At 67.2% G+C, this 115052-nt stretch carries 101 protein-coding genes (1 of these 101 running past the window's edge); 69 read left to right on the top strand and 32 right to left on the bottom strand.

Annotation, left to right across the window (positions count from 1 at the left end):
* The 5 genes in view from VIF40_RS06800 to VIF40_RS06780 are tightly spaced (at most 39 nt apart) and all read left to right on the top strand, a layout consistent with a single transcriptional unit that may run on beyond the window.
* Positions 1-703: the 3' portion of an ABC transporter ATP-binding protein gene (locus tag VIF40_RS06800; RefSeq protein ID WP_331936769.1), read on the top strand. 62 nt of this gene lie to the left of the window's left edge; only the last 703 of its 765 coding nucleotides appear in the window; the start codon falls outside the window, past its left edge; its stop codon occupies positions 701-703.
* 39 nt (positions 704-742) lie between these two features.
* Complete coding sequence (locus VIF40_RS06795) at positions 743-1957, top strand: NAD(P)/FAD-dependent oxidoreductase (protein ID WP_331936768.1); 1215 nt, start codon at positions 743-745, stop codon at positions 1955-1957.
* Between the two features lie 2 nt (positions 1958-1959).
* Positions 1960-3714, top strand: coding sequence for a NirA family protein (locus VIF40_RS06790; RefSeq protein WP_331936846.1), 1755 nt, complete (start codon positions 1960-1962; stop codon positions 3712-3714).
* Entirely contained in the window at positions 3711-5333 is a 1623-nt protein-coding gene (locus VIF40_RS06785; RefSeq protein WP_331936767.1) for a sulfite reductase subunit alpha, read from the top strand. Before VIF40_RS06790 ends, VIF40_RS06785 begins: the two co-directional genes overlap by 4 nt.
* Positions 5333-8026 (top strand): molybdopterin-dependent oxidoreductase, encoded by a 2694-nt coding sequence (locus tag VIF40_RS06780; RefSeq protein ID WP_331936766.1) that lies wholly within the window; start codon positions 5333-5335, stop codon positions 8024-8026. Before VIF40_RS06785 ends, VIF40_RS06780 begins: the two co-directional genes overlap by 1 nt.
* A 13-nt stretch (positions 8027-8039) precedes the next feature.
* On the opposite strand, the gene VIF40_RS06775 is transcribed toward VIF40_RS06780, so the two are convergent.
* Both VIF40_RS06775 and gap read right to left on the bottom strand, forming a co-directional pair.
* On the bottom strand, positions 8040-9233 hold the full coding sequence (locus VIF40_RS06775) for a phosphoglycerate kinase (RefSeq protein WP_331936765.1): 1194 nt from the start codon (positions 9231-9233) through the stop codon (positions 8040-8042).
* 36 nt (positions 9234-9269) lie between these two features.
* Positions 9270-10277, bottom strand: a complete 1008-nt coding sequence (gene gap, locus VIF40_RS06770) for a type I glyceraldehyde-3-phosphate dehydrogenase (RefSeq protein WP_331936764.1) — start codon at positions 10275-10277, stop codon at positions 9270-9272.
* Between the two features lie 358 nt (positions 10278-10635).
* Here gap and VIF40_RS06765 point away from each other — a divergent pair, with 358 nt between their 5' ends.
* Positions 10636-10932, top strand: a complete 297-nt coding sequence (locus VIF40_RS06765) for a DUF4164 family protein (protein ID WP_331936763.1) — start codon at positions 10636-10638, stop codon at positions 10930-10932.
* Between the two features lie 9 nt (positions 10933-10941).
* On the top strand, positions 10942-11325 hold the full coding sequence (locus VIF40_RS06760) for a cell division protein ZapA (protein ID WP_331936762.1): 384 nt from the start codon (positions 10942-10944) through the stop codon (positions 11323-11325).
* Between the two features lie 24 nt (positions 11326-11349).
* Here VIF40_RS06760 and VIF40_RS06755 read toward each other — a convergent pair whose 3' ends face one another.
* Positions 11350-11862, bottom strand: coding sequence for a hypothetical protein (locus VIF40_RS06755; RefSeq protein ID WP_331936761.1), 513 nt, complete (start codon positions 11860-11862; stop codon positions 11350-11352).
* Between the two features lie 541 nt (positions 11863-12403).
* Here VIF40_RS06755 and VIF40_RS06750 point away from each other — a divergent pair.
* The 5 genes from VIF40_RS06750 to VIF40_RS06730 all read left to right on the top strand — a co-directional run bounded on the left by VIF40_RS06750 (position 12404) and on the right by VIF40_RS06730 (position 18897).
* The gene (locus VIF40_RS06750) at positions 12404-14224 is read left to right on the top strand and encodes a putative bifunctional diguanylate cyclase/phosphodiesterase (RefSeq protein WP_331936760.1); all 1821 of its coding nucleotides are present in this window, start codon (positions 12404-12406) and stop codon (positions 14222-14224) included.
* A gap of 235 nt (positions 14225-14459) precedes the next feature.
* On the top strand, positions 14460-16547 hold the full coding sequence (locus VIF40_RS06745; protein ID WP_331936759.1) for a diguanylate cyclase: 2088 nt from the start codon (positions 14460-14462) through the stop codon (positions 16545-16547).
* Between the two features lie 401 nt (positions 16548-16948).
* Entirely contained in the window at positions 16949-17596 is a 648-nt protein-coding gene (locus VIF40_RS06740; protein WP_331936758.1) for a MotA/TolQ/ExbB proton channel family protein, read from the top strand.
* Positions 17597-18046, top strand: a complete 450-nt coding sequence (locus VIF40_RS06735) for a biopolymer transporter ExbD (protein WP_331936757.1) — start codon at positions 17597-17599, stop codon at positions 18044-18046.
* Positions 18043-18897: a TonB family protein gene (locus VIF40_RS06730; RefSeq protein WP_331936756.1), complete on the top strand. Its 855-nt coding sequence runs from the start codon at positions 18043-18045 to the stop codon at positions 18895-18897. The genes VIF40_RS06735 and VIF40_RS06730 overlap by 4 nt, the downstream gene beginning before the upstream one ends.
* A 364-nt stretch (positions 18898-19261) precedes the next feature.
* Here VIF40_RS06730 and VIF40_RS06725 read toward each other — a convergent pair whose 3' ends face one another.
* Complete coding sequence (locus VIF40_RS06725) at positions 19262-19948, bottom strand: hypothetical protein (RefSeq protein ID WP_331936755.1); 687 nt, start codon at positions 19946-19948, stop codon at positions 19262-19264.
* Positions 19949-20111: 163 nt separating this feature from the next.
* Between VIF40_RS06725 and VIF40_RS06720 the strand changes: the two genes are divergently transcribed.
* The 3 genes from VIF40_RS06720 to VIF40_RS06710 all read left to right on the top strand — a co-directional run bounded on the left by VIF40_RS06720 (position 20112) and on the right by VIF40_RS06710 (position 21850).
* Positions 20112-21008 carry a radical SAM protein gene (locus VIF40_RS06720; protein WP_331936754.1) on the top strand — a complete coding sequence of 299 codons (897 nt, stop codon included), beginning with the start codon at positions 20112-20114 and terminating at the stop codon, positions 21006-21008.
* Between the two features lie 132 nt (positions 21009-21140).
* Positions 21141-21335 (top strand): hypothetical protein, encoded by a 195-nt coding sequence (locus VIF40_RS06715; protein ID WP_331936753.1) that lies wholly within the window; start codon positions 21141-21143, stop codon positions 21333-21335.
* 77 nt (positions 21336-21412) lie between these two features.
* Entirely contained in the window at positions 21413-21850 is a 438-nt protein-coding gene (locus VIF40_RS06710; protein WP_331936752.1) for a VOC family protein, read from the top strand.
* An 85-nt stretch (positions 21851-21935) separates the two neighbouring features.
* Here VIF40_RS06710 and VIF40_RS06705 read toward each other — a convergent pair whose 3' ends face one another.
* On the bottom strand, positions 21936-22205 hold the full coding sequence (locus VIF40_RS06705) for a hypothetical protein (RefSeq protein WP_331936751.1): 270 nt from the start codon (positions 22203-22205) through the stop codon (positions 21936-21938).
* 406 nt (positions 22206-22611) lie between these two features.
* On the opposite strand from VIF40_RS06705, the gene VIF40_RS06700 reads away from it, so the two are divergent.
* Both VIF40_RS06700 and VIF40_RS06695 read left to right on the top strand, forming a co-directional pair.
* Positions 22612-23052 (top strand): hypothetical protein, encoded by a 441-nt coding sequence (locus tag VIF40_RS06700; protein WP_331936750.1) that lies wholly within the window; start codon positions 22612-22614, stop codon positions 23050-23052.
* Positions 23053-23182: 130 nt separating this feature from the next.
* Entirely contained in the window at positions 23183-23824 is a 642-nt protein-coding gene (locus VIF40_RS06695) for a DedA family protein (protein WP_331936749.1), read from the top strand.
* Between the two features lie 2 nt (positions 23825-23826).
* Here the strand turns inward: VIF40_RS06695 and VIF40_RS06690 are convergent, their stop codons facing one another.
* Positions 23827-24723 carry a bifunctional helix-turn-helix domain-containing protein/methylated-DNA--[protein]-cysteine S-methyltransferase gene (locus VIF40_RS06690; RefSeq protein ID WP_331936748.1) on the bottom strand — a complete coding sequence of 299 codons (897 nt, stop codon included), beginning with the start codon at positions 24721-24723 and terminating at the stop codon, positions 23827-23829.
* 47 nt (positions 24724-24770) lie between these two features.
* Positions 24771-25268 (bottom strand): DUF2244 domain-containing protein, encoded by a 498-nt coding sequence (locus VIF40_RS06685; RefSeq protein WP_331936747.1) that lies wholly within the window; start codon positions 25266-25268, stop codon positions 24771-24773.
* A gap of 44 nt (positions 25269-25312) precedes the next feature.
* Here VIF40_RS06685 and nth point away from each other — a divergent pair, with 44 nt between their 5' ends.
* The 4 genes from nth (at position 25313) to VIF40_RS06665 (ending at position 29744) form a co-directional block, all read left to right on the top strand.
* Complete coding sequence (nth, locus tag VIF40_RS06680) at positions 25313-26038, top strand: endonuclease III (RefSeq protein WP_331936746.1); 726 nt, start codon at positions 25313-25315, stop codon at positions 26036-26038.
* Positions 26039-26572: 534 nt separating this feature from the next.
* Positions 26573-27265 carry a glutathione S-transferase family protein gene (locus tag VIF40_RS06675; protein ID WP_331936745.1) on the top strand — a complete coding sequence of 231 codons (693 nt, stop codon included), beginning with the start codon at positions 26573-26575 and terminating at the stop codon, positions 27263-27265.
* Positions 27163-28392: a tRNA epoxyqueuosine(34) reductase QueG gene (gene queG / locus VIF40_RS06670; RefSeq protein ID WP_331936744.1), complete on the top strand. Its 1230-nt coding sequence runs from the start codon at positions 27163-27165 to the stop codon at positions 28390-28392. The genes VIF40_RS06675 and queG overlap by 103 nt, the downstream gene beginning before the upstream one ends.
* 119 nt (positions 28393-28511) lie before the next feature.
* Positions 28512-29744: a hypothetical protein gene (locus VIF40_RS06665; protein ID WP_331936743.1), complete on the top strand. Its 1233-nt coding sequence runs from the start codon at positions 28512-28514 to the stop codon at positions 29742-29744.
* 30 nt (positions 29745-29774) lie between these two features.
* On the opposite strand, the gene VIF40_RS06660 is transcribed toward VIF40_RS06665, so the two are convergent.
* The 3 genes from VIF40_RS06660 to VIF40_RS06650 form a co-directional block, all read right to left on the bottom strand.
* Complete coding sequence (locus VIF40_RS06660; protein ID WP_331936742.1) at positions 29775-30110, bottom strand: hypothetical protein; 336 nt, start codon at positions 30108-30110, stop codon at positions 29775-29777.
* 162 nt (positions 30111-30272) lie between these two features.
* The gene (locus VIF40_RS06655) at positions 30273-30599 is read right to left on the bottom strand and encodes a hypothetical protein (protein WP_331936741.1); all 327 of its coding nucleotides are present in this window, start codon (positions 30597-30599) and stop codon (positions 30273-30275) included.
* Between the two features lie 160 nt (positions 30600-30759).
* Positions 30760-33462, bottom strand: a complete 2703-nt coding sequence (locus VIF40_RS06650; RefSeq protein ID WP_331936740.1) for a sensor histidine kinase KdpD — start codon at positions 33460-33462, stop codon at positions 30760-30762.
* 220 nt (positions 33463-33682) lie between these two features.
* On the opposite strand from VIF40_RS06650, the gene VIF40_RS06645 reads away from it, so the two are divergent.
* The 9 genes from VIF40_RS06645 to VIF40_RS06610 all read left to right on the top strand — a co-directional run bounded on the left by VIF40_RS06645 (position 33683) and on the right by VIF40_RS06610 (position 43885).
* Entirely contained in the window at positions 33683-33907 is a 225-nt protein-coding gene (locus VIF40_RS06645) for a hypothetical protein (RefSeq protein ID WP_331936739.1), read from the top strand.
* Positions 33908-34068: 161 nt separating this feature from the next.
* Positions 34069-34155 (top strand): K(+)-transporting ATPase subunit F, encoded by an 87-nt coding sequence (gene kdpF / locus VIF40_RS21420; RefSeq protein WP_414684766.1) that lies wholly within the window; start codon positions 34069-34071, stop codon positions 34153-34155.
* Between the two features lie 21 nt (positions 34156-34176).
* Complete coding sequence (gene kdpA, locus VIF40_RS06640; protein WP_331936738.1) at positions 34177-35886, top strand: potassium-transporting ATPase subunit KdpA; 1710 nt, start codon at positions 34177-34179, stop codon at positions 35884-35886.
* Positions 35887-35900: 14 nt separating this feature from the next.
* Complete coding sequence (gene kdpB, locus VIF40_RS06635) at positions 35901-38012, top strand: potassium-transporting ATPase subunit KdpB (RefSeq protein ID WP_331936737.1); 2112 nt, start codon at positions 35901-35903, stop codon at positions 38010-38012.
* An 11-nt stretch (positions 38013-38023) separates the two neighbouring features.
* Positions 38024-38641, top strand: coding sequence for a potassium-transporting ATPase subunit KdpC (kdpC, locus tag VIF40_RS06630; RefSeq protein WP_331936736.1), 618 nt, complete (start codon positions 38024-38026; stop codon positions 38639-38641).
* Between the two features lie 67 nt (positions 38642-38708).
* Positions 38709-39983 (top strand): phosphoribosylamine--glycine ligase, encoded by a 1275-nt coding sequence (gene purD / locus VIF40_RS06625; protein ID WP_331936735.1) that lies wholly within the window; start codon positions 38709-38711, stop codon positions 39981-39983.
* A gap of 92 nt (positions 39984-40075) precedes the next feature.
* A complete protein-coding gene (locus VIF40_RS06620) occupies positions 40076-40885 on the top strand; it encodes a class I SAM-dependent methyltransferase (RefSeq protein WP_331936734.1) in 810 nt (269 codons plus the stop codon).
* Between the two features lie 306 nt (positions 40886-41191).
* On the top strand, positions 41192-41512 hold the full coding sequence (locus tag VIF40_RS06615; RefSeq protein ID WP_331936733.1) for a hypothetical protein: 321 nt from the start codon (positions 41192-41194) through the stop codon (positions 41510-41512).
* 78 nt (positions 41513-41590) lie between these two features.
* A complete protein-coding gene (locus VIF40_RS06610) occupies positions 41591-43885 on the top strand; it encodes a TonB-dependent receptor (RefSeq protein WP_331936732.1) in 2295 nt (764 codons plus the stop codon).
* A 79-nt stretch (positions 43886-43964) separates the two neighbouring features.
* Here the strand turns inward: VIF40_RS06610 and VIF40_RS06605 are convergent, their stop codons facing one another.
* Positions 43965-44753 carry an NAD(P)H-dependent oxidoreductase gene (locus VIF40_RS06605; RefSeq protein WP_331936731.1) on the bottom strand — a complete coding sequence of 263 codons (789 nt, stop codon included), beginning with the start codon at positions 44751-44753 and terminating at the stop codon, positions 43965-43967.
* Between the two features lie 113 nt (positions 44754-44866).
* Between VIF40_RS06605 and VIF40_RS06600 the strand changes: the two genes are divergently transcribed.
* From VIF40_RS06600 to VIF40_RS06575, 6 genes are all read left to right on the top strand, one after another.
* Entirely contained in the window at positions 44867-45853 is a 987-nt protein-coding gene (locus tag VIF40_RS06600; RefSeq protein ID WP_331936730.1) for a LysR family transcriptional regulator, read from the top strand.
* 336 nt (positions 45854-46189) lie between these two features.
* Positions 46190-47182 (top strand): TonB family protein, encoded by a 993-nt coding sequence (locus tag VIF40_RS06595; RefSeq protein WP_331936729.1) that lies wholly within the window; start codon positions 46190-46192, stop codon positions 47180-47182.
* Positions 47183-47243: 61 nt separating this feature from the next.
* The gene (locus VIF40_RS06590; protein WP_331936845.1) at positions 47244-47900 is read left to right on the top strand and encodes an ABC transporter ATP-binding protein; all 657 of its coding nucleotides are present in this window, start codon (positions 47244-47246) and stop codon (positions 47898-47900) included.
* Positions 47897-50377 (top strand): ABC transporter permease, encoded by a 2481-nt coding sequence (locus VIF40_RS06585; protein ID WP_331936728.1) that lies wholly within the window; start codon positions 47897-47899, stop codon positions 50375-50377. The genes VIF40_RS06590 and VIF40_RS06585 overlap by 4 nt, the downstream gene beginning before the upstream one ends.
* Positions 50367-51437 (top strand): lipocalin-like domain-containing protein, encoded by a 1071-nt coding sequence (locus tag VIF40_RS06580; protein WP_331936727.1) that lies wholly within the window; start codon positions 50367-50369, stop codon positions 51435-51437. Before VIF40_RS06585 ends, VIF40_RS06580 begins: the two co-directional genes overlap by 11 nt.
* Positions 51438-51568: 131 nt before the next feature.
* Positions 51569-52573 carry a hypothetical protein gene (locus VIF40_RS06575; RefSeq protein ID WP_331936726.1) on the top strand — a complete coding sequence of 335 codons (1005 nt, stop codon included), beginning with the start codon at positions 51569-51571 and terminating at the stop codon, positions 52571-52573.
* 83 nt (positions 52574-52656) lie between these two features.
* Here VIF40_RS06575 and VIF40_RS06570 read toward each other — a convergent pair whose 3' ends face one another.
* The 4 genes from VIF40_RS06570 to VIF40_RS06555 form a co-directional block, all read right to left on the bottom strand.
* Positions 52657-53775: an aromatic ring-hydroxylating dioxygenase subunit alpha gene (locus VIF40_RS06570; RefSeq protein ID WP_331936725.1), complete on the bottom strand. Its 1119-nt coding sequence runs from the start codon at positions 53773-53775 to the stop codon at positions 52657-52659.
* 119 nt (positions 53776-53894) lie between these two features.
* Positions 53895-56192 (bottom strand): transglycosylase domain-containing protein, encoded by a 2298-nt coding sequence (locus VIF40_RS06565; protein WP_331936724.1) that lies wholly within the window; start codon positions 56190-56192, stop codon positions 53895-53897.
* Between the two features lie 62 nt (positions 56193-56254).
* A complete protein-coding gene (locus tag VIF40_RS06560) occupies positions 56255-62215 on the bottom strand; it encodes an alpha-2-macroglobulin (RefSeq protein ID WP_331936723.1) in 5961 nt (1986 codons plus the stop codon).
* A gap of 65 nt (positions 62216-62280) precedes the next feature.
* On the bottom strand, positions 62281-67488 hold the full coding sequence (locus VIF40_RS06555) for a hypothetical protein (protein WP_331936722.1): 5208 nt from the start codon (positions 67486-67488) through the stop codon (positions 62281-62283).
* Between the two features lie 353 nt (positions 67489-67841).
* Between VIF40_RS06555 and VIF40_RS06550 the strand changes: the two genes are divergently transcribed.
* The 3 genes from VIF40_RS06550 (at position 67842) to VIF40_RS06540 (ending at position 71577) form a co-directional block, all read left to right on the top strand.
* On the top strand, positions 67842-68231 hold the full coding sequence (locus VIF40_RS06550) for a hypothetical protein (protein WP_331936721.1): 390 nt from the start codon (positions 67842-67844) through the stop codon (positions 68229-68231).
* 161 nt (positions 68232-68392) lie between these two features.
* Positions 68393-68893: an SH3 domain-containing protein gene (locus VIF40_RS06545; RefSeq protein ID WP_331936720.1), complete on the top strand. Its 501-nt coding sequence runs from the start codon at positions 68393-68395 to the stop codon at positions 68891-68893.
* A gap of 212 nt (positions 68894-69105) precedes the next feature.
* Positions 69106-71577, top strand: a complete 2472-nt coding sequence (locus tag VIF40_RS06540; RefSeq protein WP_331936719.1) for a TIGR02302 family protein — start codon at positions 69106-69108, stop codon at positions 71575-71577.
* Positions 71578-71957: 380 nt separating this feature from the next.
* On the opposite strand, the gene VIF40_RS06535 is transcribed toward VIF40_RS06540, so the two are convergent.
* The 3 genes from VIF40_RS06535 to VIF40_RS06525 form a co-directional block, all read right to left on the bottom strand.
* A complete protein-coding gene (locus VIF40_RS06535) occupies positions 71958-72794 on the bottom strand; it encodes a TauD/TfdA family dioxygenase (protein ID WP_331936718.1) in 837 nt (278 codons plus the stop codon).
* Between the two features lie 124 nt (positions 72795-72918).
* On the bottom strand, positions 72919-73596 hold the full coding sequence (locus VIF40_RS06530; protein ID WP_331936717.1) for a DUF3313 domain-containing protein: 678 nt from the start codon (positions 73594-73596) through the stop codon (positions 72919-72921).
* A 364-nt stretch (positions 73597-73960) separates the two neighbouring features.
* Positions 73961-74632 (bottom strand): outer membrane protein, encoded by a 672-nt coding sequence (locus VIF40_RS06525; protein WP_331936716.1) that lies wholly within the window; start codon positions 74630-74632, stop codon positions 73961-73963.
* 172 nt (positions 74633-74804) lie between these two features.
* Here VIF40_RS06525 and VIF40_RS06520 point away from each other — a divergent pair, with 172 nt between their 5' ends.
* The 3 genes from VIF40_RS06520 (at position 74805) to VIF40_RS06510 (ending at position 76711) form a co-directional block, all read left to right on the top strand.
* Positions 74805-75491, top strand: coding sequence for a TetR family transcriptional regulator (locus tag VIF40_RS06520; protein ID WP_331936715.1), 687 nt, complete (start codon positions 74805-74807; stop codon positions 75489-75491).
* Between the two features lie 423 nt (positions 75492-75914).
* Entirely contained in the window at positions 75915-76106 is a 192-nt protein-coding gene (locus VIF40_RS06515; RefSeq protein WP_331936714.1) for a twin transmembrane helix small protein, read from the top strand.
* 26 nt (positions 76107-76132) lie between these two features.
* Positions 76133-76711 carry a cob(I)yrinic acid a,c-diamide adenosyltransferase gene (locus tag VIF40_RS06510; RefSeq protein ID WP_331936713.1) on the top strand — a complete coding sequence of 193 codons (579 nt, stop codon included), beginning with the start codon at positions 76133-76135 and terminating at the stop codon, positions 76709-76711.
* A 4-nt stretch (positions 76712-76715) separates the two neighbouring features.
* On the opposite strand, the gene VIF40_RS06505 is transcribed toward VIF40_RS06510, so the two are convergent.
* Positions 76716-77255, bottom strand: a complete 540-nt coding sequence (locus VIF40_RS06505) for a thiol-disulfide isomerase (RefSeq protein ID WP_331936712.1) — start codon at positions 77253-77255, stop codon at positions 76716-76718.
* Between the two features lie 156 nt (positions 77256-77411).
* Here VIF40_RS06505 and VIF40_RS06500 point away from each other — a divergent pair, with 156 nt between their 5' ends.
* From VIF40_RS06500 to VIF40_RS06475, 6 genes are all read left to right on the top strand, one after another.
* Positions 77412-78815 carry a cation diffusion facilitator family transporter gene (locus VIF40_RS06500; RefSeq protein ID WP_331936711.1) on the top strand — a complete coding sequence of 468 codons (1404 nt, stop codon included), beginning with the start codon at positions 77412-77414 and terminating at the stop codon, positions 78813-78815.
* A gap of 103 nt (positions 78816-78918) precedes the next feature.
* Positions 78919-79584 carry a hypothetical protein gene (locus VIF40_RS06495; RefSeq protein WP_331936710.1) on the top strand — a complete coding sequence of 222 codons (666 nt, stop codon included), beginning with the start codon at positions 78919-78921 and terminating at the stop codon, positions 79582-79584.
* A gap of 43 nt (positions 79585-79627) precedes the next feature.
* Positions 79628-80611, top strand: a complete 984-nt coding sequence (locus VIF40_RS06490) for a hypothetical protein (protein WP_331936709.1) — start codon at positions 79628-79630, stop codon at positions 80609-80611.
* 9 nt (positions 80612-80620) lie between these two features.
* Positions 80621-82252 (top strand): hypothetical protein, encoded by a 1632-nt coding sequence (locus VIF40_RS06485; protein WP_331936708.1) that lies wholly within the window; start codon positions 80621-80623, stop codon positions 82250-82252.
* A 23-nt stretch (positions 82253-82275) separates the two neighbouring features.
* A complete protein-coding gene (locus tag VIF40_RS06480) occupies positions 82276-83631 on the top strand; it encodes a cytochrome P450 (protein WP_331936707.1) in 1356 nt (451 codons plus the stop codon).
* Positions 83632-83683: 52 nt separating this feature from the next.
* Positions 83684-83932, top strand: coding sequence for an exodeoxyribonuclease VII small subunit (locus VIF40_RS06475; protein ID WP_331936706.1), 249 nt, complete (start codon positions 83684-83686; stop codon positions 83930-83932).
* Between the two features lie 69 nt (positions 83933-84001).
* Here the strand turns inward: VIF40_RS06475 and VIF40_RS06470 are convergent, their stop codons facing one another.
* From VIF40_RS06470 to VIF40_RS06460, 3 genes are all read right to left on the bottom strand, one after another.
* Positions 84002-85279: an efflux RND transporter periplasmic adaptor subunit gene (locus tag VIF40_RS06470; protein ID WP_331936705.1), complete on the bottom strand. Its 1278-nt coding sequence runs from the start codon at positions 85277-85279 to the stop codon at positions 84002-84004.
* A complete protein-coding gene (locus tag VIF40_RS06465) occupies positions 85276-88464 on the bottom strand; it encodes an efflux RND transporter permease subunit (RefSeq protein WP_331936704.1) in 3189 nt (1062 codons plus the stop codon). The genes VIF40_RS06470 and VIF40_RS06465 overlap by 4 nt, the downstream gene beginning before the upstream one ends.
* Positions 88465-88547: 83 nt before the next feature.
* Complete coding sequence (locus VIF40_RS06460) at positions 88548-89024, bottom strand: MarR family transcriptional regulator (protein ID WP_331936703.1); 477 nt, start codon at positions 89022-89024, stop codon at positions 88548-88550.
* A 219-nt stretch (positions 89025-89243) separates the two neighbouring features.
* On the opposite strand from VIF40_RS06460, the gene VIF40_RS06455 reads away from it, so the two are divergent.
* The gene (locus VIF40_RS06455) at positions 89244-89489 is read left to right on the top strand and encodes a hypothetical protein (RefSeq protein WP_331936702.1); all 246 of its coding nucleotides are present in this window, start codon (positions 89244-89246) and stop codon (positions 89487-89489) included.
* 9 nt (positions 89490-89498) lie between these two features.
* Here VIF40_RS06455 and VIF40_RS06450 read toward each other — a convergent pair whose 3' ends face one another.
* Complete coding sequence (locus VIF40_RS06450; RefSeq protein WP_331936701.1) at positions 89499-89804, bottom strand: hypothetical protein; 306 nt, start codon at positions 89802-89804, stop codon at positions 89499-89501.
* Positions 89805-90088: 284 nt separating this feature from the next.
* Between VIF40_RS06450 and VIF40_RS06445 the strand changes: the two genes are divergently transcribed.
* The 3 genes from VIF40_RS06445 to rpsD all read left to right on the top strand — a co-directional run bounded on the left by VIF40_RS06445 (position 90089) and on the right by rpsD (position 92379).
* Entirely contained in the window at positions 90089-90925 is an 837-nt protein-coding gene (locus VIF40_RS06445) for a hypothetical protein (RefSeq protein ID WP_331936700.1), read from the top strand.
* Between the two features lie 139 nt (positions 90926-91064).
* Positions 91065-91436, top strand: a complete 372-nt coding sequence (locus VIF40_RS06440; RefSeq protein WP_024878549.1) for a hypothetical protein — start codon at positions 91065-91067, stop codon at positions 91434-91436.
* A 325-nt stretch (positions 91437-91761) separates the two neighbouring features.
* Complete coding sequence (rpsD, locus tag VIF40_RS06435; RefSeq protein ID WP_331936699.1) at positions 91762-92379, top strand: 30S ribosomal protein S4; 618 nt, start codon at positions 91762-91764, stop codon at positions 92377-92379.
* A 57-nt stretch (positions 92380-92436) separates the two neighbouring features.
* On the opposite strand, the gene VIF40_RS06430 is transcribed toward rpsD, so the two are convergent.
* From VIF40_RS06430 to VIF40_RS06420, 3 genes are all read right to left on the bottom strand, one after another.
* On the bottom strand, positions 92437-93318 hold the full coding sequence (locus VIF40_RS06430) for an elongation factor G (protein ID WP_331936698.1): 882 nt from the start codon (positions 93316-93318) through the stop codon (positions 92437-92439).
* Positions 93319-93416: 98 nt separating this feature from the next.
* Entirely contained in the window at positions 93417-94169 is a 753-nt protein-coding gene (locus VIF40_RS06425; protein ID WP_331936697.1) for a hypothetical protein, read from the bottom strand.
* Positions 94170-94212: 43 nt separating this feature from the next.
* Positions 94213-94584, bottom strand: coding sequence for a Rieske (2Fe-2S) protein (locus VIF40_RS06420; protein ID WP_331936696.1), 372 nt, complete (start codon positions 94582-94584; stop codon positions 94213-94215).
* A 303-nt stretch (positions 94585-94887) separates the two neighbouring features.
* Here VIF40_RS06420 and VIF40_RS06415 point away from each other — a divergent pair, with 303 nt between their 5' ends.
* The 3 genes from VIF40_RS06415 to VIF40_RS06405 all read left to right on the top strand — a co-directional run bounded on the left by VIF40_RS06415 (position 94888) and on the right by VIF40_RS06405 (position 97947).
* Entirely contained in the window at positions 94888-95184 is a 297-nt protein-coding gene (locus VIF40_RS06415; protein ID WP_331936695.1) for a helix-turn-helix transcriptional regulator, read from the top strand.
* 86 nt (positions 95185-95270) lie between these two features.
* The gene (shc, locus tag VIF40_RS06410; protein WP_331936694.1) at positions 95271-97229 is read left to right on the top strand and encodes a squalene--hopene cyclase; all 1959 of its coding nucleotides are present in this window, start codon (positions 95271-95273) and stop codon (positions 97227-97229) included.
* 7 nt (positions 97230-97236) lie between these two features.
* A complete protein-coding gene (locus tag VIF40_RS06405) occupies positions 97237-97947 on the top strand; it encodes a phosphorylase (RefSeq protein WP_331936693.1) in 711 nt (236 codons plus the stop codon).
* Here the strand turns inward: VIF40_RS06405 and hpnH are convergent.
* The gene (gene hpnH, locus VIF40_RS06400; RefSeq protein WP_331936692.1) at positions 97888-99039 is read right to left on the bottom strand and encodes an adenosyl-hopene transferase HpnH; all 1152 of its coding nucleotides are present in this window, start codon (positions 99037-99039) and stop codon (positions 97888-97890) included. The genes VIF40_RS06405 and hpnH overlap by 60 nt on opposite strands.
* Before the next feature lie 227 nt (positions 99040-99266).
* Between hpnH and VIF40_RS06395 the strand changes: the two genes are divergently transcribed.
* Positions 99267-99905, top strand: coding sequence for a phosphoribosylanthranilate isomerase (locus VIF40_RS06395; protein WP_331936691.1), 639 nt, complete (start codon positions 99267-99269; stop codon positions 99903-99905).
* 48 nt (positions 99906-99953) lie between these two features.
* On the opposite strand, the gene VIF40_RS06390 is transcribed toward VIF40_RS06395, so the two are convergent.
* Together VIF40_RS06390 and VIF40_RS06385 are read right to left on the bottom strand one after the other, a co-directional pair.
* Positions 99954-100361 (bottom strand): type II toxin-antitoxin system HicB family antitoxin, encoded by a 408-nt coding sequence (locus tag VIF40_RS06390; RefSeq protein ID WP_331936690.1) that lies wholly within the window; start codon positions 100359-100361, stop codon positions 99954-99956.
* Positions 100358-100561, bottom strand: a complete 204-nt coding sequence (locus tag VIF40_RS06385) for a type II toxin-antitoxin system HicA family toxin (RefSeq protein ID WP_331936689.1) — start codon at positions 100559-100561, stop codon at positions 100358-100360. Before VIF40_RS06385 ends, VIF40_RS06390 begins: the two co-directional genes overlap by 4 nt.
* A 167-nt stretch (positions 100562-100728) precedes the next feature.
* On the opposite strand from VIF40_RS06385, the gene trpB reads away from it, so the two are divergent.
* The 6 genes from trpB (at position 100729) to VIF40_RS06355 (ending at position 105763) form a co-directional block, all read left to right on the top strand.
* Entirely contained in the window at positions 100729-101976 is a 1248-nt protein-coding gene (gene trpB, locus VIF40_RS06380) for a tryptophan synthase subunit beta (RefSeq protein ID WP_331936688.1), read from the top strand.
* Between the two features lie 118 nt (positions 101977-102094).
* On the top strand, positions 102095-102286 hold the full coding sequence (locus tag VIF40_RS06375; RefSeq protein WP_331936687.1) for an antitoxin: 192 nt from the start codon (positions 102095-102097) through the stop codon (positions 102284-102286).
* Positions 102286-102618: a type II toxin-antitoxin system PemK/MazF family toxin gene (locus tag VIF40_RS06370; protein WP_331936686.1), complete on the top strand. Its 333-nt coding sequence runs from the start codon at positions 102286-102288 to the stop codon at positions 102616-102618. Before VIF40_RS06375 ends, VIF40_RS06370 begins: the two co-directional genes overlap by 1 nt.
* 67 nt (positions 102619-102685) lie before the next feature.
* On the top strand, positions 102686-103582 hold the full coding sequence (gene trpA, locus VIF40_RS06365; protein WP_331936844.1) for a tryptophan synthase subunit alpha: 897 nt from the start codon (positions 102686-102688) through the stop codon (positions 103580-103582).
* Positions 103579-104439: an acetyl-CoA carboxylase, carboxyltransferase subunit beta gene (accD, locus tag VIF40_RS06360; RefSeq protein WP_331936685.1), complete on the top strand. Its 861-nt coding sequence runs from the start codon at positions 103579-103581 to the stop codon at positions 104437-104439. Before trpA ends, accD begins: the two co-directional genes overlap by 4 nt.
* Positions 104440-104458: 19 nt before the next feature.
* Positions 104459-105763 carry a folylpolyglutamate synthase/dihydrofolate synthase family protein gene (locus VIF40_RS06355; protein ID WP_331936684.1) on the top strand — a complete coding sequence of 435 codons (1305 nt, stop codon included), beginning with the start codon at positions 104459-104461 and terminating at the stop codon, positions 105761-105763.
* Position 105764: 1 nt separating this feature from the next.
* Here the strand turns inward: VIF40_RS06355 and VIF40_RS06350 are convergent, their stop codons facing one another.
* Complete coding sequence (locus VIF40_RS06350; RefSeq protein ID WP_331936683.1) at positions 105765-106448, bottom strand: type 1 glutamine amidotransferase domain-containing protein; 684 nt, start codon at positions 106446-106448, stop codon at positions 105765-105767.
* 162 nt (positions 106449-106610) lie between these two features.
* Here VIF40_RS06350 and VIF40_RS06345 point away from each other — a divergent pair, with 162 nt between their 5' ends.
* From VIF40_RS06345 to VIF40_RS06315, 7 genes are all read left to right on the top strand, one after another.
* Entirely contained in the window at positions 106611-107828 is a 1218-nt protein-coding gene (locus VIF40_RS06345; RefSeq protein WP_331936682.1) for a (5-formylfuran-3-yl)methyl phosphate synthase, read from the top strand.
* Positions 107806-108639, top strand: coding sequence for an aspartate kinase (locus VIF40_RS06340; protein ID WP_331936681.1), 834 nt, complete (start codon positions 107806-107808; stop codon positions 108637-108639). Before VIF40_RS06345 ends, VIF40_RS06340 begins: the two co-directional genes overlap by 23 nt.
* Positions 108636-109205 carry a flavoprotein gene (locus VIF40_RS06335; RefSeq protein ID WP_331936680.1) on the top strand — a complete coding sequence of 190 codons (570 nt, stop codon included), beginning with the start codon at positions 108636-108638 and terminating at the stop codon, positions 109203-109205. The genes VIF40_RS06340 and VIF40_RS06335 overlap by 4 nt, the downstream gene beginning before the upstream one ends.
* Complete coding sequence (locus VIF40_RS06330; protein ID WP_331936679.1) at positions 109198-110592, top strand: DUF6513 domain-containing protein; 1395 nt, start codon at positions 109198-109200, stop codon at positions 110590-110592. The genes VIF40_RS06335 and VIF40_RS06330 overlap by 8 nt, the downstream gene beginning before the upstream one ends.
* A 20-nt stretch (positions 110593-110612) precedes the next feature.
* A complete protein-coding gene (locus VIF40_RS06325; RefSeq protein ID WP_331936678.1) occupies positions 110613-111182 on the top strand; it encodes a DUF447 domain-containing protein in 570 nt (189 codons plus the stop codon).
* Between the two features lie 72 nt (positions 111183-111254).
* On the top strand, positions 111255-111821 hold the full coding sequence (locus VIF40_RS06320; RefSeq protein WP_331936677.1) for a DUF4337 family protein: 567 nt from the start codon (positions 111255-111257) through the stop codon (positions 111819-111821).
* A gap of 203 nt (positions 111822-112024) precedes the next feature.
* Positions 112025-113614 (top strand): ATP-binding protein, encoded by a 1590-nt coding sequence (locus tag VIF40_RS06315; RefSeq protein ID WP_331936676.1) that lies wholly within the window; start codon positions 112025-112027, stop codon positions 113612-113614.
* A 45-nt stretch (positions 113615-113659) separates the two neighbouring features.
* Here VIF40_RS06315 and VIF40_RS06310 read toward each other — a convergent pair whose 3' ends face one another.
* On the bottom strand, positions 113660-114700 hold the full coding sequence (locus tag VIF40_RS06310) for a hydantoinase/oxoprolinase family protein (protein ID WP_331936675.1): 1041 nt from the start codon (positions 114698-114700) through the stop codon (positions 113660-113662).
* A 99-nt stretch (positions 114701-114799) separates the two neighbouring features.
* Positions 114800-115052 (bottom strand): formaldehyde-activating enzyme (locus VIF40_RS06305; protein WP_331936674.1); only part of this gene is annotated, 253 nt, incomplete at its 5' end.

Below are 115052 nucleotides of genomic sequence, written 5' to 3'. Positions count from 1 at the left end.
AGTGCTCGAAGCCGTCGACCTCTCGGTCGAGAAGAGCCAATATGTCTCGATCATCGGCCATTCCGGCTGCGGCAAATCCACTCTGCTCAACATCGTCGCCGGTCTCGTGAGCGCCAGCCTCGGCGGCGTCGTGCTGGAAAACCGGCAGGTCGACACGCCCGGGCCGGATCGCGCCGTCGTCTTCCAGAATCATTCGCTGCTGCCCTGGCTCTCCGTCTATGACAATGTGCGCCTCGGCGTCGACAAGGTCTTCGCGGGAAAGAAGAGCCGCGCCGAGCGCCATGATTGGACCATGCGCAATCTCGATCTCGTGCAAATGACGCATGCGAGGGACAAACGTCCGAGCGAGATTTCCGGCGGCATGAAGCAGCGCGTCGGCATCGCCCGCGCGCTCGCCATGGAGCCGAAGGTGCTTCTGCTCGACGAGCCCTTCGGCGCGCTCGACGCGCTCACGCGCGCGCATTTGCAGGATCAGGTGATGGAGCTGCATCGCACGCTCGGCAATACGGTGATGATGATCACCCATGATGTCGACGAGGCCGTGCTGCTCTCCGATCGCATCGTCATGATGACCAACGGCCCTTGCGCCACGATCGGCGAGACATTGGACGTCGCGCTGCCGCGCCCGCGCAACCGGCTGGAGCTCGCCGCCGATCCCGTCTATCTCGACTGCCGGCGCCGCGTGCTGCAATTCCTCTATTAGCGTCATCACTATGTCGAAGCGGCTTGAGGCGTCGGCGCGATGAGCGAGCCCCTCGTCATCATCGGCAATGGCATGGCCGCCGCGCGCCTCGTCGACGAATTGTCGAAGCGCGCTCTCGGCCGCTACGCCATCGCCGTCATCGGCGAGGAGCCGCGCCTCGCCTATAATCGCGTGCTGCTCTCGTCCGTGCTCGCGGGCGAAACGGAGATGGCCGATATCGAGCTGAAGCCCGCGAGCTGGTGGCGCGACCGCGGCGTCACGCTTCTCTATGGCCACAAGGCGCGCGCCATCGACCTCGGGGCGAGGCGCGTGTCGCTCGAAAGCGGCGAGGAGATCGCCTTCTCCAAGCTCGTTTTCGCCACTGGCTCGCGCGCGCTGCGTCTGGCGCTGCCCGGCGCCGAGCTTCCCGGCGTTTGCGTGTTTCGCGACGGCGCCGACGTCGACGCGCTGAAACGCGCGGCCGCGCAGCGTAAGAGGATCGTCGTCATCGGCGGCGGCCTGCTCGGTCTCGAAGCCGCCTATGGTCTCGCCAAATCGGGCGCCGTCGTCACGCTCGCCCATGTCACCGATCGACTGATGGAGCGACAGCTCGACACGCCGGCCGCGGCGCTGCTGAAGCGACTCATCGAGAGCAAGGGAATAGACGTGCTGCTAGAGGCGAACGCCGTCCGCATTCTCGGCGAGGAGCGTGTTCGCGGCGTCGAATTCGCCGACGGACGCAGCATCGAGACAGAGGCGGTCGTCTTCGCGGCCGGCATCGCGCCCAATAAGGAGCTCGCGCGAGATGCGGGCGTCGAGGCGCAGAGAGGCGTCGTCGTGAACGATCACTTGGAGACAAATATCGACGACGTGTACGCGCTCGGCGAATGCGCCCAGCACAGAGGCGCCTGCTACGGCCTCGTCGAGCCCGCCTATGAGCAGGCGCGCGTCCTCGCCGCGCGCCTCTGCGGCAAAGACGACGCCTATGCGGGCAGCGTGGTTTCCACCAATCTGAAAGTGTCGGGCGTCAATGTCTTTTCCGCCGGCGATTTTTTAGGGAGCAACGGCGGCGAGACGATCTCCTGGCGAGACCAGGGCCTCGGCCTCTACAAAAAGCTCGTCATCGACAACGGCCGCCTCGTCGGCGCCGTTCTCGTCGGCGACACCAGCGCGGCCTTGTGGTGCTCGGAGCTCATTCGATCGGGCGCCGATATCGGAGAATCGCGGGACTCGCTGATCTTCGGCCGCGCGCTCGGCGATAGAAGGGCGGCATGACCATGGCCGGCGATTTCACAGCGGAGCAAAAGCGCTATCTCGAAGGCTTCGCCTCCGGCTTTCAGGCCTCGCGCGCCCTGCGCGTTCCGACGCCGACAAAAGACACGCCGATCGGCCCGGACGCCAGTCATCTCGAGGCGCAGGATCGCGCCGTCGCGGGCGGCGGCGCGCTCGATGAACAGGAAAGAATCAAGCGCGAGCAGCATCCGTTCGACGCCTATGCGCGGCTCGTCGCGCAGGCGGCGCGCAATGAAGCGCCGAAACCCGCCGATAATTTTCGTTGGCGCTATCATGGGCTGTTCTATGTCGCGCCGACGCAATCCTCCTATATGTGTCGCCTGCGAATTCCCAACGGCATTCTCACCCATTGGCAATTCGCCGGCATCGCCGATCTCGCCGATCGTCACGGCGGCGGCTATCTGCATGTCACCACGCGCGCCAATCTACAGATTCGCGAGATCGAGCCGCGGAGCGCCGTCGCCTTGATCGAGGGCGTGCAGAGCCTCGGATTGTGGACACGCGGCGCCGGCGCCGACAATATTCGCAACATCACCGGAACGCCGACCGCCGGAATCGATCCTAATGAGCTCATCGACACGCGTCCGCTGGCGCGCGCGTTGCATTTTCACATTCTCAACGATCGCTCGCTCTCCGGCCTGCCGCGCAAGTTCAACATCGCTTTCGACGGCGCCGGCCGCATCGCCGTGCTCGAGGACACCAATGACGTCGCCTTTCAGGCGATCGAGATCGTCGACGGTCATGGCCTCGAGCCGGGCGTCTATTTCCGTCTCGCGCTCGGCGGAATCACAGGCCACAAGGATCTCGCGCGCGACACCGGCGTCATCGTTCCGCCGGACGAGGCCGTCGCGGTCGCCGACGCAATCTTGCGCGTCTTCATCGAGACCGGCGATCGCACCGATCGCGCGCAGGCGCGATTGAAATATGTGCTCGACCGGCTCGGCCTCGACGATTTCCTGACGCGCGTCGAAGAAAAGCTCGGCCGCGCCTTGCTGCGCGCGCCCGCGGACGCCATCGCTCCGCGTCTCGGCTTCGACAGGCTCGCGCATATCGGCGTTCACCCGCAAAGGCAGGCGCAGAAAAGCTGGCTCGGCGTGGCGTTGACGCTCGGACGACTGACGAGCGACGCGGCTCGCGGCCTCGCCGAGATCGCGCGCGCCTTCGGCGATGGCGACATACGGCTCACCGTTTGGCAGAATCTGCTGATCTCCGGCGTTCCGGACGCGCGCGTCGACGAAGCGCTCGCGCAGATCGAAGCGCTCGGCCTTTCGACGAAAGCGTCGCCGATTCGCGCCGGACTCGTCGCCTGCACCGGCAATGTCGGCTGCCGCTTCGCCGCCGCCGACACCAAGACGCACGCCGCCGAGATCGCCGCCCATTGCGAGGAGAAAATCGCGATGGACACGCCGATCAACCTGCATGTGACCGGCTGCCGCCACTCCTGCGCGCAGCATTACATCGGCGACATCGGCCTCGTCGGCGCGCGCGTCCCGATCAATGACGAGGGCGACACGGTCGAAGGCTATCACATGGTCGTCGGCGGCGGCTTCGGCGCGGAGGGCGCGATCGCGCGCGACTTATTCGAGAATGTCGCGGCGAAAGATGCGCCGCGCAAGGTCGAGAGCCTGTTGCGCGCCTATCTCGCGCATCGCGCGACGGCCGACGAAAGCTTTGCCGCCTTCACGCGCCGCCACGACGCCGACGCGTTGAAGCGGCTGATCGCGGAGTGCGAGGAATGACGAAGATCACGCAGCCGCAGAGGCTCGAGCTCATCCCCCCTTCGGCGCCATTTTCCGAAGAGCAGCGCGCCTGGCTCAATGGATTTTTCGCCGGACTCATGTCCATGGACGATGCCGGCGTCGTCGCTCTGTCGCCGGCCGAGAATGCGGCGATCGTCGGCAATGAGGACGATGGAGCCGCGCCTTGGCATGATCCGAGCTTGCAATTGCCAGAGCGCATGACGCTCGCGCAGGCGCGGCCATTGCGACGGCGCATGATGGCCGCCATGGCGCAGCAGGATTGCGGCCAGTGCGGCTATGATTGCCACAATTATGCGGAGGCGCTGTTCGCGCGCAAGGAGGCGCGCCTCAATCTCTGCGCGCCCGGCGGCAAGGACACCGCGCGCATGTTGAAGACGCTCGTGGACGAACGCGACGCTGCATCGACCGAGGATGCGGGCCCGAAGGCTCGCGCTCCGGAGCCGGAATTGGACCGCGAGCCTTCGGGCTCGCATCCGGCTCCGGCGCTCGGCCGCTCGCGCGACAATCCGGTCGAAGCTCACTTTTTGTCGCGCCGACGACTGAACAAGCCCGCGTCGGAAAAAGAAAGCTGGCATATCGAATTCGATCTTTCGGCCAGCGGTCTCGATTACGCCGTCGGCGATTCTCTCGGCGTGCTCGCGCAGAATGATCTCGGCCTCGTCGATCAGATCATCGCCGTGATCGGCGCCGCGCCGCTCGCGCCGGTGAAGGGCAAAACCTTGCGAGAAGCGCTGCGCGACGATTGCGCGCTCGCGCCTGCGCCGGATCGGCTCTTCGAGCTCATCTCATTTCTCACCGGCGGCGAGACGCGCGCCAAGGCGCGCGCGCTGGCGCAGGGCGAAGATCCGGACAAGGACGCCGCCGATCTCGACGTGCTGGCGGCGCTGATGAAGTTTCCGGGCGTGCGGCCGCATGCGGAAGCCTTCGTCGAGGCGCTCGAGCCTTTGCAGCCGCGTCTCTATTCCATCTCCTCCTCGCCGAAGACGGCGCCCGGACGCGTGTCGCTCACGGTCGACGCCGTGCGCTATGTGATCGGCAAGCGCAAGCGCAATGGCGTCGCCTCCACCTTTCTCGCGGACCGCATCGAGAGCGGCGCCTCGGCGAGGGTCTATGTGCAGGCGTCGCACGGCTTCTCGCTGCCGCGAGATCCGCAGACGCCGATCATCATGATCGGCCCGGGCACCGGCGTCGCGCCGTTTCGCGCCTTTCTGCAAGAGCGCGCAGCGATCGGCGCGAGCGGCCGCAATTGGCTGTTCTTCGGCCATCAGCGCAGCGATTGCGATTTCTTCTATGCGGATGAATTCAACGCGATGAAATCCTGTGGCTTGCTCACGCGCCTGTCGCTCGCCTGGTCGCGCGACGGCGCCGAGAAATTCTATGTGCAGGATCGCATGCGCGAGGTCGGCCGCGATCTCTTCGCCTGGCTCGCCGAGGGCGCGCATATCTATGTCTGCGGCGACGCCAAGCGCATGGCCAAGGATGTCGAACGGGCGCTCGTCGACATTGTCGCGCAATATGGCGCGCGCGCCACCGACGAAGCCGTCGCCTTCGTCGCGGAATTGAAGAAGAACGGCCGCTATCGACAGGACGTCTATTGATGCAGAGAGTCGATCCGCGCAGCGTCGCCGTCGCGACTTCCTGTCCCTATTGCGGCGTCGGCTGCGGCGTTCTGGCGACAGCGGACGGGCGCGGCGGCGCGACAATCGTCGGCGACGCGAGTCATCCGGCGAACTTCGGACGGCTGTGCTCCAAAGGCTCGGCCTTGGAGGAGACGCTGTCGCTGCAAGGGCGATTGCTGCATCCGATGCTCCGCTCCGGCGCCGAGCTGCGCCGCGCGCGCTGGGACGAGGCGCTCGGCCATGTCGCGCAGGGCTTTCAGCGCGTGATCGACACGCATGGGCCGCAGGCGGTCGCCTTCTATCTCTCCGGCCAATTGCTGACCGAGGATTATTACGCGGCCAACAAGCTCATCAAGGGCTTCATCGGCTCGCCCAATGTCGACACCAATTCGAGGCTCTGCATGGCGTCGACGGTCGCCGGCCACAAGCGCGCCTTCGGCGCCGATGTCGTGCCGGGATGCTATGAGGATCTCGACTGCGCCGATCTCATCGTGCTCGTCGGCTCCAATGCGGCCTGGTGCCATCCGATCTTGTTCCAGCGCATCTTGCGCAACAAGCAGGAGCGCGGCGCGAAGCTCGTCGTCATCGATCCGCGTCGCACGACGACGGCGGAAGACGCCGATCTGTTTCTGCCGATCGCGCCGGGCGGCGATGTCGCGCTGTTTTGCGGCTTGCTCACCCATCTCGTCGCCAATGGCGCGACCTGCGACGATTATATCGCGCGGCACACCGAGGGATTCGCGCAAGCGCTCGCCGCCGCGCGCGCGATCGCGCCGACCATCGCCGCGACAGCCGCCGCCGCCGGCCTGCGCGAGGTGGATGTCGCCTCCTTCTTCGCGCTGTTCACGGCGACGCCGAAGGTCGTCACCGCCTTTTCGCAAGGCGTCAATCAATCGGCGCAGGGAACCGACAAGGTCGACGCCATCGTCAATTGCCATCTCGCGACCGGACGCATCGGCGCGCCGGGCGCCGGGCCTTTCTCGCTGACGGGACAGCCCAACGCCATGGGCGGACGCGAGGTCGGCGGCCTCGCCAATCAGCTCGCAGCGCATATGGGCTTTTCCGACGCCGAGGTCGATCGCGTGCGGCGCTTCTGGAACGCGCCGCGCATCGCGACGCGCGAAGGCTTCAAGGCGGTGCAGATGTTCGAAGCCATCGCCAGCGGCGAGATCAAGGCGCTGTGGGTGATGGGGACGAATCCGGCGGTTTCGCTTCCGCAGGCCAACGACGCGCGCGCGGCGCTGGCCAAGCTCGATCTCTTCGTCGTCTCGGACAATGTCCTTTCGAACGACACGATCGCCGCCGGCGCGCATGTGCTGCTGCCGGCGCAGGCCTGGGGCGAGAAATCGGGCACGATCACCAATTCGGAGCGACGCATCTCGCGCCAGCGCGCCTTTTTGCCGTCGCCCGGCGAGGCGGAGCCGGACTGGCGCATCGTCGGCGCGCTGGCGGCGCGCATGGGCTTCGGCGACGCCTTCCGCTTTCGCACGGCCGCGGATGTGTTTCGCGAGCATGCGGCGCTCTCGGCTTTCGAGAATGACGGCGCCCGCAGCTTCGACATCGGCGGGCTCGCGGCGCTCTCCGACGACGCCTATGACGCGCTGCGCCCGACGCTCTGGCCGATCCGCGCCGGCGAGACCAAAGGACGCGAGCGCTTTTTCGCCGAGGGTGGATATTTCACGACAGACGGCAAGGCGCGCTTCGTCGCGCCGGAGCCGCCGGCGCTGCACGCCGCGACCTCTGCGGCCTTTCCCTTTCGCCTCAACACGGGGCGCATTCGCGACCAATGGCACACGATGACGCGCACGGGGAAAAGCCCTCGCCTCGCGCGTCATTCGCCCTCCCCTTTCGTCGAGATTCACCCGGCCGACGCCGCGCCGCTCGGCCTCGTCGACGGCGGCTTCGCACGCGTCTCCACGCGCCACGGCGAATGTGTGCTCATGGTGGTCGTCACCGATCGGCAGCGACGCGGACTGTTGTTCGCGCCGATTCACTGGAGCGACGAGACATCGTCCTTCGCGCGCGTCGGCGGGCTCGTCACGGCGATCACCGATGCGCATTCGGGACAGCCGGAGGCGAAGGCGACGCCGGCGCGCATCGATGCGGTCGCGTTCAAATCGCGCGGCTTCCTGCTCTCGCGCGCGCCGCTTCGACCAGCGTTCGCCGAGCTCGGAACCAAGATCGCGCTCGCCGACGGCCATGGCCTTTTATTCGCCTCGGACGCCGCGCTCGACCTGTGGCGAGACTATGTGGCCGCGCTCGGCGATGCGGCCGATGCGGCCGATGCGGCCGATTATCTCGACGAGGCGCGCGGCGTCTATCGCGCGGCGCGCTTTCGCGCGCAACGCGTCGATCTGTGTCTGTTCGTCGGGAGGCAGGACGCGCGCGCGGCATTCGAGGTTGCGACAGCGCTCTTCGAGAAGGAGCGGCTCACTGACGAGCAGCGCAAGGCGCTGCTGTCGGGACGCGCGGCCGATGGCGCGCAGGAGGATGGCGCGATCGTCTGCGCCTGCTTCGGGGTCGGCGCCAAGACGATCGACCGCACGATCGCGCAAGGCGCGCGCAGCGTCGCCGAGATCGGCGCGAGGCTGCGCGCCGGCACGAATTGCGGCTCCTGCATTCCGGAACTCAAGCGCGCCATCGCGGCGGCGCGCGCCTGCTGCGCGGAATAGGACGGCGACAGCGCTACTTCAGCAGCGCGGCGACGCCGGGCAGCTGCTTGCCCTCGAGCCATTCGAGAAAGGCGCCGCCCGCGGTCGAGAGATAGCTGAACTCCTGCGCCACATGGGCCTGATTGAGCGCCGCGACCGTATCGCCGCCGCCGGCGACGGAGAGCAGCTCGCCTTCCACCGTCAGCCGCGCCGCCGTTTGCGCGACGGCGTTGGTGCCCTCGTCGAAGGGCGGCAGCTCGAAAGCGCCGAGCGGACCGTTCCAGACCAGCGTTTTGCTCCTCGCGAGCAGGCTCTCGATATGGGCGATGCTCTTCGGCCCGACATCGAGGATCATGTCGCTCTCGCCGACATGCTCGATCGCGACGATATGCGAGGGCGCATGAGCCTCGAATTTCTGCGCCACCGTCGCGTCGATCGGCAGCACGATCTCGCATTTCGATGTTTGCGCCTCGGCGAGAATGGCGCGCGCCTTGTCGAGCAGCTCGTGCTCGCAGAGCGATTTGCCGACCGGCTTGCCCTGCGCGGCGAGAAAAGTATTGGCCATGCCGCCGCCGATGACGAGACTATCGACCTTGCGGATCAGATTGCCGAGCAGCTCCAATTTGGTGGAGATTTTCGCGCCGCCGACGATCGCCATGACCGGATGCGCCGGATGCTCCAGCGCCTCGGAGAGCGCCTGCAGCTCGGCCTGCATGGTGCGGCCGGCATAGGCGGGCAGAAGATGCGCGAGCGCTTCCGTCGAGGCATGAGCGCGATGCGCGGCCGAGAAGGCGTCGTTCACATAGACGTCGCCGAGCGCGGCGAGCGCGGCGGCGAAAGCGGGGTCGTTCTTCTCCTCGCCCTTGTGAAAGCGCGTGTTCTCGAGCAGCAGAATGTCGCCATTCTTCATCCGCGCTATGGCTGCGAGCGCGACGTCGCCGACGCAATCCTCGGCGAAGTCGATCTTGCGCTTGGCGGTCTCCTCGATCGCGGCGACGACGGGACGAAGCGAATCCTCATCCTTGCGCTCGCCCTTGGGGCGGCCGAAATGGGCGAGAAGGATCACCTTGCCGCCCTTTTTCGAAATCTCCTCGATCGTCGGCAGCACGCGCTCGATGCGCGTCCTGTCGGTGACGACGCCATTCTCGGTCGGCACATTGAGGTCCACGCGCAGCAGAACGCGCTTGCCCTCGAGGTCGGCGGAATCGAGCGTGTCGAATGACGGCATGACTGGTGTCCCGATGAACGAGGAAAAACGAATTGGTCAGATGAGCTTGCCGATCGTCGCGGCGACATCCGTCATGCGGCCGGAGAAGCCCCATTCATTGTCGTACCAGGACAGGATGCGCACCAGCTCGCCCTCGATCACCTTGGTCTGATCGAGATGGAACACGGACGAGCGCGGGTCGTGGTTGAAATCGATCGAGACATTCTTGTCGTCGGTGTAGCCGAGAATGCCCTTCAGCGGCCCGTCGGCGGCGGCGGCGATGGCGGCGTTGATCTCCTCCTTGCTCGTCTTGCGCCCCGGCACGAATTTGAGATCGACGGCCGAGACATTGGGCGTCGGCACGCGGATCGCGGCGCCGTCGAGCTTGCCTTTCAGCTCCGGCAGCACGAGCCCCACGGCCTTGGCCGCGCCGGTCGACGTCGGGATCATGGACAACGCCGCGGCGCGGCCGCGATAGAGGTCCTTGTGATACGTATCCAGCGTCGGCTGGTCGCCCGTGTAGGAGTGGATCGTCGTCATGAAGCCGCGCTCAATGCCGACCGCCTCATTCAGCACTTTGGCGACGGGGGCGAGGCAATTGGTGGTGCAGGAGGCGTTGGAGACGACGAGATCGTCTCTCGTGATCTTGTCCTGATTGACGCCATAGACGACGGTGATATCGGCGCCCTCGGACGGGGCGGAGACCAGCACGCGCTTGGCGCCGGCGTCGAGCAGCGCCTTCGCCTTGTCGCGCGCGGTGAAGAGCCCCGTGCATTCGAGCGCTATGTCGATCCCGAGCGCCCGATAGGGAAGCTCGGCGGGATTGCGGATCGCCGTGACCGCGATCGCGCCGAAGCCCACGTCGATCGAATCGCCGTCGACCTTCACCTCGCGCGGAAAACGGCCATGCACGGAATCGAAGCGCAGGAGATGGGCGTTGGTCTCGACCGAGCCGAGATCGTTGATCGTCACCACCTCGAGGTCGGTGCGGCCGGTCTCGACGATATAGCGAAGAATATTGCGTCCGATGCGTCCGAACCCGTTGATCGCCACTCTCACGGCCATAGCGGTGCTCCTTCCCGTCTGCTCGCTCGTCTGCTCGCCCGGGCAGGCGATAGGCGGCCGGCAAATCGCCCCGAAGCGGGGCTTTGCCTAATTTGCCGCCGATTCGGCGCCTATTCCGGCGGCGAGCGCCTGCTCGAATGAGCGGCTTGATAACAGGTCGCGTCCCCCTGTCAACGCGGCCCGCGGTCGCCTCTCGGGCGGCTTTTCATTCGGAGCGCGTTCTGATCGCCAGAACGGCTCCATCCGGCGGAAAGCGCCCCGGCGCAACCCCGCCGCGCGGGTTGGGATTTGCCCGATTCGTGCTAGGAGAAGGCGATTCGCAAGGGGTGTATCTAATCGTGATCGGCCCGGTTTCCATATGACGCAAGTCCCGCACAGGCTCGACGAGGCGATGCAACGACTTTCCGCCGCGCTGGAGCGGCTGGAGGCGACCGTCACGCGCCGCATCGAGGCCGAGCTGTCGCACGCCGACCTCGAGGAGGAGCTCGCCGTCATGCAGGACGACCGCAGCCGGCTGGGTCTCGAGCTCGACGCCGCCCTCGCCCAGACCAGCGCGCTGGAAAAGGCGCGCGACGAGGTGCTGACGCGTCTCGATCGCACGAGCCTCGGCATTCGCGCCGTGCTCGGCGACGACGACGACCGGACGCAGACGTAGAGGCGGCGAATGGCGCATGTGGTGGTGACGATCGCGGGCCGGACCTATCGCATGGCCTGCGAGGATGGCGAGGAAGCCCATCTCGACGAGCTCGCCAAGCTCGTCGAGGACAAGATCCTGTCATTGCGCGAGGGATTCGGCGATGTCGGCGAGCAGCGCATCACCGTGATGGCGGCGCTCACCCTCGCCGACGAGGCGTGGGTCGCGACGCGCAAGCTGGAGGCCGCGCAGGCGGAGCTCGCGGCGTTGCGGGAGAAAGAGGCCGCGGCGAGCGCGGCCGAAGCCGCTCTCGCAGAGACGATCGCCGCCGCGCTCGAGGATGCGACGACCAGAGTCGAGCGCCTCTCCCTCGAGCTGCAATCCGGCGGCGGCGAAACGCCCCCTGGTCTCTGACCGCGGACTATAGCGTCCCGGACTTCAGCGTCCCCATGCCTCGAACGTCGAATCGTGCTTGAGCTTCTCGAGGTCGTCGGCCTGCTGGGACAATTGAATATGCCGGCGCTCCGCCGCGTCGCGCTCCGCCCCATCCTTGAGAATGGCGATCTTGAGCTGCTCGGTCGCCTTGCGGGCGAGCGCGTTGATCCAGCGGTTGATATTGGTGACGACGAGATTCTTGCGCCCGAGCTCGGCGTCGCGCCCGGCCGTGTCGCTCTTCAATATATCGCGCTCCTTGACCGCCGCGGCGAGCTGCGCGTCGAGCTCGGCGATCTTGTCCGCCGCGGTGGTCGTGGCGCGGGCCTTCTCGATCGCCGCGATGCCGTCGTCCAGCCAGGAGATCTGCTGCGCGAGCACTCCGTCCTTGATCGGGCCCGTGACGTCGAAGGAATTGGGCAGCGGGAAAAAGGGGCTGATTTCCACCGCTCGCGCCGGAGCGGCGGCGAAGGGCGTCGCGATCATTACGGCCAGAGCCAATGTGGCGAATTTCGACATGTTTCTCTCCCATGCCGACGGGTCGTTGTCTCGTGACGGCGCCCCGTCTCCTGAAGGGCCTGCCGCCGCCCGCGGCTGCGCAAGACTGAGCCATCGACGCAGCCAAGGCAAGCCATGCCACGCCCGCTCGCCCGTCTCGCTGCTCCTCGCCGCTCCGTCTCCCGGCCCCGCCGCTCGGACTCGCGGCCGTTTTTCGCGGGCTCGCCGCCGCGAAACGCGAGCCGAGCTGTGGGGAACGCCGAAGCATCGGCGATCTTCTTGATCCAGCGACAAAATATTGCGCTCTAGCTGTGCGCTACACATCAGGATGCGGACATGCAATAATGCCCTTTGGTCGAAGCTGATGCTTTGCACGACAATCCGCCCCGACGGCGTCGGCGCGCTATTTTCATCCCGGCAACTGTCGTCGACTCGTTGCATTTCGAGGAGACGGCTTTCACTTCTTATAGATACGGTCGCGATGCGACGAAAAAGGACAAGATTGCTTCAAGGGTGAGGCCAAATGCTCGAACTCGACTGCGCGAATTGCTCGAACGTCACGATGCAGGGTCTTCGAGCGCTTCAACACAGCGTGCTCGAGAGCCTGGCGTGCGGCGCGCCCTTGCGCGAGGCGGCGAGCGAGCTCTGTCGGCGAGCCGAGCGGCTCGCGCCCGACGTCATCTGCTCCGTCCTGACTGTCGACCGTGAGGGGCGGCTGCATCCATTGGCGGGGCCGAGCCTGCCGGATCATTACTCGATGTCGCTCGACGGCATGCGCATGGGGCCGGACGCCGGCTCCTGCGGCGCCGCGGCCTATTTCGGCGAGCCTGTCGAGGTCACCGACATAGAGAATGATCCCCGCTGGGCCGATTTTCGCGCTCTGGCCCTTCCGCTCGGTCTGCGCGCCTGCTGGTCCTCGCCCATTCGCGCCGCCGACGATCGTGTCGTCGGCACTTTCGCCTTTTATTATCGGCGTTGCCGGGGAGCGAGCCCACTCGACCGCACGATCGTCGAGACCTGCGTGCATCTGTGCGCCATTGCGCTGGAGCAGGAGGAGCGCAAGGAGCGCATCCATCGGCTCGCCTATTTCGACGCCGTCACCGGCGTCGCCAACCGCGCCTCGATGGAGCAGCATGGAGAGACCACTGTCGCCGCCGCGGTCGCCAATGGCTTCGGCGCGGCGATCCATTGCATCGATCTCGACAATTTCAAGGAGATCAACGACACGCTCGGGCATAGGGCCGGCGACATTCTGCTCAAATCCGTCGCCGAGCGCATCTCCGCGATCGTGAACAAGGGCGACATCGTCGCCCGCATCGGCGGCGACGAATTCGCCGTGGTTCAGTCGCATGCCGCCTCGCTGGCGGATGTCGGCGGCTTCGCCACGCGGCTGATGGAGGCGATGGCCGCCCCTTTCGACCTCGAGGAGGCGATGGCGACGGTCGGCGTCAGCGTCGGCATCGCCAGGGCGCCGAAGGACGGCTATGATCTGCGCACGCTGATGCGCAAGGCGGACTTCGCCCTCTACGAGGCCAAGTCGAGCGGCCGCGGCCATTTTCGCTTCTTCGATCCGCAGATCGAGTCGCGCATCGCGGCCAATCGGCGCATCTGGCAGGATCTGAAGCAGGCCGTCGCCGGCGGCGAGTTCGAGCTGCATTTCCAGCCGATCGTCGCGCTCGACCGCACGCGCGTCTGCGGCTATGAAGCGCTGCTGCGATGGCGGCATCCGCGCGACGGCCTGCGGACCCCGGAGGACTTTCTTCCCGTCGCGACGAAGGCCGGCCTCTTATATGAAATCGGCGGCTGGATATTGAACGAGGCCTGCGCCTGCGCGGCCGCCCTGCCCCCGGACACGCGCATCTGCGTCAATGTCGCCCAAGTCCAATTGGAGAAGACCGGCTTCGCGGACGATGTCGCCGCGGCCCTCGCCGCCTCGAGAATGGACCCGAGCCGACTGGAGATCGAGATCGCCGGATCGGTCCGGCTCGCCGACAATGCGGAGATTCTGGGCTGTCTGACCGCGATACGGGCGCAGGGCGTCTCCATCGCGCTCGACGATTTCGGCGTCGGCGGCTCGGCTCTCGCGCATCTCGACGCGCTTCCGGTGGATCGCATCAAGATCGGCCGGCCCCTGGCGCAGGAGGCGCAGACCAGCCCGCGCGCCGCGACGATCGTGAAGACGATCATCGCGCTCGCGCATGAGATCGGGATCGCGACGACGGCGGAAGGCGTCGAGACCGACCCGCAGCTGAGCATGCTGCGTCAGTTCGGCTGCGACGAGATTCAGGGCTTCGTCATAAGCCCGCCGCGTCCGCTGAGCGCCTTTCTCGACGCAGCCGAAACAACCGACGGCGCCGCGCAACCGTCCTCGTCGCGCGCATGACCGTGGCGGCGGGTGGATTTTATGAAGCCGGCCCCCATCTTTCGATCAAAAGCCCCGCTCTCGCGCGACATTGCGAGCGCCGCGATATTCGGGCGCAGCAACCGCCGCCGCCACCGCGCGCGCTATATTGCGGCGAGAACGGCGCCCGAGAGACATTTTTGTTGCGACTGAAAAGATTTCCGGGACATTTCGGCAATCGCGCTTGCTCTGTCGGCGACGCGTCGGAGTTCGGGTAATGGGTGGTGATGGGCGCGGTTCGCGTTCCGAGGAGCCGGAAATCGTCGAGCCGGACGCTTTCGACGCCTCGATCCGGGCGGATCAGGCGCAAATGCTCGCCGAGGGTCAGCCGGTTCTGGTCTTCAATGCGGTGAACGCCGCAATCGTCGCTGGCATTTTTCGTGACTTCTACTCCCGCGCGCAAATCGCCGCCTGGCTTCTCGCCTTCGTCATCCTGGTGACGGCGCGCGTCATGCACGCCCGCCGCTTTCGCGCCGAGCAGGCGTCCCCGGAGGCGGTGCGGCGCTTCCTGTCGCTCTGGACGCTCGGCTCGACGCTCACGGGCTGCCTATGGGGCGTCGCTTCCTCGGTGCTGTGGCTGACGCCCGACCCGAGCTATCACGCTTTCGTCGTGTTCGCCGCCGGCGGCATGGCGGCCGGCGCGGTGCTCACCAATTCGTCCTATCTGCCGGCGATGTTCGGCTTCATCGCGCCCGATGTCCTGCCGCCGATCGTCGCCTTTTTCACGCGAGGGGAGCCGACCGCCGCGGCGATGGGAGCGCTGCTCTCGGCCTTCACCGCGGTGCTGATCATCCTCGGCCTGCGCGCCAATGGCTGGCTGACGTCCGTGTCGCGGCGTCGGCTCGCGCAGGAGGCGTTGACGACGGCGCTGCATCAGCGCAACGCGCTGCTTCACGCCGTTTCGACCGCGGCGACCGAGCTGACCAGCGCGACGCCTAGCGCGGCCGCTATTCCCGATCTGCTCGAATCCGTCGGCGAGGCGATCGACGCCGACCGCATTCTCGTCTTCGAATCCGGCTCGGCGCTGACGCGCCCGCCGGCGCTGCTGCATTTCTGGCAGCGGCCCGAGTCTCCGATCACGCTGGACGCGACATTTTTCGAAGCCGACAAGACGCGCAGCGCCTTTTTGTCCGATCCGCTGCTCGCCGCGCTGAAGCAGCGCCGGCCGGTGACGGCCGCGACGCGCCTGCTCGACCCCGGTCCCGCCAAGGACTTTCTCGAGCGCGTCGGCGCGCGCTCGGTGCTGTTCGCGCCCATCGTCGTCGACGACGCCTCCTGGGGATGGGTCGAGGTCGAAGACTGCCGGAGCGAGCGCCAGTGGAAAGCGGCGGAGATCGACGCGCTGCGAATACTCGGCGACATCATCGGCGGCTCGGTCGCGCGCCAGCGCTATGTCGACCGGCTCCGCGACGCCAATGAGGTGGTCGAGCGCAGCCCGACGCTGCTGTTTCGTCTGCGCATGGACGGGCGCCGGCCGCGCCTCGTCTATGTGTCCCACAATATCGCTCTGTTCGGCTACGATCCCTGGGAGCTGACCGACCCGGCGAGCAGCCTCGCCAATTGCGTTCATCCGGACGATCTCGACAGGGTCGGCGCGTCGCTGGCGCGCGCGGAGGCGGACGGACGGCGCGGCGGCATGGTGGAGTTCCGCTTTCGTCGGCGCGACGGCGGCTATCGATGGCTCGACGCCCGCTACGCCGCGCGTGACCGCTCGGGTCGATCGCAGCTGATCGAAGGCGTGGCGCTCGACGTGACCGAGCGCAAGGAGGTCGCCGACCAGATCGCGCTTCTCGCGCAGACCGACGCGCTGACCGGCCTCGCCAACCGTCGCAGCTTCATCGATGCGCTGCGCCGCGCCTTCGCCCTTGCCGAGGCCGGCGGCGAGTCCTTCGCGCTGCTCTACATCGACGTCGACCATTTCAAGGAGGTCAACGACCGGCTCGGCCATGCGAGCGGCGACGCGCTGCTGGAGACGCTCGCCGCGCGGCTGAAAGGCCATTGCCGCGCCGGCGACGTCGTCGCGCGGCTCGGCGGCGACGAATTCGCCATTCTCCAATCCAAAGCGCGCGACGAAGCGAGCGCCGCCGCGATGGCGGCGAAAATCTGCGCGCTCGCAGCCACTCCCTACGCTCTGCCCGGCGGCGAATTGCTGGCCACTGTCAGCGTCGGCGTCGCTCCTTTCGCATCGAAGATGGAGGGGCCGGACCCGATGCTGGCGCGCGCCGACCGCGCGCTCTATCGCGCCAAGCAGAGCGGCAGAAACCAATATCGCATCGTCGCCGATGCGGATGGGCCGGCGCCATAGGGCGGTGAGACATATAGGTCGCGCCTCGACCTCCTCTAACCGCTCCGCCATGGTTCACAGGCTGGAGCTCGGGTCGGGGAAATGGGGCCGGCGCGCCGCTACGGCCGCATGCAGCCGCAAACGACGACGAACGTCCAGATCGGCGCCGTCTACAAGACCGAGAAGCTGGCCGCGGACATCGCCGTCTATCAGATCAGCGCGAATAGCCGACCTACTCCTTCCAGGCCGGGCGGCTGCTCTACGGCGGACAGAAGGTCGATTTCTGAGTCTATTCAAAGGAATCCGCCCGGCGGCGCGCGCCGCCGGGCGTTTTGTAATCAAAGCGTCGCAAACGGGCGCCATGCGAGGCCCCGAGAGACGCGGCCCATGCATGTGAACCGGCCGCTCGAAGGATCGGGTCAATGGAAGCCATATCGATTTCGCCCATCGCTCTGTTCATGCAGGCGGGGGTCGTCGGCAAGATCGTGATGATCGCTCTCGGCGTCGCCTCGCTCTGGTGCTGGGCGATCATCATAGAAGTCGCGGTGCTGACCAACAGGCTGCGCAAGGCGATCGACGAGTCGCAGCGCGGCCGGCCTTCGCCGCTGCTGGCGCCGGTGATGGCGGAGGCGGCGCGCGCCGCCCGCGTCATGGTTCCCGGCGAGAGCGTCGGCGAGCGCCGCTCGCGCATCGTCGAGACCACGGGCCGCGCCGCCCGCAAGCTGCTCGTCGCCACAGAGGCGGGCCTGCCCAATCTCGCCGTCGTCTCCTCGGTCGCGCCCTTCGTCGGCCTGTTCGGCACCGTGTGGGGCATTATGACGAGCTTCGTCGGCATCGCCGACACGCAGGACACCAGCCTCGCCGTCGTCGCGCCGGGCATAGCCGAGGCGCTCGCCGCCACCGCCTTCGGCCTCGCCGCCGCCATTCCCGCGGCGATCGGCTTCAACCGCCTCGGCGGAGCGCTCGCTCATGCCGGCGAAGCGCTCAGCGACAATGTCGAGGAGCACGCCATCACGCTCGTCGGCGGCGTCGAAGGCGAGCCCCCGCGCAAAATGGCGGAGGCGGCCTAAATGGCATTTTCCGCCAAACGCGGCTCGGGCGGCTTCCAGCCCTTGTCCGAGATCAATGTCACGCCGCTCGTCGATGTGATGCTGGTGCTGCTCATCATCTTCATGGTCACCGCGCCGATGATGGCGCAAGGCATGAAGGTCGATCTGCCACAGGCGCGCGCCGCCAAGCCCGTCAATCAGAAAGAGCCCGTCGTCATCACCGTCGCCAAGGGCGGCAAGCTGATGCTCGGTCCCGACGAGATCCCGCTCGACCGCGTCGTCGAGGCCGTGCGCGCCAAGATCGGCGGCGATCTCTCCCATGTCATCCATCTGCGCGGCGACAAGGAATCCTCGCTCGGCGATCTCGTCGCGCTGATGGACGCGCTGTCCTCGAACGGCATGACGCATATCGCGATCCTGTCGATGCAGGCGAAGGGCGCGAAGGCCGCCGACAAGGGGATGGCGAGATGAGCGCCGCCTTCGAAGCCGGAGACTATCCGCTCTTGCGGCCGCGCTGGCTGCGGCCGGTGGCGGGCGGCGCCCCGCTCCTCGTCCATCTCGCGGCCTTCGGGGTTCTGGCGCTCACCGCGGCGGAGCCGCCGAGCGCGACCTCCGACAGTTTCGAAGTCGCCTATGTGCAGGACGGCGAGGCGGCGCGGCAGGCGAGCGCCGACACCGCCCCGGACGAGCTCTCCCACGCCGACGACAGCACGGTCGCTCAGGACGCCGCGGAGGCGCAAACGGCGGAAGCGCCGAAAACGCCCGCCCCCGACGCGCCGACGCCGCTCGCTCTCGCCGAGGCGAAGATTCAAGCGCCCGACGCGCTCGCCCTGCCGCTCGCCAAGCCGCGCGACGACGAGCCGAAGCCGACGCTCGACCAGCGTCCCGATCGCGAGAAGGCGAGCGAGCAGACGCCGCTCGAGCCGACCGCCGCCGAGGGCAAGGTCCAGCGACAGGCGACAGCGGCGGCCGAAGCCTCCGAGGCCTCCTCCTCCTCGGCCGATCAGATCGGCGCGACCGACGGGCGCAAGACGCAGAGCGGCGCGACAAGGGCCCGCTACGGCGCCAAGGTTCTGGCCGAGATTCATAAGCATATGTTCTATCCGCCGCAGGCGCGGCGCGGCGGCGCGAAGGGCGATGCGATCGTCGTCTTCACCGTCGGCTCCGACGGCCATATGGTCGAGCGGAAAATCGCCAAATCCGCCGGCGACGACGCGCTGGACCGGGCGGCGCTGGCCATGGTCGACGCGACCATCGCGCCGCCGCCGCCCGCCGGCCGCTTCTATGGCCGCACGACGATCAAATTCGACATCCGCCATTGAGGCGGCGGACGGCGAGGATATTTTACGTTCTCGCCGTCCTCGGGTTAGCCCATCTTATTCACGACGGTTTGGTTTGATGGCGACGCGCGTAGCTTCAGGCTCGGACGTGCGTAGGATTCGGGTGTTCAAGCCCACCCTTCGCACACAACGCGCCAGCCCCGCCCGCCATGACAGACGATAAACTCCTCCAAGCCTAATCTCCCAGACCGGGGGGCTCATTGTCGTTCACACGTTCCGCCCGCGACCGACGCCAAGAAAGCCAGCCGAAAGCCTATGGCGACCGCCAAGAGGGCCGCGGAGGCATCTGGGATTTGGGTGTTGGATCGCCGGATGGCCATCATTGCCGGCGCAAGATTTGTCGGCGCTATTCTCCCGGGCGCAGAAAGTCTTGGTAGCTCAGCATTCGAAACGGCTTCCCAATCTGGCCGAAACGTCGAGGAAGGGAGTTGCCCTTGGGCCTCATGCGAGCAAGCCAAGGCAAGATCATCGTTATGCCTTGCGTCACCGGATCCGTCGTCATCTCGATCTTGGCGCCGACCAGCCGAACGCCCGGTCCGAATTTCGCTGGCAAATCTTCCGGTTCTACCCTTTCGACCGTTTCCGGATCGGCGATGTCGCGGAAGCGGACCAGCATCGGCAAGCGCTCGAACGGCAGTTCGACAGGTGGCAGATCGCGCACTGCCTGCAGATCATTCATCGACCGCGCGGGCCGTCCATTCCATGCACAGAGGACGACGTCGAGAACAACGTATCGAGGGTAATGGCGGCACAAGTCGAGCGTCGCGAACAGGAGCCCGTGGGCGCCGAGATCGAGGACGAGGGCTTCGCCGCGCGCTTTTGCTTTGACTGGGCCGCCAGGATCGTCGGGGAGGAGCCAGTATAGCGACAGCTCGCGGTAATCGATTTGGACGACGCTGGTTCCAGAGACGAGGCGTCCATCGACTTCCGCCGTCAGTATCAAGCGATAACGGAACGAATCGCTGGGATCGAAACGACTCCATCCGAGGTAGCCGGCTACAATCAACAAAGCGAGAAAGACAAGCGTTCTCATATCGAAGTCTTCACTTCCTGCTCATTGCGGCGTATCCGGCGCGCGGGGCTTTGAGCGTTTCCAGCCGAAGTGGACGCCGGTTCGGCGTGGGAAACGCGTCAAAGCAAAAATCTAGCGTCTTTCCATGTTTCATTGAAACGTGGAAAGACGCTAGACTTGCGCGATGACCGACGCCCCCATCCGCTATGTCGAGCCCGTCTTTCGCCCGCCGAGCGAGGCGGAATCGCTGATCCTCCCGGTGACCGACGGCTGCTCGTGGAATCGCTGCGCCTTCTGCGAGATGTACACCGCGCCGCAGAAGCGCTTCCGCCCCCGCGACGAAGCGGAGGTGATGGCGAGCATAAAGCGCTGCGGCGAGCGCTACGGCGCCTCGATCGCCCGCGTGTTTCTGGCGGATGGCGACGCCATGACCTTGTCGACGCGCCGTCTCGCGGCCATTCTCGAGGCGATCCGCCGCGAGCTGCCGGGCGTGCGGCGCGTGTCGAGCTATTGCCTGCCGCGCAATGTGAGCCGCAAATCCGTCGCGGAGCTGCGCGCGCTCGCCGAGCTCGGCCTGTCGCTCGTCTATGTCGGCGCGGAATCGGGCGATGACGAGGTGCTCGCGCGGGTCGACAAGGGCGAGACCTTCGCCTCGACGCGAGAGGCGCTGGAGAAGCTCGGCGAGGCGGGGATCAAACGCTCCGTGATGATCCTCAACGGGCTCGGCGGGGCGTCGCTCAGCGAAGCGCACGCCGCCAATTCCGCCGCTCTCGTCAACGCCGCTCAGCCGGAGTTCCTGGCCACGCTGGTCGTGAGCTTCCCCGCGGGCGAGGCGCGGTTTCGCGACAAATTTCCCGATTTCGCGCCGCTCGACGTGCCCGGCCTGCTGCGCGAGATGGAAATTCTCCTCTCCCGGCTGGAATTGAAGAGAACCGTCTTCCGCAGCGACCACGCCTCCAATTGGCTGGTGCTGCGCGGCACGCTCGGCGCCGACAAGCCGCGCCTGCTCGAGCAATTGCGCGCCGCCATCGCCGCGCCGGAGGATGCGCCGCTGCGGCCGGCCTGGGCGCGCGGTCTCTGAAGCTTCGCAATATGCGCTGGCGCACAGCGGCCGCCGACGATCGCCGCCATGATGCGCGCGGTCGACCAGAATCGAGACGCGAAAGCCCTCGGCGCGGCGAGTCGCCCATCCGTCGAGAGGGAAAATGCGCGCATGATCAAGATCGAGCTCGAGCCGCAGATCGCGAAGGAGCTGCTGATCGTCCTGGAGCGCCGGCTGCTGACCATTCACGAGGTCGAGCAACGGCTGAAATCGGCTGAATTCGGCACGATCGAGCAGGAGAAGGAAGCGATCATTCCGATGATCATGGCGCTGGAGACCGCGCTGAATATCTTGCCTCATCAATAGAAGCGCGATCGGCGCGTGCGTCGGAGCGGCGGGGAGGCTATGCTCGCCGCCTCCCACCGCACGAAAGGCGCGCAACCATGCGATTTCTTCACACCATGATCCGCGTCGGCGATCTCGACGGCTCGCTGGACTTCTTCTGCGGCAAGCTCGGCCTCGTCGAGGTGCGCCGCACCGAGAGCGAGACGGGCCGCTACACGCTCGTCTATCTCGCCGCGCCGGACGATCTTCCGCAGGCGCAGGGCGGCGCGCCGCTCGTCGAGCTCACCTATAATTGGGACGAGCGCGACTATGCGGGCGGCCGCAATTTCGGCCATCTCGCCTTCGCCGTGGACGATATCTACGCCGTCTGCGCGCGTCTGCAGGCGGCGGGCGTCACCATCAACCGCCCGCCGCGGGACGGCTTTATGGCCTTCGTCCGCTCGCCCGATCAGATCTCGATCGAACTCTTGCAGAAGGGCGCGCCGCTGCCGCCGGCCGAGCCCTGGAGCTCCATGCCGAACACCGGCTCCTGGTGACGCGCGCGAGAAGCGCTGGGTGAATGCGCGAGAGGCGCGCGGCCGGCGATCCGGCCGCGTTCCGGCTCGTGCATGGCCCGAACGTTCAGTAATAGTAGCGACGCCGGCGCCAGTAGCGCGGCCGGTAATAGCGCCGCCAGGCGCGGCGGCGCCAGCGCGGCCGCCGCCAGACGCGGCGACGGTAATACCAATAGGTCTTTTCGACCCGCGCCTGCTCGAGATCCTCCGGCGTCGCCACAGCGGCCTCCGGAGCCGGTTCTAGCGCCCGTGGAGCATCGAGCGGCGCGACCGATGTCAGCGCCTGTGACGGACCGGCGGCGAGGACTGCCGCCGCGCCAGCGACAAAAAATTTCATGAAAGCGCGACGTTCCATCGACATTCCTCCATAAAAGCCGCGACGACCGGCGCGGGACGCGCCCTATATCCGCGACGACTCTCCTCATTAGAAATCGCGCCGCTTCGCCGGCCGGCAAGGCCTTCGCCGCCGAGCCTCGTTCGCGAGCCTCGCACCCAATGAAACCTTTTCACTTCTACGACGTTTTGCTTACGCGGCGCCGCGCAGGACCCCGGCGCGACCGAATAGATTCAAATGAAGTCCAGTTTTGCGACGACATAACGGCTTCCAAAGAATGCGAGGTTAGACTTTGAAAAATCTGGTCCGGCTTTTGCGTGTGCGGTTGGGGATATGCGCTGGAGCGGCGGCTCGAAGAGTGGAAGCCGACAATGCGAAGCGCCGCACGCAGCATATGGGAATTGGGAAAATGCATTCCAACGGGGCAGGAGAGTTTCGTTCGCAGGGCGGAGAAAAGGTCATGCTCGTCACCGATCTGATCCATTCATGCTCGAACGACCAGGTCGCGCAAGCCGCGACCTGCTGCATCGGAGGCGTTTTCGCCGAGAGAGTCCGCGCCGTGGCGCTGGAGAAGGGGATCAGCGAAGGGCGCTTCGTGGCCGTGGTGGTGCGCAATTTCGCATTGCGCGCCGACGAGACCGAGCGCGCCCTTCTCGCCAGCGAGATGAACGGCTCCGATCAGCCGATTCTGAGCGGGCTGCGCAGGGTCGTCGAGAAAGCCTTGGAGAGCGGCGCGCAATTCGCCGACGATGTGAAGGGCTATGGGCTGCCTTTCGTTCGGCGCGACGGCGACCTCTCCTTCGACGGGACGCCCCGCCTGCGGCGCGCCGTGGGCCTCGACGCACGCTGACGGTCTCACGCCCTATTGCCGGCCTCGCGCCCTCTGCCGGCCTCGCGCCTCTTGCCCGCCTCGCGCCTCTTGCCCGCGGCCGGTCCGGCGGCGACAATGCCGCCCTATGTCGGATCGGCCGGGGCGACGCATGATGGATGAAGCGACGATTGTCTCGATTCTGACGACCTATGGCTATTGGGCCATATTCTTCATCGTCGCGCTGGAGAGCTCCGGCATTCCCCTCCCCGGCGAGACGACGCTGGTCGGCGCGGCGATCTACGCCGGCCACTCGGGCAATATGGACATAGGGCTCGTCATAGCGGCGGCGGCGGCGGGCGCGATCCTCGGCGACAATATCGGCTTCTGGGTCGGTCGCGAGTTCGGCGTGAAGCTGCTGATGCGCTACGGCTCCCATATCGGCGTCGGGCCGCCGCAATTGCGGCTGGGGCAATATCTGTTCATGCGCTGGGGCGGCGCCATCGTGTTCTTCGGCCGCTTCATCGCGCTCCTGCGCATATTGGCGGCCGTGCTCGCCGGCGCCAATCGCTTCGATCCGCTGAAATTCCTGTTCTACAACGCCGCCGGCGGCATATGCTGGGCGCTGTCCTTCGGCCTCGGCGGCTATCTCTTCGGCGCCGCCATTCACAGGGTCGCCGGCCCCCTCGGCTGGATCGGCCTCGCCGGCGCGATCGTCGGCGCATTCGTGCTGTGGCGCTATTGGAAAATCCACGAGGAGCGGCTGACGAAGGAGGCCGAGGCGCATTTCGAACGCATCGACCGGCGCCCGTGACGCTATACCGCGAGACGCCCCGCCTCCCAGCCGATGATCGCCTGCTTTCGCGTGAGCCCCCAATGATAGCCGGTGAGCGCGCCGCTCGCGCCGAGCACGCGATGGCAGGGCACGACGAAGGACACGGGATTGCGCCCGACCGACGCGCCCACCGCCCGCGCCGCGCCGGGCTTGCCGAGCCGCCGGGCGATCGCGCCATAGGTGGTGGCCCGGTCCATGTCGATCGCGAGCAGCGCCTCCCAGACCGAGACGTCGAATTGCGAGCCGATCAGCACGAGCCGCAAGGGCCGGTCGGGCCGCCATTCCGCCGGATCGAAGGCGCGCCGCGCGAACGGCGCCGTCGCCGCGGCATCGAGCGAAAATCGAGCCTTCGGCCAGCGACGGCGTAGATCGTCGAGCGCCGCCTCACGCGCGCCGTCGACGAAGCCGAGCCCGGCGAGACCGCGCTCCGTCATGACCAGGATCGCCTCGCCGAAAGGCGAGGGGTGGAAGCCGTAGCGCATGTCGAGCCCTTCGCCGCCGCGCTTGAACTCGCCGGGCGTCAGCGCCTCATGGGTCACGAAGAGATCGTGCAGGCGCGAGGGGCCCGAGAGACCGAGCGAGAGCGAGGCGTCGAGCAGGCTCGTCTCGCCGCCCAGCAGAGCGCGCGCATGGCGCAGCGTCAGCGCCTCCAGGAAGGCCTTGGGCGAGAGCCCCGCCCAGCGCCGGAACAAGGCGCGCAAATGCGCTTCGGAAAGGCCAGCGGCCGCCGCCATTTCCTGGACCGAGGGCTGCCGTCGCCAATTCTCGCCGATGAAGCGGATCGTCTCCGCGACCTGCGCATAATCCTCCTGCGGCCATGTTTGCGCGGGAGGAGAGGTCGTGGCGGAAGGAGGGGCCATATCGGAGCGCAGCGTCATGCGCGCATCATGGCGCGCGCGGCCGGGCGCCGCCACCCGAAAACGCGTCAGGAGTAGAGCGGCCCGCGCTTGGCCTGCGCCAGCGCGCGGGAAAGCTCCTCGGCGAGCGCGGCCTTCTGCTCCGGCCCGAGAAAAGCGCCGATCTCGACACGCTCGCCGCGCGAGACGATGAGCACGCGCTGCATGCCGAACTCCTCGTCCTCCTCCGTCTCGAGCCGCAGCCAATAAGTGTCGAAGCGCCGCTCCCGCCGCGCGCCATAGGAACTCGCCGACACGATCGCCAGCTCGAAAGGGGTGAGGCGGAGGCTCTCGAACGCCCTGGCCGAGTGGAAGCTCACACGCAGCGCGACATAGAGCGCCAGCACGTCGAGCCCCATGAAGCCGACCACCGGCCAGGCGCCGAGAATATAGAAGGGAACCGACAGCACGCAGCTTCCCGCGCCGAACAGCAGGATGAACACATGCGCCTGTCGCCGCGTCATCGAGCGATGGGGGATGAGCCGCGTCTGATAGATGGTTTCCGCAGAAGGAGCGCTCGCCGTCACGCCGCCGCCTTTCGTTCTCCGAAACGTCGAGTTATAACGCGTTTATGCCGAACGAAAAGAGCCTGCTCGCCAAGGCGCGGCGCCCCGCACCGCCGCGCAGCCGCGAGGCCGCCCGTATCGCGGAGATTTTCGCGCGTCTCGAGGCCGCCGATCCGCATCCCAAAGGCGAGCTCGAGCATGTGAACGTCTTCACGCTGCTCGTCGCCGTCGTGCTGTCGGCGCAGGCCACCGACGTCGGCGTCAACAAGGCGACCCGGGCTCTGTTCGCGATCGCCGACACGCCGCAGAAGATGCTGGCGCTCGGCGAGGATGTCGTGCGCGATCATGTCAAGACGATCGGCCTCTTCCGCACCAAGGCGAAGAATGTCATCGCGCTCTGCGCACAGCTGATCGAGAAGCACGGCGGCGAGGTTCCCTGCGACCGCGAGGCCTTGCAGGCGCTGCCGGGCGTCGGCCGCAAGACCGCCAATGTCGTGCTCAACATCGCCTTTCATGTGCCGGTGATCGCGGTGGACACGCATATTTTCCGCGTCTCCAATCGCCTGCCGCTCGTCAAGGGCAAGACCGTCGAGCAGGTCGAGGACGGCCTAGAGAAGCGCGTTCCCGAGCGCTACAAGCTGCATGCGCATCACTGGCTGATCCTGCACGGGCGCTATGTGTGCAAGGCGCGCAAGCCGGAATGCGAGCGCTGCATCATCGCCGATCTCTGCCGCTTCGAGGGCAAGACCACCTTCGAGAGCAAGACGGACTTCGAGAGCAAGACGGGCTGACCGGGCAAGGCTATTTGAGCGCCTGTCACGCCTCGTCGATCGCGTCGGGCAGGGTTTTCTCGGACGAGGCGAGGACGTTCGGAACCGGCCATGCCGCGTGCTCGGAGCCGTCGATCGGAAAATTGCTCCGCGCCCGCGCACCTCGTCGAGACGCGCAATCTCGAAATCGAGCGATCCGTCATGTGCGCCAGCGCACGAATCCCGGGCCACGTTTCCGCTACACCGGCGGCATAGGGCAGCCGCGGGAAAGGGAGGAGATCATGCGCTCGGAATTCTCCACCCTCGGCGCGCCGTCCACGAATCAGAAACCAATCATTAACGCAGCCCATAAAAAAGGCGGGTGGCGGCCGGTTTCGCGGGCGCCCCTTCAGCTCGGCGCGAAGCGGATTATTTTCAACCAATTGGAGCAAAATTGCGCGGGTTCGGCGCCCGATCTCCGCGCTTGTCGCGCCGCGCGCGCCGACATATACGGACGGCTCCGCTTGCGCGCGGCCTGTCCCCGTCTCCGGCGTTTCGCCGTCACCTCACGGCTCCATGCCCACTCTTTATCATCATCCGCTCTGCCCCCATTCCCGCTTCGTGCGACTGATTCTCGCCGAATATGGGATCGAGACGACGCTGATCGAGGAGAGAGCGGCGGAACGGCGGCGCGAGTTTCTGATGCTCGACCCCGCCGGCCGGACGCCGCTGCTCGTCGACGACGACGGAAGCGTGATTGCGGGCGCGAGCGTCATCGTCGAATATCTCGAGGATTGCCTGCCGAGCGATTTCACCGGCCTGCGGCTGATGCCGCGCGGGCTGCGCGAGCGCGTCGAGACGCGCCGGCTGATCGATTGGTTCAACGTCAAATTCTTCGACGAGGTGACGAATTATCTGGTCACCGAAAAAGTCTACAAGCGCTTTCTCGCTCCCGAGATCGGCGGCGGCGCGCCGGACATGGACCTGCTGCGGGTCGCACGCGCCAATCTGCGTCCCCATATCCGCTATATCGGCTATCTGACCGAGGCGCGGCGCTGGCTGGCGGGCGAATCCCTGACCTATGCGGATTTCGCGGCGGCGGCCCATCTCTCCTGCGTCGACTATCTGGGCGACGTGCCATGGGACGAGGACGAGACGGTCAAGCATTGGTATCAGCGGATCAAATCGCGGCCGGCGTTCCGGCCCCTGCTGGCCGATCGCACGCCGGGCATGACGCCGGGGCCGGTCTACGCCGAGCTGGACTTCTGACCGTAGAGGAGGCGCTGCGCCGCCGCGCGCTGGAGCTCGGCTTCGATCTCTGCGCCATCACGGCCGCGCGCGCTCCGGCCGGGGCGCCCGCCCGCCTCGCCGAATGGCTCGCCGCCGGCGCCCATGGCGATATGGGCTGGATGGCCGAGACCGCCGATCGCCGCGCGTCGCCCGAAGCGCTGTGGCCGCAAGCCCGCTCGATCATCATGCTCGGCGTCGATTACGGCGCGCCGGGCGACCCGCTCGCGACGCTGGCCGAGCGCGACCGCGGCGCGATCTCGCTCTACGCCCGTCGGCGCGATTATCACGAGGTCGTCAAGGGCCGGCTGAAGCAGCTCGCCGGCTTTCTGCTGGCGCAGGCGGGCGGCGGCGCGGTGAAGGTGTTCGTCGACACGGCGCCGGTGATGGAGAAGCCACTGGCCCAGGCCGCCGGACTCGGCTGGCAGGGCAAGCACACCAATCTCGTCTCGCGGCGCTTCGGCTCCTGGCTGCTGCTCGGCGCGATCTTCACCGATCTGGCGCTGGAGCCCGACGCGCCCGAGCAGGACCATTGCGGCTCCTGCCGCAAATGCCTCGACATCTGCCCGACGAAGGCTTTTCCGGCGCCCTATCGGCTCGATGCGCGACGCTGCATCGCCTATCTCACCATCGAGCACAAAGGCCCGATTCCGCGCGAGTTTCGAGAAGCGATCGGCAATCGCGTGTTCGGCTGCGACGATTGTCTCGCCGTCTGCCCGTGGAACAAATTCGCGCAAGGCGCGCGCGACGCCAAGCTCGCGTTGCGCGAGGAGCTCTCCGCGCCCGCGCTCGCCGATCTCGCCGCGCTCGACGATCCGGGCTTTCGCGCAATGTTCGCGGGAACGCCGGTCAAGCGCCTCGGCCATGCCCGCTTTCGCCGCAATGTGGCGATCGCCATCGGCAATTCGAAACGTCCCGCGCTCGCCGCTGCGGTCGAGCCCTTGCTCGGCGATTCTTCGCCGCTGGCGCGCGGCGCGGCGGTGTGGGCGCTGGCGCGGCTCCTGCCCGCGGGAGATTTCGCCAAACTCGCCGGGAAGGTTCTCCCCAGCGAGACCGAGGCCGCCGTGCGCGAGGAGTGGGCAAAAGAGACACACCTCTCGAAAAAGTGACGCCGCGGCGCAGATTGCCGCGGCGCAACGCCGGCGCGTCCATGGATTCGCCGAACCACAAACAGTAGAGTTCTCCGCGCCGCCTTTCGGGCGCGCGCCTTACGCCGAACGCCGCCGCCATGTCCAATGTATCGCGACGCACAATTGACGATCCGGCTGCCGAGGCCGCGCGCCTCCTGGCGCGTCTCAGCATCATGCTGCTGTTCATCATCTCGCAGCTCGCGCCGATCCTGACGCAGCAGACGATCTATATTCTGCTGCCCATCGGCGCCGCTCTGCTGCTGCTCTCCGCCAGCCTCGCGCCGGGAACGCGGCGGTTGCGAGAGATCGCCGCGCTGGCGCTGACGCCGACGGCGCTGGCCGCTTTCTTCTTCGTCGGCTGGACGGGACTGTCGCTGGCCTGGACGCCCTTCAGCGCCGGACCGGCCGAGCGATTCGCCAAGAGCGCCGCCACGCTGGCGCTGGTCGCCGCGGCCTGCGCGCTGCTGCCGGCGCGCACCAAGACCTCCAATCTCAATCTACTGCCGATCGGCACCGGAGCCGCCGCCGCGGCGCTCGCGGCCGTCGCGCTGCTGTCGGCGGCCGGCGGCGATCAGCCGGTCGATCTCGACAGCGACGCCTTGCAACGCGCCGGCCTCGGCCTGGCGCTGGCGATCTGGCCGGCGCTCGGCGCGCTGGCGCTACGCGGCCGCTGGGTCTCGGCCTCCGTCGTCGCTCTCGTCAGCGTCTCGGCCTGCCTGCTGGCGCGCGCGCCCAATGTTTTGCCGGCGCTCATCGCCGGCGCGCTCGTGCTGGCGCTCTCCTTCGGCAAGGCGCGCCGCGCCGGCGCGCTGCTGGCGATCGTCTCGGCGGCTCTGATCCTGCTCGCGCCGCTGGCGCCGATGCTCGTGCATCTCGTCGCGCAAGAACGCCTGCCCGCCTTCGCCGCGCCGCTCGAGACCTGGGGGCGGATCATCGCCAATGACGGGCCGCGCCTGCTCATCGGCCATGGCTTCGGCGCGGCGACATTCGGCGTCGCCGGCCATTATCTCTATCCGGACACGCCGCGCAGCCTGCTGTTCCAGGTCTGGTTCGATCTCGGAATTCTCGGCGCGTTCGGCCTCGCGGCCATCGTCGCCCGCGCCTTCTATATCATCGGGCGGACGCGGCCGGTGCTCGCACCCTTTCTGCTCGGAGGATTGGCGACGGGGTTGACGATCTGCGTGCTGGGCCCGGCGGCCGAGCAGCTCTGGTGGCTGACGCTCGCCGGCCTCGACGCCATCGCCTTCGCGCTAGTGCTGAAAGGTCAGTTCCGCACGCGTCGTCCGCGCGTCGAGCCCAATTGGGGCATGGGCCGCATCGTCGTGCGCTGAGCCTGCGCCGCGCCGCTCACTGTTTTCCGCTCACTGCGGGCAGGCGATGCCGCGGGCCACGCTGACCTCGCCGTCGGAGCCTTCGATTCGCGTGACGGCCAGCACGCAATCCTCGTCGTCGGCGCCATAGGCGCGGCCGACCAGAATGGCCGGACCGGAGCCGAAAGGCCGCAACGCCGTCGCGCTGTCGCCGAAGGCTGCGCGCTCGATCGGAGCCGCGAGGACGGGAGCCGCGAGGATGGGCGCGTCCGAGCGCGCGCCCAGCGACGGCGTGGCCGCGAGCGCCGCGCCGAGGCCGACGGCGACGGTCACGCCGACGAGAGCGCGCGAATTGGAGATGAAGGAGAACTTACGCGATACGGCCATGATGCGACGCTCCCGGCGACGGGCCGACGGGAGCCAAGATCTCCCCGAACAAGCGACGGCCGCGCCTCTCATGGGCTGTAACGCGGCGACGTCGGTCAGGGTTGCAGGGACCGTAGAATCCGAAAGGCGAGGGAAGGCGAGACGCGACGCCTCGCCCCGCGCTCACTCGCAGACGCGAGTCGGGCGATAGCCGACGACGACGCCATATTCGTCGAACACCGGGCGACGCTCGCGCCAGCAACGATAGGGCGGCGGCGCTTCATAGACGGGCGCCGGATAATAGGCCGGGGCGCCATAATAGGGCGGCGGCGGCGGAACCGGACGCGCCGCGCTGCCGGCGAGCGCGCCGAGCGCGAAGCCGCCGATGCCCGCCGCAATGGCCGCGCCGGGATCGCTCGCGGCGGCCGGCGTGGCGGTCGCCAGAGGCGCGACGCCGAGGCCGAGCGCGACGAAAGCGCCCGCGATTTTCCGTGCCGAAATCTCCTTCATGACTCTCTCCATGACCCCCCGGGGGCTCTGCTCGGACGGCTTGTCCCCGAGTCGCGCCCTCTGCGCGCCGCGCGCGTCGATAAAAGCCAGAAAACGTAAATGAACGGCGAAAACGTGGCCGCGACGCTCACGCCAAATCGATTTTCGGCGAGTGATGCGTTCACGCCACAGCGTCGCGCCGCGGCTGCTCCGGCGCCGGGAAACGCAGCACGATGCGCGTGCCTTTGCGGCGGATCGCCGGGCTCTGCGCGACGATGGTTCCGCCCATCGCCTCGACCAGGCCACGGCAGATGGAGAGGCCGAGGCCGGTGCCCGCCTTGCGGCCGTCGACGCGGCCGCCGCGGTAGAATTTCTCGAAAATACGCTCGAGATCGCCCGGCTTCACGCCCGGCCCTTCATCGGTCACGGTGAGCAGCAGATCGCCGCCGTCGCGCCGCGCATAGACCGAGGCCTGGCCGCCGCCATATTTGTTCGCATTGTCGAGCAGATTGAACAAAACCTGCCCGAGCAGGCCGGCGTCGCCGCGGATCGCCGGCAAGTCCGGCGCGAGGCTCACCGCGACCTTCAGCTGCGGAAACTCCTTCCGGCTGCGCTCGACCGCGGCGCGCGCCGCCTCGCCGACGTCGACCAGCTCGCGACGCGGCGCCAGCGCGCCCGATTCGATGCGCGACATGTCCAGAAGATTGACGACGAAGCGCGACAGACGCGCCGCCTCCTCCTCGATCGAGGCGAGCAGATCGACACGATCCGCATCGGCGAGCCGGTCGCCGAGCTGCCGCAGGCTCGTCACCGCGCCGGTGATGGAGGCGAGCGGCGTGCGCAGATCATGCGAGAGCGAGGCGAGCAGCGTCGTGCGCAGCTTCTCGTTTTCCTCGAGCGCGGCCGCGCGCACCGATTCGCCGACGAGCAGCGAGCGGTCGACGGCGATCGCGGTCTGCTCGAGAATGGCGGTCAGCATTCTCTCGTTCTGCGCGGAGGGCGTCTCCTCCGCATTCTTCGGCTCGAGGCCGATCACCGCCACGACGCCGCGCGTCGTGGCGAGCGGACGAAACGCGAATCGTATGTTGGGCAGAGTGCCGCTGCGCAGTCCCGCGGGCTCGGCCCGCTCATAGGCCCAGCGCGCCGCGCCCGCCTCCTTGGCGTCCAATCGATCGATGGGCGGCCAGGCGGCGGAGATCGTCAATTCGCCCTCGTCGGGCACCAGCAGAATCACGCATTTCGCGTCGAGCGCCTTTTGCGCATGGACCGCCGCCGCCCAGAGAACCTCGTCGAGCGAGGCGGCGCTCGATAATTTGCGCGAGAATTCGAACAGCGATTGCGCCGCCTCCGCCCGCGCGCGCATCGCCCGCGATTGCTCGCGCACGCGGCCGGCGAGCGTGCCCGTCACAATGGCGACGAATGTATAGACGAGCAGCGACAGGAATTCGTGCGGCTGCGAAATGGTGAATTCGTAGCGTGGATCGACGAAGAAAAAATCGAAGGCGAAAAACGAGAGGGTCGCCGCCGCCACACCGGACCAGACGCCGGCCGCCAGCGCGCAGAACACGACCGAGGCGAGGAAAATCATCGCCAGATTGGGCAGGCTGAGCCACACGTCGAGCGGCCAGGCGACGAGAGCCGCGCAGGCGACGGACGCGAGCGTCGCGCCGAGCCCGCGCCAGAACGCGCGATGCGCGCGCTGCGGCGCCGGCCGGCGCGGCTCCTCCGCGGCTTGCTCGCGGCCCTCGGTGATGACCTGCACGGCGATGTCGTCGGAGCGCCGCACGATCTCGTCGGTCAGCGACTTGCGCCGCAGCCTGGCCAGAAGCCCCGCGCGGCTGCGGCCGACGACGATCTGCGTGATGTTCTCGCGCCGCGCGAATCGCAGCGCCTCCCCGGCGAGATCACGCCCGCCGATCCGCTCCACATCGCCGCCGAGACGCTCGGCGAGACGCAGCGCCTCGTCGATGCGACGCGCGCGCTCCGGGTCCTGCTCCTCCTCGCCGATGCGCTCGACATGCAGCGCGATCCAGGGCGCGTTGAGGCCGGTCGCGAGACGCGCGCCGGCGCGCACCACCGGCTCCGCCAGACTGTCGCCGCCGACGCAGACGAGCAGGCGCTCGGAGGTCGCCCAAGGGCCTTCGATCGCATTCTGCCGCAGATAATCGACCATCTGATCGTCGACGCGCTCGGCCGTGCGGCGCAGCGCCAGCTCGCGCAACGCGGTGAGATTGCGCGGCGTGAAGAAATGCTGCACGGCGCGACGCGCCATATCGGGCACATAGACCTTGCCCTCGCGCAGCCGCTGCAGCAGCTCGTCGGGCGTCACATCGACGAGCACGACCTCGGCCGCATCCTGCAGCACGCGATCGGGCACGGTCTCGCGCACCGCGACGCCGGTGATGCGCGAGACGATGTCGGCGAGACTCTCGAGATGCTGAATGTTGAGCGCTGTCCAGACATCGACGCCGGAATCGAGCAGCTCCTCCACATCCTGCCAGCGCTTCGGATGACGGCTGTCGGGCGCATTGCTGTGCGCCAGCTCGTCGACGACGATGAGCGCCGGATGGCGCGCCAGCGCGGCGTCCACGTCGAATTCCTCGAGCGTGCGGCCGCGATAGTCGATCTTGCGCCGCGGCAGCGCTTCGAGCCCCTCCACCAGCGCTTCCGTCTCGCCGCGCCCATGGGTCTCGACGAGGCCGATGACGACATCGACGCCGTCGGCCTTCAGCGCGCGGGCGCGGGCGAGCATGGCGTAGGTCTTGCCGACGCCGGGCGCCGCGCCGAGAAAGACGCGCAGCCTGCCGCGCTTCTCCCGATCCGCGAGCGCCAGCAGCGCATCCGGGTCTGGCCGGCGTTCGAAATCGCCTCCCGCCTCCGCCATCTCTCTCTACTCTCGCAATCTCTCGCCGCTCTCGCGACGCTCGTGGTCCGCCGACAGAAAATGCTCGGGACGCGCCGCGCGCGCAAGCGCATGGCGGTGAAAATCGCCGCCTTCGCCCGATCTTTATGAAGCCCTTATACGATCGGTCGAATCGCGAATGGCTCCTTTATGGCCGAGCGGCGCATTCTGCCGCCGTCGACCCTTTTGAGGAGTGGCGAGAATGTTCCAGATCATCAGCGCGGCGATCGCCGCTCTATCGCTCGTCGCGGCCTATGCCGCTGCTTGGCGCATCTATCGAACCGCGTGGAGCCGCAAGCTCACGACCGAGCGCGAAGGCGCAGGCGCGCTCCTCTTGCGCGCGCTTCTCCTGCGCTTGCGCCGTCGCCGCATGAAGATGCGCTACGCCGGCGCACGCCTGTCGAGCCGAAGTCTCGCAAAAGCCTGAAATCTCGCAAAAGCCTGAAGTCTCGCAAAAGCCTGAAGCGCATCCCTCTGTCACGGAGCCGACCCATGCTCGACCTCGTCTATCTTTGCCTCAGCGCCATCTTCTTTGCGCTGATGGGAGCCTATGCGCGTTTCTGCGGACGATTGTGAAAGGAGCAGCTCATGCTCGAACCCGTTCTCGGCTTGGGCGTCGCCGTCCTGCTCGGCGCCTATCTCGTCTACACGCTCCTTCATCCCGAAAAGTTCTGAGTTTTTACAAAGGACTCTGCAATGAACGCCATTGGACTGGCGCAAATCGCGATCGTGCTCGCCGCCGTTCTGGCCGCGGCGGTCCCGCTCGGCGCCTATGTCGCGCGCGTGCTCTCGGGCCAGCGCAATTTCCTCTCGCCGCTGCTCGCGCCGGTCGAGAGGCTTTTCTATAAATTATCGGGCGTCGATCCGACGCGCGAGCAGAGCTGGCTCTCTTACGCCATCGCCATGCTCGTCTTCAGCCTGGCCGGCTTCGTCTCGCTCTATGCGCTGCAACGATTCCAGCATCTGCTGCCGCTCGATCCGCAGGGATTCGATCCGGTCCCGCCCGATCTCGCCTTCAACACGTCGATCAGCTTCGTCACCAATACGAACTGGCAGAACTATGGCGGCGAGACGACGATGAGTCATCTCACGCAGATGCTCGGCCTCACCGTGCATAATTTCCTCTCCGCCGCCACCGGACTCGCCATGGCTTTCGCGCTGGCGCGGGGCTTCGCGCGCGCGCAATCGCCGACGATCGGCAATTTCTGGGTCGATCTCACGCGCTCGATTCTCTATGTGCTGCTGCCGCTCGCAATCATCCTCGCGCTCGCGCTCGCCGCGCTCGGCGTGCCGCAGACGCTCGCAGGCTCGCTGGAGGCGACGACGCTCGAGGGCGCAAAGCAGATCATCTCGATCGGCCCGGTCGCCAGCCAGGAGGCGATCAAGGAGCTCGGAACCAATGGCGGCGGCTTCTTCAACGCCAATTCCGCGCATCCGTACGAAAGCCCGGACGCCATCGCCAATTCTCTCGAGATATGGGCGCTGCTCGTCATTCCCTTCTCGCTCGCTTTCGCCTTCGGCCGCGTCGTCGGCGACATTCGTCAGGGACGCGCGATCGCCATCACGATGATGATCGTGCTCGTCGCCGGAATCGCCGTCGCCTATTGGGCGGAGGCCGGCGGCAATCCGCTGCTCACCGAGATCGGCGTCGATCCTTCGCCCGGCAATATGGAAGGCAAGGAGCTACGCTTCGGCGTCGCGACCAGCGCGCTCTTCGCCGCCGCGACGACCGGCACCAGCGCGGGCGCGGTCAATTCCATGCATGATTCCTTCATGCCGCTCGGCGGACTCGTGCCGCTCTTCAATATGCTGATGGGCTCGATCGCGCCCGGCGGCGTCGGCGCGGGACTCTATGGCTTCCTCGTGCTCGTCGTCGTCGCCGTCTTCGTCGCCGGCCTGATGGTCGGCCGCACGCCGGAATATCTCGGCAAGAAGATCGAGACGCGCGAGATGAAGCTCGCCATGCTCGCCGTGCTCGTCTATCCGCTCTGCGTGCTCGGCTTCTCCGCCGCTTCGGTGATGCTGAAGACAGCGCTCGACAGTCTCAACAACGCCGGCCCGCACGGGCTCTCGGAAATTCTCTACGCCTTCGCCTCGACGACCGACAATAATGGCTCGGCCTTCGCGGGGCTCTCCGGCAACACGCTCTGGTACAACACCACGCTCGGCCTCGCCATGGCGTTCGGCCGCTTCGCCTATGTGATTCCGGTGCTCGCCATCGCCGGCGCGCTCGCGCAGAAAAAGCGCGCGCCCACGTCGATCGGCGCCTTCCCGACGCATGGTCCGCTGTTCGTCGGATTGCTGATCGGCGTCATCGTCATCCTCTATCTGCTGCAATATTTCCCTGCGCTCGCGCTCGGCCCCATCGTCGAGCATTTCCTACTGCAGGCCGGCAAGCTCTTCTGAACGGAGTTCCCGCAATGTCTTCGAAAGTCTCCGCGCCCGGCCTGCTCGATCGGGCCATTCTGCGCCGCGCCGCGATCGACGCTTTCCGCAAGCTCGATCCGCGCAAGCTGGCGCGCAATCCGGTGATCTTCGTCACGGAAGTCGTCTCCGCCGTGGTGACGATTCTCTTCCTCCGCGATCTCGTCGCCGAGGACGGCGATTCGCTGTTCTCCGGTCAGATCGCCGCCTGGCTGTGGTTCACCGTGCTCTTCGCCAATTTCGCGGAAGCGGTGGCCGAAGGACGCGGCAAGGCGCAAGCCGACGCGCTGCGCCGCACGCGCAGCGACGCCAAGGCGAAGCTGCGCAAAGGCGGCGGCGTCGAGACGATCTCGGCGCTCGATTTGCGGATCGGCGACGTCGTGCGCGTCGAGGCGGGCGATCTCGTCCCCGGCGACGGCGAGGTGATCGCGGGCGTCGCCTCGGTCAATGAATCCGCCATCACCGGCGAATCCGCGCCGGTCATTCGCGAGGCCGGCGGCGACCGCTCGGCGGTCACCGGCGGCACGACCGTGCTCTCCGATTGGATCGAGGTGAAGATCACCGCGGCGCCGGGCTCGACCTTCATCGACCGCATGATCGCGCTCGTCGAAGGCGCCGAGCGGCAGAAGACGCCGAACGAGCTCGCGCTGTCGATCCTGCTGTCGGGGCTGACGATCATCTTCCTCATCGTCTGCGTGACGCTGTGGCCGCTCGCGCGCTATTCGGGAACCGTGCTGTCGCTCACCGTGCTCGCGGCGCTGCTCGTCTGCCTCATTCCGACGACGATCGGCGGCCTGTTGTCGGCGATCGGCATCGCCGGCATGGATCGGCTCATCCGCTTCAATGTCATCGCCACATCGGGACGCGCGGTGGAGGCGGCCGGCGATGTCGACACGCTGCTGCTCGACAAGACGGGGACCATCACCTTCGGCAATCGCATGGCGGATGAGCTCGTCGCCGTCGGCGGCGTCGACGAGCACGCGCTCGCCGAGGCGACGCTGCTGGCTTCGCTCGCCGACGAGACGCCGGAAGGCCGCTCCATCGTCGCGCTGGCGCGCAGCCGCTACGGCCTCGCGGCGCCGGAGCTCGGACACGACGCGCGCGTCGTGCCCTTCACCGCGCATACGCGCATGTCCGGCGTCGATCTGCCGGGCCGCTCGCTGCGCAAGGGCGCCGTCGACGCCATACTCGCTCAGACCGATGCGAGCGGCGAGCGCGACGCCCCCGCGGCCGCGCGCATGAGCGGCGCCGTCGCCGAGATTCTGGAGCGCGCGGGACATTCGCCGCTTCGCGCCCCCGAGGATTTCACCCGCGCGGTGGAGCGCATCTCGCGCGCCGGCGGCACGCCGCTCGCCGTCAGCGAGAATGGACGGCTGCTCGGCGTCGTGCATTTGAAGGACATCATCAAGCCCGACATAAAGGCGCGCTTCGCCGAGCTGCGCGCCATGGGCATAAAGACGGTGATGGTGACGGGCGACAATCCGGTCACCGCGGCGGCCATCGCCTCGGAGGCCGGCGTCGATGATTTCATCGCCCAGGCGACGCCCGAGGACAAGCTCACCTACATCCGCAAGGAGCAGCAGGGCGGCCGCCTCATCGCAATGTGCGGCGACGGCACCAATGACGCGCCGGCGCTGGCGCAGGCCGATGTCGGCGTCGCCATGCAGACCGGCACGCAGGCGGCGCGCGAGGCCGGCAACATGGTCGATCTCGACAGCGATCCGACCAAGCTCATCGAGATCGTCGCCATCGGCAAGCAGCTCTTGATGACGCGCGGCTCGCTGACGACCTTCTCCATCGCCAATGACGTCGCCAAATATTTCGCCATCATCCCGGCGCTGTTCGTCGTCACCTATCCAGAGCTCGGCGCGCTCAATGTGATGAGGCTCGCCTCGCCGCAATCGGCGATATTGTCGGCGGTCGTCTTCAACGCGCTGATCATCATCGCGCTCATTCCGCTCGCGCTGAAGGGCGTCGCCTATCGGCCGGTCGGCGCCGCGTCGCTGCTGCGGCGAAACCTGCTGATCTATGGGCTCGGCGGAGTCGTCGTTCCCTTCATCGGCATAAAGATCATCGACCTCGTCGTCACCGCTCTTCATCTCGTTTGAGGAAACCGTCCATGTCCTCGCATATTCGTCCGGCGATCGTGATGATCGTCCTCTTCACCCTGCTCACCGGCCTCGCCTATCCGCTGGCGATCACCGGCATAGCGCAGCTCGCCTTTCCGGAGCGGGCCAATGGCAGCCTCCTCGCGCGCGAGGGCGTCGTCGTCGGCTCCTCGCTGATCGGCCAGAGCTTCGCCTCCGACCGTTATTTCCACGGCCGCCCTTCGGCGACGACGGCGCCGGACCCCAATGATTCGAGCAAGACGATCGACGCGCCGTACAATGCGGCCAATTCCGGCGGCTCCAATCTCGGCCCGACGTCGAAAAAGCTGGTCGATCGCGTCGACGCCGCGATCGAGGCGGAATTCGCGGCGGGGCGCATCGATGTCGTCGCGGCCGACGCGGTCACGACCTCCGCCTCGGGGCTCGATCCGCATATCTCGCCGCGCTTCGCGCTGGCGCAAGCCGCGGCCGTGGCGGCGGCGCGCGACCTGCCGGAGGCGCGTGTGCGCGCGCTGGTCGAGACGCATGTCGAGCCGCGGCTCATGGGCTTCATCGGCGAGCCGCGGGTCAATGTGCTCGCGCTCAATCTGGCGCTGGACACGCTCGCGCGAGCGCAGGCGTCGCGGTGAGAGGCCCTTCCGTCCGGAGGCGCGAGGCCCTATTGAAGGAGCGACGTCACTTTATCCGGATCACGCGATGAATGTCCTCCTCATCGGCTCCGGCGGCCGCGAACATGCGATCGCCCGGGCTCTCTCGAAAAGCGCGCTTCTCTCGCGGCTCTACGCCGCGCCCGGCAATCCGGGCATGGCGGAGGTCGCGGAGCTCGTTCGTCTCGATGTTTCGGATCATGCGGCCGTCGTGCATTTCTGCGCGGAACAGGACATAGGGCTCGTCGTGATCGGGCCCGAGCAGCCGCTGGTCGAAGGCCTCGCCGATTCTCTGCGCGAGACGGGCGTCGCCGTGTTCGGCCCCTCCGCGGCCGCTGCGCGTCTCGAAGGCTCGAAGGGCTTCGTCAAGGACCTCTGCCGCGCGAATGCTATTCCCACCGCCGATTACGAGCGCTTCGACGACGAGCAGAAAGCGCTCGCCTATTTGCGCGACAAAGGCGCGCCGATCGTCGTGAAGGCCGACGGCCTCGCCGCCGGCAAGGGCGTCGTCGTCGCCGAGTCGCTCGAGGAGGCCGAGCGCGCGGTCGAATCCATGTTCTCCGGCGCCTTCGGCCAATCCGGCGCGGAGGTGGTGATCGAGGAAAAGCTCGAGGGCGAGGAGGCCTCCTTCTTCGTGCTCTGCGACGGGACGCACGCGCTGCCTTTCGCCTCCGCGCAGGATCATAAGCGCGCGGGCGACGGCGACACCGGGCCGAACACAGGGGGCATGGGCGCCTATTCGCCGGCGCCCTGCTTCACGGCGGAGATAGAGGCGCGCGTGATGGAGAAGATCGTCGCGCCGACGCTGCGCGCCATGCGCGCGATGGGCGCGCCCTTTCAAGGCGTGCTCTTCGTCGGGCTGATGCTGACGAAGGATGGTCCGAAGCTCATCGAATACAATGTGCGCTTCGGCGATCCGGAGACGCAGGTCATGCTGCCGCGCCTGGAGGACGATCTGCTCGCGCTGATGCTCGCCGCGGCGACGGGCGCGCTGCCGCAGACGCCGCCGCGCTTCTCGCCGCAAACCGCGCTCACCGTCGTGCTGGCGGCGAATGGCTATCCGGGAGCGCCATTGACGGGCACGGAAATAAGAGGCGTCGAGCGCGCCGCCGAAATCGCCGGCGTCGTCGTCACTCACGCCGGCACGCGGCGGGATGGCGACAAGCTCCTCGCCGCGGGCGGGCGCGTGCTGAATGTCACCGGACTCGGCGACACTGTGCGCGCGGCGCAGGCGCTCGCCTATCGCGGCGTCGACGCCATCGACTGGCCGCAGGGCTTTTGTCGCCGCGATATCGGTTGGCGCGCGATCGAGCGCGAGACATAGAGTCTTTTCGTTTTGACGCGGTTCCAACGCCGAATCGGCGTCTGGTTCCGCTGGAAGCGCTCGAGAACGAGCGCTCTGCATGAGGAGGCCGCATGGACAAGATCGCGCCCAATCTCACCGGCGTGCCGGAGACCATGTTGTGGACGCTGCACAATCGCGCCGGCGAAGCGTTGCGCGAGGACGGCCTGCTGCAGGATCGAAAGCTCGTCGAAATCTATCGCGCGCTCGATTACGATTATGAGGGGAGCTTCGGCAAGGCGCAGCCCTCGCACGCCAGCCGCGCCGTCGTCTTCGACGCCGAGATACGCGCCTTTTCGACCGCGCATCCGGACGGCGTGATCGTCAATCTCGGCGAAGGGCTGGAGACGCACCGGTTTCGCATCGACGACAATGGCCGAGCGCTGTGGATCACGGTGGATCTGCCGGAATCGATCGCCATACGCGAGCGCTTCATAAAGCCCGACGAGCGCCATCGCCATGTCGCGCTGAGCGCGCTCGACCGCCGCTGGTTCGACGAGGTTCCGCCCGGGCGCGCGGTCCTCGTCACGGCGCAGGGCCTGTTCATGTATCTCCCGCCCGAGGAGACCGCGTCGCTCCTGCACGATATGGCGCTGCGCTTTCCGAAAGCGCATCTGCTGTTCGACCATGTTCCGCGCTGGCTCTCGAAGGCGACTCTGAAAGGCCATAGGCTCACGCCGAATTTCACCATTCCGCCCATGCCCTGGGGAATCGACCACAGCGAGATCGAGCCGACGATGCGAAGCTGGGCGGCGATCGAGACGGTCGAGATATTGGATTACCGATTCTATCGCGGCTGGCGCGGGCTCGCGTTTCGATGGCTCTCACGATTCGCGTTCTGGCGCGAGCGCACGCCCGCGATCACGCGCGTGACCTTCGCCTGAAGAGACGCCGCGCCAATCGGCGAGAATGACGCAATTTGCTCGAACGCCATTTCAACGATCGAGACGGCCAGCCCAACGGCGCATGTCGATCGGAAAATGTTCGATCCGATCCGGGAGCATGAGCGTCGGCGCCAGCCTTGATCGCGCGCGCGTCGTCCCGGCTTGCGACCACCGCCTGAGACTTGACAGTTCCGGGCGGCTGCAGATTATGCGACTATGACGAAGCGGTCACAGCGATTCAGCGCGAAACGGCTCCCGACATTCGGGCGCGTCGTCGCGATTTTGTCCGTGCTTCTCGGACTCGCGATGAGCGTCGCGCCGGGCTTCGCTGCGCGCGCTGTCGCTGTCGACGAGGCTTCGGTCGTCGCGGCGACGCCGGAAATCTGCGCGCTCTCGCATCACGCCTCCGACACCGGCCATGGACACCAAGGCGTGGGCTGCTGCTGCCTGCAGGCGACATCGCGCCGCGATGCGACGCTCTTCATCGCGATCCTGCTCGGCGCCGTCGAATTCGCCGCGCCCGACACGCCCTCCGTCGCCATGCCTTGCGCCGACGCCGCGCGCCGCGCCGGAGTCGCTCTGCCGACGACGCCATGGCTCTCGCGCGCGCCGCCCTCTTTCTCCTGATCGGTCGACTGCGGCTCCGCCGCCCCGTCCTTTAGACCCGCGCGCGCTCGACGGCGCCGCGCCAGGAGAACAATCGTCATGACTCGCACCCTGCTTTCGCGCGGCGTCTCCGCCGGCGCGCTCCTCGTCGCATCGCTTTCCTCAGTCGCCGCGCAAGAGGCGCTTCCCTCCATCGACGTCGCCGGCGAAGGCGCCCCGCGCGGCGCGGAGCAAAACGCCTCCGCGCCGGGATTTTCTCCCGAGAAAAAAGCGCTTCCGGTCTATCGCGATCCGACCGGCCAGACCTTCACCACGGTGAAGAGCGAGGATTTCAAGACCTCGCCGCTCGTCACCATCGGCGATCTCGTCGAATATAGCCCCGGCGTCTCCTTCAAGCAGGGCAATGGCCCGCGCGACATGACGCTGTCGATTCGCGGCTCCGGCGCGCGCATCGGCGGCGCGATGCGCAATATCGTGCTGCTGGAGGACGGCTTCACCATGACGCAGCCGGACGGATTCTCGCGCACCGATTCGACCGATCCGCACGCCTATGCGGGCGTCGACGTCTATCGCGGCCCCTCTTCCGCTCTGTTCGGCAATTGGGCCAATGGCGGCGCCATCAATTTCCGCACCCGCACGGGCGCCGAGATCGACGGCGTGGAGACCGGCCACGAGGCCGGCAGCTTCGGCTATTTCACCAATTACACCGCGATCGGCAAGAAATACGGCGATTTCGACATCGCCGTCTTCGCCAGCGACGCGCGCGGCGAAGGCTCGACGACCCACACCGATTTCAACACACAGACCGTCAATCTGAAGGCGAGCTACGAGGCGACGCCGACCGATCGCTTCACCTTCAAATGGGTCCATAATCAGCTCTACGCCAATGTGCCGGCGCGCCTCTCGCTCAATCAATTCTACGTCAATCCCTATCAGCGCGGCTGCTACGGCCTGCCGACGCCTTCCACCATCGTCAGCCGCAGCCTCTGCGGCCAGACGGCGGTGTTTCTCAACGGAACCAATGGCGCGACGGCGCAAGTCTCCGCTCTGCAATCGGGCTGGCATCGCAACGACCGTCGCGACATGCTGGGCCTGCGCTGGGAGCACGACCTCGACGCGCAGACGACGCTGCGCACGCAATTCATCTATGACGACAAGGATTTCTATCAGCCGATCGACACGCCGGTCACCTATGGCGACGCGCCCTCGATCAACATCTCGACCGATCTCACAAATCACGGCGCGCTGCAGGGCCGCGAGCTCACCAGCAATTTCGGCGTCTGGTACAGTCACGCGCGCTTCACCACCTATTCACAAAATCTCCTCGGCTGGGGCAATGGCGATCTCGGGCCGCTGCTCACCAATAAGCAGGAGATCATGCATTCCAATCTCGGCGCGCGTTTCCGCGAGGAGCTGGAGCTCGCGCCGGATGTGACCGGCGTGATCGCTCTGGCGAGCGAGATGAGCAAGGTCGCGGCGCTGTCCTCGTCCGTCTCCTATCCCTCCGGCGCGCTGACCACCGTGCCGGCCAATCGCACCTTCTGGAATTTCGCGCCGGAAGCCTCGGTGACATGGCGTCCCGATCGCGAGTGGAAATTCTACGCCCGCGCCTCCAGCGGCTATGGGACGCCGCAATACGGCTTCCTCTTCGTCAATCAGCAAGGCCTCGACGGCAACAACACCAATCTCAAATCGCAACGCAACACGGGCTTCGACGCCGGCTTCGACTGGACGCCGACGGAGACGTTGAAAGTCACGCTCAACGGCTTCTACGAATGGTATCAGAACGAGATGCTGACGCAGTCGCCCGGCAACGGCCTCAAGAACTACACCTATAATGCGCCGGGGTCGGTGCATCGCGGCGCGGAATTCCTGCTCGACTGGCGGCCCTTCGACGGATGGCGGCTGCTCGCCAATTACGCCTATAATAATCAGATCTTCACGCAATTCACCGAGCAGCGCGGACCGACCTCCTATTTCGACCGCGCAGGCAACAAAATCCCCGGCGTCGCCCCGCATGAGCTGACGACGCGCATCGGCTATGACATTCCGCAGGGCGACTTCAAAGGCGTCGGCGCCTATTTGGAATATGTGCTGAAGAGCTCCTACTTCATCGACAATGGCAATCAGCTCACCATACCGGGCTATGGCCTCGTCAATCTCAATCTGCATTACGACCGCGACGTGTCGATCGGCTTCTTGAAGAACATTTCCGCCTTTATCGAGGTGCGCAATGTGTTCGACAGGACCTATGTCGCCTCTGCGACGGTGATCTCCAACTCGCTCGGCTCGGGCTTTCAGAACCCCGGCTTCGTGCTCTCGCAGAATTCCACCGGCTCGATCTATGCGGGCCAGCCGCGCGCCGTGCAGGCCGGCGTCAAGTTCAAATTCTAAAAAGCAGTCGAAGCGGCGGCGTGAGCGCTAGATCAGGCGCGCGCCGCCGCTCCGCGCGCGCATCATTCACACGCTGCGCTCATCCCCAATTCTCCTCGTCGACATGCGCCGACAATCCGACGAGGCTCGGCGCGACATCGTCTCTCAACCTGCGCCGATCGAGATAATCGCCGCCATTCTGCGATCGGAACGGAATGGGCGCGTCCTCGAAGAGACCTTCGACTCGACGCCGCCACGCCTGTTTCGCCATTTCGGCCTCCGCGGCGGTCGCGATATGGGCCGCGCCATAGACGACATGGGTCGGGAGCACGTCCATTCCCGGATAGAACAACGCGCCATGCGTCAGCGGAAACAGAATATGCTCTATCGGGCCATTGACGCCGCGCAATCCATAATCCGCCGCGGCGCCCCCGGCGCAAGCCGAGACGAGCGCTCTCTTGCCTTTCAGCGCGCCGTCGCCGTATCGGTGTCGGTTGCTTCCGTCCTTATAGCCATAGCCGAATCCAAACGCGTAGACGCGCTCGATCCAGCCTTTCAAAATCGCCGGCGCGCCGAACCACCAGAGCGGAAATTGCAGAATGACGGCGTCGGCGCGCTCGAGCTTTTCCTGCTCGGCGACGACATCGGCCGGCTGTCGCCCGGTCGAATAGGCGTGACCCGACTCCACAATGAACGACAGCCGATCCGGGTCGGCGCGGCTCGGAAAATCATCGGCGTCGAGCACGGCCTTCCAGCGCATGCCATAGAGGTCCGACAGCATGACCTCACAACCTCGCGCGCTCAGCGTCTCGACAGTGACGTCGACGAGCTGACGCGTCAGCGAGGTCGGTTCGGGATGGGCGAAAACGACGAGCGCCTTCTTGGTCATAGATTACGTCTCCACACGGCGGCGCGGTTTGTCGTCGCCGCCGTTCGGAGCCTGTTTTGAGCGATGGGAGGCCATATGTGAAATCGATTGTCATCTGAGCTATGATCCATAGAATGGATATCAGCCGCATCGACCTCAACCTGCTGGCGACGCTCGAAGTCCTGATTTCCGAGCGCAATGTGACCAAAGCGGCGGCGCGGCTCCATCTCAGCCAGCCGGCCGTCAGCGCCCAATTGAACCGTCTGCGGGACCTGTTCGGCGACCCGCTGCTCATTCCCGCGCATCGCGGAATGATCCCCACCGCCAAGGCTCTGGCGCTGATGGAGCCATTGCGCCAGTCGCTGGACCAATTGCGCGACACGCTGCAAAGCCACGACGATTTCTCGCCCGCGCGCGCCGAGCTGATCGTCGCCATCGCCTGCACCGACTATGTTCAGGCCGCCGTCGTCATGCCGCTCGTCCTCGCCTTACGGGAAAAGGCGCCTGGCGTGAGAGTGGCCGTTCGCAATTTGAATCCGGCGCTGTTGGATCAGCAGCTGGCGGCCGGCGACGTCGATCTGGCCATAGCGACGCCGACGCCCGACCAGCCGCATCTGAGAACCCGCCGCCTTTTCGACGAAACCTATGTGCTCATCGGCCGCCGCGATCATCCGGGTCTCGAAGCCGGCTTGACCGTCGAGCAATTCGTCGCATTGGAGCATGTGATCGTCTCGCCGTCGGGAGGCGGCTTCGCTTCGCCGATCGACGAGGCTCTGGCCGCGCTCGGACATAGGCGCAAAATCGTCATGTCGGCGGCGTCCTTCCTCTTCGTCCCGGAAATCGTGTCGATGAGCGACCTCGTGGCGCTCGCGCCGCGAAGACTCTTGCGCGGCCGACAAGACCGGCTGTCCTGCGTCGAGCTTGCGTGGCTCACGGAGCAATTCGCCATCGACCTGATCTGGCACGAGCGCAACAATAGTCATCCGGGTCAGCGCTGGATTCGCGAATTGATCGTCGAGCTGACCGCCCCGACAGAAAAAAAGGAGCCCCCGGCTCCGGCCCGGCCCTCTCGGCCCCGCAGGACGCCGCAACGGGCCGCGAGGACCGGGGTCGACCGGTAGGTCCGCCGCCATTTCGCCACACGAACGTCGGAAATACTCCCGAGATGACGGGCGCCCCGGCGCCGGCTATCGTTGTTGCGGCGCAACGAATCGCGCGCGCCGGGCCGGCCGTGGCGGCTCGAACGGGGGTTGAACCTTCGGCCGGTTTCGTGTGAATGCTCTCTCGTCTCTTGTGGATCGCCGGCTCGATGACGCGCAGTTTTTTCATCGTCGCGCCCGGCGCCGCCGGACCATCTCGCGGAACGGAGGCGGGCGGCGCGTCCATCCGGGTCGGATCGAACGCGCTTCTGTCGCCGTCGTTTTTCCGCAATGCGGCGTTCGAATGTCGCTTCTGACATGAGCTTGAGAGCAGACCCGGCCGAACGTCTGACAACGCCGCCCGAGCGCGAGGCGCCGGCGAAGCGCCGACTCGCGCCCATTATTCTTTCGGCGCTGGTTCACATTGTCGTTCTGGCCGCCTTTCTGCTCGAGCAATTGCTGCTCTCGAACGAAATTCCGACGCAGGAACAAGAGATTCCGCTGGAGGTGGTCGCCGAGGCGCCGCAGCCTCCGCCGCAGGAGCCGCCGCCGCCCGAGCCGGAGCCCGAGAAGGAGCAGCCCAAGCCCGAGGAGAAGCAGAAGCCCCCGCCGCCGCAAAAGCTCGTCGACGACGAGAAGCCGGCCTTCGACGCGCCACGCGCGCCGAATCAGGAGACGGCCGAGCGCGAGGCGCCCGATCAGCAGACCAAATCCGCCCGCCGCGACCCGCCCAATGAGCAGCACGCCGCCAAGCCGGCGACGGAAAAATCGGCCGATCCGCAGAAGCAGGAAGCGGCAAAGGCGAAGCCCGAGCCCGCGACGCCCAAGGCGGAGGAGGACAAGGCCGACGCCGAGATCGTCGAGCAGGCGCAGCCGCAATTGGAGGCGCGGCTCGACGACAAGCAGGGCGAGGTCGAGATCAAGGCCTCGCCGGAGCCCAAGCCGAAATCCATCGCCGATCAGCTCGCCTCGCTGGAGCCGTTGCCGGACTTCAAGCTCGGCGGCTCCTCCAAGACAGCGCCGGTCAGCGGCGGCACGGCGAAGACCACCTATCTCTCCGTGCTGTTCGGCCTCATCATGCGGCACATGAACATACCGCCGTCGCTGCGCAACAAGACGACGCCCAATCACGGCGTCGTCGTGTTCTTCATCGACGAGGGCGGGCATCTCACCCATCAGGCGGTCTATCGATCGAGCGGCTTTCCGGACCTCGACAACGCCGCGCTCTCCGCCGTGCGCCGCGCGGCGCCGTTTCCCGCGCCGCCCTATGGGCATCCACGCGGAATTCAGTTCCACTTCGATCCGAAATGAGGTCGTTTTGAGCGTAGCGTCGGCCGCGTGTGACGCGACAGAAATAGGCGCGCGATCGCCGCTGCTGCGCGTGACCAATCTTTCGAAGTCCTATCCCGGGCCGCAGGGGCCGCTGCCCGTCCTGCACGGCGTGGACCTCGCGCTCGCCGCCGGCGAGAGCCTCGCGCTGATGGGAGAATCAGGCAGCGGCAAGAGCACGCTGCTGCATCTCGTCGCCGGGCTCGACCATGCCGACAGCGGCGCCATCCATATCGACGATGTCGAGGTGACGAATCTCGACGACGACGGCCGCGCGGCGCTGCGCCGCAAGACGCTCGGCGTCGTGTTCCAGCAGTTCAATCTCGTGCCGAGCCTCACTGTCGGCGACAATCTCGCTCTGCAGGCGCGGCTCGCCGGCCGCTTCGACGAAAGCTGGCGCGACCAGCTCGCCGCCCGTCTCGGCCTTTCGGCGCTGCTCGATCGCTATCCCGAGCAAGTGTCGGGCGGCCAGCAGCAGCGCGTCGCCGTCGGCCGCGCGCTGGCGCCGCGCCCGCGTCTGCTGCTCGCCGACGAGCCGACCGGCAATCTCGACGAGGCCACCGGCGACGCCGTGCTCGATCTGCTGCTCGAGCTCGCCGCCACGGCGGGCGCGGCGGTGCTGATGGTCACCCATAGCGCGCGCCTCGCCGGCCGGCTGGACCGCCGCGCCACGCTCGCCGCCGGAAGGCTCGCGCCGTGAGGCAATTTCTCTATGCGCTGGCGACTCTCGCGAGCCATTGGCGGCGGCGCCCGGGGCAGTTCGCCGCGCTCTTCACCGGACTCGCCGTCGCCACAGCGCTGTGGAGCGGCGTCGCGGCGCTGAACGATCAGGCGCGCCGCAGCTATGACCACGCGGCCGGCGCGCTCGGCGTCGGCGCCGCGCCGAGCCTCGTCGCGGCGAGCGGCGGATTTTTTGCGCAGGACGCCTTCCTCGCGTTTCGACGCGCCGGCTGGAAGGTCTCCCCCGTGATCGAGGGACCGATCCGCCTCGGCGACAAGGCCTATCGCCTGCTCGGCGTCGAGCCGCTGACCCTGCCGAAGATCGCGCGCGACAAAATGCCGGAGGGCGAGACGCTCGACGATTTCCTCGGCCCGCCGGGCCGCGCGCTGGTCGCGCCGCAGACATTGCGCGCGCTCGGGCTGGCGGAGGGCGCGACGCCGGCGCTCGGCGATGCGGAGCATCTGCCGCCGCTCGCGATCGAAAAAGACCTCGCGCCGGGAACGATCGTCGTCGACATAGGCGTCGCGCAACGCCTGCTGCATCGACCCGGGCGCCTGTCGCGCCTCCTGCTCGCCGAGCAGCCGGCGCGAGATGCGCCGTCGCTCGAGACCATCGGCGGCGACGCCTTGCGCCGCGTCGAGGCGGATGACGCGCCGGAGCTCGCCAAGCTCACCGAGAGCTTTCATCTCAATCTCACCGCTTTCGGCCTATTGGCCTATGTGGTCGGGCTCTTCATCGCGCATGCGTCCTTCGGCCTCGCCTTCGAGCAGCGGCTGCCCATCATTCGCACCTTGCGCGCGATCGGCGTCTCGCTGCGCGCGCTGGCTTTCGCGCTGGTCGCGGAGCTGATGCTGCTCGCCACTCTCGCCGGCGCGGCGGGAATGGTCGGCGGCTATCTCATCGCCGCCGCTCTGCTGCCGGACATTGCCGCGAGCCTCGAGGGCCTCTATGGCGCCGAGCTCGACGGCGCCCTCGGCCTCACGCCCGGCTGGTGGGCGTCCGGCGTCGGCATGGCGCTCATCGGCGCGACCATCGCCGCGGCGAGCGGCCTCGTCAAAACGCTACGCCTGCCCGTGCTCGCCATCGCGCAGCCCTTCGCCTGGCGCGAGGCGCAGCGGCTTTGGCTGCTGCGCCAGGGGGCGCTCGCCGCTCTGGCGCTCGCCGGCGCGGCGGCCGCGCTGCTGTTCGGCGAGGGGCTCGAGGCGGGCTTCGTCTCCATGGCGGGACTGCTGCTCGGCGCGGCTCTCGCATTGCCGCTGCCGCTCGCCGCTGCGCTGCGGCTCGGCGAAAAGCGCGCGCGCGGCCCGCTCGCCAAATGGTTCTTCGCCGATGCGCTGCAGCAGCTTCCCGGCCTCTCGCTGGCGCTGATGGCGCTGCTGCTGGCGCTCTCGACCAATATCGGCGTCGGCTCGATGGTCGAGGGCTTTCGTCGCACTTTCGCGCAATGGCTCGATCAGCGCCTCGTCGCCGAAATCTATTTCGAGGCGTCGAGCGAAGCGCAGGCGCGCGCCATCGAGACATGGCTCGCCGCGCGCGAGGACGTCGCCGCTGTTCTGCCGCTGTGCAAGGCGAGAACGACTCTGCGCTCCTCACCCGTCGCAAGTTCTTGGCCCGTCGAGATCGTCGGCGCGCCGCCGCACGAAACCTTCAGCGCGCATTTTCCACTGCTCGAAGCGCGCGCCGACGCATGGGGGCGCGTCGCGCGCGGCGACGGCGCGCTGATCAGCGAGCAGCTCGCGCGGCGCCTTCGCCTCGCGCTCGGCTCGACGCTCGACATACCGACGCCGACAGGAAATTGGGGCGTCGAGATCGTCGGCGTCTATCCCGATTACGGCGCCGCCAAGGGCCAGATGCGCGTCGATCACGCGGCGCTCGCGGCGCGCTGGCCGGACGCCCGCCGGCTCGACTATATGCTGCGCGCGCGGCCCGAGGACGCGCCCGCCGTCATGCATGCATTGCAGACACAGTTCGGCGCCGGCGTCGCGCGCATCATCGATCAGGCGTCGCTGAAGCAGCGCTCGACGACGATATTCGAGCGCACCTTCGCCGTCACCGCGGCGCTCGACGCGCTGACGCTCGTCGTCTCCGCCATTGCGCTGTTCGCGAGCCTCACCACGCTCGCCGCCGCGCGCGTCGCGCAGCTCGCGCCGCTATGGGCGGTCGGCGTCTCGCGACGCAGCCTCTCCTGGCTCGAATTCGCGCGCGTCACCCTCTTCGCGGCGGCGACGGCGCTGGTCTCCGTGCCGCTCGGCCTCGCGCTCGCCTATGATCTCGTCGCCATCGTCAATGTGCGCGCCTTCGGTTGGCGCTTGCCCTTTCACGTCTTTCCGTCGCAATGGCTCGAAGTCTTCGCGCTGGCGCTGCTCACCGCGGCGCTCGCCTCGCTCATGCCCATTCGTCGCCTCGCGCGCGTCGCGCCGGCCTCGCTGCTCGCGGTCTTCGCCAATGAACGCTGAGCCTTCGCGCGCGCTGCTCGCGCCTCTGCTCCTCGCGCTGGCGCTCTGCGCCTCGGCGCCGGCGCGCGCGGCTGGTTTCGCCGGCCTCGGCGATGACGCGCTAGGCTTCGCCGAACCCACGCCGGGCCACGCCCTCGTGTTTCCGCGCGACCATGGCGCGCATCCGGAATTCCGCATCGAATGGTGGTATCTCACCGCCAATCTCACCGACGAATCCGGCAATGCCTATGGCGCGCAATGGACCTTGTTCCGCCATGCGCGCGCGCCGCGCGACGGCGACGGCTGGGACGATCCGCAAGCCTTCGTCGCCCATGCCGCCGTCACGACGCAGACGCTGCATCTCTTCGCCGAGACGCGCGCGCGCGGCGGCGTCGGACAGGCGGGCGTCGAGGCCGCGCCATTCCGCGCCTTTATCGACAATTGGTCCTTTTCCGCGACAGAGCCGAATCTCTCCGGCGGCGAGATCACCGCCGCAGCGCCACGCTTTCGCTACTCCCTCCGCCTTTCCGCGGAGAAGCCGCTCGCCTTGCATGGCGAAGCGGGCTACAGTCGCAAATCCGAGAGCGGACAGGCCTCCTATTATTACAGCCAGCCCTTCTTCTCCGTCGCCGGCGCGCTCGCCGTCGACGGCGTCGAGCGCAAGGTGACGGGCCGCGCCTGGATGGATCATGAATGGAGCAGCCGCCCGCTCGCCGCCGATCAGAAAGGCTGGGACTGGTTCTCGCTGCATCTCGACAATGGCGCCGAGCTGATGCTGTTTCGCCTGCGCAGCGACACATCGCTTCCCTTTCTCTCGGGAAGCTACATCGCCGCGGATGGCGCGACGCGAGCGCTCGCACGCGACGATATCGTCCTCGAGCCGCTGGAGCAGAGCCTCGTCTCCGGCCGCCTGCTGCCGATTCGCTGGCGCGTGCAGGTGAAGAGCCTTCGTCTCGACATAGACGCGAAGCCGCTCAATTCGCAGAGCTTCATGAGCACGGGCGTCGGCTATTTCGAAGGGCCTGTCTCCTTTGTCGGCTCGCAGAGCGGCAAGGGCTATCTCGAAATGACAGGATACTGAAGCGCGGCCTTTTTTCGCCGCCGAAGCTTGATCCGAATGTCATCGGCTCTATCCATAATCGGGTTGCATTCTTCTGACGCAACGCTCTCGCCGGCGCCCGCTCGGCGGCGCAGGCCAAGGGGATTTTTCGCATGTATCTGTCGCCGACATTTTTTCTCGATCTCGGCCTGCGCACCTTCACGCGCAATCCCTTCTTCAGCCGCGACCGTCTGACTCTCGACGAGGGCGAGAGCGATTTTCGCCTGCTCGAGGGACAGGAGGGACTCGTCGTCACGCTGGGGCCGAACACCGCCTTCTTCGATCGGCCCAATCGCTCCGTCTGCCGCTGGCCGGGCGTCAAGACCATCCCACGCCAGAGCCCGCACCAGATTCCGCGCCGGTCCTTCTTCGTCAACGAAGGCAGCGCCTTTCTGCAAATTTTCTGCGGCGGCGGCGATGTGCGGCTGAACCGCGTCACCTCGCTCGGCGAGCAGCGGCAGATTCTTCTCTCCGCCGGCGACGGCAATGTCGTCGAGAAGATCGATCTCGCCGAGCTCGCGCGCGAAGGCGCGCCGGCGCTGAAGCTTCTGCAGCCCGCCTATCTCTGCTCCTCGGCCGAGGTGGCGATCCGCTCGACGCCTTGCGACGCCGCGACGATGAGCTGGGCGCGCGCGCCCTATGTCTATCGCACGGAGACGCCGGACAGAACGGTGCGACAGGCGACCCTGTGCCTGTCCGGGCGCACGATGGTCTGGTGCGAGCGGCTCGCGCCCGGCGAGAGCCGTGATTTCGCGCTCGGCAATGTGATCGCCGCGACCGAGAATATCGACTCCAAGCTGCGGCCGACCAGCCAATGCCATCCCGACGACGAAGACCCGGCGCCGGCGCCGCTCGGCGACGCCCCGGCCGCCGGCGCGCCCCGGCCCGTGCGGACGCGGCTGCGCGAGTTCGCCGATGCGACGGGCATATTGTTCGAGTCGATGCGGGCGCGCGAGGGCTTCCTCGTCTGCGAATTGACCAATCGCTCCGCGCGGCCCGCCTATGTCTATGTGCAGCTCAACAAGGACGGATTTTATGGCGGCTCGGGCTTCGTCGGCCTGATGGTGAAGCTCGTCTCGGCCTTTTTCCGCTTGTCGCATCTGCCGCTGCGCTCGTGACGGCGCGGACGCTTCCAATCGCTCGGGCGAGGGATTCGCGGGTCGGGCGGTCGGCCTGAGGGGAACGACAGCGCCGCATGCGCTTATCCAAGCTCGAGCGGCAGGCCATTGTCGACGAGCACGCCGCGCAGGTCGAGGATCGCCGGAAAAATCTCCTGATTGCGGTCCTCGCCCTGCGCGTCGAAGGCCGCCTGCTCCAATTCGCAGATCCAGCGATCTTCCGCGAAAATGCCATTGGTGAACCAGACGATCGCCGGCCAGAAGAGATCGAGCAGGAACGGGCGCTTAGACGGCCGCCTGATCATGATCATGCCGAATGTGTGGTTGATCTTCTGCGCGCGATCGACGGGTATGTAGCAGTTCCACAGATCGAGCGCCGGCTCGCTGGCGCCGGCGGTCCAGAATTTCAGCGTCTGATACGGATAGTCGGTGCGGATCACCATTCGGTCGCCCGGCGGCGCGGCCAGCGCCTCCGGCGACAAGGGCGCGCGCTTGAAGCGCCATTTTCCGCGATTGAGAATGAAATTCTCGCCGAACGGCTGCCGACCGCTGACGCGCCGGAAGCTATAGGTCGCCTCCGCCCAGCCATCGCCCCTGCGGCTGCCGAGAAAATAGGTCTTCACCCCGCCCATCAGCCTGCGATGCAGGAATTGATGGTTCATATCCATCAGATTTTCGTGCATGAAACTATAGTGGCAATGGGCGCGGCGGCTCAGATAACGGATCTTGTAGCGTTTGTCCGTGGCCGAAGGGATATTCGGGAAGGACGCCAGCGGCGCGCGCGCGGGATCGCCGGGAAACACGAAGACGAGGCCATAGGCCTCCCGGCACGGATAGCTGCGCACGCCGGGGGCCGCGCGGCTGCAGTCCGCCGCATAGGGCAGAGAGACGCAGGCGCCGCTCGCATCATAGGCCCAGCCATGATAGCCGCAACGTATCCGGTCCTCCTCGACGACGCCCGCGCTCAGCGGCACTTGGCGATGCGCGCAACGATCCTCGAGCGCGAAGACGACGCCCTGCCGCCCGCGCGCCAGCACGATCGGCTCGCCAGCGAAAGAGCAGGAACGCGTCTTGCCCGCCCGCACCTCGTCGCTGCGGGCGACCGGATACCAGAAATTGGGGTCCAGCGCGGTCTTGCGAATGTCCCGACGCAGCGCGGTCCCGGACTCGCGCGCCGCCATCGCGGCAGTTTCGTCACCCATGCCCAATTCCATCACCGCAGGATCTTGCGCCCGAGGGACGCGTCGCTCGGCTCTTAATGAAAAACCCGGCCCGGGTAAATATCTGATCGAAAATCGAGAAAAGGTGGAGACGGCCAGCCTCACTCGATCGTCACCTCCACGACGCGCGAGGCGCCGGGCCGCAGCGGCAGACGCGCCTGAATATGATGCGTTCCCGGCTGCATGGGCCAGTAGACGGGCTTGTCGGCCTCCGCCAGCAGAAACGGCTTGCCGTCCACGACCCAGAGGATCTGCTCCACAGAGGCGGGCGCCGAGGCGCGCAGAGCGAGTCGGTTCAGCGCCGCCGGCTGCTCTGGATTGCGCCAAATATGGGTTTGATGCTCGGGCGTCGTGACGGCGAGCTCCACCGTCGCGTCGAGCGGCGCCGGCCGCGCCGGCCCGCCGATGGCGACGCGCATCGGCGGCGCGCCGCCCGGCTTCACCCATTCGACCAGCGTCTCGCCGCAGCTTCCGTCGCTGCGTCCGCCGGAAAGGCACATCTCCACCGGAACGCGGCCCAGCGGCGGCGGAAAGGAGTCCGGCTCGATCTCGCCGGGCCGCGCGCCATGAACGAGCGTCAGCGCCGCATGCGCGAGCCGCGCGCTGGAAGAGGCGCCGCTCAGCCGGTTCATCGGGCCGGCGTCGCCGCGACCGATCCATACGCCGACAATGGCCTTGCGCGAAAAGGCGATGGTCCAGGCGTCGCGATAGGATTGCGACGTGCCGGTCTTCACCGCCGCAGCGAACGGATATTCGAGCGGCCCGTAACGCGGGAAGCTCGGCAGACGCGCCAGCGGATCGGCGAGCATGGAGGTGACGAGCCGCGCCGTGTCGCTCGACATCACGCGAATGGAGCGGCGCCGCTGCTGCTCTTTGGCGAAGACGAGATCGGAGAGCACGCCATCCTCGGCGAGCGCGCCATAGGCCCGCATCAAATGCTCGAGCCGCGTCGGCAGCGCGCCGATCGCCATGGCGAGGCCGAAGGATTCCGCCGGCGCCTCGAGGTCGTGCAGGCCGAGATCGTGTAGAAATTGGAAATTGGCGTCGAGGCCGACGCGACGCATGAGATTGGTCGCCGGCACATTGCGCGAATTGGCGAGCGCCTGACGCGGCAGCATGGGACCGAGAAAGGCGCCATCGGCATTGTTGACGCCGGACGCGCCTTCCGGAACATCGACGACGACATCCGTCGCCTCCAGCGCGCCGCGCTCGAAAGCCAGCGCATAGACGAAAGGCTTCAGCGTCGAGCCCGGCGAACGCAGCGCGCGCGTGAAGTCGATCGCGCCATCGCGCCAATCGCGATAATCGGAGGAGCCGATATCCGCGAGCACCGCGCCCGTGCCGCGCTCGACGACCATCAGCGCGACCTGCCGCGCGCCGGCGGAACGCCAGAGCGAGAGATAGCGCCGCGCGAGCTGCGCGAGCCGCTCCTGAAGCGACAGATCGATGGTGGCCCCGATGCGCGGATCATGCGGCGACGCCGCCGCCACGAGGCCCTCGCGCGCGAGCCTCTCATAGCGCAGCGACAGATGCAGCGCCTCCGGCCGCCGCGCCGCGCCGATCGGCCGCAGCGTCGCCAGCTGCTTTTCCGCGAGGGCGATCTGCGCAGGCTCGACGAGATTTTCGCGCGCGAGATAAGTCAATGCACGCGCCGCGCGCGCGCGGGCGAGCGAGACGCCACGCTCGCGAAAGAGATTCATGCGGCCCGGCGATTGCGGAACCGCGGCGAGCAGCGCGATCTCGGCGAGCGAGAGGTCTTCGACCGGCTTGTCGAAATAAAAGCGCGCGGCATGGGCTATTCCATGGCTGCCATTGCCATAGGGCGCGAGGCGCAGATAATGCGCGAGAATGGCGTCATGGCCATGCCGCGCGACGAGCGCCTCCGCCGTCGCCGCCTCGATGATCTTCGCCGAAAGCCCGCGCGGCGCGGGATTTTGCATGCGCGCGATCTGCATGGCGATGGTCGAGGCGCCCTCGCGACGGCCACGCCCGGTGAGATTGCGCCAGGCCGCGCGCAGCACGGCGCGCGCATCGACGCCCCCATGCGCGGCGAAGCGGCGATCCTCGAGCGCCAGCGTCGCCAGCGCGACGCGCGGCGGAATCTCCCGCAGCGGCCAATAGCCGTATTCGATCCGCGCGGCGTCGCGCGCGCCGATCTGCGTGAGAAAGACGCCGTTGCGATCATAGACGATCGGCGTCGGCCGCGGCGCGATGAGAACGGCGCGGGAAAGGGCGGCTTGGGCGAGGAAGGCGCCGGGAAGCAGCGAAACGATGGTCAGCGCGACGATGACATACGAAATCTTTCCGAACGCACGTTCTTTCTCCCGCTCAGCGAGAGAAGGTGGCCCTCGCGTCAGCGAGTGTCGGATGAGGGCTCTGAGGATCCCGCGGATCCTCATCCGATCTCGCTTCGCGAGGCTGCCTTCTCCCGCACGCCGGAGAAGGAGATCGCGAACCTTCGTCATTTCGCGATCTCGACGCGCTTGCCGGCGCTCTGCGCTTGCAGGCCCTTCTTATACATCGTCTCGACGACGCCCGGCGGCTCGGTGAACACGCCCGCCGTCTGCGCCTTGGCGCGAAAGGCGAAGCGATAGCGTCCCTTCGGCAGTGAATCGTAAGCATAGAACACGCGATCGTCGCCGAAGGAGACGCTGGTCGGCGCGAGCGTCGGCGCGCTCGACGGCTGCGCCTCGGCGGGCGATGTCGCGAGATTGGGATTCAAAGGCTCGAAGCCGGCGGGCAACGGCAGCGAGATCGCCACATGCGTGCGATCCTGAGGATTGACCAGCTCCGCCGTCTCCTCGATCACATCACCCACGGCGAGCGTCACGACGCCGGTCTCCGCCGCGATCTTTTCCAGCGGCGCATCGGCCTTGCGCACGCGCGACATCTCGCGCGTCAGCGCGAAACCTTCGCTCACCGGCAAAGCCTTCGCGCCGCTCTCCTCGGGTTCATAGCGCGTCTCGACCAGCGCGACGATCGGCGCCGTTCCGCGATTGGCGATGGTCAGCGCCGAGGGCGCCTCGCTCGTCTTGCGCAGAACCGGATTATTCGCGTCGAGCGTCAGCGTCTGCGGGCCCGCGCCCTCCTGCGCGAGCGCGACGACCAGAGGCGATTGCGGACGCCGCCAGACTTCCGCCAATGCGTCGATCGCCGCGGCGGTGGCGTTGGTCGAGCCCCAGCCGTCGCCCTCGCCCAAGCGCAGCAGCGCCTCGCGCAGCAGTCCGGCGCGCGGGTCCGACGGCGATGCGACAGCGACTGCGCGCAGCATCTCCGCGAGCCCGCGCGTCTCGGATGGCAGGATCACCGGATTGCCGCCATCGGCCGCCTGGCCCGCATAATATTGCGCGCCATTGCGGGAGAGAATCTTCACGCGGCTCCACAGAGCGTCGAGCAAGGAATCGACGATGCGCCGATCGCCCGATTGCGCGCGCGCCGCGGCGCGAGTCAGCTCCGCCACGCTGGCGTTGGGCATGAAGTCCGCGTGACGCGAGAGCTCGGCGACATAGGATTCATCGAGCTTTCCGCCCTCGGCGAGCGCGATCAGCGCCTCGACGCGCTCGCGCAATTCCTCGCCGGAGAGCAGGCGCGGATAATCCGAGCGCAGCGACAGCTTCAACACATTGGCGAGACGATCGGCGAGCGGCTTGTCGATCGGCTCGCCGGCGCGCTCGGCGCTGGCGAGGAAGGAATAGGCCCAGGCCGTCAACGACACATTGCCGCGCGATCGCGGCCAGAAGGCGACGAGACCATCCGCGTCGACCGACTGATCGATCGCGCGAATCGTGTTGCGCACATCGCCGGAGAGGCGGCTGTCGAGCCCCGCCGCCGAGAGGATGGGCGTGAAATTCTTCAGCGCCAGCGCCGAGCGCGCCAGCGAGAGACGTTGCTCCGTGCAGCCATAGGGATATTCGACGAGCGCGTTCAGCCCCGCCACGAGCTTCACCAGCGCCGGATCGCCGGCCAGCGTCACATCACGGCGGAACGAGCCCGGCCGCGCCTCCTCCGCCGCTGCGGGAAGCGTCTTGGTCTCGCCCGGCGCGATCTCGACGATCTCGTAGCGCCGCACCGGCAAGCGGTCGGGCCTGATCGGCAATTCGATCTCCACCGCGTCGCGCGCGTGATCGGCGTCGCGCTCCACGCGGAAATTCAGCGTCACGCTCTCCTTGCCGGGCGCGGGCTCCGGCACGCTCGCCGCGACGTCTATGCGCGCCGGTCTGTTGGCGGTCCAGGCGAAAGCCTGCTGCGCATTGCTCGCGAGCGTCAGCCCTTGCGCGGCGATCGTCGCCTTGCCGCCGCCGCCGGGCCCCTCGACGACGCGCGCGACGACGGACACATCGAGCCTGTCGCCCGAGCGCAGGAAGCGCGGCAGCACGGGCTGCGCGACGAGCTCCTGACGAATGAGCATCTCGCCCGTCGCATAGCCGAAACGATCGGCGCCGCTCACCGCCTTGGCGCGCAGCTTGAAGACGGTGAGCGAGTCGGGCAGCTTCACCTTGATCTTGGCGAGCCCGTCGGCGCCCACTTTCACGCTCGGCAGATAGATCGGCACGGGCGTGAAATTCTTACGCACGCTGACATTGGTCTCCGCGCCCCATTCGTCGAGGCCGGCGTCGCCGCCGGGAATCTCCTCCAGCGGAATCTTGCCGAAGGCGAGATTGCGCGTGTCGCGCGCGGCGAGCCTGGTCTCGCGCTCGACGATGAAATCCGGCAGCGGATCGAGCGGCCGCTCCTTGGCGAGCGACAGCACCGCCTGATCGACCATCCAGAAGGTCGCTTCGCCGGCGAGCGGCTTGCCGAGATCATCGGACAGACGCAGCGTGACCTCGACCTCCTGCCCCGGTCGCGCCTTGGCGGGATAATCGAGCTTCGCCGTCACGATATTCTTGACCGGCGTCACCTCGATCCATTTCGTCGCGGCGATCGTCACCGGCTTGCCCTGGTCGATATTGGATGCCGCCGCCGGCGCGCTATCCTTCAAGCGGCCGCGCATGATGAGGAAATGCACGGCGAGCTTGGGCGTCTGCTCCTTGCGCAGATCGAGCGTGTAGCGCCCGAAGCCATTGGCGATGTCGATGAATTGATAATCGAACACGCCATTGGGCTGCTCGACGACGGCGAGCGCCCGCGCATTCTGGAACGGCGATTGGACGATGAGCGTCGCCGTCTCGCCCGGCGCATAGGATTGCTTGTCGGCCGTGATCGTCGCGGTCGAGGCCGGCGGACGCTGGAAAGTGACGGGCGTATTGCCGCCGACGAAGAAATCGACGCTCACCTGCTGGCGCCGGCCGATGCGGTCGTAAGCCTCCAATTGCACGACATAGACGCCGGCGTCGCGCGCCTCGAGCTCTATTCTCTGCGCCTCCTTCGCGCTCGTCAGCTTTCGCTCGAAGAGCGTCTCCTCGATCACCTGCGTCACATATTTCGCCGCGCCCTGCGCGAAATCGGAGGCCTGCAAGGTCGACGCCCAATTGCGCTTGATGAAGCGCAGCGTGACCGGCAATCCTTCCACCGCCTCGCCCTTGCCGTCGAGCGCGAGCAGCTCCGGCGTCACCACGCCGGGCCGCTCGACATAGCGCGGAACCTTCACGCCGAGCACGAAAGGCGGCACGGCGATCACATTCTGCACATTGCGCACGTCGATCCCGTCATCGCCCGTCACAGTGGCCTCGATCGAATAGCGGCGCGGCTGCGCGGTCGGCTCGATCGTCGTGTCGAAGGTCATGCGCGAGGCACCGCCGGCGTCGGTGCGCGCGTCGCGCTCCAGCACGGGCGAGGATTTGAACTTGCCTTCGCCGGAGAAGCGCGCATCGGTGGAGAACAAGAATCCTTCGCGTCCCGGCGGCTGGAAGACATGCGGGAATTGCACGGCGCGCCATTTCACCGGCCGTTCGGAGACGAGCCCGCCGGCGAAATAGCGCGCGACGAGATCGACATTGAACTCGCCGTCGAGCGGAACGATCTGCGGCGCGTTCAGCACGACCTCGAAGGTCGGCAGGCGATAGGCCTCCTTCTTGAACGGAAACTGTCCGCAGGAAACGGTCTGAGTCTCCCCCTCGGCTTCGGCGCCATCGCTCGGCGCGGCCGCGTCCTCGCTCTTGTCGTTCTTCTTCTCTTCGCTTTTCTTCTCTTCGCTCTTTTTGGGCTTCGCGCCATCGGGCTCGAAGCGCAGCGTATAGTCTCCCGTCGCCGGCGTCTGCGCATCGAATTTGTGATAGAAGCTACCCGAGGCGTCGAGCTTCACGGGAATGCGCCATTCCTGATTGCCGGGTCCGGCGACGACGAGCGTTCCGCCCGCCTTGCCGACGCTCAACGCGCCGTCGCGATAGGAGCGCACGAAACCCTTTATATGCACCGCCTCCTCGGGCCGATAGATCGGCCGTTCGGCGAAGACATGGCACAGAGCGCGCGGCTCTTCCTTGCGCGGCTCGCTGGGATTTGCGGTCCAGGCGAGCCAGGCGCCGTCGGGCTTCGTCCAATTCTCGCGCGCATATTCGGATGGCGCGTCATTGGCGTCGATCACGAGCGTGTCGAGACCTTTGCTCACGACGACGCGGCGCACATCGGCTTCCGCGCGCTTGCCGGGATCATAGGCGAAGAACCCGGAATTATCGGTGAGTCCATGCGCGAGCGTGACGAATTTATCGCCCTTCACGCCCTCGAGCCTCACCTCCGCGCCGGCGACCGGCTGCGCTGTGGAGAGCGATGTGACGGAAAAGCGCACACGCGCGCGCTCCTCTATCGCGCTGAGCGAGAGATCGGTCACTTGCGCACGCAGCCAATGGCGCTTCTTCTCGTCCACGGCGCGCAGGCCGATGAGATAGGTTCCCGCCTGTCCGGCGCCGGCGATCTTGGCGAATTCAGTCGAGAGATCGAGGCCGAACTTCGCGTCCGCGCCATTGCGGCGGATCGGCAGATCGAGAAGCGCCGACACGGCGGGCGAGCCGAGCGCCTTTATCCGCGCGACGATCGCCGCGGCCTCCGGCGCATCCGTCTCGCCCCAATGCGCCGGCTCATTGCCGGGCAGCGGCGGCGCGGCGGAATCCTCCGTCTCGACGCCGCTCTTGGGGAAGGGCCAGAAGTCGCGCGCCAGCGGATCGATCGCGTGGATGCGAATATCGGCGCGGTCATAGCCGCGGCCGCGCAACGGCAGCAATTGTGGGCCGAAGCGCTCGACCAATCCCTGCGCGGCGTCCCATGCGAGCGCCGGCCGGTCGCGATCGAAGGCGAAGCGCTGCGAGAAGCGCGAGGCGAGCGCGCGCTTGCGAATATCGCGCAGCGCGCCCGGCGCAACGCTCAGCTCGTAGACGCGATCGGAGAGAAACCGGCCGTAGACATTGAGCCGCTTGCGATCGATCTCGACCGCGAGATCGTCGACCGGCGGCGAGACGCGCAGCGCCTCTCGCGCGCGAAGAATGTCGATCTCGTCGGGCTGCTCGGTGAAGGTCAACGTCAAGCGGCGGCGATTGGCCGGCTGATAATTGGAGACGGGCGCGGATTCCTCCTCGCCCTCGGAGGCGGCGGCGGATGGCGCGACCGCATAGCCGAAGGCGCAACGCAGCACGCCATCCTGCTTGTCGTCGCTCCAGCCGCGGCCGCAGCTCGCCTCGGTGACGGAAAACGGCGCGGCCGAGCGCGCGCGCAATTCGAAAATCTCGTCGTCGAGGCCCGGCTCGTCGGCGAGCTTCAGGCGCAATATGGCGACGCGTCCGTCGCGGATCGTCTCGCGCAAGCGAATGGCGACGCTTTGCGCGGCGTTGCGATCGGCGCGCTCCAGCGGGCGAATATCATAATCCTTCGCGGTCAGAAGCTGTCCGCCGAGCGGCGCGATTCCCGGCGCCGGACGCAGCTCGATCGTCAGCAGGCGCGCGAGCGCGGCGATGTCGACGGGCTCCGGAAAGGTGAGCGTGATCTGCTCGAGATCGGCGATCGGATCGGCGCTCTCCGTGGGATTTGTCGAGGAGGGCGTCGGCAGCAGCGCGACCAGCCGCGTCGCGGCGGCGCCGGCGTCGATCTCGACGCGCTGCAGCGGCTTCCAAGCTTGCGCGGGACGAAATTGCAAGGCGCGCGCGCCGATCCAGCGCCATTCGCCGGCGGGCTCGCCGGTGAGCCTCACGAATTTCTCATGCGCGTCTTCCGGCCCGCCCGCCTTGGGGCCGACGTCGCGATCGAAGAAGACGGTGATGGGATCATAGCTTCGCAGAAATTTATCCGGCACGATTCGCGCGCCATCGGCGCGATGCAATCGATCGAAGGGCGCAGGCTCGGCGCGCAGCGGCGCGGAGACGGCGAGGCAGCCGACGAGCAGAACGGCGAGCCTCCACATCGTCGCGCGCCGCGCAGCGACCGCGCCTCGGGAGCGCGTCGCGACGCTCACGTCAGTGGCGGAGAGATCGGAAAAAAGACAAAGGATGCGTTTCATCGCCGAGCCTCGAATGGGACGAAGGGCGTTTGTCGAATGAGCGGAGCGGAGCGAGCCGAGCGTCGTCATCGGCCGCTCTTTCGTCCGGCCTTCTCGAGAAACTCCGCCACGACGTCCGGCGGCGGCCCGGAGGGCGGCGGCGCGAGGCCGCGCAGAGCGAGGCGCACGATCGTCGCCGGCGCGTCGGCGGGGGCGCGCGCCTCGACGAAATAGCGGCCGGGCTCGAGCCGGAGAATTTGCGCGGCGCCCTCGCCGAGCGTCTTGCCGGCGGCGTCGAAGAGCCGCAGCTCGGCGCGGTCCGGCTCGGCGCGCAGGCCGAGGCCGATCTCGCCGGCCTTCGTCACCTCGAAGGAGAACAGCGCGCCGCCCGCCGGTCCGAGCGCGACGAGATCATTGACGCCATCCTTCACCGGAATGACCGGCGTCGTCGCGATCGTCAGCGTTCCCGACAGCGCGCCGTCATGCGGCGAATAGATCTCGACCAGCGCGCGGCCCGGCGCCGCATAGCGATGCAGCTCCACGCCGGCGGGGAAGGTCGCGACCTCGCGCGCGCCATTCTGCGTGACGGCGACGATGGCCGGCGCGCTCGTGCGAATGTCGAGGACGACAGGCGCGCTCACATCGAGCGCGAAAGCCTGCGCCTCGCCGTCGAGAGTCGCGGCGAAGGGCGCCGTCGCCGCGCGCGGCGTGGACGCCGGCCAGGGCGATTTGCCGGCGCGCTCGAGCCAGGCGGCGACGAGGCCGGGCGCATGGGCGATCGTGACCTCGCCGGGCCCGCCGAGCAGCAGCGAGCGGCCGCGCAGCACGCGCCCATCGGCGCCGACGAAGACCGCCTCGCCGCCGGCGGCGACGAGCCGATCGCCCGGCTGCGCCTCGACGAGATGCGCGGTCTCGCCGGCGGCGCCATAGAAGCGCTTGACGGCCCTGCCCGCCGCGAGCGGCTCATAGCGCTCGGACGACGAGACGATGCGCGCGGGGCCGGGCTTATCGGTGAGATTGACGAGCCAGAGCGCGCGGGCGCCCTCGAAACGGCGCGACAGCGGGGCGCCGTCGGCGAAGGCGGCGAAGTGGCGCGCCTCCTCCGGCGCCGAGAAGGCGGCGAGGCCGCTCGAAAGATCGAGCGCCAGCGCGCCGGCGCCGTCGAAGGCGAGAGGCTGCGCGGAGAAGGGCGGGACAACGCCGGAATATAGCGCCCCGGCCCGGATGGGCGCCGCGAGGGCGACGTCGATCGCCTGCGCGACGAGGCGCAGCGGCTCCGCGCTCCCGGCGTTCCACAGGCGCGGCGGCTCCTTGCCGGCGAGCGCCAGCGCCGCGCCCGGCGCGACCGCGAAGCCGCGCCCGGCCGAGACGCCCGGCTGGCCGAAGGCCGAGCGCGCGAGCCACAGACGCGCCTTGCCGGCGGGCGGCGGCGCGGACGGCAGAATGGCGCGCTCGCCTTCGCCGAGGGCGAGCGACATTTCGGCGCCGTTCGGCGCGAAGGCCGCGACGCGCGCCTCGGCCGCGCAATCGCCCTGCGCGAGCAGCCACAATCGCTCCGATTGCGGAGCCAGCGCGCCGGCCGACGTCGGCGCGAGCAAATGCCCCGGCGAGGAGCCCGCGGCGAGCGACGCCGGCGCCGCGCCGATAGCGACGAGGGCCGAGGACGGCGCCGCGACGAGGCCGACGCAGAGCTTCGTCGCCAGCCCTTCGATCGGCTCCGCCTCCAGCGCTATGTCGCCGAAGCCGCGCGGCGCGCGCGAGAGACTGCGCGCGGCGATGGCGATGGGCGCATCGGCGCCGCCGATGGTCCAGACGGTCGCGCGCCATTCTCCGGCTGCGGCCGGCCAGGCGGCGACGGGAGAAAGCCCGCGCTCGCGCCCGACGACGCGCCAGCGTCCGTCGGCCTCGCGCGTCTCGATCGACAGCGCCGTCTCGCGCGTCGATCGCGCGGCGACGATCATCAGCCGCCCGTCCTGCGCGGCCGGCAGGGCGAGCGCATGCGCGCCGGCGCCGGAAACGGTTTTCACGCCGGCGAACGTCAGCTCCTCCCCCGGCGCCGAAGCCGGCAACGCGAGGCGAATCTCGACGCCCTCGGGCTCCGCATCCGCTTCTGCATTCGCCTCCGCTTCTGCATTCGCCTCCTGGGCGGCCGGCTCGCCTTCCGCGGCGGCGTTCTCGCTTTCGTTCTGGCTCTGCTCCTCGGTAGCGCGCGCAGGCTGCGGCGCGCCCTTCAGCGCGTCGAGCCGCAACCGATAGGCGCCCGCGGGCAGCCGCCGCGAGAGCGAGACATTCCAATCCTCGGCGCGCCCCTCGAGCCGCTCGACGACGACGCCGGCCTCATCCTCGAGCGCGCCGATCAGCTCCTCGTCGCCGAAGCTCGTCACATCGACGATGCGGTCCTGCGCGATGGCGAAGGGCAGCGTCGCGGGCAGCGCGACGAAGCGCGGCGCGCCCGGCTGCAATTGCGTCGAGGCGAGCGCGATGCGGTAGTCGAGCCGATCGTCATGGGCGAGGCTCCGCGCCTCGACGCGATAGGCGCCGGCGGCGAGCTTTACGGAAAGCTTTCGGCCCGCCGCGAATTTGCCGACGCTCTTGCCGGCCGCATCGAAAACCTCGGCGACCATGCCGTCGCCGATGTCGAGCGCGACATCGGAATCGCCGGCGAGCGCGAAGCGCCACACATCGGGCTCGCGCGGCGCGCCTTTGGCAACGGGCTCGCGCCATTGCAACGTCTGCGGCGCGTCGAAGGGCAGCGCATGCGGGCCATGGCCCTCGAGCGGCGCCGGCGTCGTGATTTTGCGCAGGCGCGCGACGAAACGGCCCTCGACATCCTCCGGCAGCACGACGAGGCGATAGGAGCCCTTCTCGAAGCGCCGCGACAGGCGCGTGAGCGGGCCGGGCGTGGTGAGCGGCCAGCCGTCGGCCTCCTCCAGCCGCGCGCGCCACGCCTTGCCGAGCCCCTTTCCTTGCTCCTTGCCGAGCCCCTTGCCCAGCCCTTGGAGATCGAGCCGATAGAGTCCGTCCTCGGGAATGTCGATCGGCACGACGGCGCCGCGGCCGACGTCGAGCGCGGCGCGCGCGGCGCCGTCGCCGACGATGGGCGCCGTCGTCGCCATCGCCACGCTCTTCACCGAGAGGCCGAGATGCCCGGCGGATTCGCGCGCGGTGACGGCGGCGCGATAGGCGCCGGCGCGCAAATAGCGCGTCACCAGCGCATTATGGCCCGGACCATTGTCCTCCTCCACGCCGAGACGCGGCGCGAGATCGGCGCCGAGCGCGAGGCGCGTCTGCAGCCGCCCCAAGGTCTCGACGCGATAGAGCCCGCCCTCGGCGACATCGAAACGAAACGTCCGCGTCTCGTCGCGGGAGAGATCGAACCAGGCGGGCCTGGCCGCGGAGATCGTCGCCGGCGGGCGCTCCTTCGCAGCCTCGGCGGCCCCCGGCTCGACGTCGCGCGCATAGACGAGGGCGAGCGCCCCCGGCTCCGCGCGCCCGTGCACGCGGATGGTGGCGAAGCGATTGTCGTTTTCGATTCTCTCCTCGGCGATCACGGCGGGGGCGCTCGCGCCTCTGTCGTCGACGACGAGAATCCTGCCGCCGCGCGGCGTGCGGACCGGCAGCAGATATTCCGTCGAGGCCGGCAGCCACAAAGGCGCCGCGCCCTTTTCGAGATCGGCCGGCAGCGCGATGACGCGCGGGCCGGTCAGCAGGCCCGGCGCCGAATTGGCGAGAATGAAGTGAGAGGCGCTGCGGTCGAGCTTTTGCTCGCCGAAGGAAATCACCGTGCGCGCCGGCGGCGGCGCAGGACGATCGGGCCTGAGGCCGGGAGGGCCGAGCGTCAGATCGACGATGCCGACGGCGCCCTCCAGCGGCTCGAGGGAGAGAGCATAGAAGCCGGCCTGAAGATCATAACGGCTCGGCAGGCGCCCGTCGGCGCGCGGCGCAAAGGCGCCGAAGGCCGGCTCGATGACGGCGCGGACCCGCGGCCCTCTCACATCGATCGCCACGACGCCGCTATCGCTCGCCTCGAAGAGCAGCGTGGTCGGCCCGCGCAGATTGAAGCGCCCGCGATAGGCGCGGCCGCCGCCGATCTTCGGCAGCTCGGCGGCGAGAACGCGCGTCTTGCCATTCTCCGTGCGCGCCAGCAGCGCGGTGGCCGGGACTTCGTCGGCGCCCTCGCCGGCCACGTCCAACGCCACGAGATTGGGCCCGTCCGTCTCGATCGACGCGCGGCTCGCCCGCCGCAACGCGCGCAAGGAAAACGCCTGCCCCTCGAGTCCGGACACTTCGATGCGCCCCGCATTCTTGCCGTCGCCGCCGAGCGACACGATGGCGACCGGCTCGCGGCTGGTCTTGTCGATCGAAGCGGAAGCCGACGCGCCCTCCCCGCGCCGCGCCTCGAGGCGGGTCGCGATGGGCTTGGGCAGCTCCAGGCGAAATGCATCATAGCTCGCCGGCGCCTCGAAGCGCGCCGAGCCGAAGGGACCGATGACGCCATTCGCGACGCCCGCGGCGAGCGAGGCGGGCTCGAGACCATGCAGCAGGAAAGGCTGCGCTGCGCCGCCCTCCGGCCAGACGATCGGCTCGCCGCCATAGGCGGTCGCGACATAGCGGCCGGGCTCGACCGCGCCTTCGAGCCGCAGCCGCGTCATCTGGCGGCCGGGCTTCGTCTCGATCGTCGCGCGCGCGGGCGCGAGATCGACGAGCTCGCCGCTCGCCTTCCACAAACGCAGATCGCGTAAGCCGCGACCCAGCGCCTCGACGGCGACGCGGCCCGAGGGGCCGACCTCGAGCGAATAGCTGCGCTGGGCGAAATCGCCGAGCTCGGCGGAAAATATCCTGGCGCCGGCGAGCGTCTCCCGCGCGCCCTGCTCCTGAAAGGCCTCCGCGGCGAGGCGCGCCTTGCCGGCCGCGCCCTTCGCGCCGAAGACGCGCAGCTTGTAGACGCCGGCGTCGAGCAGCAGATCGAGACGGCCGTCGCGCTGGCCCGCAACGCCGGAACTCTCGCCGGGGCCGGAGATCATATCGACGAGCCCAATGGCCACGCCCGAGGCGCTATGCGCGGAGATCGCGTAGCGGCCGGGCGCCGGGATCGTCAAAAGCGAGAAGCCGTCGCGATCGGCCGGCAGCTCGCTCGCCGAAAATCGGCCGGAGGCGGCGTGCTGCTCGACGCGCGCCTTGCCGGATGGCGCGGGCTCCGACGCCGCATAAGAAACGAATGCGCCGAGCGACAGGCAAGAAATCGCGAAAGCCGTCAACACTTTCACGAGCAGGACCCCGATCATGCGCAACATCTCACCCTCCGCCGCGACGCGCGAATGAAAAACTCGCGCTCGAGCTTATGCCGCCGCTTCTATTCGAGTCGAGCGAGACCCGGTGTCGAGCAAGGCCCGAAGTCGAGCCGAGCGCGTTCTCGCGGCTTGCGTTCGATGGGCCAAAGAAAGCGCGCTTTTTCGAGGCGCCGCCGTGCGTCGGCGCACAATGCGATCGGAATGTGTCGTTTCGCTAAGGAATCGCGCATGTCGCCGTTAACCTCGAGAGGACGTGAATTTGCGCTGCGCCCGTGTCGGCCGCCGGGCCGCGCGCTACTTGCGCCGACGTGAGGCATCATGATTGCCGAACGGCATGCCTATTACGGAGGTCTTGAATGAAATCGAAAATCGCATCCGTCCTCGCCGTCGCCGCCCTGCTCGGCTCGGTCGGCTCCGCCGCCGCCTTCCCGCGCGTCGTCACCGATCTCGCGGCCTTCCGCTCGGGTCCGGGCCTCGGCTTCCTGCCCATCCTCGCCGTTCCGCCGCAGACGGTGGTCGAGGTGCGCGGTCATATCGGCGGCTGGTCGCGTGTGTTCTACGCGGGCAAGATCGGCTTCATCGCCGATTCGCTGCTCGCCCGGCCGATCATCGTGCGTCCGGTCGTCACCTCGGTCGTCGTCGCTCCGGCTCCGGCGGTCGCGGTCACGCCGGTCGTCGCCGTCGCGCCCGCCCCGGTCGCCGCGCCCGTCGGCCTGATCACGGCGCCGCTGCGCATCTTCGAGTGATCGAAGCACGCGGCGAAAAACGAGGAGGCGCGCGGAGATTTTTTCCGCGCGTCCTCCGCTCCTCGGATTTTCATCGAAAAAACCGGCTCCCGCCGGCGCGAAAACCGGCATAGAGTTTTCAGATCGAATCTTTTTGGAAAGTTCATTTCGATCGAGGCTCCATGCGCGCTTTTTTCACGCCCCTTCTCTGCGCCCTTTCTCTCCTCGTCGGATCGTCGGCGCAGGGAAGGCCGGCGAATGGAAGGCCGGCGAACGGGCGGCCCGCGAAGGTGGACGAAGTCGTCAATCTGCGCTCCGGTCCGGGCCTGAACTACGCCCCGCTGCTCGCCATCCCGGCTCTCGCCGTCGTCGAGGTCGGCCCGTGCCGCTCCGCCTGGTGCCGCGTCGCCTATGCAGGGTCCGCCGGCTATGTGGCGCAGCCCGCGCTCGCCTTCATCGCGGCGCGCCCGGTGGAGACGCCGATCCTGCCGCCGCTCGGCGCCTATGTGTGGCGGCGCGAGATTCCGCCGCTCTATGATCCTTATGTTTCCGCCGGCCCCTGGTACACGGGCCCGTGGGAATATGAGGGAACGGGCGCCGCGCAATGGCGCTACGGCTTTCCCGGCGGACATGTGTCCTGGTATCGCAACGCGACCTGGCGGCCGGGATTCGGCTGGTTCTGACGCAGCGAGAATCATCGTCGCGAATGCGCCGTCTCGCCTGTCGATCTGCATGAGAAGCGTCCCGTCTCCCGAGCGACGCCGGCGCATTGACCTTCCGACCTGATTTCGCCGCAAGATTTTCGCAATCTGCCGGGAAAGGCGTAGTCTCTCTCGCTGGGCGAGGCTGCGCGCCCGAGCGCTCGCGCGCTAAATGTCCCGCGAGGAAAACCAAAATGACCGTCTGGCGCAAGAAAGACAGCGAAAACCGGAAAGACGCCTCGCCGACGCTGGAGCGGCTGGTGCGGCGCTCTCTGGCGGCGCTCGCGGTCGAGCGGCTGTCGCGCATCGTCGCCGGCCTCGCCACGCTCGTGCTCGTCTTCCTCGCGGCGTCCTTCTCGGGCCTGTGGCTGGAGGTCGGCGCGACCGGCCGCGCGCTCGGCGTCGGCGGCTTCGCGCTCGCGGCGCTGTGGATCGTCGGACGCGGCCTCGTCGCCGGGACGCCGCGGCGGCGGGAGGCCGTGGCGCGGCTCGACGCTTCCGCGGGCGCGCCGCATCGGCCGGCCGCCTCGCTCGAGGACACGCTCGCCGGCGACTTCCACGACGACGCGACGAGCGCGCTCTGGGCGCTGCATCGCAAGCGGCTCGAGCGAAAGCTGGCGACGATGGAGGTCGCGCCGCCGGACCCCGGCCTGCCGCAGCGCGACCCCTTCGCCCTGCGCGCCGCGGCGCTGGTCGCCGCCGTGGCCGCGGCTTTCGTCGCCGGGCCGGATCGCGGGACGCGGCTCCTCTCCGCTTTCGATTGGGAGAGCGGGCCCGGCTCCGCATCGGGCGCGCGGGTCGACGCCTGGTTCGATCCCCCGGCCTATACCGGCCGTCCGCCGATCGTGCTGCCGCAAAAGGCCGAGGGCCCCTGGGCGCAGGTTTCGGTTCCGGTGAACGCCACTCTCGTCGTGCGCAGCTTCGGCGCGCGCGGCGCCGCATCGGCGAGCGGCGGCCTCGCGCCGATCGAGGGCGGCAAGCAGCGGCAGCCGGGCGGCGAGGCCGAGGAGCGCTTCAAGCTCGTCGGCGACGCCGCGCTGGCGCTGCGCGGGGCCGGCGAGTTCCGCATAGAGGCGATCCCCGACCGCGCGCCGACGATCGAGATCACGCAGCCGCCGCGCAACAACGCCCGCGGCACCATGACGCTCGGCTACCGCACCGACGATGATTACGGCGTCGTCTCGGCGGAGGCGGTGGCGGCTCTGCCCGCGGGGGCGCGGCCGAGCCGCTCGCTCTACCCGCCGCCGCGGCTCCCCGCGCCCGCGCCGCCGACGCGCGGCGGCCTCGGCGAGACCAAGGCGACGCTCGACTTCTCCGATCACCCCTGGGCGGGGGCGCGCGTCACGCTGAGGCTGGTCGCCCATGACGAGGGCGGCAATGAGGGCTTCTCGGCGCCGCTCGACGTCACTTTGCCGGAGCGCCGCTTCACCAAGCCGCTCGCCCGCGCGCTCGCCGAGCAGCGCCGCAATCTGGCGCTCGACCCGGATCGTCACGCCCGCGTGCTGACGGCGCTCGAGGCGCTGTCGCTGGGCGCGGCGCTGTTCGAGACGCCATCCTCGCTCTATCTCGGCCTCGACGCCGCCAAGAGCCGGCTGGCGACGGCGCGCGACGACGCCGATCTGCGCGAGGTCGCCGATCTCATCTGGGCCATGGCGCTCTCGCTCGAGGAGGGCGACGTCTCGCAGGCCGAGCGTGATCTGCGCGCAGCGCAGAGGGATCTGCGCGAGGCGCTGGCGCGCGGCGCGAGCGAGGAGGAGATCGCCAAGCTCACGCAGGATCTGCGCGCGGCGCTGGAGAATTTCCTGAACGGGCTCGGCCAGAAGAACGGCAAGAACGCCGAGCGCTCCGCGCCGGAGCGCGGCGACCAGCGCGTGCTGACCGAGGACGATCTGCAATCCATGCTGAGCGAGATCGAGAAGGCCGAGCGCGCCGGAGATTTCGAGCAGGCGCAGAGAATGCTCGACGATCTGCAGGACGTGCTCGAGAATCTGCGCCCGGCGCAGGCCGGCCGCGCCGACCCCCGCGCGCGGGAAATGTCGCGCGCGCTGGAGGAGCTCGACAAGCTCACGCGCGAGGAGCAGCAATTGCGCGACGAGACCAATCGCGGCCAGCAGTCGGGCGGCCAACAATCCAGCGGCGAGCCGCGGCGCGGCGGCAAGGGCCAGTCCTCCGCCGCCGACGAGACCCGCGCGCGGCAGAAGGCGCTGCGCGATCGGCTGGAGCGCGAGCAGGATCGGCTGCGCCGCTCCGGCGAGGCCTCGCCCGATCTCGCCGACGCCGACAAGGCGATGAAGGAGGCCGAGAAGGCGCTCGGCCCCGGCGGCGAGGGAAGCCGCGCGGTGGACGCGCAGGGGCGCGCGCTGCAGGCGCTGCGACGCGGCGCGGACCAGCTCGCCTCGCGCATGCAGGGCGAAGGCGAAGAGGGCGAGGGCCGAGCCGGCCGCGCCGGGCGCCGCGCCGGCATGCGCCCCGGCGAGGGCGCCGATCCGCTGGGCCGCCCGACAGGACGCCAGCGCGGCCAGGAGGCCGGCGCCCACAGCGATCCGCTCGGCCTGCCGCCGGCGGTGCGCGCCCGCCGTGTGCAGGACGAGCTGCGCCGCCGCCTCGGCCAGCCCGAGCGCCCGACCGAGGAGCTGGATTATTTCGAGCGGCTGCTGCGGCGGTGAGAGGTTTCGCGTCGTCTCGAAGGGGACGTCGCGCGTCGCGGGCGCCGGGATGGAATGCGGCGCGTTTTCCGCAAACATGCGGGTGCGAGTCGCCGTAGCGAGCAATGGGAAAGTCGCGCCAAAAGGCGTCACTCGTCGGACGCGACGACGGGGTTCGCTTCTGGGTTTCGCGGACATTCAGAGCGGCGGCGAAGGATTGCAACTTCTTCGAGCCCCGTGCGGCGGCGCGGCGCATAGAAAATATAGCCAGAGGGGATCGTGTGCGGCGACCAACCACGTCCAGTGCGCGTCATTAGCTCGGCTTGGGTTGCCTGCATTCCAAAGCGGAGCGGACGGCGACGCCGATTGGACGCCTCCGACGCTCCAAGTCGACGTGCTCGTTAGTTCAAAGGCTCCTCGCCGGCGATGGTCGTTCGCGTCATCAGCCGGCCGCTCTCCGCGTCATAGGGCGTGACGCGATGCATGGTCCCGGTGTTGTCCCAGATGAGAAGATCGCCAAGGCTCCATTCGTGCCGATAGACGAATCGTGGCGATGTCGCCCATTCCGTGAGCTCGGCGAGAAGCGCGCCGCTTACATCGGGCGTCAGACCTTCGATATGCGAGGCCGTGCATCCGAGCGCGAGCGACTTGCGTCCTGATTTGTGGGTCCAGACCAGCGGATGGGTCTTTGGCGTATGACGTCGCCATCGGCGCAACTCGTCTTCCGTGGGCGTGGGGTTCACGAGACGCTGGGCCGCTTCGACGGTATGGACGACGCGGAGTCCTTCGATGGACGTCTTGACCGAGACTGGCAGCTCGTCCCAAGCCGCGTAGCAATTGCTGAATTCAGTCTGACCGCCGGTCGGCGACAAACGCTTCGCATTCAATATCGCCGCGCGCGCCGGAACATCGTCGCTCGCCCCGTCGAAATGCCAAAAGAACGATCCTCTCAAATATTCGGCCGCGAATGCGTCGACTTGTCTGTCGAGCGTGATCGGCAGAAGTCCGTCTCCGCGCAAGGGGACGATCTCGCCGAGCGTCCGGGAGAGCGCGAGGTGCTGCGCATCATCGATGTGCAGCCGAGGAAAGACGATCACGCCGCGTCGTTCCAGAATGTCACGAATCTCGGCCGCATATTCCCCGCGCGTCAGCGCCGCGACATCCATCTCGATCGAAGATCCGATGCGCGGCGTCAAATCGAACACTTCGAAGCCATGCCGAATGGTGATGGCGTTCATGCTCGCCTCCTCATGTATGTATCGAGCGCCCCCCGCCCGTGACATGGAAAGAAACTCGGCTCGCCGAAGACGATGTGAGCGCTCGGGCCGCGCTGTCTCGTCGCGACCCACAGCGGAAGCGGCGTCAGGACTTCGCCGGATGGGAAAGCTGCTCCAACAGGTCTTCAGCGCCTTTCTCTATCCCCGTCCGCGCGGCGGATAGCGCGCCGACGCTCGCCGGAATATTCAGCGGGCTGGGATATTGCTTGGCGACGAAGGCCGTGAGCAGTCGATTGTCGGAGGCGTCGCGTATCTCGACCGCATAGATTGCCGAGCCCGTCATCAGACCTTCGCCTCCGCGCACCGTCTGCACGCCATTATAGAGGCCGCCCGCGAGATCGAAGCGGGACAATGTGCTGAGGACGGGCGTGCTCGTCACAGCGCCGGTCAAAGTCAATTTCAGTCGCAGCGTATTCGCTCCTGGCCTGTCCGTGATATTGAAGCGGCTTTTGAGCTTTTCGGCGAATTCGCTCTGCATGTGCTCGACGAGCGAGGCCTTGTCCGCTTCGGCCATATCGCCGAACTGATGATCGGCGCCGCGATAGATCGCGACGGGATCGATGATGATTTTGTTGTACGCTCGCCAGTCGGTCACAGCGGCATAGCGAAATGGAATGCGCTTGGCGTCGTCTTGCCGATTTGGAGCCAAATGCGCCGAGGATGGGAGTCCGGAATAGGCGATGGGCTCCACGCTCGAACAAGCGCTCGCTCCGAGGCAGAGCAGCGCGACGGTCGGTCGAAGCGCTTTATCCAGTGCCGCCATAGTATGCTCCTTTGCGCCCGGCGCCGCGTAGTTGCGGCGCGGCGCCGTCTTCCGGGGTTGGATTTCGAGGTCTGCGGGAGCGCGCCCGAGTCGGAACCTCGCGATCCGAGACGCTCTCCGAATTTGAGCCCTGTGACGGCGCTGGAATAAACAAGAAGCTGCGACCGCCGAGCCAGCCGCGGTACGCGCGATCATCTTGCCGTATCAAGTCGAAGCTCACGATTGTATTCGGCATGGCGACAGCGAGCACGGCCTCATCGCAGGCGAGGACTTCGACTTCGAGCGCTTCGTCGGCCCGATCGGGGTCGAGAAGAAGGATGCGTCGCCTCACCGGCGTCCCCATCTCATTCCCGCCCTCGCGTCGTCACGGCTGCGCCGACGGCGAGAACAGATCGAAGTGATAGTTCACGCCGACTCGGATCGTGTGGAATCGGGCGTGCCGATCCGAGGCGTTGTTCCTGATGTCGCGAAAGATGTCCGTATAGAGATATTCGAGCTTCGCGGACCATTTAGGCGTGAAAGCCCATTCGACGCCGCCACCCGCGGTCCAGCCGACGCGCAACTTTCCGTCGCCGGCGATCTTCGGATCGCCGAAGGCCATGCCGCCGGTGCCGTAGATCAACAAGCGCGGCTCCGTGAGCGCGATGCCCACGCGTCCGCGCGCTGTTCCGAACCAAGGCAGCGTCGCGTCGCGATGATAGGGGCCGTCGTCTCGCGCCTTAAGGCTCGAGGCCTGGAGGTCATTTTCCGCGCCGATGACGAAGCGAGGCGACAATTGATAATTGAAGCCGATCTGCCCGCCGCCGCCGACGCCGCTCGGCGATTTGTCGCCGTACATATTCGCGCCTAAGCCCGCACCCACTGCAGCGCCGGCGTTCAGGCCGCCGTATAGACCTGTCCAGGTGAACGCCGGCGCCGGCGGCGCGAAAGCGATAGGCGGCTTCATATGCGGCAGATCGGCTGCCCGAGCCACGCTCGCGCTCGCCGCCATGACGAAAAGCGCCCGCGCCAAATGTGTGGAATATTTCTCGATCATGCTTTCGTTCCCCTGCGCTCGGGCGTCGTCCGAGGCGCCGAGGAGGAAAATACGCAAGATCGGCCTAATGTCAACATCGTTGACACAACTGTGTTGACACATGTGCCTTCCGGACCCATTTGACCCTCATCACAAGGCGAATAATCTGAGCGGAAACGGGAGGCGGATCGGTATGGCGACGCTGGCGGAGCTTCAGGAAAAACGTGGCGGAGAGATCACACGGCGGCGCATACTCGAAGCGGCGCGCGCGCGTTTCTCCACCGCCTCATACGAGGATGTGAAGCTGCGGGACATCGCCGCCGAGGTCGGAGTCGATGTGGCGCTGGTCCATCGCGCCTTCGGCTCCAAGGAGCAGCTCTTTTCAGCGGTTCTCTCGACCTCAAAGGAGGTCGAAACGCGGTCGACTCTCGATGCGAGTCGGCTGAGTGACGAATTCGCGAGCGGGTTTTTCGGCTCCGGCCAGAACGAGACGCTACAGATCGTCGTGCGCTCATTGACCAATCCGCAAGCGCGGGAAGTGTTGCGCGCCCGCAGCCTCACCGAGTTCATCAGCCCCGTCGCCGCCGCTCTCGCGGGGCCGTCGACGCTCGAACGCGCGACCTTGTTCAACGCCTGCCTGGTCGGAATGGCGATCTTTCGTGAAGTCTTGGGGGCGGACGCCTTGCAGGACGCCAATAGCGCCAGGACGCGGCCCTTGATCGAGAGGATTCTCGCAGCCTGCCTCGCCGAGGATGGCGCCGCCGAACCGAAAGAGGACGATCCAACAGGGGCCTCTCGTCGAACAAGGCGGACAAAAAAGGAGCCGGCGACTACGAAGGTGGTTAAACGACGCGCGCCGACGAAATCGCGCAAGGCCTGACCTCACCCGGGGCCAAGCCGTCACTAATCGAGATTCGCCGAACTGCAATACCGGAAAAACGTACGTTGCATCGGTCGGTGGCGGCGATGGCGCTCGGCTGTCTCACTAGATATAGGCGTGGCGCTAGTTATCATAGTCCGCGACTCGGCTGGAGCGTCGACAACGAGCGCAGATAATTACCGACCGTGCGCCGTCAGGGGAATGTCGGCTTCCGACGTACCCGGACGTCGTCCCTACGGACGAAAGGCGTCCGCAACGTGTCATATCTCCCCCTTCGCCCTCGGGAACGGTGAACTCGCGCTACGTCCAGACATTCACCGCGTCGCGCCGGCGTCGCCCCCGCGCCCGAGGCTTGCCCATCGCGCCACGCTCCATTAGTCATGAAACCGCAATAGAGCGAGCGCCTCCGGGAGGAGCGGGCCCATGATGTCCAGCTGGTCCAATATTTCCGTCCTGGGCGCGGTCGGCGCCGTCGCCTTGGTCGTCGTGCTCGGCCTCGGCAATGTGCTGCGCGGCGGCGACGGCAATCTCTCACAAAAGCTCATGCGCTGGCGCGTGGGCTTGCAATTCTGCGCTCTGCTGCTGATCCTGGCGATCCTCGCCTTTCGACACTAGAACCGCCACTACTGGAAGAGCCGCCGATGGTCCGTCTCGACAAGATCTACACGCGCGGCGGCGACGCCGGCGCCACCTCACTCGTCGGCGGCGAGCGCCGGCGCAAGGACGACCTGCGCGTCGAGGCCTATGGCGCGGTGGACGAGACCAATGCGACGATCGGCCTCGCGCGGCTCGCCACGGCCTCCGACGCCGCGCTCGACGCCATGCTGGCGCGCATACAGAACGACCTCTTCGACCTCGGCGCGGAATTGGCGACGCCGCTCAAGCCCGGCGAGACGCTGCCGGAGACCAGCCTCGCCATCGTGCAGTCGCAGGTCGATCGGCTGGAGCGCGAGATCGACGATCTCAACGCCTCGCTCGCGCCGCTCAAATCCTTCGTGCTGCCGGGCGGAACGCCGGCCGCCGCGCATCTCCATCTCGCCCGCACGGTGAGCCGCCGCGCCGAGCGGATAATGGTGGCGCTCGCCGCCGCGCCGGACGAGGCCGTCGGCGACACGGCGCTGCGCTATGTCAATCGCCTGTCGGATTTTCTCTTCGTCGCCGCGCGCTACGCCAACAGCGGCGCGGGAGACGTGCTGTGGGCGCCAGGCGCGACGCGCTGACGGCTCAGCGCCGGCCCTTGCCCTCGAGCCAGCGCGCGAGCTTCAGATCGTCCAGCGCGCCGATCTCCGTCATCAGGCCGCCATCGGCGGCGACGAGCGCGGTGAAGGGCATTTCGCCCTCCCAATGGCGGTCGACCTCGAAATAGAGCCGCTCGACGAAACGATCGGCAAAGGCGAAATTGGCGGCCTGCCGCAGCCCCGCCTTCTCCATGCGGGCTTCGGCGCGACGGCGGTCGCTCTCGGGATCGGCGTTGACGAAGACGAAATCGACGCCCGGCGTCTCACGGGCGAGCTTGCCCCAATCGGCGAGCTCGGCGACGCAGATCGCGCAGGTCACCGACCAGAAATGCACGATGAGCGGACGGCCCGCATGGGCCTTGCGGATGCTGTCGAAAGAGCCGCGCGAGAAGGGCGCGATCTCCTGAGCCGAAACAGCCTGAACCGCGGCTGCCTGAGCCGAGGCGGCCGGGCCCCAGAAGGCCGATCCGGCGAATTGCGCCGCGACGCAGGCGGCGAACAGCGCATCTCTCGTCCTCGCGCGCATTGATAGCTCCTGCTTCTGCCGCTCTTTTCCACCACATAGCGGAAATCGGCGGCGGTGGCGAGCGCCGCGGGCGCGGCCGGCCGATTGCTCCTGTCGCATTGTGTTGTTAAGGCTGGGATGAACGGCGCGCAGGGACGCCGACCAACCGACCGGCCCATGACCAAATCAGCCGATCTCTCGACCGACCAGGCGGCGCGCAAGGCTGCGGCCGCGAAGGCGTCGATCGCCGCCAGCGCGGTGCTGACGCTCGCCAAGCTCGCGGCGGGCCTCGCCTCCGGCTCGCTGGCGCTGATCTCGGAGGCCGGCCATTCGGCCGCCGACGTCGCCGCCACAGTGCTCACCTATGTCGCCGTGCGCCAGGCCGAGAAGCCGGCGGACGAGAAGCACCATTATGGCCACGGCAAGGTCGAATCGCTCGCCGCTCTGATCGAGACCGGGCTCTTGTTCGGCCTCGCGCTCGTCGTCGCCGGCCAGGCCGCGCAACGGCTCGGCGCCCCGGCCGTCGAGGTCGACGCCAGCTGGCCGGTCTTCGCCGTGCTCGGCCTGTCGATCGTCGTCGATTTCGTGCGCGCGCGGCGGCTGGACGCCGTCGCCAAGGAGACGCAGAGCGACGCGCTCGCCGCCGATGCGCTGCATTTCTCCAGCGACCTCGTCTCCTCGGCGCTGGTGATCATCGGCCTCGCCGCCACGCGCGCCGGCTTCGCGCAAGGCGACGCGCTGGCGGCCTTGGGCGTCGCGGCTTTCATCGCCATCGCGGGCTATCGGCTCGGCCGCCGCACGGTGGGGACGCTGCTCGACGCCGCGCCGCAGGAGCTGGTGCCGCAAATCCAGGAGATTTTGCGCGCCACGCCCGGCGTCATAGCAGTGGAGAGCCTGCGCCTGCGCACCGCCGGACCGAAGGTGATGGGCGAGGCCGTCATCGGCGTCGCGCGGACGCTGCCGCTGGAGCGCGCCGCCCGCATCAAGGAAGAGGCCAACGCCGCCGTCATGCGCGCGATTCCCGGCGCGCAGATCGCGCTCGCCACGCATCCGATCGCCGTCGACGACGAGACCGTGCTCGAGCGCATTCTGCTCGTCGCGGCGCGCCGCCGCATACAGGTGCATCACATCATCGCGCAATTGGTCGGCGAGCGCCTCTCCATCACCCTCGATCTCGAGCTCGACGGCGGCATGACGCATGGGCGCGCGCATGCGATCGCCTCCGATCTCGAGCAGGCGATCCGCGAGGAGTTCGGCGAGGCGATCGAGATCGACACGCATATCGAGCCCTCCGAGCCGCAGCTGCTGACCGGCCAGGACGCCGAGCCGCAGACGCGCCGCGCGATCGCCGACGCGCTGGCGCGTCACGCCGAGGCGGGCGGAAGCATCACCGACGTCCATGACGTTCGCGCGCGCGAGACGGCGGAGGGGCTCGTCGTCAATTATCATTGCTGCGTCGATCCGGAGCTTTCCGTCGACCTCACGCACGCCGCCGTCGACGAGGTGGAGCGCGCGATGCGCGGCGAATTTCCGAACATCCTGCGAATTGCGGGACATGCGGAAATAAACGACCATTCTTGAGCGCGCCGGGCGCCGTCGCGCAGCGCGCCGCGTATTGTCTTTTGAAGAGAATGCCGTTATCCGTAGCGCGGAATAATGGTATGAATTTTTCGAGGCCGCCATCATGTCGAACGTCACGGGCAAAGCCTATGGAATGAACGTCATTACGCCGATGAAACCCTGGCGGACTTGGTTCAATCGATTCAGCTTCATGATTTCCCGGTCGATTCCCTCCTCGCTCGGAGGACTGCTCGGCCTCTCCTTCATCCATTTCGCGCGCTGGGCCATCGTCAAGCGCGACCAATGGCCCGATCTCGGCCAGGGCAAGCAGAAGCTCTCCAACGACTATCTGCTGTTCTGCAGCAATTTCAACGGCACCTGGGATCAATATATCGACGCCTTCGCCGACGGCCTGCCCAACGGCCTCGATCTGCTCTGGTTCACGAGCACGAAATATCCGCATTCCGTGCCGATCACGCCGTTCAAGAATTACATTCGCAGCAATCAGATCGACACGAATTATTATTATAATTCCGTTCCCGGCGCCGCGCAGCCCGATGTGAAGGCCGCCCTGCGCGTGCGGCGCGCGCTGCTCGCTCTGCAGCAGAGCCACGCCTCCTCGACGCCGCAGCAGTTCCGCGAGCTCTATGTGCGCCAGCTCGTCGCGGTGCAGAACGACCTCGGCTACGAAGGCCATGCGCCCGTGGCCAGCAACGACACCGAGGACGCCGAGACGCATCGCGAGGATTATCTGGCCAACGCCGGCGCGCTGGCGCTGGCGCCGCGCTGACCCGTTTCATTCGACGACAGAATTCTCTCGAAAGAGGACATCCATGCCGACATTCGACAGCGGAGCCTATTTTCTCACGGCGCTCATTCCCATCGGCGTAACGCCCATCGCCGGCCAGGGCGGCTCGGCCTCGCCGACGCATGCGCTGCGCAAGCGGCTCTCGCTGCTGCCGCGCGGCGAGCACAGCCCCTTCGCGCGCAGCGCGCGCAATCATTTCGCCCGTTTCGTCGTCATCGACGACGTCGCCTACAATGGCCGCGAGCAGCCCAACACGCTGCTCGTCGCGGCCGGCCCGGCGTTGTCGATCGACCAGAAATACAAGGACATGCTCAATCCGGTGATCGCGCAGCCGCAAGATCACCTCTCCTGTCCCTTCCTGTTCTTCTCCTCGGATTTCGACGCGGCGAGCGGAGCCGATTCCGAACGCGACTCCTATCTTCGCGATCTGTGGACGCGGTCGGAGGCCGATCTGAAGGAGGTCTTCAAATATTGCCTCGGCTTCGAGGCGCGCGTGACCGACGCCGCGAGCTTCGCCAAATATATCGCCGACTGCCAGATCGAGACGACGATGCCGTTCCACGATTATTGGCTCGACGGCGTGCCGGCGGACAAGCTGCCGAATCTGTCGCTGCAAAAGCTCGGCCTCGCCGGGCTGGCGATATTGGCCGTGGTCGCGGGGCTGGTCTATTTCTGGCTGCTGCCGCATTTCCTGCAAGGCTTGCTCGGCGGACTGATCGCGCTCCTCGCCGGCGTCGCGGCCGCCGGAGCGGGGATCTTTTTCTATGTCCTCGACTTCGGCAAGAAGCCCTTCCCCGCGGCGCCGAGCTCCACTCTGCCGGATGTTCTGAAGGCGCTCTATCTGCGTCGCCAATTCACGCGCTTCGCCATCGACCGGCAATTCGACGCGGCGGGCTCCGACGAAGCCTCGGCGCAGAGCCTCTACGACTCGTTCAAATCTTTCATCGACGCCAGCAAGCCGGACGACGTCGCAGAGCCGACGCAAAAGGCCGGGGCCATCGGAATCTAGGGGCGGAAAATGTCAGTCGTTCTCGACCTCGCGGATATTCAAGGCAATATTCTGGAAGCCTATCCCAAGCAGGGCTATTTCAAGGGCCGCACCGTGCTGCTGACCATCGGCGGCGACGAGCGCAGGACTCCCGCCGCCAATGGCCGCCATTTCGTGACGGAGCTGCTTCCGCGCGTCACCTCGGCGCTGGACAGCAAAGGCTCCGGCGACGCGGCCGAGCCGCCGGCGATCACGGTCAATATCGCCTTCACCTTCTATGGCCTGCTCGCGCTCGGCGTGCCGACGCGCACGCTGCGCGGCCTGCCGGACGAATTCATCGACGGCATGGCCAAGCGCGCGCGCATGCTCGGCGACGATTTCTCCGGCCCGAAATGGCAGTCGAAATGGGACAAGGTCTGGCAGCCGGCGACGCCGGAGACCGCGGTCCATATCCTCATCGTCCTCAATCAGCATTATACGGCGACTCCCGCGGATCTCGACGCCGTGACCGAGTCGATCGTCGCTCTCGCCGCGCAACATCATGTGAGCGTCGTCGGCGGCCATAATCCGCCGGACGACCCGAGCCAACCGCTCTATCAGGACCTCACCGCTTTGTTCGACGCGCAGGGGCGGCCGACGCCGAAGGAGCATTTCGGCTTCTCCGACGGCATCAGCGATCCGGTGTTCGAGGGGCAATATGCGGCCGACAAGGAGCAGGCGGCGTCGATCGGCCAGGGCGCGGTCGACGGCAATGGCGTTTGGCGCGCGCTGGCGGCGGGCGAGTTTCTGCTCGGCTATCCGGACGAGGCGCAGGAGATTCCCGGCTCCGCCATGCCGCTCTCCTTCAGCCGCAACGGCACGTTCTTGGCCTATCGCAAATTGCACGAGAATGTCGCCTCCTGGCGCAAGTTCATCGACGATCAGGCCGAGAAATTCGCCACCGTACGCGGCATCGCCGATGTGAGCGTGGCGCGCGAGACTCTGGTCGCCAAAATGGCCGGCCGCTGGTCGGACGGCGTGCCGCTGGTCAAGGCGAAGGATTTCGCCGCCTGGCAGGCGTTCAACGAGCAATATCCGGAAGGCTCGGCCGCGCGCGAGCGCGAGCTCGTCGACTTCACCTATCGTGACGATCCCGACGGCGGCGCCTGCCCGATGACCTCGCATACGCGCCGCGTGAACACGCGCGACGCGCTCGACCCCTGGGTCGCCGCCGGCCAGCCAAAGCAGGCGGCGGGCTCTGTGCTCAACAATCGCCGCCGCATCCTGCGTCGCGGCCTGCCCTATGGCTCCTCCGGCCCCGACACGACCGACGCGGACGAGCATGGCATCGTCATGCTCGTCGTCTGCTCGAGCCTGGCGCGCCAGTTCGAATTCGTCCAGCAGCAATGGATTCATTACGGCGTCGACGCGCACGCCGGCAATGACACATGCCCCATCGTCGGCAATCATTCACAGGGCGCCGACACGCCGGACGATTATGCGCGCGATCGCAATGGGCCGAAGGCGAAATTCGTGGTGCCGTCCGACCCGGCGTCGGGCAAGCCGCCTTACATCGCCGAGGGTCTGCCGCAATTCGTGGAGACGCGCGGCGGCGACTATTTCTTCGTGCCGAGCCTCACTGCTCTGCGCATGATCGGCATGGGCACGGTCGATCCGACCTGAGCCCGGGAGCAGGATAGAAGACGATGACCTTGTTGAAGAATTTCTTCGCCGCTGCGCGCGCCTATGCGCTGACGCTCATCGACGCGGTCGTCGCCTTCTTCTCGCTGATCGCGGTGACGGCGCGCGCGCTCGCCACCGGCAAGGGAACGCTGAAGGAGCGTCTGGTCGGGGCGCTCACGCTGCCGAGCTCGCTGATCAAAATATCCGCCGTGTTCCGCGCCGTGCTGCCGAATTTCGTGATCGGCAAGCAGCTGATCACCAGCTACGAGAACAATGGCACCGCCTTCGTCCTGCGCGCCAGCGATGTGATCGAGGTGCTCGACCGCGAGGAGGATTTCGCGGTCGTCTACGAGCCGAAGATGCGCGCCATCACCAGCGGCCCCAATTTCTTCCTCGGCATGCAGAATACGGCGCAATATCAGCACGACACCTCGCTGATGAAGCTCGCCATGCGCCGCGACGACGTCGAGGCGGTGGTGACGCCGCTCGCCCGCGCCCGCGCCGAGGCCTATGCGAGCGCCTTTCCGACGCGCATCGACGTGCCGCAGGAGCTGACGCTGCGCGTTCCGGCCGCGATCGTCTCCGATTATTTCGGCGTGTCGGCGCAGGCCGAGACGGACGCCATCCAATGGGCGACCAATCTGTTCTGGTGGCTGTTCGTCGATCTGAAGGGCGATCCGGCGATCGAGACCAGAGCGCTGATGGCCGCCGCCGATCTGCGCGCCGCCATCGACGCGGCCATCGTCGCGCGCAAGGCCAGCGGCGAGACGAAGGACGATGTAATCGGCCGCGCGCTGGAGCTGCAGAAAGGCGCGCCGGAATTCGACGATCTCGCCATTCGCAATAATCTCATCGGCCTCGTCATCGGCGCGATCCCGACCATTTCCAAAGCCTCGGTTCAGGCGCTCGACCAATTGCTCGACCGGCCCGAGGCGCTGGCCGGCGCGCAGGCCGCGGCGCAGGCGGGCGACGAGGCGCTGCTCGGCGCCTATCTCTTCGAGGCGCTGCGCTTCAACCCGGTCAATCCGGTCATCTATCGCCGCGCCAATCGCACGACGGTGATCGCCGCCAACACCCTCCGCGCGCGCAAGATACCGGAGGGGGCCATGGTGCTGGCCGCCAATCTCTCGGCCATGTTCGATCCCCTGAAGATCGAGAAGCCGAACGAGTTCCGCGTCGACCGCCCCTGGGGCGAGTATATTTTATGGGGCTATGGCCTGCACACCTGCTTTGGCGCCTATATCAACCGCGCGGTGATTCCGGCCATTCTGCGCCCCGTGCTGGCGCGGCCGAATTTGCGCCGCGCGGCGGGCTCGGCCGGCCAAATCGACGGCGGCGGCACGCCCTTCCCGCAGCATTTCGTGGTAGAGAGCGACTGAGCCCCCGCCGCAGCTCTCCCGGCGGCGCCGCCTCGAGCCGAAGGGAAACCCATTGTCCGACGCCAATTCCGATATAGACGCGCTGCCCTTCGAAAAGGCGATCCAGGAGCTCGAGGAGATCGTCGGCAAGCTCGAGAAAGCCAGCGTCTCGCTCGATGATTCGGTGAAGCTCTATGAGCGCGGCGAGGCGCTGAAGAAACGCTGCGACGCGCTGCTGCGCGAGGCCGAGGCCCGCATCGAGAAGATCACGCTCGGCGCCGATGGCGCGCCCAAGGGAGCCGCGCCGCTCGACGTCGAGTGACGGGCCGCCCTTCGGGCTTTTTCCGCGCTCCCGCCTGACCGCGCGCCTCGCAGGCTCGCCGAGCCGGCCTCACTTGCGGATCGACACCTTGCGGCCGTCGCGAATGTCGACGGGCGGATCGAGCGCGATCGTCTCGTCGCCGGAAAGCCCCTGCTCCACATCGACATTGGCGCCGAAATCGCGGGCGATGGCGATCTTGGCGACGCGCACGACATCGTCCTTGTCGATCACCACGACGCGCGGCCCGTCGGCGCCGAAGAGAATCGACGGCGCCGGAATATTGACCAGCGGCCGCGGACGCGGAATTTCCAGCGCCACGCGCACGAACATTCCGGGCCGCAGCTCGCCGGTCGGATTGGGCACGTCCACCTCGGTGAGCAAGGTGCGCGAGGCCGAGGCGAGCGAGTTGGCGTTGCGCGCGACGCGCCCCTTGAAAGTCTTGCCGGGCATTTCCGGCGCCTGCACCTTGGATTCGAGCCCATCGACGAGGCCAGCCGCCTCCGATTGCGGCACCGACACCTGCACGCGCAGAATATCGTCGCGCGCCATGGAGAACAGCGGCGTGCCGCTATTGGCGTCGGCGCTGACGAGATCGCCGACCTCTATGTTGCGCGCCGTCACCACGCCCTTGAACGGCGCCGTCACATCCTTGAATCCGACGAGCTGCTTCAGCCGATCGACATTGGCCTGCGCCGCGGCGATATTGGCTATCGCCACCTCGACGCCGGCCTGCGCGGATTGGAGATTGGCGTTCTGCGTCTCGACATTGGCGGCGTTGATGTCGTTGTTCTGCTTGCTCTCGTAATTGTTTTTGACGAGCTGCGAGCTGCGGCCGAAGGTCAGCTTGGCGAGGTTCAGATTGGCCTTGGTCTGCTCCACCTGCGCCTTGGACTGCAAGAGCTGCGCCTTGTAGAGCGCGAGCTGCGCCTGCGCCTGCGCATATTGCTGGTCGAGATCGGGCGCGGAGATGCGGACCAGAAGATCGCCCTGCTTCACCTTGCTGCCGATATCGACGCGGCGCTCGGCGATATAGCCGGTCGCGCGCGCGAAGAGCCGCGCCTGCTCCCAGGCGAGCGTCTGGCCGGGCAGCTCTATGCGCACGGGGCCGGCGACTTTCGTGACCTTGGTCGCGCGCAGGCTGAGCGGCGCATTGGCCTGCTCCTGCTGAAAGCTTTGCGCGTCTTGCTCGCGCGCCGCATGGCGGCGCATGCCGATGAGCAGCACGATGGCGAGCAGAGCGAGGAGAAAAAGGAAGGGCAGCTTTCTCAGACGCGGCGGCGGCGCCTCGCGCACGCCGACGCCGGTCGAAGCGAATCCGCGTCCCTGCGGCTGCGACATTTCGGTCATAGATAATCCCTCAGAGGCTTCACATCCGCGCGCCGCAGGATCGAATAGAGGAAGGGCACGAAGAGCAGGGTCGAGCAGGTTCCGAAAGCGATGCCGCCCATCACCGCGCGCGCCAGCGCGGCGTTCTGCTCGGCGCCGTCGCCGAGCGCGAGCGACATCGGCAGCAGGCCGACGAACATCGCCGCCGCCGTCATGATGACGGGGCGTATGCGGGTCAGACCGGCCTCGATCGCCGCTTCCTCGGCGGAGACGCCCGTCGCCTCGCGATGCTCGCGCGCGAAGGTGACGAGCAGAATGGAATTGGCCGAGGCGACGCCGACCGACATGATGGCGCCCATCAGCGACGGAATGGAGAAGGTCGTGCCGGTGACGAACAGCGCGAAGACGATGCCGCAAAAGGCGATCGGCAGAGCGAGAATGACGACGAAGGGATCGCCCCAGCTCTGGAAGTTCACCACCATCAGCAGATAGACGAACACCATGGACGCGACGAGGCCGAGGCCGAGGCGCGCGAAAGCCTGATTCTTGCTCTCGATCTGGCCGCGGACGACGATGTAGTTGCCGGGCTTCAGCTCCGGCTCGATCTCGGCGATCGCCTTGCGCAAGTCGCGCTCGACGCCGCCGAGATCGCGATCCTGAACATTGGCGTAGACGTCATAGGTCGGCTGCGTGTTGGAATGGGTGGCGACGGTCTGCTCCGCGCCGCGCGTCCATTGCGCGACATTGGTCAACAGATCGACCTGCGCCGAGGCCCCGCCGGTCAGATCGGAGACCGGCGTGTTGGCGAAGGCGTTGAGCGAGGCGATGCGATATTCCGGCGTCTGCACCGCCACCTGATAGGGAATGCCGGAGACCGGATCCGACCAGAAATTAGGCGTCACCTGGAAGGACGAGCTCAGCGAGATGTTCACATTGTTGGCGATCTGCTGGACGCTGACGCCGAGCTGCTGACCCTTCCAGCGATCGATATCGACGAAGAACTCCGGCGCGTCGAGAATCTGATGAATATGCGCGTCGACGACGCCGCGCACTTGCTTGACGCGGTCGAGCAGCTTGCGCACGATGATCTTGTTGCCGGGCGCATCGCGGCCGACGACGCGCACCGCGATCGGCGCGGGCAGGCCGAAGTTCAGAATCTGCGTGATGATGTCGGCCGGCTGGAAATAGAAGATCGAATCGGGAAAGCGCTGCGGCAGCAGCTCGCGCAGCCGCCGCATATAGCCGGCCGTGGGCGCATGCCCATGAGCGAGCGAGATCATGATCTGCCCGTCATTGTAGCCGACCGTCGTGCCGTCCGAGAAGGCGAAGTTGTAGGTGATCTGCGGCAGGCCGATATTGTCGATGAGCAGCGCCAGATCATGCGGCGGGATCGCCTCGCGGATGACGCCCTCCACTTTCTGGAAGAGCCTCTCCGTCTCTTCTATGCGCAGGCCGGAGCGGCCGCGCACATGCAACGTCATCTGGCCCGCGTCGATCTGCGGATAATAATCCTCGCCGACCGACATGAACAAAAACGCCCCGAAGGCGAAGACGCCGCCGACGGCGGCCAGCGTGCGGCCCCTATGCCGCATCACCGCGGTCAGCAGCAGCGCATATTGGCCGCGCATCGCCTCGAAGCCGCGCTCGAAGCCGAGCTGAATGCGCGTCAATATCGCCGCAAATCCAGAGCCTCGCGCGTCGGTCTCGCGCTCGCCGGTCGCGTGATGCTCATGGACGAGCAGCTGGTCCATCAATATGGGCACCAGCGTTCGCGACAGGAAATAAGAGGTGAGCATGGCGAAGACGACGGCCAGCGCCTGCGGCACGAAGAGAAAGCGCGCGGCGTCGGTGAGGAACATCACCGAGACGAAGGCCGCGCAAATGGCGAGCGTCGAGATCAACGCCGGCTTGGCGATGCCGGCGGCGCCCTCCGCCACCGCATAGCGGAAATCCTTGCCTTCCTCGAACAGGCGATAGGTGTTCTCGATCGCCACAGTGGCGTCATCCACCAATATGCCGACCGCGAGCGCCATGCCGCCGAGCGTCATGATGTTGATCGTATGGCCGAGCGCGCTGAGGATCGCGAGCGAGGTCAGGATCGACAGCGGAATCGAGATGATGACGATCAGCGTCGAGCGCCACGAGCCGAGGAACAGCAGGATCATCAGCGCTGTGAGGCCGGCGGCGATGACGCCCTCGTGCAGCACGTCCGATATGGCGTTGGAGACGAAGACCGACTGATCGAACAATTCGGCGATATTCGTGTCCTTGGGGATCGCCTCGCGCAGCTTGGCGATGCCGGCCTTCACATTCTCGACGACATTGAGCGTCGAGGCGTTGCCGTTCTTCAATATGGTCAGCAGCACGGCGCGCGAGCCGTCGACGCGCACGATATTCTGCTGCGGCGGGCTGCCGTCGCGCACTTGCGCCACGTCGCGGATCAGCAGCGGCGCGCCATCGGCCACGCGGATCGGAATATTATTGAGCGTCGTCAGCGCGTCGGGCGTCGAATTGAGGCGCACGACATATTGCAGATCGCCGATTTTCACGAGACCCGACGGGACCACCAGATTGCCGGTGGTGACGGCGTTGACGACATCGAGCGGCGTCAGGCCGCGCGCCTGCAGCGTCGCCGTGTCGAGATCGACCATAATTTGGCGCTGCTTGCCGCCCCAGGGCGTCGGCAGCGTGACGCCGGGCGTCGTCGTCAGCTGCTGGCGGACGCGATAGAGGCCCATGTCGTAGAGCTGCTGCTCATTGAGGCTCTTGCTGGAGAGCGCCAGCTGAATGACCGGCACTTGCGAGGCCGAATAGCGGATGACGGTCGGCGGGTTGATGCCGGGCGGCATCAGCGCGCGGATGGAGTTCATCGCCGACACCACCTGGGCGATGGCCAGCTCTATGTTCACATCGGGCTGGAAATAGATTTTCTGCACGGCGACGCCTTGCAGCGTCTGGCTCTCCATGTTGCGAATGCCGTTAACATTGTTGCTCGTCGAAAGCTCGGCGTAGGTGGTGACGCGGCTCTCCATCTCGGCGGTGGAGAGGCCGGTATAGGTCCAGATGACCGTCACGACCGGAATGTCGACGTTCGGAAACACGTCCTTGGGCGTCGAGACGATCGCGGCGCCGCCGAGGAACGTCATCAGAATGGCCAGGACGTAGAACGTCAGCCGAAACTTGAGCGCATATTTGACGAGTTCCATGGACGCCTTCCACTCTCACTGCGATGCGGGCGCCGCCGTCCGCATCGCTCTCGCCTCGTTCCTGCGGATCGCCGCTCGGCCGCTCAGCCGCTCGCGCTCCTCGTCTTCGGCTTCTTGGCGGAACAGATCATCGTCTCGAGCAGATTGCCGCGCGCCGTCTCCAGCACACGCATCAATGTCGCCCGATCCTCGTCGCTGACGCCGGCCAGCGCCTCCTGGCGCGTCGCCTCGGAGATCGGGACGATGGCCTCGACGACGGGCCAGGCCGCATCGGTCAAAAACAGCAGCCAGACGCGCCGGTCGGTCTCATGGGGGCGGCGCTCGACCAAGCCCTGCGCCTGCAGCCGGTCCACCGTGCGGCCGAGCGTGATCGGCTCCAGATCGAGCATTTCGGCGAGGACGCACTGGCTGACGCCCTCATTGCGCGACAGATAAGCCAGGGCCTGCGTCTGCGCGCGCGTCAGGCCCAATTTGCGGGCATTCTGCTCGAAACGCTTGCGCATCAGCCGCGCCGCATCATGCAGCAGGAAGCAGAAAGTCGTCGGCGGCGGCGAAGGCATTAGGCGCGCTTTCTATAGCGGTGCTTTTGATGAGTGTGCTTATTAAATAGATGCGCCGCGCCGATTTCAAGCCCTCGCCCGAGCCGGCTCGCCCCGAAGCGGATTTGGAGCCCTATTTACGATGATTGCGGCGGCCGATTGCCGCGCAGCGCGCCGCGCCTAACTTGATTGTGGCAATTTCGCGCCACGCGGCGCGAAAGCAGGAAAGGGAGGACGGCGATGAGGCTGCTCTTGGGATGCGCATTCTTGCTGGTCTGCGCGGCGTCGGCCGAGGCCGCGCCTCACGGAACCGCCCGCCAGCGCTCGGCCTGCACCGACGACGCCTATAAATACTGCGAGCGCTATGTGCCCGACGCCGCCGCGGTGGAGAGCTGCCTCAAGGCCAATTTCAGCGGGCTCAGCCGCGCCTGCAAGGCGCAGATTCAGGGGGCCGCGGCCGCCCGCAAGCGCGGCCGCCGTCACTGACGCGGCGGCTCACATGCGCCGGGCGAAACGGCGGATGTCGACGCCGTTCTGAGCGAGCAGGTCGCGCAAGGCCGGCGGGAGATTCACCACGCGGGTGGCGGCGCCGTCATATTGGCAGGCGCTGCGCAGGCTGACGTAATGGCCGTAGATGCGATTGGTTTCCTGATCGCCGATGACCGAACGGGCCTCGCCCAGAAGATAACCGACTTGATCTTCACTGTATTGCGCCACCAATTGGCAGCCGACGGCGACCTTTTCGGCGTAGGCCGGAAAAGAGATCAAGGTCGCTACCGCCGCCGTTACGAGAATCTTCATGCGTTTTCCTCTGTGTTGCAGGACGACAGCGACGCCCTGTCGCGCGGATAGTCGTATCCGACCGCTTCTCTCTCCTAAGGTTTCTTGTCCGAAGTTTGTCTCGACCGCGCGGCGAGCGGCGCGCCGAGGCCGTCGCGACGCGACCCAGCGAAAACGCGACTATGTTCAACGGAATGTTTACGCTTAAAGCCAATGTTCAGGGGCAAATAGGCCGATCTCGGGGCGCGTTCGCCCGATCATAGTCGTCGAAGCCCGCGTAGAGTTCGGGCGGTTGGAGTAGCGTTATGAGTTTGTCGGTTTCCGGCGATGACCTCCCCTATGGCTCCGGCCCGCTGAGGGCCCGGCCGCTCGGCAATCTCGCCGCATCGCTGATGGGCGTCGCGGCGCTGTTGGTGCTGGCGGGATCGCTCGCTTTCGTCCGCGCGCCGCAGGAGGCCGCGACCGCAGTCGCTGTCGGCGCCGCCGCCCCGGCGGCCGCCGTCGCGCCGGCTTCCGCGCCTCTGGTCCGTCCCGAGCGCGTCGCCGCCTTCCGGCTCGAGGCGCCCGAGATCGACAAGGAGCCCAAATCCACCTTCGATCCGCTGCTTCCCTCGGGCGGCCGCCAGGAGGCGCACGCCTTCGGCGCCTTCGACAATGGCAGGCCCTATCTGCGGCTGGATATTTTGCAGCCGGCCGGCGAGAAGCTCGGCAATTCGGATTTCTTCCTCGATGTGGCGCGCCACGCCGCCCAGGCCGGCCTCTCCGTGGTGCGCATCGGCCAGCCGACGCCGCTGGTGACGCGCGCCGGCGCCTTCGAGGCCGCCGAGATCAAATTGTCGCTGCGTGAAGGCGGCGTCGCCGCCGCGGCGGCGGGCGAGCGCTCCTGCCTCGCCGTGCGGCTGGTCAACGCCAGCCTGTCGATGGAGATCGCCGGCATCGCCTGCGGCGTCGGGGCGAAGCCGATGGATCGCCGCGTCATGGGCTGCCTGCTCGACCGCGTCTATTATCTGCCCACCGGCGAGAATAAGGCGCTGGCTCGCGCCTTCCCCAAGACGGACGGGCCGGGCTGCCTCGCCGCCGCCCCCGCGAGCGACGCCGAGCCCACCAAGGCCGCCGCGAAAAAGCGCGCGGCGCGCCACTGAGCGCCATGCCTACCTAGGGGCGGTTCGGCGCTTTCGTCGGACCGCTTTCAGCTTTCATGAGGCGCCATTCGCGACCGCCGGTATCGCTCGGCGACGCGATTGGTTATGATCCTGTCGATATCGGAATCAGGAGATGAGGATGCGTCATTTCGTTAGTTTGTCGGCCGGACTCGCCTGCCTTCTCGCCCTCGCGACGGCGGGCGAGGCGCTCGCCAAAACGCATCGCTCCGCGCATCGTCATTTCATTCCCGCGGAGGGAATCGTCGTGGCGACCGGCCCCATCCCCTATGTGCGCCAGCCGCTCGTCGTTCCGCGCCGCAGCTGGCTCGATCCGGGCCCGGTCGTGCCGGTCGGCTCGACCAATCGCTACATGGTGGAGGCGACCTATTTCGCCTATCAGCCGATGGAGGACAATCAGCGCAGCTGGTTCATGCAGGAGACGCTGCCGAACCGCCGCCGCTTCGAGGTGCTGCCCTATCGCGACGGCATCGCGCCGATCTGGTGGCCCTGAGCGCCGCCGAGCGAGCGTTCATCGCTTCGCCATTCCCGGCCGGCCCGCATCCCGCGCGCCGGCCTTTTTCTTGACTTGCGCGTCGGCTGCGGATATTCACCCCCAGTCCGGCGCGGGGAAACCTTCGCCGGCCCGCACCCGTGGTCGTTCCTGGAACGGCCTGTCGGCCGGTTTCCGGCAGAGGAGGGCGCGTTCTTTTGACGCTAGAGGCAATGTCCTCGCAGCGCGGGAACGTGGTTCGGCGACGCTCGCCTCGACAGGGGCCGGCGCGACGTCCCGTCGTTGCCTCGCTATGCGAGGCAGCCACAGAAAAGGACGCCGGCAAGTGACGAAACGCGCCGAAGCCAAATATAAAATCGATCGCCGTCTCGGACAGAACATCTGGGGCCGCCCGAAGAGCCCGGTGAACCGTCGCGAATACGGCCCCGGCCAGCACGGCCAGCGCCGCAAGGGCAAGCCCTCGGACTTCGGCACGCAGCTCAAGGCCAAGCAGAAGCTCAAGGGCTATTACGGCAACATCTCCGAGAAGCAGTTCCGCAAATATTATGCGGAGGCGATCCGCATCAAAGGCGACTCGGGCGACAATCTGATCGGCCTGCTGGAGCGTCGTCTCGACGCCGTGGTCTATCGCGCCAAATTCGTGCCGACGGTCTTCGCCTCGCGCCAGTTCATCAACCACGGCCACATCAAGGTGAACGGCCGCCGGGTGAACATTCCGTCCTATCTGGTGAAGCCCGGCGACGTCGTCGAGGTGAAGGAAAGCTCCAGGCAGATCCTCATCGTGCTCGAGGCCGTCGGCCTCGCCGAGCGCGATGTGCCGGAATATTACGAGGTCGACCATCAGAAGATGACGGCCAAGCTCATGCGCGTGCCGCTTCCCTCCGAAGTGCCCTATCCGGTGCACATGGAGCCGAATCTGGTCATCGAGTTCTACTCGCGCTGATCGACCTTCGCCGGCCCGGAGCTTTCGGGCCGGCGTTTCCTCATTGTCAGGCTGCCGCTATTGTCTCACCGCGGCGCTGGACCGCGCGGCTGCCGCGGGCCGGAACGGCGTGTCATCCGTCGGCGCATAATGGCTGAAGCGCAAATTATAGCTGGCGCGCCCTTTGGTCAGGCTGCCGAGCGCCTCGCCATAGCCGAGCAATTCCGCGAGCGGCGCGGTCGCCGCGATCCGCGTCCTTTCATCGCCCTGCTCGGATTTCAGCGCCTCCGCGCGTCGGCCGCGCAAATCCTCGATCACCGCTTCCGCAACATCATCGGGCGCCACAGTCTCGACGCTCATGATCGGCTCGAGCAATTCGCTGCTTCTCGCGAGCGCCTCGCGCGTCGCGGCGCGCGCCGCGATCTCGAACGCCAGCACGGAGGAATCGGAGCCATGGCCGGCGCCGTCCACGAGCGCCGCCTTCAGCTCCACGACCGGACAACCGAGCAGGACGCCGCTCTCGACGACGGAGACGACGCCGCGCTCCACGCCGTCGACGAATTCCGCCGGAATGGATTTCTCCGACGCGCGATTTTCGAAAATCTCGCCGCCCGCGCCATCCGTATCGAAAACGAGCTTCACGCGGGCATATTGGCCGGGCCGCTTATGGGTGAAGTCGATCTCCTGGCGTCGCGACAGGCGCTCGCGATAGGCGACGCGCGGCGGCCCGATGATCGCCTCGACGGGCGATAATTCTTGGAAGCGCGCGACGATTTCGCGCAGCCGCTCCTCGCTCGCGGCTTCCAGCAGCGCTTGCGCGCCGCCGATCCCATCGAGATCGGAGACACGCAGTCCCGGCGCGCCGGCGGACAGGCGCGCGAGCGCTTCGACGAGCTCCTCCCAATCGCGTTCGTGCTTGGGCGCTATCGTCACCGAGACGAGCAGCGGCGAATTATTCATGACGGCCTCCCACTTCTCCCGTCGCCGGCGGCGAATCGGAAAAGGACGAGGCTAGCCGCGGCGTATGACGGGACGACATACGCCGCGCTCGCGCTGGCTCAGTTGCGGCGCGCCAGAGAGCGCAGGAAGCCCTCCATGTCCTCGGTGAGCTCCTGATCGATCGCCGGCGCCAATTTCAGCAGCAGATTGGCGACGAATGCCTGATCATTGCGCTTTTCCTCGAGCACCTCGCGGAGAACGGGCACATTATCCTCGATATGGGTGAGGAAGGAGATGCCTTTCTCCAGCGTGTCGGTCCAGCGCTCGCGGCTCCACAGAGCCAGCGGATACATGATCTCATGGACGAAATTGGATTTGCGGGCCTGCTCGAAGAAGCGGATGCCGGTGTTCCAATTCTCCTTGGCGCGCAGCGGCGGCGGCGGAATATCGGCGAGCAGCAGCTTCTTGCCGGCGGCGCCGACATGATCCTCGAGGCTGATCGGCGGGTCCATCGGCGTGCGGAAGCTCCACAGCGCGGTGGCGCCGGGAAAATCCTTGCCGTAGCTCTCGATGAGCGACGCCTCGACCTTGTCGGCGGCCGCCTTATCGCCCTTGAGCGCCGCCGTCATGAAGAAGGCGAAGAGCGCATCGCCGCCATAAGTGACCGCCGCGGCGGCCTTCATCTGCTGATCGGTGAGCTTGGGCGTGACGCCATCGGCGGGAACCGTCACGTCGCCGGCGCGAAGGGCGGTGATGAAGGTGGTGATCTCCAGCCAGCCCAGATAATTGGCGATGAAGGCGTCCGGATCACAATAGACGATCGCCAGATTGAGAGGCTGCTTGCGCTTTTGCAGTTCCGCCATGTCGGTCATGAATTATCCTCGCTGTCCTCTCGTATCCAGTTTCTCGGTCCCGTCACTCGTCCGCCAGCAACACGCCGGTGATGCAGAGGTCGCCGTCGTCGACGACGAGCGAGATCGGCGTCAGCTTCCCGCCCTGGCACGGGCCGATGAAGCAATGACCGGTGTCGAGATCGAATTGGGAGTGATGCTGCCCGCATTCGAGGAAATTGCCGCTCTCGTCGAGAAAGTTGCCTGGGGAGGTGTCGAGACGCATCTGCTCATGCGGGCAGGAGTTCTCGAACCCGTAGAAGTTGTTACCCTTGCGGGTAATCAGGATCGGCCAGGGATTGCTGTCGCCGTTGTCATAGGCGCGCATCAAGACGAAGCCGGTGGCTTGGCCGTCCTCTATGTGGCCTGTGCGACAAATCACAAAAAGATCGTCCATGGGCTGACCCCTTTCGAACAAACATCCGCGCTCCGTGCGACCCGGAGCGGACCCGTGGACATTGGTAGCAAGCGATGAGCCAGCCCGGTCCGACGCTTGACGATATGGTTAGATCACCATATGAACTCGAATCGAGTCGAGCAGGGTCGCGCGCGCGGCGCCCCTCCCCGAACCCTCCTATGCGGGAGAGGGCGGAGAGTCGGGGCGTCATCGAGACTTCGCGAAACGCCGGCCGCCCCTCTCCCGCGAAGCGGGCGAGCGTCAAGGTGAGGAGGCCTTCCGAATGTCAGTGGACCCGGAACGATGAAAGCGCCCGAGACGGACGAAGCCGCCGCCTCCGGCGCGGAAAACACGCTCAAGGCGCAGCTCATCGGCAAGATCGGCCGGCTGATGAAGGAGCGCGGCTTGAAGCAGGTCGAGGCCGCCGGCCTGCTCGGAGTCAAGCAGCCGGACGTGTCCAAAATGCTGCGCGGCGATTTTCGTCAGTTCTCGGTCGAGCGGCTGCTGCGTTTTCTGGTCGCGCTCGGGCAGGACGTCGAGATCGTCGTCAGGCCGCCGAGCGGCGCGGAAGCGCCGGCGCTGCGTGTCGCGCGTCCGTGACGCTAGCGGCTCATCCTTTGAAAAATCGAGAGAGACGAAGGGATTGCTATGACCGATCGAAAGCCCGAACGAAGGAGCGCGAATAGATGACAGCGACCGCCCTTGCGATCGAGACGCCGGAATCGCTCGACGAAAGCATCGCGCGCGCTTCGACAGCGCTGCAGGCGCTCGCCAGAGGCGACGGCCATTGGTGCTTCGAGCTGGAGGCGGACGCCACGATCCCGGCGGAATATGTGCTGATGCGCCATTTCCGCGACGAGCCGATCGACCATGCGCTCGAGGGCAAGATCGCAGCCTATCTACGCCGCATTCAGGGCGCGCATGGCGGCTGGGCTCTGTTCCACGAGGGCGGCTTCGATATGAGCGCCAGCGTGAAGGCCTATTTCGCGCTGAAGATGATCGGCGACGACATCGACGCGCCGCATATGAAGCGCGCGCGGGAGACGATCCTCGCCCATGGCGGCGCGGCGCGCAGCAATGTGTTCACGCGCGCGCTGCTCGCGCTCTATCGCGAGATTCCCTGGCGCGGCGTGCCGGCCATGCCGGTGGAGATCATGCTGCTGCCGAAATGGTTTCCCTTCCATATCGACAAGATCTCCTATTGGGGCCGCACCGTCCTGGTGCCGCTGCTGGTGCTGCAGGCTCTGAAGCCGAAGGCCGTCAACCGGCGCGGCGTGCATATCGGCGAAATCTTCACCACGCCGCCGGAGGAGGTGAAGGAGTGGCCCAAGGGCGCGCATCAGCATCCCGCGCTCATGGCGGCCTTCGGCGCGCTCGACAGACTGCTGCGCGCCGCCGAAGCCTATTTTCCGAAGGGCCCGCGCCAGCGCGCGATTCATGCGGCGGAAGCCTTCGTGACCGAGCGGCTGAATGGCGTCGACGGGCTCGGCGCGATCTTCCCGGCCATGGTCAACAGCCTGCTGATGTATGAGGTGCTCGGCGTCCCCGCCTCGGACGAGCGGGTGAGGCTCGCGCGCGAATCGATCGAGCGCCTGCTGGTGATCAAGGAGGACGAGGCCTATTGCCAGCCCTGCGTCTCGCCGGTCTGGGACACGGCGCTCGCCTGCCACACGCTGCTCGAGGTCGGCGGCGTCGAGGAGGAGGCGCGCGCGCGCGCCGGGCTCGATTGGCTCGCGCCCTTGCAGGTGCTGGATGTGAAGGGCGATTGGGCCGTGCAGCGGCCGAATGTGCGCCCCGGCGGCTGGGCCTTCCAATACGCCAACGCCCATTATCCGGATGTGGACGACACCGCCGTCGTCGTGACCGCCATGGACCGCTCTTGCGGCGGACGCTCCGACCGCCCCTATGACGAGCGCATCGCCCGCGCGCGCGAGTGGGTCGAGGGGCTGCAGAGCAAGAATGGCGGCTGGGGCGCCTTCGACGCCGACAATGAATATTATTATCTCAACCACATCCCCTTCGCCGATCACGGCGCGCTGCTCGATCCGCCGACGACCGACGTCTCGGCGCGCTGCGTCTCCATGCTCGCCCAGCTCGGCGACAAGATGGAGACGAGCCCGAGCCTGAAGACGGGCGTCGATTATCTGCTCGCCGAGCAGGAGCCGGACGGCAGCTGGTTCGGCCGCTGGGGAATGAACTATATATACGGAACCTGGTCGACGCTCTGCGCGCTCAATGCGGCGGGACTGAAGCCAGAGCATCGCGCCATGCGCCGCGCCGTGGACTGGCTCGTCGCGATCCAGAACGACGACGGCGGCTGGGGAGAGGACGGCGACAGCTACAAGCTCGACTATCGGGGCTATGAGAAGGCTGCGAGCACCGCCTCGCAAACCGCCTGGGGCGTGCTCGCGCTGATGGCGGCGGGCGAGGTCGGCCATCCCGCCGTCGCCCGCGGCGTCGCCTATCTGCAAGCCAATCAGGACGCGGACGGCCTGTGGAAGGAGGAGCGCTTCACCGCTACGGGCTTCCCGCGGGTCTTCTATCTGCGCTATCACGGCTACGCGAAATTCTTCCCGCTCTGGGCGCTCGCGCGCTATCGTAACCTCGAGAGGGGCAACAGCAAAATTGTCCAGACCGGACTCTAGACGTCGCTTGGACGGACCGGATGAGGTGGAGCCCCCGCGGTTTCTCATCATCACCGGGCTGCTCAGCGAGCGCGCCTGCGCCGAGGGCGAAGGTCTGGTGCCGATTTGCAGCGGCGCCGACACCGAGGGTCTGCGCGCCGCGCTGGAGCGCACGCAGGGTTTCGCGCTCGCCGGCGTCGTCAGCTTCGGCATAGCGGGCGGGCTGGACCCGGCGCTGCGGCCGGGCGACGTCGTCATCGGCTCCGCCGTCGTCGCCGAGGGCAAGCGCTATGAGACGAGCGCAGAGCTCTCGGCCATTTTGAGCGAAGGTCTCGGCGCCTCTGGCGGCAAGGTGGTCCCGGGCGTCATCGCCGGCGTCGAGGCGCCGGTGCTCGACCCCGCGGCCAAAGCGGCGCTGCGGAAAAAGACCGGCGCCGCCGTCGTCGACATGGAGACGCATATCGCCGCGGAATTCGCCGAGCGCCGGCGCCTGCCGCTGGCCGTGGTGCGCGTGGTCAATGATCCGGCGGCGCGGGCGCTGCCGCCGCTGGCGACCACCGCCGTCACGCCGGACGGCGGCGTCGATTTTCGGGCCGTGTTCCGCGATCTCGCCCGCGAGCCGCGCCAGATCGGCGATCTGATCCTCGCCGGTCTGGATTTCCGCAAATCTTCGGCGACCTTAGGCCGCTGTGGGCGTCTTCTCGGCCCGCTCCTTAGCCTCGGCCTCTCGGAGCTCTGACAGCGTCGCTATATTCTTGTCGAAGACATATTGCGCCGGCCGCTGCTTCTCGAGCGAGATGTCGGGCGCGAAATCGCCTTCCGTCCGCACGCCGCGCAGAGCGACCAGCGCCGCCTTCCACGGACGCACGACGGCGTCCTTCACGGCGGTGGCCTCGAAACCGCAATGGACCATGCAATCGGCGCATTTCTCGTAATTGCCGACGCCGTAGGAGTCCCAATCGGTCTCGTCCATCAGCTGCTTGAAGGTGGGGACATAGCCCTCGCCCAGAAGGTAGCAGGGACGCTGCCAGCCGAAGACGGTGCGCGCCGGATTGCCCCAGGGCGTGCAATGATAGGTCTGATTGCCGGCCAAAAAGTCGAGGAACAGGCCCGACTGCACGAAGGCCCAGGCCCGGCCGCCGCGCCCGCGCCGCAGCACGTCGCGGAACAGCTCCTTGGTGCGCGCGCGATTGAGGAAATGCTCCTGATTGGGCGCGCGCTCATAGGCGTAGCCGGGCGACACTGTCATGCCGTCTATGCCGAGACGCTTCGCCTCGTCGAAGAAAGCGGCGACGCGCGCCGGATCGGCGTCCTGGAAGAAGGTGCTGTTGATGGTGACGCGGAAGCCTTTGGACTTCGCCAGCGCGATCGCCTCGACGGCGCGCTTGTAGACGCCCTTCTGGCTCACCGCGCGGTCGTGCATCTCCTCGTCGCCGTCGAGATGGATCGACCAGGTGAAATAAGGGCTCGGCTTATATTGATCGATCTTTTTGGCGAGCAGCAGCGCATTGGTGCAGACGATGGCGAATTTCTTGCGCGCCATTATGCCTTCGACGATCTGCGGCAGCTCCTTGTGCAGCAGCGGCTCGCCGCCGGCGATGACGACGACCGGCGCGCCGCATTCGTCGACCGAGGAGAGGCAGTCCTCCACGGACAGCCGCTTGTCGAGAATAGGGTCCGGATAGTCGATCTTGCCGCAGCCGGCGCAGGCGAGATTGCAGCGGAACAGCGGCTCGAGCATCAGCACGAGCGGATAGCGCTTCCGGCCGGCGAGATGTTGGCGGAGAATGTAGCCGCCGATCGACATGACGTAGCGAAGCGGAATGGACAAGAAAGCTGTTCCTTCTCGGGACCGGCTCTTCGACAAAGCGGCGCGATGGCCGCCCGGCTTCGACGCGCGCGAAGCACAGCGTCGGAATGGTTCGTCTAACACGAAAGCTCGACCACGCAAACCGGCGGCGCTCGTCCGCGATCTCGCCTCGAGGATATGGCGTTTTTCGGGCGCGAGCCGGTCATGATAGGGTCGCGGCCCGAAAACGGAAACAGCGAGAGCGACATTTGCCCGGCGTGATCGTCAAAATCTGCGGCTTGTCCACCCGGCCGACGCTGGAGGCGACGATCGCCGCCGGCGCGGATATGGCCGGCTTCGTCTTCTTCGAGAAGAGCCCGCGCCATGTCGCGCTGGAGACGGCGCGCGCGCTCGGGCAGGCGGCGCAGGGACGCATCGCCAAGGTCGCGCTCACCGTCGACGCCGATGATTCCGCGCTCGACGCCATCGTCGCCGCGCTCGCGCCCGATCTCCTGCAATTGCACGGCGAGGAGACGCGAGAGCGCGTCGCCGCCGTGAAGGCGCGCTTTCGCCTGCCCGTCATCAAGGCGATCGGCGTCGCCGACGCCGCCGATATCGCGCGCGCGACGGCCTATCGGGAGGTCGCCGACACTCTCCTCTTCGACGCCAAGCCCGCGCCGAACGCCGCCGTCCCCGGCGGGGCCGGGACGGTTTTCGATTGGGAGCTGATGCGCGGCTATAGCGGCGGCGATTGGATGCTCTCCGGCGGCCTCGACCCCGCCAATGTGGCGGAGGCGCTGCGCCGCACGGGGGCGCCGGCGGTGGATGTGTCCTCGGGCGTGGAGAGCGAGCGGGGCGTGAAGGACGAGGCGAAGATCGCGGCCTTTGTCGCGGCGGCGCGGATGTGATGAATGTCGGCCATAGTCGCGATGCAGCCTGAAAGGGCCGCTTCCGACTCAGCTCGACGCAGCGATTTTCTCGCGCGCCGCGCTCGCGAGAAATGCAGAACGGGTCAAGCCGCTGCGCTTGGCGGCGGCGTCGATCGCCGCGAGCAAGCCCTGGTCGAGCGAGATATTCGCTTTTACCGGCCGACCGTTTTCGATGATGAGCGGAACAGCGAGGAAGATTCCGCCCTCGGCGATGGTGGCGTCGACTTCGGGATCGCGGCGCAAATCCTCTATTCGGCGCGGATGCGGCGCGTCCCCTTCGGCCATCGTATCGCGCACCCATTCGCCGAGCGCTTCGATGGCGTTTTCATAAGCCTCGTTTTCGTCTTCGCCCATGGCGACGCAGCCCGGGCAGTCGGGAAACGAGACGCCGAACGCGCCGGGCTCGCCGTCGAGAATTGCGAAATAGCGGGTCATTTCGGCTCCTTCACCCATCCGGCCGCTTTGGCGATGTTCCGCGCCACTCCCGGCGTGAGCGTCTTGTGGCGCGGGACCATGATCTTTACGCCCGGCCTTTCAGCATGGCCGAGCTTGTCGTGCTTGGCGCCGCCTTCCGAAACCCACCCTTCGCGCTCGAGCCGCGCGACGATCCTGGAACGGTCGGTTTCGGGATGCATCGCAGTCCGTCCCATTTATGCGTAAATATGTGCGCCCAGCGCTCGCCTTCGTCAAGGACAGATGCGCAAATAGATGCGCCGCAAGCCCGAGGCCCGAGGCAGGCCCGCTTTCATCGAAAACGTGGAGGGTCTAAGAGAGCGCCGACGCCGAGGCAGGAGGACCGACCGTGAACGAGCAGACCCCCAATTCCTTCCGCAACGGCCCGGACGAGAACGGCCGCTTCGGCCTCTTCGGCGGCCGCTTCGTCGCCGAGACGCTGATGCCGCTGATCCTCGACCTCGAGCGCGCCTATGGGGCGGCCAAGGCCGACCCTTCCTTCCAGGCCGAGCTGGACAGCCTGCTGAAGCACTACGTCGGCCGGCCGAGCCCGCTCTATTACGCCGAGCGCATGACCGACTATTTGCGCGGCCTGACGGCGGCGGTCGGCGGCGAGGGCGGCGCCAAAATCTATTTCAAGCGCGACGAGCTGAACCATACCGGCGCGCATAAGATCAACAATGTGCTCGGCCAGATTCTGCTCGCCCGCCGCATGGGCAAGAAGCGCATCATCGCCGAGACGGGCGCCGGCCAGCACGGCGTCGCCACCGCCACCGCCTGCGCGCGCTTCGGCCTCGATTGCGTCGTCTACATGGGCGCCGTCGATGTCGAGCGACAAAAGCCCAATGTCTTCCGCATGAAGATGCTCGGCGCGGAAGTCCGCCCGGTGCAGTCCGGCGCGCGCACGCTGAAGGACGCGATGAACGAGGCGCTGCGCGACTGGGTCACCAATGTCGCCGACACTTTCTATTGCATCGGCACCGCCGCCGGCCCGCATCCCTACCCCGCCATGGTGCGTGATTTCCAATCGGTGATCGGCAATGAGGCGAAGGAGCAGATGCTCGAGGCGGAAGGCCGGCTGCCCGATTCGCTCATCGCCTGCATCGGCGGCGGCTCCAACGCCATCGGCCTGTTCCACCCCTTCCTCGACGACGCCTCGGTCGAGATTTACGGCGTCGAGGCCGCCGGCCATGGCCTGGACGTCGAGAACGGCCACGCCGCCTCGCTGGCGGGCGGACGGCCGGGCGTGCTGCATGGCAACCGCACCTATCTGCTGATGGACGACGACGGCCAGATTCTCGAAGGCCATTCGATCTCCGCCGGCCTCGACTATCCGGGCATCGGCCCGGAGCATTCCTGGCTGCGCGACATCGGCCGCGTGACCTATCTCTCGGCCACCGACAAGGAGGCGCTCGCCGCCTTCCAGCTCTGCTCCAAGCTCGAGGGGATCATCCCCGCGCTGGAGCCCTCCCACGCGCTGGCCAAGGTCATGGAGCTGGCGCCGCAGAAGCCGCAGGATCATCTGATGGTGATGAATCTGTGCGGACGCGGCGACAAGGATATTTTCGCCGTGGCGGAGCATTTGGGCGGGATGTGATCTTGCCGGCGGCCGCCTATTGGGTTATATTTTTATATAATACGATAGGGGCACAGCAATGCAGACGGCCAAGCTTCGAAAGGTCGGCGGCTCCGTCATGGTAGCGGTTCCGCCCGCCATGCTCAGCGCGCTCGAGCTCGCAGCCGAGTCGACCGTCGGCCTGTCGGTCGAGGGCGGCCGGCTGATCGTCGAGCCGCAGCCCCGGCCTCACTATTCGCTCGACGAACTTTTGTCCGAGGAGGCTGCTTCGGTCTCCGAGACGGACGAGGTTTGGATGAATTCGCCACCCGTCGGTCGCGAACTTCTCTGATGGATCGAGGCGACATCTACCTCGTCGATCTCGACCCCACAGAGGGCCACGAACAAAAGGGCCGCCGTTGCGTGATGATCGTTTCGGCGAGCCGATTCAACCGGCGTGCGGGCGCGCCGCTCTGCGTGCCGATCACCGGCGGCGGAGGCTTCGCTCGTGCGTCCGGCTTCGCCGTTCCGCTCACGGGAAGCGGGCTGACCACTGACGGCGTCGTGCGTTGCGATCAGGCGAGGACGCTCGATCTACGCGCCCGCGGCGCTCGAAAGCTCGAAAGCGCTCCTGACTACATTGTCGCGGAAGTGATCGCTCGGCTTTCGACATTGCTGGAGTGACGCACCCTCCAGCCATTCCCCTTCGCCCTCCCCTATGCTATCGGCTGCCGCCATGACTTCCGCCACCATGACCACACGCATCGACGCCCGCTTCGCAGCCTTGCGCGCCGAGGGCCGCGCCGCCCTCGTGACCTTCGTCATGGCCGGCGACCCGGACCTCGAGACCTCGCTCGCTCTCTTGAAAGCCCTGCCCAAGGCCGGCGCCGACGTCATCGAGCTCGGCATGCCCTTCACCGACCCGATGGCCGACGGCCCCTCCATCCAGGCGGCCGGGCTGCGGGCGCTGAAGGCCGGGACCACGCTGAACAAGACGCTCGATCTGGTCCGCGCCTTCCGCGCCGTGGATCAGGCCACGCCGATCGTGCTCATGGGCTATTACAACCCCGTCTATGTCCATGGCGTCGCCGCCTTCCTCGAGGAGGCGAAGGCGGCCGGCGTCGACGGGCTCATCATCGTCGATCTTCCGGCGGAGGAGGATGCGGAGCTCTGCCTGCCGGCGCGGGCGGCCGGGCTGAGCTTCATCCGCCTCGCGACCCCGACGACGGATGACAAGCGCCTGCCCAAAGTGCTCGAAAACACCAGCGGCTTCGTCTATTATGTGTCGCTCACCGGGATCACCGGCGCCGCGCTCTCGGATTATTCCGGCGTGTCGGAGGCGGTCGCGCGCATCAAGCGGAGCACGCCTTTGCCGATCGCCGTCGGCTTCGGCGTCAAAACGGCGGCGAACGCCGCCGCCATCGCCAAATACGCCGATGGCGTGGTGGTGGGGACGGCGCTGGTCGACGCTCTGGCGAAATCGCTCGACGCGGAGAAGCGCGCGGGCCCACAGACGGTCGAGGCTGTCGCCTCGCTCGTCGCCGAACTTTCCCGCGGCGTGCGCAGCGCGCGGGCGCAAGCCGCGAGCAAGGATGAGCCCTTCTCGCTGAAAGCGGCCTTGGGAGCGCTCGCGAGGCTCTGGTCATGAACTGGTATTCCAACGTCGTTCCGCCCAAGATCAAAGCCCTCATCAAGCGCGAGGCGCCCGAGAACGCCTGGGTCAAATGCCCGGAGAGCGGCCAGCTGGTGTTCCACAAGGACATAGAGGACAATCTCTATGTCGTGCCGGGCTCCGGCTATCACATGCGCATCCCTGTCGAGGCGCGGCTCGCCAGCCTCTTCGACGACGGCGCGCATGAGCTGATCCCGACGCCGGATGTGCCGAGCGACCCGCTGAAATTCCGCGACATCAAGCGCTATGTCGACAAGATCAAGGAATATCGGCTGAAGACCGGCCATATCGATGCGCTGACCATCGCCTATGGCAAGCTCGAGGGCGCGCCCGTCACCGTGGCGGTGCAGGACTTCGAGTTCATGGGCGGCTCGCTCGGCATGGCGGCGGGCGAGGCGATCATCGCCGGCATGAGCCACGCCATAGAAAAGCGCACGCCCTTCATCATCTTCACCGCCTCCGGCGGCGCACGCATGCAGGAAGGCATGTTCTCGCTGATGCAGATGCCGCGCACCACCATCGCCGTGCGCCGGCTGCGCGAGGCGCGCCTGCCCTATATCGTCGTGCTCACCAATCCGACGACGGGCGGCGTCACCGCCTCCTACGCCATGCTCGGCGACATTCACATCGCCGAGCCCGGCGCGATCATCGGCTTCGCCGGCGCCCGCGTCATCGAGCAGACGATCCGCGAGAAGCTGCCGGAAGGCTTCCAACGCGCCGAATATCTGCGCGACCATGGCATGGTGGACATGGTGGTGCCGCGCACGGAAATGCGTGAGACGCTGGCGCGGGTCTGCGCGCTGCTGACCAAGGCGCCGCGCCGCGCGGCCTAAAAAAGCGAAAGCCATTGCCATGGATCAGCGCGACGCGATTCTGACGCGCTTGCTGGACCTTCATCCAAAGAAGATCGATCTGTCGCTCGGACGGACCGAGAGACTCATGGCCGCAATGGGCCATCCAGAGCAGCGCCTGCCGCCGACCATCCATGTCGCCGGCACCAATGGCAAAGGCTCGACGCTCGCCTTTCTGCGCGCCATTCTGGAGGCGGCCGGACAGCGCGTGCATGTCTACACCTCGCCGCATCTGCTGCGCTTCAACGAGCGCATCCGCCTCGCCGGCCGGCTCGTCGACGACGAGCGGCTGAAGCGCGCGCTGGAAGACTGCGAGCGCGCCAATGGCCAGCGGCCGGTGACCTTCTTCGAGATCACCACGGTCGCCGCCTTCGCGCTCTTCGCCGAGGAGCCGGCCGATTGGCTGCTGCTGGAGACCGGCCTCGGCGGGCGCTATGATTCGACCAATGTGATCGCGCATCCCAGGGCGACGATCATCACCTCCATCTCGCATGACCACACCGAATTTCTCGGCGATACGATCGAGAAGATCGCCTATGAGAAGGCCGGCATCTTCAAGCGCGGCGTTCCGGCCGTCATCGGCTTTCAGCAGGACGCCGCCCGCGCCGTGCTGGAGCGCGAGGCGCGGCGCCTCGGCGCGCCGACGTCGATCGCCGGCGAGGATTTCCACATTCGCGAGGAGAATGGCCGCTTCGTCTACGAGGACGAGCGCGGCCTCTTGGACCTGCCGCTGCCGCGCCTGCCCGGCCGCCACCAGCAGGCCAACGCCGCCGGCGCCATCGCCGCCCTGCGCGCCGTCGCGCCCGAGATCGGCGGCGAGCATATCGAGGCCGGCCTCAGCCGCGCGGAATGGCCGGCGCGGCTGCAATTGCTGTCGCGCGGACGGGTGGCGGAGCTGGTTCCGCCGGGCTCGGAAGTCTGGCTCGACGGCGGCCACAATGACGACGGCGGCCGCGTGCTCGCCGAGGCCATGGCCGAATTCGAGGAGAAATCGGCGCGGCCGCTGGTCTTCGTCTGCGGCGCGCAGGTCACCAAGGACGTGCGCGCGCTGATAATGCATTTCGTCGGCCTCGCCCGCGAGGTCGTCGCCGTGCCGGTGGAGGGCGAGCACAAGAGCTGGCCGCCGGAGGAGATCGCCGCCCTCGCCTGCGCCGAGGGCATGCGGACCGCCGCCGCGCAGAGCGTCGAGGAGGCGCTCGCCATCATCTCGCAGCGAAGCTACGAGACTCCGCCGCGCATTTTGATCGCCGGCTCGCTCTATCTCGCCGCCGGCGTGCTGGCGCTCAACGGCTCGGTCATCGAATAGCTCACGCCGCGGCGAGCGCCTCCAGCAGCCTGCGCGCCGCCGGGCCCGAGGACGCCGGATTCTGCCCGGTGATCAGCAGACCGTCCTGAACGACATACGGCGCCCAGTCGGCGCCTTTGGAGTAGCGCCCGCCCTTCGCCCGAAGCGCGTCCTCGACCAGGAAGGGAACGACATGGGTGAGGCCGACGGCCTCCTCCTCGCTATTGGCGAAGCCGGTCACATTTTTGCCGGCGACCAGCGGCGCGCCATCCGGCCCCACGACATCGCGCAGCACGCCCGGGGCGTGGCAGACGAGGGCGACGGGCTTGCCCGCCGCGACGAAGGATCGGATCAAAGCGATCGAATGCGCATCCTCGGCGAGATCCCATAGAGGCCCATGGCCGCCGGGGTAGAAGACCGTATCGAAATCGGCCTCGCGAAGGCTGTCGAGACGCGCCGTGTCGGCGAGCCGCGCCTCGGCCGTCGCATCCGCCGCGAATCTGCGGGTGAGATCGGTCTGGAAATCCGGCTCGTCGCTCATGGGGTCCAGCGGGGGCCGGCCGCCCGCGGGCGAGGCCAGAACCACCTCCGCCCCGGCGTCCTGGAAGACATAATAGGGCGCGGCGAGCTCCTCCAGCCAGAAGCCGGTCTTGCGGCCGGTGTCGCCGAGCCGATCATGCGAGGTGAGGACGATGAGAATTTTCATAGCTTTCTCCCTGTTCGCGCGCTCGCGGCGATGGATAAATGGCGCGCGCCCCCGGCCGGCGCCCGTCCCGATGAGGGGCCGCGCGCTCGAGCCTACTTGGATTCGGGGAAAATTTGCTCCACAAGCGCGCGGGAAGCGTCTCGCGTGGACGGAGCGAAGTGAATGACCCTGATGTTGACGAGCGTCTCCAGCGTGGCCGAGGCCGAGATCGTTCTGGCCGGCGGGGCGGACGTCATCGACTGCAAGGACGCCTCCCGCGGCGCGCTGGGCGCCCTGCCCCTGGCCGAAATCGCCGCGATCGTCGCAGCCGTCGCCGGACGGCGTCCGGTCAGCGCCGTCGTCGAGCTCTCGCACGACCCCGAGCCGGCGCGACGCGCCATCGAGGAGGCGGCGGCGCTCGGCGTCGCTTTCGTGAAATTCGCTCTGCCCGCGACGCCCGACGCCGAGGCGCTGATCGAGGCGCTGGCGCCGCTCGCGCAGCGCGTGCGGCTCGTCGCCGTCCTCTTCGCCGATCTCGGGCCGGATTTGGAGCTGCTGCCGCGCCTCGCCCGCGCGGGCTTCGCCGGCGCCCTGCTCGACACGGCGCATAAGGGCAAGGGCCGGCTGCTCGAGCATTTCGACATTGGCGCGCTCTCTTCCTTCGTCGAGCGCTGCCATGCGCTCGGCCTCGAGGCGGGCCTCGCCGGCTCGCTGGAGGCGCCGGACGTGCCGCGCCTTCTGGTGACGGGCGTCGAGGTGATCGGCTTTCGCGGCGCGCTCTGCGCGGGCCATGACCGCAGAAGCGCGATCGACGCGCAGGCGGTGGCGCTGATCCGCGACCTCATCCCCGGCGACGTCATCGCCGGCGACGTCCCGCGCGTCCCTTCCGCCGCCTCGCGCGCCGAAACGAAAAGCCCGCGGCCGGCCGCCAATGTCGACTGGTCGCTGGTGGTCGGACGCGGCTTTCTCGAGAGCCGCGAGCGCAGCCGCGAGATCGATCACATTTTCGTGCGCGACCTCGTCATTCCGGTCGAGATCGGCGCCTATGATTTCGAGCGCGGCCGCACGCAGCGCGTTCGCTTCAATGTCGACGTCGATGTGACGCGCGTCTCCGTCAGCGGCGACGACATGCGCAATGTCTTCTCCTATGACGTCATCATGGATGCGATAAAAATGATCCTCGCCTCGGGTCATATCGAGCTCGTGGAGACGATCGCCGAGCGCCTCGCCGAGCTGGTGCTGCGGCACGAGCGCGTGCAGGGCGTGAATGTGCAGGTGGAGAAGCTCGACGTCGCGCCGGGCGCGGTCGGCGTGCGCATCCGCCGCGAGCGCCAGGCCGAGACCGCCAAGGTCCATCACCTCTTTCCGGGCCTCCCCGATGCCGCCGAGCCCAAAAGCTGAGACGCGCCATCTGGTCGCCAAGCTCGGCGGGAGCCTCTCGGCCTCGCCCGCGCTGCGCCGATGGCTCGCCGCGCTGCTGCGCTACGACGGCCCTCTGACGATCGTCCCCGGCGGCGGCCCCTTCGCCGACGCCGTGCGCCGCGCGCAGGAGACGCTGCGCTTCTCCGACGAAGCCGCGCATGAGATGGCGATCATGGCGATGGAGCAATATGGGCGCGCGCTCTGCGACCTCGAGCCGCAGCTCGTCGCCGTCTCGACGCCGCGGGAGGCCGAGGCGGCGCATCGGCGCGGCGCCGCGACGATCTGGCGCCCGGTTGCGATGACGCGCGCCGCTCCCCAAATTCCGCAGAGCTGGGACATCACGTCCGACAGTCTCGCGGCCTGGTATGCGCGCGAAGCAGGAGCAAGCGCTCTGCTGCTGATCAAGAGCGTCGATTGGCGCGCGTCCTCACCTCCCTCTGGAGCGGGGATGTCGAGCGCCGAAGGCGATCGGGAGAGGGCGACCTCCCGAGTCTCGGGGCTCACCCCACCCCGGATCGTTTCACGATCCGACCCTCCCCCTGAAGGGGAGGGTGAGGGCGCCCACACACTCCCTCATGCCGAGGAGCGGCCGCAGGCCGCGTCTCGAAGCGCGCCGGATCGGGAGGCGGCGCAATCCATTGTCGATCCCTGCTTCGCGCATCACGCGCGAGGGCTCGACGTCTTCATCGCCGGCCCCGCGGCGCTGCGCGAGGCGGCGGAAACATTCGGCCGCGGCGCCATTCCCGGCGCCGCCTTCGATTTCACCAGAGAGCAAAGCATCGCATCATGAAAAAGGTGGTCACGCCGCGGTGGGGATGGGCGCTCACCGGCTCGGGACATTTCTTCACCGAATGTCTCGACATCATCCGATCGCTCGATCATGTCGACCTCTTCGTCAGCAAGGCGGCGGCGGAAGTGATCCGCATGTACAAGCACCGGCTCGACGACATGCCCGATCACGTCCGCGTCTTCCGCGACACCACGGCGAGTTCGGTTCCGGTCGGCGGCTTCTATCACAGCTACTACCACACGCTGATCGTCGCGCCGGCGACCTCCAACACGGTCGCCAAATTCGTCTATGGCATCTCCGACAATCTCGCGACCAATGTGTTCGCCCAGGCCGGCAAATGCCGCGTGCCGACGGTCGTCTTCGCCTGCGACACGGCGCCGGAGCTGGAGACGCAGGCGCCCGACCGCAAGGTGATGGTCTATCCGCGCCGCATCGATCTCGAGAACACCGACAAGCTCAAGAACTTCGAGGGGACGCAGGTCGCCGAGAGCCTCGCCGCCCTGCACGAGGCCGTCGAGCGACGGCGCCGCGAGCTCGCCGCCCGGGAGCCGATCGGGAATGTCTGAGCGCCTGCTGTTCCTCACCGGCCATCTCGCTCTGCCGCGCCTCGAGCGCATGCTGGCGGGCTTCGGCGAGGAGGCGAGCGACTGGCGCATCCACGACATCGGCGTGAAGGTCGCGGCGCTGATGACGCAGGAGATCATCCTGCGCCGTCTGCCGCGCCCGCTGGAGGCCGATCGCGTCATCTTGCCGGGCCGTTGCCGCGCCGATCTCGCCGCGCTGGAGCAAGCCTTCGGCGCGCCTTTCGAGCGCGGGCCGGAGGAGATCGCCGATCTTCCGGCTTTTCTCGGCAAGCGCGGCGCCGCGGCCGATCTCTCGCGCCACGACATGCGCATCTTCGCCGAGATCGTCGACGCATCGATCATGAGCGTCGAGGATGTCGTCGCGCGCGCGACCCTGCTGAAGGACGCGGGCGCCGACGTCATCGATCTCGGCTGCCTGCCGGATACGCCGTTTCCGCATATGGAGGAGACGATACGAGCGCTCAAAGAGCGCGGCTTTTCCGTCAGCCTCGATTCGGCGCGGCGCGAGGAATTGGAGCGCGGCGCGCGCGCGGGCGCGGATCATTTGCTCAGCCTCGACGAGCACAGCCTCTCCATCCTGCCCGATCATTCGCCGCTGGTTCCGATTCTCGTGCCCAATCCGCATGGCGATCTCGATTCGCTGCAACGCGCCGCGCGGATCGCGGAGAGCCGCGGAATCGCCTATATTCTCGATCCGATCCTCGATCCCATTCACTTCGGCCTCGCCGCCTCCATCGAGCGCTATGTCGAGACGCGGCGCCGCGAGCCGCGAGCCGAGATGATGATGGGCACGGGCAATCTCACCGAATTGACCGACGCCGATTCGGCCGGCGTCACCGCCATTCTGCTCGGCCTCTGCTCGGAGCTGGACATTCGTCATCTGCTCACCGTGCAGGTGAGCCCGCATACGCGCCGCACCGTGCAGGAGCATGACGCCGCGCGGCGCATGTTGTTCGCGGCCCGCGCCGATCGCGCTCTGCCCAAGGGCTATAGCGACGCGCTGCTGCAGATCCACGACAAGCGCCCCTATGCGGCGACGCCGGACGAGATCGCCGAGCTGGCGCGGCAATTGCGCGACGAGAACTTCCGCATCGAGGTCGCGGAGGACGGGATTCACATCTATGCGCGCGACTTTCATCGCGTCGCGCCGGACGCCATGTCGCTGTTTCCCGAGCTCGGCGTCGAGAAGGACGGCGCGCACGCCTTCTATCTCGGCGCGGAACTCATGAAGGCGGAAATCGCTTTTCGTCTGGGCAAGCGCTATCGGCAGGACGAGCCCTTGGACTTCGGCTGCGCCATGGACAGATCGCGCGAGGACGAGACCCGCCAGCGCGAAGCCGGCCATACGCTGCGCAAGGCGCGAGACTGATTGTCGAACAGGAGCAGCCGATGCCCATGATCCACGAATGCATCGTCACCACCGTCGGAGCCAATGGCCAGACGCATATCGCGCCGCTGGGGCTGATCGAGCAGGACGAATTCTGGATCATCGCGCCCTTCCGCCCCTCGACGACGCTCGCCAATCTCGAGGCCGCGCCTTTCGCCACCGCGAGCTTCGTCGACGATGTGCGCATCTTCGCCGGCTGCGTCTGCGGCAGGGGCGACTGGCCGATGGCGGCCGTCCCCGGCTGGCCGGCGCCGCGCCTCGCCGCCGCCCTCTCGCACGCCGAGCTGGAAGTGGCGCGCAACGAAGGCGATCCGCAGCGCCCGCGTTTTTTCTGCCGCATTCGCAAAATCGTCTCCCACAAGCCGTTTTTGGGATTCAACCGCGCCCAGGCGGCGGTCGTCGAGGCGGCGATCCTGGCGACGCGGCTCGGCATGCTGCCCCGCGAAAAAATCGACACAGAACTGGCGTATCTCCAGATCGCGATCGACAAGACGGCCGGAGCCGCCGAGCGCGAGGCGTGGGAGCTGGTGACGGCCAAGATCGAGGCTTATCTTCAAACGCAGCCGGAATGACCGATTCGCCCTCGGAGGGCGGCGGCGCGCCTGCGCGCGAATTTCGACGCAATTTTTCACGAAGGATGGACCATGTCCGAAGCAATGACGACAGAGCACCTCGAGCATGCGGAACATGCCGAGCATGTCGCCCATGAAGGCACGCCCTTCATGACGCAGGTGTCGGTGACGATCGCCGTATTCGCCGTTGTCGCCGCGACCATCGGCAGCCTGGAGACGATCGAGACGGCCGCCACGCTCGGCGCTCAGAACGCCGCGGCGCTCAGCCAGAGCAAGGCCAGCGACCAATGGGCGTTCTTCCAGGCCAAGAGCATCAAGAAGAGCGTGAATGAGGTCGCCGCGCGGCAGGGCGGTCCGCAGGCCGAGCTGATCGGCCGCGAGGCCAAGCGCTATGACGACGAGAGCAAGGCGATCAAGATCGAGGCCGAGGGGCTCGAGCATCACGTCGAGGAGCATTTGCACGAAGCCGAGCATCACGAGCATCGCCATCACATACTGACGGTGGCGGTCACGCTGGTGCATGCGGCGATCGCCATAGCGACGATCGCGATCATCACCCGCGGCCGCAGATGGCCGTGGTACGGCGGCCTCGCTCTGGCCGCCTCGGGCGTCGTCCTGGCCGGCTACGCCTATATCTGAGCGCCTCTGAACGGCCGGGCCCGCGGCTCAGCGTCGCGGCCGCCCGGCCGAAGCCGGCTCAAAATCCGCGCATTGCCGAGTTTTCGTTCGTAATTTCGTCGACTTATCTCATTTTTTTGCGCGCCGGGACGGTTTCGCTCGGCCCGCGCATGGGTTGTTTTTTCAGCCTCCATTGCGATTTCTCTGGAGGTGGAGTGCCTCCGATGTCTGCATTGAGCGAATGGCTCTTCGGCGCCGACGGTCTGACGCCGCATGGTTTCTGCCTCCTCTGGGAGCCCGGCCTCATCTGGCTCTTCGCGATCTCCGACGGACTGATCGCGCTGGCCTATTTCTCCATCCCGCTGGCGCTGGTCATCATCGGGCAGAGACGCGCCGACCTGGTTTTTCGGCCGCTGCTATGGCTGTTCGCCGCCTTCATCCTGCTCTGCGGCGCGACCCATTGGCTCGATGTCGTCACGCTGTGGAAGCCGCTCTATGGCGTGCAGGGAATCGTCAAGGCGGCGACGGCGATCGTCTCGCTCGGCACGTCGGTCGCGCTGTGGTGGTGGCTGCCGAAATTTCTCGCGCTTCCTTCGCCCGAGCAGCTGCGCGCGGCCAACGCCGCTCTGCGCGAGAGCGAGGAGAGGCTGATCCATGCGCAGAAGATGGAGGCGATCGGCCAGCTGACCGGCGGCATAGCGCATGACTTCAACAATGTGCTGCAGGTCGTCATCGGCTCGCTCGGCGTGATCGAGCGCCAATTGGCGCGCGGGCGCGCCGAGGAGATCGGCCCCGCCGTCGCGGCGATCCGCAAGGCGGCCAGCTCCGCCTCCAATCTCATCGACCGGCTGCTGTCCTTTTCCCGCAGGCAGACGCTATTGCCGCGCGTCATCGAGCCGGACAGGCTCGTCGTCGGCATAGAGGATATGCTGCGGCGGACGCTCGGCGGCGGCATCGAGCTCGATCTGCGTCTCGGGCGCTGCCGGCGCAATGTCGTCTGCGATCCGTCGCAGCTCGAGAGCGCTCTGCTCAATCTGGCGATCAATGCGCGCGACGCCATGCCCGCCGGCGGCGTGCTCGAGATCGCGACGGCCGATCGCCGGCTCGACGCCGATCCCTCCGATCCGGACCTGGCGCCCGGCGACTATGTCGAGATCGCCGTGAAGGACAATGGCTCCGGCATGAGCCCCGACGTGCTGGCGCATGTCTTCGAGCCCTTCTTCACGACCAAGCCGATCGGGCGCGGCACCGGGCTCGGCCTGTCGCAAATCTACGGCTTCGCCAAGCAATCGGGCGGTTTCCTGCGTATCGACAGCGCGCCGGGAAAAGGGACCAGCGTGCGCCTCTATCTGCCGGGGCGCGACCAGCCGGCCACCGCGCCGGAGGAGCCGGCCGCCATGGCGGTCGAGGCTCGGCCGGAGGCCTGCGCCGCCGCGCCATGCGGAAAAACCCTGCTCGTCGAGGATCAGCTGGAGGTGCGCCTCCAGATCGCCGACACGCTCGAGGAGATGGGCTGCGACGTCATCGAGGCCGATGACGGAACCGAGGGGCTGAAGGTGCTCGAATCGGACGAGGCCTTGCGCCTGCTGGTCACGGATGTCGGCCTGCCGGGCGTGAGCGGACGCCAGCTCGCCGAAGCCGCCCGCGCCGCTCGTCCCGATCTTCCGATCCTGCTCATCACCGGCTACGCCGGCAAGTCGCTCGACAGCCTCGATCTCGCATCCAACATCGAGGTGCTGCGCAAGCCCTTCACGCTCGACGAGCTGACGGCTTGCGTGCGTGGCCTGCTGGCGCGCGCAGCCGCCGCCGGCTGAGAGCGTTTCCAGCCGTCGCGGACGCCGGCTCGGCGTCGGAACGCGTCAAAGCAAGGCCTGGCGTCGCGCCACGAGCAGAGCGACCGCTGCGGCCGGCGCGCAATCGGCGGCGGCCTTCGCGGCCTGCGGCGTCGCATCGATGAAATCGGCGACGTCCCGATAGGCGCGCCCCTCGGAGAGCGCCAGACGCGCGACGAGCGCCCGGCCGACGCCGGCGCCGACAATGGGCGCGTCCTCCGTCACAGCGCCGCGCGAGCGCAGCAGCGCGATCCGATCCTCGATCGACCGCATCTGCGCGCGGGCGAGGAAATCCGCGAAAGCGCGCCATTGCGCGGGCGAGGCCTCGACGGCGTCGCGGCCGGCGAGCCGCGCGAGACGAGCGATCGATTCGGCGACGCTCTTGCCGCGCCCATCGGCGGTGGGCTCGGCGTCGGCGTCCTCGGGGAGGTCGCCGAGCACGCGGCGCACATCCGCCATGGTCGCGAAATTTTCGCGCGCCGGCGGCGTCCAGCGGCCGGCGACAGGCGCCAGCGTCACGCCGGCCAGCGGATCGCCGCGCGACACGCCCGTATAGGCCAGTTCGCCATTGGCGAGCCGTTCGGCGTCGCCGCCGCCCAGGGCGCTGACGCGGCCGCTGGACACGGGGACGAGATCGGTCGTCGTCGAGCCCATGTCGACGAGCAGCGCCTCGGGAATGCGCCGCGCCACCAGCTCCGCGCTGGCCCGCCAATTGGCCGAAGCGATCGCCTGCGCGACGTCGCCGATCGCAGCGAAGGGCAGGAAGCCGGCCTCGCCCGCATAGAACAGCGCCTCGACGCCATTCGCGCGCCGCACGAGGGCCGAGGCGATCGTCGCGACGCCGGCGGCGCGCGTCGCGAAAGCGTCGGAGAGCTCGGCGGTCATGGTGACGGCGAGACGCTCGGCCGCGCCGAGGCGGGCCAGCGCCTCCTCTAGCGCGCCCTCGAGCCGCGCGACGCCATAATGCGGATTGCAAGGCAGCAGCAGGACCTCGACGATCCGACCGTCGCGGGCGAGCGCGGCTTTCAGATGCGCGCCGCCTATGTCGAAGCCGATGACGCTGGTCACGCGCGCACTCTTTTTAGCAAGCGAAGGAGAGCCGCTTTAAAAAGCGAAGGGGAGCCGCGAACGGCTCCCCCGAAGATCCTCGAGCTTCGGATGAAGCCGTCAGTTGGCGCCGAAGGGATGCTTGACGTCGTTGCGCTTGGCGACGACTTCAGCGGCCGTCGGCTCGCCCTTGATGGCGCGCGCGATGGCTTCCTTGGTGGCCTGATAGTTATATTCCTGGATCTTCTTGTCGTCGTTGGCTTCCCAATGGATGAACACGCCGACCGAGATGAACAGGTCATCGGCCTCGGCGAGCGGGATCACGCCTTCGGCGACCGAATCGGCGACGGCCTTGGCGACGCCGGCCTGGGCC

It is taken from the genome of Methylosinus sp., assembly GCF_036560965.1.
Lineage (GTDB): Bacteria > Pseudomonadota > Alphaproteobacteria > Rhizobiales > Beijerinckiaceae > Methylosinus.
Note: the sequence above shows the minus strand (reverse complement) of the source record. Positions and strands in the feature narration are given on the sequence as shown.

Bases quoted from the DNA above. Each gene is read 5' to 3' on its own strand.
- VIF40_RS06715 (WP_331936753.1), top strand. From the start codon at position 21,141: ATGATCAAGATCGAGCTCGAGCCGCAGATCGCGAAGGAGCTGCTGATC.
- kdpA (WP_331936738.1), top strand. From the start codon at position 34,177: ATGAACGCCATTGGACTGGCGCAAATCGCGATCGTGCTCGCCGCCGTT.
- VIF40_RS06555 (WP_331936722.1), bottom strand. From the start codon at position 67,488: ATGTTGCGCATGATCGGGGTCCTGCTCGTGAAAGTGTTGACGGCTTTC.
- VIF40_RS06440 (WP_024878549.1), top strand. From the start codon at position 91,065: ATGCGTCATTTCGTTAGTTTGTCGGCCGGACTCGCCTGCCTTCTCGCC.
- VIF40_RS06645 (WP_331936739.1), top strand. From the start codon at position 33,683: ATGTTCCAGATCATCAGCGCGGCGATCGCCGCTCTATCGCTCGTCGCG.
- VIF40_RS06575 (WP_331936726.1), top strand. From the start codon at position 51,569: ATGTATCTGTCGCCGACATTTTTTCTCGATCTCGGCCTGCGCACCTTC.
- VIF40_RS06725 (WP_331936755.1), bottom strand. From the start codon at position 19,948: ATGAGAACGCTTGTCTTTCTCGCTTTGTTGATTGTAGCCGGCTACCTC.
- VIF40_RS06320 (WP_331936677.1), top strand. From the start codon at position 111,255: ATGTCCGAAGCAATGACGACAGAGCACCTCGAGCATGCGGAACATGCC.
- kdpB (WP_331936737.1), top strand. From the start codon at position 35,901: ATGTCTTCGAAAGTCTCCGCGCCCGGCCTGCTCGATCGGGCCATTCTG.
- VIF40_RS06735 (WP_331936757.1), top strand. From the start codon at position 17,597: ATGGCATTTTCCGCCAAACGCGGCTCGGGCGGCTTCCAGCCCTTGTCC.
- VIF40_RS06550 (WP_331936721.1), top strand. From the start codon at position 67,842: ATGAAATCGAAAATCGCATCCGTCCTCGCCGTCGCCGCCCTGCTCGGC.
- VIF40_RS06460 (WP_331936703.1), bottom strand. From the start codon at position 89,024: ATGCCTTCGCCGCCGCCGACGACTTTCTGCTTCCTGCTGCATGATGCG.
- VIF40_RS06660 (WP_331936742.1), bottom strand. From the start codon at position 30,110: ATGGCCGTATCGCGTAAGTTCTCCTTCATCTCCAATTCGCGCGCTCTC.
- VIF40_RS06470 (WP_331936705.1), bottom strand. From the start codon at position 85,279: ATGACCGAAATGTCGCAGCCGCAGGGACGCGGATTCGCTTCGACCGGC.
- VIF40_RS06570 (WP_331936725.1), bottom strand. From the start codon at position 53,775: ATGGGTGACGAAACTGCCGCGATGGCGGCGCGCGAGTCCGGGACCGCG.
- VIF40_RS06700 (WP_331936750.1), top strand. From the start codon at position 22,612: ATGCATTCCAACGGGGCAGGAGAGTTTCGTTCGCAGGGCGGAGAAAAG.
- VIF40_RS06665 (WP_331936743.1), top strand. From the start codon at position 28,512: ATGTCCAATGTATCGCGACGCACAATTGACGATCCGGCTGCCGAGGCC.
- VIF40_RS06490 (WP_331936709.1), top strand. From the start codon at position 79,628: ATGCCGACATTCGACAGCGGAGCCTATTTTCTCACGGCGCTCATTCCC.
- VIF40_RS06510 (WP_331936713.1), top strand. From the start codon at position 76,133: ATGGTCCGTCTCGACAAGATCTACACGCGCGGCGGCGACGCCGGCGCC.
- VIF40_RS06710 (WP_331936752.1), top strand. From the start codon at position 21,413: ATGCGATTTCTTCACACCATGATCCGCGTCGGCGATCTCGACGGCTCG.
- VIF40_RS06335 (WP_331936680.1), top strand. From the start codon at position 108,636: ATGAAAAAGGTGGTCACGCCGCGGTGGGGATGGGCGCTCACCGGCTCG.
- VIF40_RS06390 (WP_331936690.1), bottom strand. From the start codon at position 100,361: ATGACCCGCTATTTCGCAATTCTCGACGGCGAGCCCGGCGCGTTCGGC.
- VIF40_RS06615 (WP_331936733.1), top strand. From the start codon at position 41,192: ATGAGCGTCGCGCCGGGCTTCGCTGCGCGCGCTGTCGCTGTCGACGAG.
- VIF40_RS06785 (WP_331936767.1), top strand. From the start codon at position 3,711: ATGACGAAGATCACGCAGCCGCAGAGGCTCGAGCTCATCCCCCCTTCG.
- VIF40_RS06330 (WP_331936679.1), top strand. From the start codon at position 109,198: ATGTCTGAGCGCCTGCTGTTCCTCACCGGCCATCTCGCTCTGCCGCGC.
- VIF40_RS06355 (WP_331936684.1), top strand. From the start codon at position 104,459: ATGGATCAGCGCGACGCGATTCTGACGCGCTTGCTGGACCTTCATCCA.
- VIF40_RS06695 (WP_331936749.1), top strand. From the start codon at position 23,183: ATGATGGATGAAGCGACGATTGTCTCGATTCTGACGACCTATGGCTAT.
- VIF40_RS06545 (WP_331936720.1), top strand. From the start codon at position 68,393: ATGCGCGCTTTTTTCACGCCCCTTCTCTGCGCCCTTTCTCTCCTCGTC.
- purD (WP_331936735.1), top strand. From the start codon at position 38,709: ATGAATGTCCTCCTCATCGGCTCCGGCGGCCGCGAACATGCGATCGCC.
- VIF40_RS06340 (WP_331936681.1), top strand. From the start codon at position 107,806: ATGCCGCCGAGCCCAAAAGCTGAGACGCGCCATCTGGTCGCCAAGCTC.
- VIF40_RS06540 (WP_331936719.1), top strand. From the start codon at position 69,106: ATGACCGTCTGGCGCAAGAAAGACAGCGAAAACCGGAAAGACGCCTCG.
- VIF40_RS06755 (WP_331936761.1), bottom strand. From the start codon at position 11,862: ATGTCGAAATTCGCCACATTGGCTCTGGCCGTAATGATCGCGACGCCC.
- VIF40_RS06595 (WP_331936729.1), top strand. From the start codon at position 46,190: ATGAGCTTGAGAGCAGACCCGGCCGAACGTCTGACAACGCCGCCCGAG.
- VIF40_RS06425 (WP_331936697.1), bottom strand. From the start codon at position 94,169: ATGACCGACATGGCGGAACTGCAAAAGCGCAAGCAGCCTCTCAATCTG.
- VIF40_RS06580 (WP_331936727.1), top strand. From the start codon at position 50,367: ATGAACGCTGAGCCTTCGCGCGCGCTGCTCGCGCCTCTGCTCCTCGCG.
- VIF40_RS06765 (WP_331936763.1), top strand. From the start codon at position 10,636: ATGACGCAAGTCCCGCACAGGCTCGACGAGGCGATGCAACGACTTTCC.
- VIF40_RS06350 (WP_331936683.1), bottom strand. From the start codon at position 106,448: ATGAAAATTCTCATCGTCCTCACCTCGCATGATCGGCTCGGCGACACC.
- VIF40_RS06690 (WP_331936748.1), bottom strand. From the start codon at position 24,723: ATGACGCTGCGCTCCGATATGGCCCCTCCTTCCGCCACGACCTCTCCT.
- kdpF (WP_414684766.1), top strand. From the start codon at position 34,069: ATGCTCGAACCCGTTCTCGGCTTGGGCGTCGCCGTCCTGCTCGGCGCC.
- VIF40_RS06730 (WP_331936756.1), top strand. From the start codon at position 18,043: ATGAGCGCCGCCTTCGAAGCCGGAGACTATCCGCTCTTGCGGCCGCGC.
- VIF40_RS06560 (WP_331936723.1), bottom strand. From the start codon at position 62,215: ATGAAACGCATCCTTTGTCTTTTTTCCGATCTCTCCGCCACTGACGTG.
- VIF40_RS06370 (WP_331936686.1), top strand. From the start codon at position 102,286: ATGGATCGAGGCGACATCTACCTCGTCGATCTCGACCCCACAGAGGGC.
- VIF40_RS06745 (WP_331936759.1), top strand. From the start codon at position 14,460: ATGGGTGGTGATGGGCGCGGTTCGCGTTCCGAGGAGCCGGAAATCGTC.
- VIF40_RS06620 (WP_331936734.1), top strand. From the start codon at position 40,076: ATGGACAAGATCGCGCCCAATCTCACCGGCGTGCCGGAGACCATGTTG.
- nth (WP_331936746.1), top strand. From the start codon at position 25,313: ATGCCGAACGAAAAGAGCCTGCTCGCCAAGGCGCGGCGCCCCGCACCG.
- VIF40_RS06505 (WP_331936712.1), bottom strand. From the start codon at position 77,255: ATGCGCGCGAGGACGAGAGATGCGCTGTTCGCCGCCTGCGTCGCGGCG.
- shc (WP_331936694.1), top strand. From the start codon at position 95,271: ATGACAGCGACCGCCCTTGCGATCGAGACGCCGGAATCGCTCGACGAA.
- VIF40_RS06515 (WP_331936714.1), top strand. From the start codon at position 75,915: ATGATGTCCAGCTGGTCCAATATTTCCGTCCTGGGCGCGGTCGGCGCC.
- VIF40_RS06720 (WP_331936754.1), top strand. From the start codon at position 20,112: ATGACCGACGCCCCCATCCGCTATGTCGAGCCCGTCTTTCGCCCGCCG.
- VIF40_RS06650 (WP_331936740.1), bottom strand. From the start codon at position 33,462: ATGGCGGAGGCGGGAGGCGATTTCGAACGCCGGCCAGACCCGGATGCG.
- VIF40_RS06655 (WP_331936741.1), bottom strand. From the start codon at position 30,599: ATGAAGGAGATTTCGGCACGGAAAATCGCGGGCGCTTTCGTCGCGCTC.
- VIF40_RS06345 (WP_331936682.1), top strand. From the start codon at position 106,611: ATGACCCTGATGTTGACGAGCGTCTCCAGCGTGGCCGAGGCCGAGATC.
- VIF40_RS06535 (WP_331936718.1), bottom strand. From the start codon at position 72,794: ATGAACGCCATCACCATTCGGCATGGCTTCGAAGTGTTCGATTTGACG.
- VIF40_RS06495 (WP_331936710.1), top strand. From the start codon at position 78,919: ATGTCGAACGTCACGGGCAAAGCCTATGGAATGAACGTCATTACGCCG.
- VIF40_RS06430 (WP_331936698.1), bottom strand. From the start codon at position 93,318: ATGAATAATTCGCCGCTGCTCGTCTCGGTGACGATAGCGCCCAAGCAC.
- VIF40_RS06675 (WP_331936745.1), top strand. From the start codon at position 26,573: ATGCCCACTCTTTATCATCATCCGCTCTGCCCCCATTCCCGCTTCGTG.
- VIF40_RS06375 (WP_331936687.1), top strand. From the start codon at position 102,095: ATGCTCAGCGCGCTCGAGCTCGCAGCCGAGTCGACCGTCGGCCTGTCG.
- VIF40_RS06530 (WP_331936717.1), bottom strand. From the start codon at position 73,596: ATGGCGGCACTGGATAAAGCGCTTCGACCGACCGTCGCGCTGCTCTGC.
- VIF40_RS06315 (WP_331936676.1), top strand. From the start codon at position 112,025: ATGTCTGCATTGAGCGAATGGCTCTTCGGCGCCGACGGTCTGACGCCG.
- accD (WP_331936685.1), top strand. From the start codon at position 103,579: ATGAACTGGTATTCCAACGTCGTTCCGCCCAAGATCAAAGCCCTCATC.
- VIF40_RS06610 (WP_331936732.1), top strand. From the start codon at position 41,591: ATGACTCGCACCCTGCTTTCGCGCGGCGTCTCCGCCGGCGCGCTCCTC.
- VIF40_RS06775 (WP_331936765.1), bottom strand. From the start codon at position 9,233: ATGCCGTCATTCGACACGCTCGATTCCGCCGACCTCGAGGGCAAGCGC.
- VIF40_RS06415 (WP_331936695.1), top strand. From the start codon at position 94,888: ATGAAAGCGCCCGAGACGGACGAAGCCGCCGCCTCCGGCGCGGAAAAC.
- VIF40_RS06465 (WP_331936704.1), bottom strand. From the start codon at position 88,464: ATGGAACTCGTCAAATATGCGCTCAAGTTTCGGCTGACGTTCTACGTC.
- VIF40_RS06525 (WP_331936716.1), bottom strand. From the start codon at position 74,632: ATGATCGAGAAATATTCCACACATTTGGCGCGGGCGCTTTTCGTCATG.
- VIF40_RS06605 (WP_331936731.1), bottom strand. From the start codon at position 44,753: ATGACCAAGAAGGCGCTCGTCGTTTTCGCCCATCCCGAACCGACCTCG.
- VIF40_RS06740 (WP_331936758.1), top strand. From the start codon at position 16,949: ATGGAAGCCATATCGATTTCGCCCATCGCTCTGTTCATGCAGGCGGGG.
- VIF40_RS06450 (WP_331936701.1), bottom strand. From the start codon at position 89,804: ATGAAGATTCTCGTAACGGCGGCGGTAGCGACCTTGATCTCTTTTCCG.
- VIF40_RS06520 (WP_331936715.1), top strand. From the start codon at position 74,805: ATGGCGACGCTGGCGGAGCTTCAGGAAAAACGTGGCGGAGAGATCACA.
- VIF40_RS06325 (WP_331936678.1), top strand. From the start codon at position 110,613: ATGCCCATGATCCACGAATGCATCGTCACCACCGTCGGAGCCAATGGC.
- VIF40_RS06445 (WP_331936700.1), top strand. From the start codon at position 90,089: ATGAGTTTGTCGGTTTCCGGCGATGACCTCCCCTATGGCTCCGGCCCG.
- VIF40_RS06480 (WP_331936707.1), top strand. From the start codon at position 82,276: ATGACCTTGTTGAAGAATTTCTTCGCCGCTGCGCGCGCCTATGCGCTG.
- kdpC (WP_331936736.1), top strand. From the start codon at position 38,024: ATGTCCTCGCATATTCGTCCGGCGATCGTGATGATCGTCCTCTTCACC.
- VIF40_RS06750 (WP_331936760.1), top strand. From the start codon at position 12,404: ATGCAGGGTCTTCGAGCGCTTCAACACAGCGTGCTCGAGAGCCTGGCG.
- VIF40_RS06420 (WP_331936696.1), bottom strand. From the start codon at position 94,584: ATGGACGATCTTTTTGTGATTTGTCGCACAGGCCACATAGAGGACGGC.
- VIF40_RS06790 (WP_331936846.1), top strand. From the start codon at position 1,960: ATGGCCGGCGATTTCACAGCGGAGCAAAAGCGCTATCTCGAAGGCTTC.
- VIF40_RS06485 (WP_331936708.1), top strand. From the start codon at position 80,621: ATGTCAGTCGTTCTCGACCTCGCGGATATTCAAGGCAATATTCTGGAA.
- VIF40_RS06795 (WP_331936768.1), top strand. From the start codon at position 743: ATGAGCGAGCCCCTCGTCATCATCGGCAATGGCATGGCCGCCGCGCGC.
- VIF40_RS06385 (WP_331936689.1), bottom strand. From the start codon at position 100,561: ATGCATCCCGAAACCGACCGTTCCAGGATCGTCGCGCGGCTCGAGCGC.
- VIF40_RS06780 (WP_331936766.1), top strand. From the start codon at position 5,333: ATGCAGAGAGTCGATCCGCGCAGCGTCGCCGTCGCGACTTCCTGTCCC.
- VIF40_RS06455 (WP_331936702.1), top strand. From the start codon at position 89,244: ATGAGGCTGCTCTTGGGATGCGCATTCTTGCTGGTCTGCGCGGCGTCG.
- trpA (WP_331936844.1), top strand. From the start codon at position 102,686: ATGACCACACGCATCGACGCCCGCTTCGCAGCCTTGCGCGCCGAGGGC.
- VIF40_RS06705 (WP_331936751.1), bottom strand. From the start codon at position 22,205: ATGAAATTTTTTGTCGCTGGCGCGGCGGCAGTCCTCGCCGCCGGTCCG.
- VIF40_RS06760 (WP_331936762.1), top strand. From the start codon at position 10,942: ATGGCGCATGTGGTGGTGACGATCGCGGGCCGGACCTATCGCATGGCC.
- VIF40_RS06565 (WP_331936724.1), bottom strand. From the start codon at position 56,192: ATGAGGATCCGCGGGATCCTCAGAGCCCTCATCCGACACTCGCTGACG.
- gap (WP_331936764.1), bottom strand. From the start codon at position 10,277: ATGGCCGTGAGAGTGGCGATCAACGGGTTCGGACGCATCGGACGCAAT.
- VIF40_RS06600 (WP_331936730.1), top strand. From the start codon at position 44,867: ATGGATATCAGCCGCATCGACCTCAACCTGCTGGCGACGCTCGAAGTC.
- VIF40_RS06500 (WP_331936711.1), top strand. From the start codon at position 77,412: ATGACCAAATCAGCCGATCTCTCGACCGACCAGGCGGCGCGCAAGGCT.